Origin of the sequence: Jiangella alkaliphila (assembly GCF_900105925.1) — a bacterium.
Lineage (GTDB): Bacteria > Actinomycetota > Actinomycetes > Jiangellales > Jiangellaceae > Jiangella > Jiangella alkaliphila.
This window is the reverse complement of record NZ_LT629791.1, coordinates 4,565,321-4,677,697: the sequence shown is the minus strand read 5'-3', so window position 1 is coordinate 4,677,697 and position 112,377 is coordinate 4,565,321. Positions and strand designations below refer to the sequence as shown.

Annotated in this window: 112 protein-coding genes and 3 pseudogenes (2 of these 115 only partly in view); 44 read left to right on the top strand and 71 right to left on the bottom strand. The window is 72.7% G+C overall.

The annotated features are described in order from the left end of the window. Both BLV05_RS21400 and BLV05_RS21395 read left to right on the top strand, forming a co-directional pair. Positions 1-237, top strand: partial view of a winged helix-turn-helix transcriptional regulator gene (locus BLV05_RS21400; protein ID WP_046772304.1) — the 3' portion only. The gene continues 99 nt to the left of window position 1, outside the view; the window shows 237 of its 336 coding nt (coding positions 100-336); its start codon lies off the left edge, out of view; it ends in the stop codon at positions 235-237. Positions 238-333: 96 nt separating this feature from the next. Continuing rightward, positions 334-810, top strand: coding sequence for a hypothetical protein (locus BLV05_RS21395; RefSeq protein WP_046772303.1), 477 nt, complete (start codon positions 334-336; stop codon positions 808-810). Between the two features lie 90 nt (positions 811-900). Here BLV05_RS21395 and BLV05_RS21390 read toward each other — a convergent pair whose 3' ends face one another. The 6 genes from BLV05_RS21390 to deoC form a co-directional block, all read right to left on the bottom strand. Continuing rightward, positions 901-1,296, bottom strand: a complete 396-nt coding sequence (locus BLV05_RS21390) for a PIN domain-containing protein (RefSeq protein ID WP_197683243.1) — start codon at positions 1,294-1,296, stop codon at positions 901-903. Next, positions 1,293-1,535 carry an AbrB/MazE/SpoVT family DNA-binding domain-containing protein gene (locus tag BLV05_RS21385; protein WP_046772302.1) on the bottom strand — a complete coding sequence of 81 codons (243 nt, stop codon included), beginning with the start codon at positions 1,533-1,535 and terminating at the stop codon, positions 1,293-1,295. The genes BLV05_RS21390 and BLV05_RS21385 overlap by 4 nt, the downstream gene beginning before the upstream one ends. Before the next feature lie 60 nt (positions 1,536-1,595). Then, entirely contained in the window at positions 1,596-1,982 is a 387-nt protein-coding gene (locus BLV05_RS21380) for a VOC family protein (RefSeq protein WP_046772301.1), read from the bottom strand. A gap of 98 nt (positions 1,983-2,080) precedes the next feature. Next, the gene (locus tag BLV05_RS21375) at positions 2,081-4,444 is read right to left on the bottom strand and encodes an ATP-binding cassette domain-containing protein (RefSeq protein WP_046772300.1); all 2,364 of its coding nucleotides are present in this window, start codon (positions 4,442-4,444) and stop codon (positions 2,081-2,083) included. Between the two features lie 33 nt (positions 4,445-4,477). Continuing rightward, complete coding sequence (locus BLV05_RS21370) at positions 4,478-4,888, bottom strand: VOC family protein (protein ID WP_046772321.1); 411 nt, start codon at positions 4,886-4,888, stop codon at positions 4,478-4,480. Positions 4,889-4,941: 53 nt separating this feature from the next. Then, on the bottom strand, positions 4,942-5,673 hold the full coding sequence (deoC, locus tag BLV05_RS21365) for a deoxyribose-phosphate aldolase (protein WP_082155772.1): 732 nt from the start codon (positions 5,671-5,673) through the stop codon (positions 4,942-4,944). Between the two features lie 46 nt (positions 5,674-5,719). On the opposite strand from deoC, the gene BLV05_RS21360 reads away from it, so the two are divergent. The 5 genes from BLV05_RS21360 (at position 5,720) to BLV05_RS21340 (ending at position 11,241) form a co-directional block, all read left to right on the top strand. Beyond that, complete coding sequence (locus tag BLV05_RS21360; RefSeq protein WP_052763094.1) at positions 5,720-6,424, top strand: GntR family transcriptional regulator; 705 nt, start codon at positions 5,720-5,722, stop codon at positions 6,422-6,424. 108 nt (positions 6,425-6,532) lie between these two features. Continuing rightward, positions 6,533-9,073, top strand: coding sequence for an amidase (locus BLV05_RS21355; RefSeq protein ID WP_197683242.1), 2,541 nt, complete (start codon positions 6,533-6,535; stop codon positions 9,071-9,073). A gap of 124 nt (positions 9,074-9,197) precedes the next feature. Continuing rightward, positions 9,198-9,719: a TetR/AcrR family transcriptional regulator gene (locus tag BLV05_RS21350; protein ID WP_046772298.1), complete on the top strand. Its 522-nt coding sequence runs from the start codon at positions 9,198-9,200 to the stop codon at positions 9,717-9,719. 60 nt (positions 9,720-9,779) lie between these two features. Continuing rightward, complete coding sequence (locus BLV05_RS21345) at positions 9,780-10,418, top strand: class I SAM-dependent methyltransferase (protein WP_046772297.1); 639 nt, start codon at positions 9,780-9,782, stop codon at positions 10,416-10,418. After that, a complete protein-coding gene (locus tag BLV05_RS21340; protein ID WP_046772296.1) occupies positions 10,411-11,241 on the top strand; it encodes an oxygenase MpaB family protein in 831 nt (276 codons plus the stop codon). Before BLV05_RS21345 ends, BLV05_RS21340 begins: the two co-directional genes overlap by 8 nt. Here BLV05_RS21340 and BLV05_RS21335 read toward each other — a convergent pair. Next, positions 11,223-11,870 carry a DUF1345 domain-containing protein gene (locus BLV05_RS21335; RefSeq protein WP_046772295.1) on the bottom strand — a complete coding sequence of 216 codons (648 nt, stop codon included), beginning with the start codon at positions 11,868-11,870 and terminating at the stop codon, positions 11,223-11,225. The two genes, BLV05_RS21340 and BLV05_RS21335, sit on opposite strands and share 19 nt — an antisense overlap. A 74-nt stretch (positions 11,871-11,944) precedes the next feature. Here BLV05_RS21335 and BLV05_RS21330 point away from each other — a divergent pair, with 74 nt between their 5' ends. After that, positions 11,945-12,736, top strand: coding sequence for an aminotransferase class IV family protein (locus BLV05_RS21330; protein ID WP_046772294.1), 792 nt, complete (start codon positions 11,945-11,947; stop codon positions 12,734-12,736). A 5-nt stretch (positions 12,737-12,741) separates the two neighbouring features. On the opposite strand, the gene BLV05_RS21325 is transcribed toward BLV05_RS21330, so the two are convergent. From BLV05_RS21325 to BLV05_RS21305, 5 genes are all read right to left on the bottom strand, one after another. Next, positions 12,742-13,416: a cytochrome b/b6 domain-containing protein gene (locus tag BLV05_RS21325; protein WP_046772293.1), complete on the bottom strand. Its 675-nt coding sequence runs from the start codon at positions 13,414-13,416 to the stop codon at positions 12,742-12,744. Then, positions 13,406-13,942: a hypothetical protein gene (locus BLV05_RS21320; RefSeq protein ID WP_152691074.1), complete on the bottom strand. Its 537-nt coding sequence runs from the start codon at positions 13,940-13,942 to the stop codon at positions 13,406-13,408. Before BLV05_RS21320 ends, BLV05_RS21325 begins: the two co-directional genes overlap by 11 nt. An 88-nt stretch (positions 13,943-14,030) precedes the next feature. After that, positions 14,031-14,771, bottom strand: coding sequence for a tetratricopeptide repeat protein (locus BLV05_RS21315; protein WP_046772291.1), 741 nt, complete (start codon positions 14,769-14,771; stop codon positions 14,031-14,033). A gap of 121 nt (positions 14,772-14,892) precedes the next feature. After that, positions 14,893-16,449 (bottom strand): phytoene desaturase family protein, encoded by a 1,557-nt coding sequence (locus BLV05_RS21310; protein ID WP_046772318.1) that lies wholly within the window; start codon positions 16,447-16,449, stop codon positions 14,893-14,895. A 62-nt stretch (positions 16,450-16,511) separates the two neighbouring features. Then, complete coding sequence (locus tag BLV05_RS21305) at positions 16,512-18,671, bottom strand: MMPL family transporter (RefSeq protein ID WP_197683241.1); 2,160 nt, start codon at positions 18,669-18,671, stop codon at positions 16,512-16,514. Positions 18,672-18,943: 272 nt separating this feature from the next. Here BLV05_RS21305 and BLV05_RS21300 point away from each other — a divergent pair, with 272 nt between their 5' ends. Beyond that, a complete protein-coding gene (locus BLV05_RS21300) occupies positions 18,944-19,465 on the top strand; it encodes a SigE family RNA polymerase sigma factor (protein WP_046772290.1) in 522 nt (173 codons plus the stop codon). Continuing rightward, a complete protein-coding gene (locus BLV05_RS21295; protein ID WP_046772289.1) occupies positions 19,462-20,436 on the top strand; it encodes a hypothetical protein in 975 nt (324 codons plus the stop codon). Before BLV05_RS21300 ends, BLV05_RS21295 begins: the two co-directional genes overlap by 4 nt. Positions 20,437-20,585: 149 nt before the next feature. Here the strand turns inward: BLV05_RS21295 and BLV05_RS35935 are convergent, their stop codons facing one another. After that, positions 20,586-20,756: a hypothetical protein gene (locus BLV05_RS35935; RefSeq protein WP_157524281.1), complete on the bottom strand. Its 171-nt coding sequence runs from the start codon at positions 20,754-20,756 to the stop codon at positions 20,586-20,588. Positions 20,757-21,117: 361 nt separating this feature from the next. Between BLV05_RS35935 and BLV05_RS21290 the strand changes: the two genes are divergently transcribed. Genes BLV05_RS21290 through BLV05_RS21275 form a run of 4 tightly spaced genes read left to right on the top strand, consistent with a single transcriptional unit; the run spans position 21,118 to position 23,256 of the window. Then, positions 21,118-21,591: a CHRD domain-containing protein gene (locus BLV05_RS21290; RefSeq protein WP_052763091.1), complete on the top strand. Its 474-nt coding sequence runs from the start codon at positions 21,118-21,120 to the stop codon at positions 21,589-21,591. A 53-nt stretch (positions 21,592-21,644) separates the two neighbouring features. Continuing rightward, the gene (locus BLV05_RS21285) at positions 21,645-21,959 is read left to right on the top strand and encodes an ArsR/SmtB family transcription factor (RefSeq protein WP_046772288.1); all 315 of its coding nucleotides are present in this window, start codon (positions 21,645-21,647) and stop codon (positions 21,957-21,959) included. Then, positions 21,956-22,459 (top strand): SRPBCC domain-containing protein, encoded by a 504-nt coding sequence (locus BLV05_RS21280; RefSeq protein ID WP_046772287.1) that lies wholly within the window; start codon positions 21,956-21,958, stop codon positions 22,457-22,459. Before BLV05_RS21285 ends, BLV05_RS21280 begins: the two co-directional genes overlap by 4 nt. After that, entirely contained in the window at positions 22,456-23,256 is an 801-nt protein-coding gene (locus BLV05_RS21275; RefSeq protein ID WP_046772286.1) for an SRPBCC family protein, read from the top strand. The genes BLV05_RS21280 and BLV05_RS21275 overlap by 4 nt, the downstream gene beginning before the upstream one ends. A gap of 63 nt (positions 23,257-23,319) precedes the next feature. On the opposite strand, the gene BLV05_RS21270 is transcribed toward BLV05_RS21275, so the two are convergent. Genes BLV05_RS21270 through BLV05_RS21260 form a run of 3 tightly spaced genes read right to left on the bottom strand, consistent with a single transcriptional unit; the run spans position 23,320 to position 27,727 of the window. Then, entirely contained in the window at positions 23,320-25,203 is a 1,884-nt protein-coding gene (locus BLV05_RS21270) for an ABC transporter ATP-binding protein (RefSeq protein ID WP_046772285.1), read from the bottom strand. Beyond that, positions 25,200-26,807 carry an MFS transporter gene (locus BLV05_RS21265; RefSeq protein ID WP_052763090.1) on the bottom strand — a complete coding sequence of 536 codons (1,608 nt, stop codon included), beginning with the start codon at positions 26,805-26,807 and terminating at the stop codon, positions 25,200-25,202. Before BLV05_RS21265 ends, BLV05_RS21270 begins: the two co-directional genes overlap by 4 nt. Before the next feature lie 47 nt (positions 26,808-26,854). Next, entirely contained in the window at positions 26,855-27,727 is an 873-nt protein-coding gene (locus tag BLV05_RS21260) for an MFS transporter (RefSeq protein ID WP_046772284.1), read from the bottom strand. Between the two features lie 75 nt (positions 27,728-27,802). On the opposite strand from BLV05_RS21260, the pseudogene BLV05_RS36625 reads away from it, so the two are divergent. Beyond that, positions 27,803-27,997 (top strand): annotated as a pseudogene (locus tag BLV05_RS36625) (winged helix-turn-helix transcriptional regulator); the annotation flags it as partial. A 66-nt stretch (positions 27,998-28,063) separates the two neighbouring features. Here the strand turns inward: BLV05_RS36625 and BLV05_RS21255 are convergent. The 5 genes from BLV05_RS21255 to BLV05_RS21235 all read right to left on the bottom strand — a co-directional run bounded on the left by BLV05_RS21255 (position 28,064) and on the right by BLV05_RS21235 (position 33,232). Then, on the bottom strand, positions 28,064-29,005 hold the full coding sequence (locus BLV05_RS21255; RefSeq protein WP_046772283.1) for a carbohydrate ABC transporter permease: 942 nt from the start codon (positions 29,003-29,005) through the stop codon (positions 28,064-28,066). Beyond that, on the bottom strand, positions 29,002-29,925 hold the full coding sequence (locus tag BLV05_RS21250) for a carbohydrate ABC transporter permease (protein ID WP_046772313.1): 924 nt from the start codon (positions 29,923-29,925) through the stop codon (positions 29,002-29,004). The genes BLV05_RS21255 and BLV05_RS21250 overlap by 4 nt, the downstream gene beginning before the upstream one ends. Before the next feature lie 17 nt (positions 29,926-29,942). Next, positions 29,943-31,421: an N-acetylglucosamine/diacetylchitobiose ABC transporter substrate-binding protein gene (gene ngcE / locus BLV05_RS21245; RefSeq protein WP_046772282.1), complete on the bottom strand. Its 1,479-nt coding sequence runs from the start codon at positions 31,419-31,421 to the stop codon at positions 29,943-29,945. Between the two features lie 171 nt (positions 31,422-31,592). After that, positions 31,593-32,348 (bottom strand): sugar isomerase domain-containing protein, encoded by a 756-nt coding sequence (locus tag BLV05_RS21240; RefSeq protein WP_046772281.1) that lies wholly within the window; start codon positions 32,346-32,348, stop codon positions 31,593-31,595. Then, complete coding sequence (locus tag BLV05_RS21235) at positions 32,345-33,232, bottom strand: MurR/RpiR family transcriptional regulator (RefSeq protein WP_082155775.1); 888 nt, start codon at positions 33,230-33,232, stop codon at positions 32,345-32,347. Before BLV05_RS21235 ends, BLV05_RS21240 begins: the two co-directional genes overlap by 4 nt. Positions 33,233-33,457: 225 nt before the next feature. On the opposite strand from BLV05_RS21235, the gene BLV05_RS21230 reads away from it, so the two are divergent. The 3 genes from BLV05_RS21230 to BLV05_RS21220 all read left to right on the top strand — a co-directional run bounded on the left by BLV05_RS21230 (position 33,458) and on the right by BLV05_RS21220 (position 36,078). Continuing rightward, entirely contained in the window at positions 33,458-34,438 is a 981-nt protein-coding gene (locus BLV05_RS21230) for an N-acetylglucosamine kinase (RefSeq protein WP_046772279.1), read from the top strand. A gap of 241 nt (positions 34,439-34,679) precedes the next feature. Then, the gene (locus BLV05_RS21225; RefSeq protein WP_046772278.1) at positions 34,680-35,486 is read left to right on the top strand and encodes a TrmB family transcriptional regulator; all 807 of its coding nucleotides are present in this window, start codon (positions 34,680-34,682) and stop codon (positions 35,484-35,486) included. Beyond that, the gene (locus BLV05_RS21220) at positions 35,476-36,078 is read left to right on the top strand and encodes a winged helix-turn-helix domain-containing protein (protein WP_152691073.1); all 603 of its coding nucleotides are present in this window, start codon (positions 35,476-35,478) and stop codon (positions 36,076-36,078) included. The genes BLV05_RS21225 and BLV05_RS21220 overlap by 11 nt, the downstream gene beginning before the upstream one ends. Here BLV05_RS21220 and BLV05_RS21215 read toward each other — a convergent pair. Both BLV05_RS21215 and BLV05_RS37085 read right to left on the bottom strand, forming a co-directional pair. Further along, on the bottom strand, positions 36,041-37,318 hold the full coding sequence (locus BLV05_RS21215; protein WP_046772277.1) for a serine hydroxymethyltransferase: 1,278 nt from the start codon (positions 37,316-37,318) through the stop codon (positions 36,041-36,043). The two genes, BLV05_RS21220 and BLV05_RS21215, sit on opposite strands and share 38 nt — an antisense overlap. Positions 37,319-37,511: 193 nt before the next feature. After that, complete coding sequence (locus BLV05_RS37085) at positions 37,512-38,210, bottom strand: GNAT family N-acetyltransferase (protein ID WP_197683238.1); 699 nt, start codon at positions 38,208-38,210, stop codon at positions 37,512-37,514. 30 nt (positions 38,211-38,240) lie between these two features. Between BLV05_RS37085 and BLV05_RS21205 the strand changes: the two genes are divergently transcribed. Continuing rightward, positions 38,241-39,026, top strand: coding sequence for a glycerophosphodiester phosphodiesterase family protein (locus tag BLV05_RS21205; RefSeq protein ID WP_046772275.1), 786 nt, complete (start codon positions 38,241-38,243; stop codon positions 39,024-39,026). Here the strand turns inward: BLV05_RS21205 and BLV05_RS21200 are convergent, their stop codons facing one another. Together BLV05_RS21200 and def are read right to left on the bottom strand one after the other, a co-directional pair. Next, the gene (locus tag BLV05_RS21200; protein ID WP_052763087.1) at positions 39,027-39,545 is read right to left on the bottom strand and encodes a PH domain-containing protein; all 519 of its coding nucleotides are present in this window, start codon (positions 39,543-39,545) and stop codon (positions 39,027-39,029) included. A gap of 4 nt (positions 39,546-39,549) precedes the next feature. After that, positions 39,550-40,047, bottom strand: a complete 498-nt coding sequence (gene def, locus BLV05_RS21195) for a peptide deformylase (protein WP_046772274.1) — start codon at positions 40,045-40,047, stop codon at positions 39,550-39,552. Between the two features lie 84 nt (positions 40,048-40,131). On the opposite strand from def, the gene BLV05_RS21190 reads away from it, so the two are divergent. Together BLV05_RS21190 and BLV05_RS21185 are read left to right on the top strand one after the other, a co-directional pair. Further along, positions 40,132-41,529: an MFS transporter gene (locus tag BLV05_RS21190; protein WP_197683237.1), complete on the top strand. Its 1,398-nt coding sequence runs from the start codon at positions 40,132-40,134 to the stop codon at positions 41,527-41,529. Positions 41,530-41,698: 169 nt separating this feature from the next. Then, positions 41,699-42,088: an RNA polymerase-binding protein RbpA gene (locus BLV05_RS21185; protein WP_046772273.1), complete on the top strand. Its 390-nt coding sequence runs from the start codon at positions 41,699-41,701 to the stop codon at positions 42,086-42,088. An 84-nt stretch (positions 42,089-42,172) separates the two neighbouring features. Here BLV05_RS21185 and BLV05_RS21180 read toward each other — a convergent pair whose 3' ends face one another. From BLV05_RS21180 to lnt, 3 genes are read right to left on the bottom strand one after another with little or no spacing between them, the layout of a single operon-like run. Then, a complete protein-coding gene (locus BLV05_RS21180; RefSeq protein ID WP_052763086.1) occupies positions 42,173-42,685 on the bottom strand; it encodes an FxsA family protein in 513 nt (170 codons plus the stop codon). Further along, entirely contained in the window at positions 42,682-43,425 is a 744-nt protein-coding gene (locus tag BLV05_RS21175) for a polyprenol monophosphomannose synthase (RefSeq protein ID WP_046772272.1), read from the bottom strand. Before BLV05_RS21175 ends, BLV05_RS21180 begins: the two co-directional genes overlap by 4 nt. Continuing rightward, positions 43,422-44,963: an apolipoprotein N-acyltransferase gene (gene lnt / locus BLV05_RS21170; RefSeq protein ID WP_152691072.1), complete on the bottom strand. Its 1,542-nt coding sequence runs from the start codon at positions 44,961-44,963 to the stop codon at positions 43,422-43,424. Before lnt ends, BLV05_RS21175 begins: the two co-directional genes overlap by 4 nt. Positions 44,964-45,595: 632 nt before the next feature. Here lnt and BLV05_RS21165 point away from each other — a divergent pair. Then, positions 45,596-46,555: a LysR family transcriptional regulator gene (locus tag BLV05_RS21165; RefSeq protein WP_046772308.1), complete on the top strand. Its 960-nt coding sequence runs from the start codon at positions 45,596-45,598 to the stop codon at positions 46,553-46,555. A gap of 137 nt (positions 46,556-46,692) precedes the next feature. Here the strand turns inward: BLV05_RS21165 and BLV05_RS21160 are convergent, their stop codons facing one another. From BLV05_RS21160 to BLV05_RS21125, 8 genes and pseudogenes are all read right to left on the bottom strand, one after another. Beyond that, positions 46,693-47,883: a vWA domain-containing protein gene (locus tag BLV05_RS21160; RefSeq protein ID WP_046772270.1), complete on the bottom strand. Its 1,191-nt coding sequence runs from the start codon at positions 47,881-47,883 to the stop codon at positions 46,693-46,695. Between the two features lie 3 nt (positions 47,884-47,886). Further along, on the bottom strand, positions 47,887-48,546 hold the full coding sequence (locus BLV05_RS21155) for an SRPBCC family protein (protein ID WP_046772269.1): 660 nt from the start codon (positions 48,544-48,546) through the stop codon (positions 47,887-47,889). Positions 48,547-48,566: 20 nt separating this feature from the next. Next, positions 48,567-49,427, bottom strand: a complete 861-nt coding sequence (locus BLV05_RS21150) for an AAA family ATPase (RefSeq protein WP_046772268.1) — start codon at positions 49,425-49,427, stop codon at positions 48,567-48,569. 3 nt (positions 49,428-49,430) lie between these two features. Next, a complete protein-coding gene (locus BLV05_RS21145) occupies positions 49,431-50,321 on the bottom strand; it encodes an XdhC family protein (protein WP_046772267.1) in 891 nt (296 codons plus the stop codon). Between the two features lie 12 nt (positions 50,322-50,333). Beyond that, positions 50,334-52,655, bottom strand: a complete 2,322-nt coding sequence (locus tag BLV05_RS21140; RefSeq protein WP_172860808.1) for an aerobic carbon-monoxide dehydrogenase large subunit — start codon at positions 52,653-52,655, stop codon at positions 50,334-50,336. Positions 52,656-52,720: 65 nt separating this feature from the next. Then, entirely contained in the window at positions 52,721-53,194 is a 474-nt protein-coding gene (locus BLV05_RS21135) for a (2Fe-2S)-binding protein (protein ID WP_046772265.1), read from the bottom strand. A 1-nt stretch (position 53,195) separates the two neighbouring features. Continuing rightward, positions 53,196-54,077, bottom strand: a complete 882-nt coding sequence (locus BLV05_RS21130) for an FAD binding domain-containing protein (protein ID WP_046772264.1) — start codon at positions 54,075-54,077, stop codon at positions 53,196-53,198. A gap of 60 nt (positions 54,078-54,137) precedes the next feature. Then, a pseudogene (locus BLV05_RS21125) lies at positions 54,138-55,770 on the bottom strand (amidohydrolase). 45 nt (positions 55,771-55,815) lie between these two features. Here BLV05_RS21125 and BLV05_RS37080 point away from each other — a divergent pair. Beyond that, on the top strand, positions 55,816-56,925 hold the full coding sequence (locus tag BLV05_RS37080) for a winged helix DNA-binding domain-containing protein (protein ID WP_046772262.1): 1,110 nt from the start codon (positions 55,816-55,818) through the stop codon (positions 56,923-56,925). 282 nt (positions 56,926-57,207) lie between these two features. Here BLV05_RS37080 and BLV05_RS21115 read toward each other — a convergent pair whose 3' ends face one another. From BLV05_RS21115 to BLV05_RS21105, 3 genes are all read right to left on the bottom strand, one after another. Further along, complete coding sequence (locus BLV05_RS21115) at positions 57,208-58,614, bottom strand: IS1380 family transposase (RefSeq protein WP_083421320.1); 1,407 nt, start codon at positions 58,612-58,614, stop codon at positions 57,208-57,210. Positions 58,615-59,068: 454 nt separating this feature from the next. Next, entirely contained in the window at positions 59,069-59,923 is an 855-nt protein-coding gene (locus BLV05_RS21110) for an IS5 family transposase (RefSeq protein WP_231948578.1), read from the bottom strand. Positions 59,924-60,148: 225 nt separating this feature from the next. Further along, on the bottom strand, positions 60,149-60,709 hold the full coding sequence (locus BLV05_RS21105) for a helix-turn-helix domain-containing protein (protein WP_046768562.1): 561 nt from the start codon (positions 60,707-60,709) through the stop codon (positions 60,149-60,151). A 20-nt stretch (positions 60,710-60,729) separates the two neighbouring features. Between BLV05_RS21105 and BLV05_RS21100 the strand changes: the two genes are divergently transcribed. The 5 genes from BLV05_RS21100 to BLV05_RS21080 all read left to right on the top strand — a co-directional run bounded on the left by BLV05_RS21100 (position 60,730) and on the right by BLV05_RS21080 (position 67,614). Continuing rightward, a complete protein-coding gene (locus tag BLV05_RS21100; RefSeq protein ID WP_046768418.1) occupies positions 60,730-61,254 on the top strand; it encodes a GNAT family N-acetyltransferase in 525 nt (174 codons plus the stop codon). 137 nt (positions 61,255-61,391) lie between these two features. Beyond that, complete coding sequence (lat, locus tag BLV05_RS21095; RefSeq protein ID WP_046768419.1) at positions 61,392-62,723, top strand: L-lysine 6-transaminase; 1,332 nt, start codon at positions 61,392-61,394, stop codon at positions 62,721-62,723. Positions 62,724-62,745: 22 nt separating this feature from the next. Next, positions 62,746-64,296: an aldehyde dehydrogenase family protein gene (locus tag BLV05_RS21090; protein ID WP_046768420.1), complete on the top strand. Its 1,551-nt coding sequence runs from the start codon at positions 62,746-62,748 to the stop codon at positions 64,294-64,296. Continuing rightward, entirely contained in the window at positions 64,293-66,440 is a 2,148-nt protein-coding gene (locus tag BLV05_RS21085) for a thiamine pyrophosphate-dependent enzyme (protein WP_052762386.1), read from the top strand. Before BLV05_RS21090 ends, BLV05_RS21085 begins: the two co-directional genes overlap by 4 nt. A 1-nt stretch (position 66,441) precedes the next feature. Beyond that, entirely contained in the window at positions 66,442-67,614 is a 1,173-nt protein-coding gene (locus tag BLV05_RS21080; RefSeq protein ID WP_046768421.1) for an acyl-CoA dehydrogenase family protein, read from the top strand. Here the strand turns inward: BLV05_RS21080 and BLV05_RS21075 are convergent. Next, entirely contained in the window at positions 67,607-67,978 is a 372-nt protein-coding gene (locus BLV05_RS21075) for a hypothetical protein (RefSeq protein WP_046768422.1), read from the bottom strand. The two genes, BLV05_RS21080 and BLV05_RS21075, sit on opposite strands and share 8 nt — an antisense overlap. Before the next feature lie 67 nt (positions 67,979-68,045). After that, positions 68,046-68,486 carry an Lrp/AsnC family transcriptional regulator gene (locus BLV05_RS21070; protein WP_046768423.1) on the bottom strand — a complete coding sequence of 147 codons (441 nt, stop codon included), beginning with the start codon at positions 68,484-68,486 and terminating at the stop codon, positions 68,046-68,048. Positions 68,487-68,548: 62 nt separating this feature from the next. Between BLV05_RS21070 and BLV05_RS21065 the strand changes: the two genes are divergently transcribed. Together BLV05_RS21065 and BLV05_RS21060 are read left to right on the top strand one after the other, a co-directional pair. Continuing rightward, a complete protein-coding gene (locus tag BLV05_RS21065) occupies positions 68,549-69,586 on the top strand; it encodes an aminotransferase class V-fold PLP-dependent enzyme (protein ID WP_046768424.1) in 1,038 nt (345 codons plus the stop codon). A 97-nt stretch (positions 69,587-69,683) separates the two neighbouring features. Beyond that, the gene (locus BLV05_RS21060) at positions 69,684-71,036 is read left to right on the top strand and encodes an FAD-binding oxidoreductase (RefSeq protein WP_046768425.1); all 1,353 of its coding nucleotides are present in this window, start codon (positions 69,684-69,686) and stop codon (positions 71,034-71,036) included. Between the two features lie 72 nt (positions 71,037-71,108). Here BLV05_RS21060 and BLV05_RS21055 read toward each other — a convergent pair whose 3' ends face one another. The 4 genes from BLV05_RS21055 to BLV05_RS21040 all read right to left on the bottom strand — a co-directional run bounded on the left by BLV05_RS21055 (position 71,109) and on the right by BLV05_RS21040 (position 74,921). Next, entirely contained in the window at positions 71,109-72,746 is a 1,638-nt protein-coding gene (locus tag BLV05_RS21055; protein WP_046768426.1) for an amidase, read from the bottom strand. Further along, entirely contained in the window at positions 72,743-73,045 is a 303-nt protein-coding gene (locus BLV05_RS21050; protein ID WP_046768427.1) for a hypothetical protein, read from the bottom strand. Before BLV05_RS21050 ends, BLV05_RS21055 begins: the two co-directional genes overlap by 4 nt. A gap of 74 nt (positions 73,046-73,119) precedes the next feature. Continuing rightward, the gene (locus BLV05_RS21045; RefSeq protein WP_231948577.1) at positions 73,120-74,226 is read right to left on the bottom strand and encodes a M24 family metallopeptidase; all 1,107 of its coding nucleotides are present in this window, start codon (positions 74,224-74,226) and stop codon (positions 73,120-73,122) included. Positions 74,227-74,240: 14 nt separating this feature from the next. Next, the gene (locus BLV05_RS21040; RefSeq protein WP_046768428.1) at positions 74,241-74,921 is read right to left on the bottom strand and encodes a GOLPH3/VPS74 family protein; all 681 of its coding nucleotides are present in this window, start codon (positions 74,919-74,921) and stop codon (positions 74,241-74,243) included. Between the two features lie 39 nt (positions 74,922-74,960). On the opposite strand from BLV05_RS21040, the gene BLV05_RS21035 reads away from it, so the two are divergent. Next, entirely contained in the window at positions 74,961-75,674 is a 714-nt protein-coding gene (locus tag BLV05_RS21035; RefSeq protein ID WP_046768429.1) for a class E sortase, read from the top strand. On the opposite strand, the gene BLV05_RS21030 is transcribed toward BLV05_RS21035, so the two are convergent. Beyond that, the gene (locus BLV05_RS21030; protein ID WP_046768430.1) at positions 75,646-77,802 is read right to left on the bottom strand and encodes an MMPL family transporter; all 2,157 of its coding nucleotides are present in this window, start codon (positions 77,800-77,802) and stop codon (positions 75,646-75,648) included. The genes BLV05_RS21035 and BLV05_RS21030 overlap by 29 nt on opposite strands. 90 nt (positions 77,803-77,892) lie before the next feature. Between BLV05_RS21030 and BLV05_RS21025 the strand changes: the two genes are divergently transcribed. Genes BLV05_RS21025 through BLV05_RS21010 form a run of 4 tightly spaced genes read left to right on the top strand, consistent with a single transcriptional unit; the run spans position 77,893 to position 80,447 of the window. Beyond that, complete coding sequence (locus BLV05_RS21025) at positions 77,893-78,822, top strand: 5'-3' exonuclease (RefSeq protein ID WP_046768431.1); 930 nt, start codon at positions 77,893-77,895, stop codon at positions 78,820-78,822. 59 nt (positions 78,823-78,881) lie between these two features. Then, positions 78,882-79,229 (top strand): hypothetical protein, encoded by a 348-nt coding sequence (locus BLV05_RS21020; RefSeq protein WP_046768432.1) that lies wholly within the window; start codon positions 78,882-78,884, stop codon positions 79,227-79,229. Between the two features lie 12 nt (positions 79,230-79,241). Continuing rightward, the gene (locus BLV05_RS35925; RefSeq protein ID WP_046768433.1) at positions 79,242-79,472 is read left to right on the top strand and encodes a hypothetical protein; all 231 of its coding nucleotides are present in this window, start codon (positions 79,242-79,244) and stop codon (positions 79,470-79,472) included. Continuing rightward, positions 79,473-80,447, top strand: coding sequence for a nitroreductase/quinone reductase family protein (locus tag BLV05_RS21010; protein ID WP_331245870.1), 975 nt, complete (start codon positions 79,473-79,475; stop codon positions 80,445-80,447). A gap of 93 nt (positions 80,448-80,540) precedes the next feature. On the opposite strand, the pseudogene BLV05_RS38690 reads toward BLV05_RS21010, so the two are convergent. The 8 genes and pseudogenes from BLV05_RS38690 to BLV05_RS20970 form a co-directional block, all read right to left on the bottom strand. Next, positions 80,541-81,525, bottom strand: a pseudogene (locus tag BLV05_RS38690) (NAD-dependent epimerase/dehydratase family protein). A 10-nt stretch (positions 81,526-81,535) separates the two neighbouring features. Further along, entirely contained in the window at positions 81,536-84,310 is a 2,775-nt protein-coding gene (locus tag BLV05_RS21000; RefSeq protein WP_046768435.1) for a DEAD/DEAH box helicase, read from the bottom strand. Between the two features lie 4 nt (positions 84,311-84,314). Further along, a complete protein-coding gene (locus tag BLV05_RS20995) occupies positions 84,315-85,214 on the bottom strand; it encodes a diacylglycerol kinase (protein WP_046768436.1) in 900 nt (299 codons plus the stop codon). Beyond that, a complete protein-coding gene (tatC, locus tag BLV05_RS20990) occupies positions 85,195-86,064 on the bottom strand; it encodes a twin-arginine translocase subunit TatC (RefSeq protein ID WP_082155181.1) in 870 nt (289 codons plus the stop codon). The genes BLV05_RS20995 and tatC overlap by 20 nt, the downstream gene beginning before the upstream one ends. A gap of 29 nt (positions 86,065-86,093) precedes the next feature. Next, a complete protein-coding gene (gene tatA / locus BLV05_RS20985; RefSeq protein WP_046768437.1) occupies positions 86,094-86,390 on the bottom strand; it encodes a Sec-independent protein translocase subunit TatA in 297 nt (98 codons plus the stop codon). Positions 86,391-86,475: 85 nt separating this feature from the next. Next, a complete protein-coding gene (locus BLV05_RS20980; protein WP_157524279.1) occupies positions 86,476-86,649 on the bottom strand; it encodes a hypothetical protein in 174 nt (57 codons plus the stop codon). 136 nt (positions 86,650-86,785) lie between these two features. Further along, complete coding sequence (locus tag BLV05_RS20975) at positions 86,786-87,853, bottom strand: helix-turn-helix transcriptional regulator (protein ID WP_197683234.1); 1,068 nt, start codon at positions 87,851-87,853, stop codon at positions 86,786-86,788. Next, positions 87,850-88,824, bottom strand: a complete 975-nt coding sequence (locus BLV05_RS20970) for a helix-turn-helix transcriptional regulator (protein ID WP_197683233.1) — start codon at positions 88,822-88,824, stop codon at positions 87,850-87,852. The genes BLV05_RS20975 and BLV05_RS20970 overlap by 4 nt, the downstream gene beginning before the upstream one ends. A gap of 54 nt (positions 88,825-88,878) precedes the next feature. Here BLV05_RS20970 and BLV05_RS20965 point away from each other — a divergent pair, with 54 nt between their 5' ends. Then, complete coding sequence (locus BLV05_RS20965; protein WP_082155182.1) at positions 88,879-89,967, top strand: DUF3866 family protein; 1,089 nt, start codon at positions 88,879-88,881, stop codon at positions 89,965-89,967. 45 nt (positions 89,968-90,012) lie between these two features. Here BLV05_RS20965 and BLV05_RS20960 read toward each other — a convergent pair whose 3' ends face one another. From BLV05_RS20960 to BLV05_RS20905, 11 genes are all read right to left on the bottom strand, one after another. Beyond that, on the bottom strand, positions 90,013-91,101 hold the full coding sequence (locus BLV05_RS20960; protein ID WP_046768440.1) for a hypothetical protein: 1,089 nt from the start codon (positions 91,099-91,101) through the stop codon (positions 90,013-90,015). Then, positions 91,098-91,613 (bottom strand): SigE family RNA polymerase sigma factor, encoded by a 516-nt coding sequence (locus tag BLV05_RS20950; RefSeq protein ID WP_197683231.1) that lies wholly within the window; start codon positions 91,611-91,613, stop codon positions 91,098-91,100. The genes BLV05_RS20960 and BLV05_RS20950 overlap by 4 nt, the downstream gene beginning before the upstream one ends. A gap of 97 nt (positions 91,614-91,710) precedes the next feature. Then, positions 91,711-92,070 (bottom strand): FKBP-type peptidyl-prolyl cis-trans isomerase, encoded by a 360-nt coding sequence (locus BLV05_RS20945; RefSeq protein WP_046768441.1) that lies wholly within the window; start codon positions 92,068-92,070, stop codon positions 91,711-91,713. Beyond that, positions 92,070-93,179 (bottom strand): FKBP-type peptidyl-prolyl cis-trans isomerase, encoded by a 1,110-nt coding sequence (locus tag BLV05_RS20940; protein ID WP_152690712.1) that lies wholly within the window; start codon positions 93,177-93,179, stop codon positions 92,070-92,072. The genes BLV05_RS20945 and BLV05_RS20940 overlap by 1 nt, the downstream gene beginning before the upstream one ends. A gap of 112 nt (positions 93,180-93,291) precedes the next feature. Next, positions 93,292-94,653, bottom strand: coding sequence for a Pup--protein ligase (gene pafA, locus BLV05_RS20935; protein ID WP_046768442.1), 1,362 nt, complete (start codon positions 94,651-94,653; stop codon positions 93,292-93,294). A 9-nt stretch (positions 94,654-94,662) separates the two neighbouring features. After that, positions 94,663-95,397, bottom strand: a complete 735-nt coding sequence (gene prcA, locus BLV05_RS20930; protein ID WP_231948866.1) for a proteasome subunit alpha — start codon at positions 95,395-95,397, stop codon at positions 94,663-94,665. Positions 95,398-95,462: 65 nt separating this feature from the next. Then, on the bottom strand, positions 95,463-96,305 hold the full coding sequence (gene prcB, locus BLV05_RS20925) for a proteasome subunit beta (RefSeq protein ID WP_046768444.1): 843 nt from the start codon (positions 96,303-96,305) through the stop codon (positions 95,463-95,465). Then, positions 96,306-96,515, bottom strand: a complete 210-nt coding sequence (locus tag BLV05_RS20920) for a ubiquitin-like protein Pup (RefSeq protein ID WP_046768445.1) — start codon at positions 96,513-96,515, stop codon at positions 96,306-96,308. A 188-nt stretch (positions 96,516-96,703) separates the two neighbouring features. Beyond that, positions 96,704-98,215 carry a depupylase/deamidase Dop gene (gene dop / locus BLV05_RS20915; protein ID WP_172860681.1) on the bottom strand — a complete coding sequence of 504 codons (1,512 nt, stop codon included), beginning with the start codon at positions 98,213-98,215 and terminating at the stop codon, positions 96,704-96,706. Positions 98,216-98,251: 36 nt separating this feature from the next. Next, the gene (locus BLV05_RS20910) at positions 98,252-98,824 is read right to left on the bottom strand and encodes a GNAT family N-acetyltransferase (protein ID WP_046768570.1); all 573 of its coding nucleotides are present in this window, start codon (positions 98,822-98,824) and stop codon (positions 98,252-98,254) included. Between the two features lie 5 nt (positions 98,825-98,829). Then, positions 98,830-99,846 carry a Gfo/Idh/MocA family protein gene (locus BLV05_RS20905; protein ID WP_046768447.1) on the bottom strand — a complete coding sequence of 339 codons (1,017 nt, stop codon included), beginning with the start codon at positions 99,844-99,846 and terminating at the stop codon, positions 98,830-98,832. Between the two features lie 42 nt (positions 99,847-99,888). On the opposite strand from BLV05_RS20905, the gene BLV05_RS20900 reads away from it, so the two are divergent. The 3 genes from BLV05_RS20900 to BLV05_RS20890 are packed head-to-tail and all read left to right on the top strand — an operon-like array spanning position 99,889 to position 101,626. After that, positions 99,889-100,515, top strand: coding sequence for a hypothetical protein (locus BLV05_RS20900; RefSeq protein ID WP_152690713.1), 627 nt, complete (start codon positions 99,889-99,891; stop codon positions 100,513-100,515). Then, the gene (locus BLV05_RS20895; protein WP_046768449.1) at positions 100,515-101,102 is read left to right on the top strand and encodes a hypothetical protein; all 588 of its coding nucleotides are present in this window, start codon (positions 100,515-100,517) and stop codon (positions 101,100-101,102) included. Before BLV05_RS20900 ends, BLV05_RS20895 begins: the two co-directional genes overlap by 1 nt. After that, a complete protein-coding gene (locus BLV05_RS20890; protein WP_046768450.1) occupies positions 101,099-101,626 on the top strand; it encodes a hypothetical protein in 528 nt (175 codons plus the stop codon). Before BLV05_RS20895 ends, BLV05_RS20890 begins: the two co-directional genes overlap by 4 nt. Here the strand turns inward: BLV05_RS20890 and BLV05_RS20885 are convergent. The 4 genes from BLV05_RS20885 to BLV05_RS20870 form a co-directional block, all read right to left on the bottom strand. Next, the gene (locus BLV05_RS20885) at positions 101,577-102,743 is read right to left on the bottom strand and encodes a hypothetical protein (RefSeq protein ID WP_046768451.1); all 1,167 of its coding nucleotides are present in this window, start codon (positions 102,741-102,743) and stop codon (positions 101,577-101,579) included. The genes BLV05_RS20890 and BLV05_RS20885 overlap by 50 nt on opposite strands. A 95-nt stretch (positions 102,744-102,838) precedes the next feature. Next, complete coding sequence (gene arc / locus BLV05_RS20880) at positions 102,839-104,524, bottom strand: proteasome ATPase (protein WP_046768452.1); 1,686 nt, start codon at positions 104,522-104,524, stop codon at positions 102,839-102,841. Between the two features lie 124 nt (positions 104,525-104,648). Further along, positions 104,649-105,560, bottom strand: coding sequence for a tRNA (adenine-N1)-methyltransferase (locus BLV05_RS20875; protein WP_046768453.1), 912 nt, complete (start codon positions 105,558-105,560; stop codon positions 104,649-104,651). Positions 105,561-105,607: 47 nt separating this feature from the next. After that, positions 105,608-106,717, bottom strand: a complete 1,110-nt coding sequence (locus tag BLV05_RS20870; protein WP_046768454.1) for a site-2 protease family protein — start codon at positions 106,715-106,717, stop codon at positions 105,608-105,610. Positions 106,718-106,792: 75 nt separating this feature from the next. Between BLV05_RS20870 and BLV05_RS20865 the strand changes: the two genes are divergently transcribed. Next, positions 106,793-107,695, top strand: coding sequence for a RecB family exonuclease (locus BLV05_RS20865; RefSeq protein WP_046768455.1), 903 nt, complete (start codon positions 106,793-106,795; stop codon positions 107,693-107,695). Between the two features lie 148 nt (positions 107,696-107,843). Here the strand turns inward: BLV05_RS20865 and BLV05_RS20860 are convergent, their stop codons facing one another. Both BLV05_RS20860 and BLV05_RS20855 read right to left on the bottom strand, forming a co-directional pair. After that, on the bottom strand, positions 107,844-108,416 hold the full coding sequence (locus tag BLV05_RS20860; RefSeq protein WP_046768456.1) for a hypothetical protein: 573 nt from the start codon (positions 108,414-108,416) through the stop codon (positions 107,844-107,846). Then, positions 108,413-108,760, bottom strand: coding sequence for a PadR family transcriptional regulator (locus BLV05_RS20855; RefSeq protein WP_046768457.1), 348 nt, complete (start codon positions 108,758-108,760; stop codon positions 108,413-108,415). The genes BLV05_RS20860 and BLV05_RS20855 overlap by 4 nt, the downstream gene beginning before the upstream one ends. 226 nt (positions 108,761-108,986) lie before the next feature. On the opposite strand from BLV05_RS20855, the gene BLV05_RS20850 reads away from it, so the two are divergent. The 4 genes from BLV05_RS20850 to BLV05_RS20835 form a co-directional block, all read left to right on the top strand. Then, complete coding sequence (locus tag BLV05_RS20850) at positions 108,987-110,216, top strand: sensor histidine kinase (RefSeq protein WP_046768458.1); 1,230 nt, start codon at positions 108,987-108,989, stop codon at positions 110,214-110,216. Further along, positions 110,213-110,893, top strand: coding sequence for a response regulator (locus BLV05_RS20845; protein ID WP_046768459.1), 681 nt, complete (start codon positions 110,213-110,215; stop codon positions 110,891-110,893). The genes BLV05_RS20850 and BLV05_RS20845 overlap by 4 nt, the downstream gene beginning before the upstream one ends. Positions 110,894-111,058: 165 nt before the next feature. Next, complete coding sequence (locus BLV05_RS20840; RefSeq protein ID WP_231948576.1) at positions 111,059-111,820, top strand: ABC transporter ATP-binding protein; 762 nt, start codon at positions 111,059-111,061, stop codon at positions 111,818-111,820. Beyond that, positions 111,817-112,377, top strand: partial view of an ABC transporter permease gene (locus tag BLV05_RS20835; RefSeq protein ID WP_046768461.1) — the beginning only. It continues 1,995 nt past the right edge of the window; 561 of the gene's 2,556 nt are visible here — the first part of the coding sequence; it begins with the start codon at positions 111,817-111,819; the stop codon falls past the right edge of the window. Before BLV05_RS20840 ends, BLV05_RS20835 begins: the two co-directional genes overlap by 4 nt.

Here is a 112,377-nt window from a genome sequence, read left to right as displayed (position 1 = left end):
CTGCGCTTCGGCGAACTGCGCCGGACGGTCGGCACCATCAGCGAGCGCATGCTGATCCTGCAGCTGCGCGAGATGCAGACGGCCGGGCTGCTGCACCGCGAGGTGTTCCAGCAGGTCCCGCCGAAGGTCGAGTACTCGCTCACCGAGTTCGGCCGGTCACTCAACGACGCGCTGGCGCCGCTGGGGGACTGGGGCGAGCAGAACATGGGCCGCATCGAGGCGATCCCGTTCGAGTAGTTCCCCGCAATGCAGCGCGCCGCTAGGCTGACGTGACATCCGGGGGAGGCAGCGGTGCCGATCAGGTGGGCTCGAACGATCGTTCTGACGGCCGTCGTGGCGGTGGCGGCGTTCTGCGCCGCCGGCGTCGTCGAGGACGGTCCGCTGGCCGGGCTTGCCGGCGAGGTCGGCCAGCGATCTCGGGACGGCGGCCCGGTGACCATCAGTTACATGCTGCCGAACGACGGAGCTCGGGCCGTCACGATCACTCACGTGGGGCTGCTGAACTCCGACGGGCTCACGCTGGAGGCGGCGCATGTGGTGCCGGGGCGATTCTTCATCGGTGGTCCGTATCCGCCAGAGACGGACGACGAACACTGGGCCAACCATGCGCCCACCTGGCGGCAGCGGGTCGATGCGGTGGGGGCGGTCATCCCGGCCGGCGGCGGCCATGACCTGGTCGTCGGTTTGCGGCCCGGCCGACTTGGTACGTCAAGGATCGACGGTGTGGAGATCACGTACACCGAGGGCGGCCGGACCTACCGACTGGAGTCGCGCATGAAGGTGACGATCTGCACAGGACCTGGATGCTAGTCGGCCGATCGATCCGCGGAGGGGAGTGCCCGGCGCAACCCCTTCCGGCCTTCGCCTCTCAACTACTTGACATAATGTGCATTATCGGCGTTACGTTAGGAGCCGCATATCCACGGCCTTCGCCGCCCGTCGGTCGAACGTCACGGTGTGCTCACAGCCCGCCTGGCGTGCGGTCTCGGCGATGACGGCATCTGCGAAGTCGGCGCCTCCGGACGCTGCCTTCAGCGCCCGGTCGACCACCGCCGGATTCTCGACGACGAACTCGTCGGCGTTCACGAGGTCGCTCAGGGCGCTCGTGACGTCCTGAGCGTCGAAACCGTAGGTGTGTCTCAGCACCCAAGAGGTCTCGACCAGGGTCACGACACCCAGATAGCCGGGCCGCCGGACGGTCAGGCTCTCGAGCGCCTTGGTGGCGATCGGCGCCTGAGCCGGGTCGTCCTGCGTCAGGTAGCGCACCAGGACGTTGGTGTCGACGCCGATCATCATGGCGACTCGGTGGCGCCCCGTGCGATGCCGGCGTCCATCTCGTCCAACGTCTTCGGCTCACCGGTGTACCGCAGCCGCCCCTTGAGCTCCGTGACGCTACGAGCCCGCCGACTGAGGACGTAGTCGCCGTCCTCGTTGCGGGTGAACGTCACGCGCGCACCTGGCACCAGTCCCAGCTCCTTCCGGATCTGCTTCGGAATCGTGATCTGCCCCTTGGTCGTCATGGTCGCAGACGTCACGCAGCATCGCCTCCTTACCTCATGGTAAGGAGGCGATGCCGCATCAGCAAGCGCGTCGGCTCAGGCGTTGGTCGCGACCTTCCACAGGTAGCCGTCCGGATCGCTGAACGTGCCGGAGTAGCCGCCCCATTCGGCGGGCGTCGCCGGCTTGAGGATGGTCGCGCCGGCGGCCTCGGCGGCCTGGAAGACGGTGTCGACCTCTTCGCGGGTGTCGGCGATGTAGTGCAGCGAGAAGCCGCGGAAGCCGGACCCGTCGGCGGGCACACCGGCGTCCTTGGCGACGGCCGCCCAGTGGTACAGCGCCAGCGCCGACCCGTCACCGAGCGCCAGCCGGGCGAAGCCCGGGTGGTCCTGGTCGAGCGTCGCGCCCATGCCTTCCACATAGAACTTCTTGGCGCGGTCGAAGTCCTGGACCCCCAGCATGACCACGCTGACCTGCAGCGACATGATGTTCTCCTTCGTGGTTCGTGGCTACACCATCACGCTACGGCGACCGGAGACGGGCCCGCTTCTCGATTCCTGACCGATCCCTGACCGATCCGGCGTCAGGCGCCCACGTAGTCGGCCAGGTGCTCACCGGTCAGCGTGGACCGCGCCGCGACGAGATCGGCCGGCGTGCCCTCGAAGACGATCTGACCGCCGTCGTGGCCGGCGCCCGGGCCGAGGTCGATGATCCAGTCGCCGTGCGCCATGACCGCCTGGTGGTGCTCGATGACGATCACCGACTTGCCCGAGTCGACCAGCCGGTCCAGCAGCCCGAGCAGCTGCTCGACGTCGGCGAGGTGCAGGCCGCTGGTGGGCTCGTCGAGGACGTAGACGTCGCCCTTCTCGCCCATCTGGTTGGCCAGCTTGAGCCGCTGCCGTTCTCCCCCGGACAGGGTGGTCAGCGGCTGGCCCAGGTTGACATAACCGAGGCCGACGTCCTCGAGGCGGGACAGGATCGCGGCCGCCGCGGGCACCTTGCCCTCGCCGTCGGCGAAGAAGGCGTGCGCCTCGGCCACCGGCAGGTCCAGCACCTCGGCGATGTTCAGGCCGCCCAGCGTGTACTCCAGCACCGCAGCCTGGAACCGCTTTCCGCCGCACTCCTCGCACGGCGTCGAGACCGTCTCCATGAAACCGAGCTCGGTGTAGATGACGCCGGCGCCGTTGCACTCCGGGCAGGCGCCCTCGGAGTTCGCGCTGAACAGCGCCGGCTTGACGCCGTTGGCCTTGGCGAACGCCTTGCGGATCGGCTCGAGCAGACCGGAGTACGTGGCCGGGTTGCTGCGCCGGGAACCCCTGATCGCGCTCTGGTCGATGGCGACGACGCCCTCGCGCTTGGACACCGAGCCGTGGATCAGCGAGCTCTTGCCCGAGCCCGCGACGCCGGTGACGACCACCAGCACGCCGAGCGGGATGTCGACGTCGACGTCCTGCAGGTTGTGCGCCGACGCGCCGCGGACCTCCATGGTGCCCGACGGCGTACGCACGGACGGCTTCACCACGGCGCGGTCGTCCAGGTGCCGGCCGGTGACAGTGTCGGTGCCGCGCAGGTCGTCGACCGTGCCCTCGAAGACCACTTCCCCACCGCCGGAGCCCGCGCCGGGGCCGAGGTCGACGACGTGGTCGGCGACGACGATCGTCTCGGGCTTGTGCTCGACGACGAGCACCGTGTTGCCCTTGTCGCGCAGCCGCAGCAGCAGGTCGTTCATCCGCTGGATGTCGTGCGGGTGCAGCCCGATGGTGGGCTCGTCGAACACGTACGTGACGTCGGTCAGCGACGACCCGAGGTGGCGCAGCATCTTGATCCGCTGCGCCTCGCCGCCGGACAGCGTGCCGGACGGCCGCACGAGGCTGAGGTAGCCGAGCCCAAGCTCGACGAACGAGTCGAGGTTGGCGCCCAGCGCCGTCAGCAGCGGCGCCACCGACGGCTCGTCGAGGCCGCGGATCCACTCGGCGAGGTCGGTGATCTGCATCGCGCACGCCTCGGCGATGTTGATGCCCTTGACCCGCGCGGACAGCGCCGGCGCGTTGAGCCGGGTGCCGCCGCACTCGGGACAGGCGGTGAACGTCGCGACGCGCTCGACGAACGCGCGCAGGTGCGGCTGCAGCGAGTCGACGTCCTTGGACAGGAACGACTTCTGGATCCGCGGGATTAGCCCCTCGTAGGTGAGGTTCATGTTCTCGAACTTGATCTTCGTCGCCTTCTTGTGCAGAAGGTCGTCGAGCTCCTTCGCGCTGTACTGGTTGATCGGCTTGTCCGGGTCGAAGAACCCCGAGGCGGCGAAGATGCGGACGTTCCAGCCGTCGGCGTTGTAGCCGGGGATCGTGAACGGCCCCTCGCTGAGCGACTTGGTGTCGTCGTAGAGCTGGGTGAGGTCGATGTCGGAGACGCTGCCGCGGCCCTCGCACCGCGCGCACATGCCACCGTGGTAGATCGCGTCGCGCACGATGGTCTTCTCCCCGGTGGCCGATGTCATGACGCCGCTGGCCTTGCGGGCGGGGACGTTGAACGAGAACGCCGGCGGCGGCCCGATCTGCGGCTCCCCCAGCCGGCTGAACAGGATGCGCAGCATGGCGTTGGCGTCGGTGACGGTGCCGACGGTCGAGCGCGGGTTCGCGCCCAGCCGCTCCTGGTCGACGATGATCGCCGTCGTCAGGCCCTCCAGCAGGTCGACGTCGGGCCGGGACAGCGTCGGCATGAAGCCCTGCAGGAAGGCGCTGTACGTCTCGTTGATCATCCGCTGCGACTCGGCCGCGATCGTCTCGAACACCAGCGAGCTCTTGCCCGAGCCGGACACGCCGGTGAACACCGTCAGCCGGCGCTTCGGGATCTCGATGCTGACGTCGCGCAGGTTGTTCTCGCGCGCGCCCTGCACCCGGATGAGGTCGTGGCTGTCGGCGGCGTGCGGCGTGGACGCGTCGGTCATGGTGTCTCCATCTGTGTACGTGGGCCGGCGTGCTCAGCGCAGTTCGCTGATGCGGATGAGGTTCCCGGCGGGGTCGCGGACCGCGCAGTCGCGGCCGCCCCACTGCTGCTGCATGGGTTCCTGGACGATCTCCGCCCCACTGGCCTCCAGGCGGCCGAAGACGCCGTCGAGGTCGGGGGTCGACAGGAGGATTCCCGCATAGCTGCCCTTCGCCATCATCTCGGAGATGGTACGGCGCTCGTGTTCGGTCACGCCCGGGTCGGCCGCCGGTGGCTCGAGAACGATCGACGTGCCAGGCTGGCCGACGGGGCCGACGGTGATCCATCGCATGCCCTCGTAGCCGACGTCGTTGCGGACCTCGAAGCCGAGGATGTCGCGGTAGAAGACGACCGCCGTCTCCGGGTCGTCGTGCGGCAGGAAGCTCGCCTGAATCGAGAGGTCCATGCCGGTCACGCTAGGCGCGCCCGGCTCGGCGGCGCTTCTCGATTCCTGACCGGTCACCCCGCGTCAGCGGTGCCGGTCAGCCGCCGCCGGAGGTCGTCGAGCATGGCCGCGGTCGTCGTCGCGCCGAACCGGGTGGCGCCGAGGTCGCGCAGCGCCAGCAGCGCGTCGAGCGTGCGCACGCCGCCGGCCGCCTTCACGCCGACGGACGGCGACACGCTGCGCCGCATGAGGGCGATGTCCGCGGCGGTGGCGCCGCCGGCGGCGAACCCCGTGCTGGTCTTGACGTACGCCGCGCCGGCCCGCTCCGCCGCCTGGCAACCGGTGATCTTCAGTTCATCGGTGAGAAAGACGTTCTCGAGGATGACCTTCACCGGCCGGCCGCCGGCGGCCGCGACCACGGCGGCGATCTGGTCCTCGACGTACGCGACGTCGCCCTCGCGCAGCCGCCCGATGTCGATCACCATGTCGATCTCCCCCGCGCCGTGTGCCACCAGCTCGGCCGTCTCGGACGCCTTCGCGGCAGTGGTCGTACTGCCGTGCGGGAAGCCGACGACGGTGCCGACGACGACCCCGCTCCCCCGCAGCTCAGCGGCCGCCAGCGCGACGTCGGCCGGCCGCACGCACACCGACGCGGTGTCGTACTCCCCCGCCGTCGCCAGCCCGGCAAGGACGTCGTCCCTGGTCAGCTCGGGCCGGAGCAGCGAGTGGTCGATCAGCTTCGCGACCGTGCCGACGGACGGCAGCGGGCCGGCGTAGGGCGGGGCCTCGATCTCGGTGACGGACACGGGCGCTCCTTCGGTAATAACGGTCTAGACAGCCTAGACTGATGATGTGCCCGCTCCGCAACCGCTGTACGAACGCATCGAGAAGCGCCTGCGCGCCCGTGCGGAAGCCGCCGCCGACGGCGACCCGTTCCCGTCCGAGCAGGAGCTCGCCCGCGAGTTCGGCGTCGCCCGGATGACGGTGCGCCAGGCGCTGGCCGGGCTGCAGCGCGACGGGCGGCTGGAACGGGTCCCCGGCCGCGGGACGTTCGTGCGGGCGGCCGCTGCGGTCCGGCCGGTCGGCACGCTGCTCAGCTTCCACGACCAGATGGTCGCCGCCGGGCGCACGCCGCGATCGCGGCTGCTCGAGGCCGGCCTCCGCCCGGCGACCGGCGACGAGGTGGCGGCCGCAGGCGCGGTCGTCGTCGGCATCACGCGCGTGCGGCTGGCCGACGACGTGCCCATCGCGATCGAGCGGGCGGCGTTCCCGGCGTCACTGGAACGGCTGCTCGACGCCGACCTGGAGTCCGGCTCGCTGCATCAGGCGCTCCGCCGGCTGGGGCTGCGGCCGACACTCGGCTCGTCCGTGCTGTCCGCGGGCACCGCCGGTTCCGACGCCGCCGTTCTGGGCGTCGACCCGGGTACGCCGATGCTGGTCGAGACGCGGACCATCGTCGACCAGCACGGCGCGCCCCTGGAACACACCGTCAGCCGCTACATCGCCGAGCGGTACGCGTTGAAGGTCGACTTCACCGTGGCGTCCGGGTCCTCCTAACACCGCCGCGACCGGCCGGAAACCGGTCCGCAATGCCCGACTGGTGGGGTTTCACCGCCGACACAGGTGATCTTCTATCCATCAGAGAGGGACCACATGCCGCACAGCATGTCGAGGGTCCGGGTGACGGCGGGCGGGCTCGCCGCCGTCGCGCTGGCCGCGGCCGTTCTGCTGCCGGCGGCGCCCACGGGCGCCGTCACCAGTGTTCCGGCCGGCAACGGCGCGACGTGGCAGGTGCATGACGCCGCGCCGCCGGGGCTGGACACCGGCAGCATCCGCGCGGTGAGCAACGCGCCGGTCGAGGGGTTCGGCAACATCTTCGTCCGCGTGACCGGGCCGGCCGGCGCCGCCGAACCGCGGCTCAACGGGGAGATGATGCGCGGCTTCGGTCTCACGTTCGATGGCGTCGACACGTTCGAGTCGACCCGGTCGGTGCAGCTGGGCGACGTCCGCATCGCCCGCGACGTGACGGTGGACGGCCCGGACGCCTGGGCGCGGTTCTTCGACACGTTCACCAACACCGGCCGCGCGCCGGTGACCGTCGAGGTGTCGTTCGGCGGCTCACTGGGCTACGGCGCCGCACAGAACCAGGGCGCCATCCGCGCGACGTCCAGCGGCGACGCCGTCGTCGACGGGCAGGACGCGTGGACGCTGGCCGCCACCCCGAACCCGGCGCAGCGGCCGGTCGGCGTCGTGCTCGGCACGCCGGGCGCCGCCGTGCCGTTGGACCGCACCGGCAACCAGCAACGCGACCCGTTCGAGACGCCGATGGCGACCGCCGGGCACGAGGCGAACTTCCAGGGCTACGTCAGCACGTTCACCGTGCGGCCGCGCGAGACGCTGTCGCTGGCCCGGTTCGTGACGGTCGGCGCGACCGGCGCCGGAGCACGGGACGCCGCCGCCGAGCAGCTCACCGGGCTGGCCGCGAAGCCGGACCTCGCCGGGCTGACCACCCTGGAGCGCTGCACGCTACGGAACTGGGACCGGTCGCTGCTCGGCGTCGCGCGCTGCCCGTCGACCCCGGTGCTCGCGACACCGTCGCCCGGCCCGCAGGCCGCGGCCTACACGACCTCGTCGTACGACGTCGTCAACGCCTCCATCGACCAGCTGCTGCGCGACCTCGACGCCGGGGTGACGACGTCGGCCGAGATCACCCGCGCCTACCTGGACCGGATCGCGGTCTACGACGGCGGTCCGCTCGGCTCCCACGCCTTCATCGACGTCGCCGACGACGCCATGGCGCAGGCCCGCGCCGCCGACCGGGCCCGGGCCCGCGGCGAGACCGGCGAGCTGCTGGGCGTCCCGATCGCGATCAAGGACCTCTACGACACCAAGGACATGCCGACCACCGGCGGCACCCTGGCACTCGAGGGCTGGCAGCCGGAGACCGACGCCTACCAGGTCGAACGGCTGCGCGACGCCGGCGCCGTCATCATCGGCAAGGCCAACCTGAGCGAGTTCGCCAACTCCGGCGGCTACAGCGAGAGCGGCTGGGGCCAGGTCTGGAACGCGCTCTACCCGTCGAAGACGTCGTTTGGCTCCAGCGGCGGGTCCGCGGTCGCCGTCTCGGCGAGCATGGCGGCCGGCGCCCTGGGCAGCCAGACCGGCGTGTCGCTCTACGCGCCGTCGACCGGGAACAGCATGACGACGTTCCGCGGCACCGACGGCATGGCCAGCCTGCGCGGCATCATGCCGCTGAGCTGGGCGCAGGACTACGGCGGCCCGATCGCCCGCACCGTCACCGACCTCGCCCACCTGCTCAACGCGACCACCGGGACGGACCCGCTGGACCCGCTGACGGCCGAGGCGGACGCCCACCGGCCGGCCGACTGGACGGCGCACCTGGACGCCGGTGCCCTGGCGGGCCTGCGGATCGGCTACCTGCCGTCGTCGTTCGTCTCCTCCTACGCCGACGACGGCACCGGCGCGGCCGTCCTGGCGCACTTCGCCGACCTGGAAGCGGCCGGCGCGACGATGGTCGAGCTGGGTGCGCCGCCCTCCGGCGGGCAGTCCCCGGCCGGGAGCCGCAGCGAGGAGGGCTGGGCCCGCTACATCGAGCTGCACGACGACTTCCCGTACCCGGACGGCGACGCGCTGCTGTCCTCCCCGCTGGTGCTCCCCTACAACCAGCGGGCGCTGCGCGACACCCCGCGGATGACGCCGGAGCAGGTCGACGCCTGGCTGGCGTACCGGGCGCAGTACAAGGAGACGATCGCCGGCTGGATGGACGCGGCCGACGTCGACGCCGTCGTCTACCCAGGCTTCATCAGCGACATGTACAACAACGACGCGTCCGGCAACCAGCTCACCGCCGACCGCGGCACCGGAGTCCTGACCTCGAACGTCGGCCTGCCGACGGTGGTCGTGCCGGTGGGCACCAGCCCGCACGGCTACTCGATCTCGATGCAGCTGGTCGGCCGGGCGTGGGACGACGCGGCAATCCTCGGGATGGGCTACGCGCTGGAGCAGCAGACGAACGGCCAGCAGGTGCCCGGCGACGCGCCGCCGCTGGAGTACCGGCCGGGGGCCCGGCCGCACGCGGTGCCGCAGATCGCCCCGCTGGTTCCGGGGAGGTCCCCGTCCGCCGCCGGCCTGCGCGGTTTCGGCCCCATCGGCCCGGGTGCAGAGAACCCGCAGAACGACGGCTGATGTCATCAATGACAACCGCAGCATGTCATCGATGACACGCGCTAGGCTCAGCCGCGTCTGAGAGCATATGTGGGGAGTTCTCCGGAAGATCCGGGGAACTCCCCACATCGACGGGCGGGCGGACATGCGGGCGGACGGACGGCGCAACCGGGAGGCGCTGGTGACGGCGGCGGCGAAGGTGTTCGCCGAGGCCGGCCCGGACGCACCGCTCGACGACATCGCCCGGCGCGCCGGGGTGGGCAACGCCACGCTGTACCGCCACTTCCCCACCCGCCGCGCGCTGCTGGCCGCCGTCTACGTCGACGAGCTGACGGCGCTGTGGGACTACGCGGAGCTGCTGCGCGAGCAGGAGGCGCCGGCCGACGCGCTGCACGCGTGGTTGCGGGCGCTGGCGACGCAGTTGGCGCACACCCGCGAACTGGCGCTCGCCGCCGACGCCGACGGCGACTGGTACGCGTCGGTGCGCGCGGCGGTGGCCGGGCTGCTCACGGCGGCGCAGCGAGCCGGCGAGGTCCGGACCGACGTGACGGCGGCCGACCTGCTGGCGCTCGTCCGCGGTGTCGCCCTGACGTCCGCGTCGCCGGACCAGCAGGCCCGGCTGCTCGACCTCGTCTGCCACGCCGTCGCGACCGGCCGGCACCCGTAGCCGCCCCGGCTCACCCCAGCGAGGGATCCGCGCAGCCGGACCGCGACCTAGGCTGAGGCGATGAGCACCGAGGACCCCGACGAGGCGGCGCGGCGGCTGGCGGCCGTGTCGCTCGCGGCCGACGACCCGACCGGCTGGTTCGAGCGCCTCTACGCCGCCGCGGCCGAGGGCGCCGCCGTGGTGCCGTGGGACCGGGGCGCACCGCATCCGCTGTTGGTCGACTGGGCCGACGGCCGTGAGCTCGGCGGCAAGGCCCTGGTGGCCGGGTTCGGTCCCGGGTTCGACGCCGAGTTCCTCGCCGCCCGTGGCATGGCCACCACCGCGTTCGACATCTCCCCCAGCGCCGTCGCCGCGGTCGAGGCACGCTTCCCCGGCTCGGCCGTCGACTACCGCACGGCCGACCTGCTGGACCCGCCGCCGCAGTGGCGGCACGCGTTCGACCTGGTCGTCGAGGTCATGACGGTGCAGTCGATGCCGCCGCCGTTCCACCCGCCGGCGACGGCCTCGGTGGCCGGGTTCGTCGCGCCCGGCGGGACGCTGCTGGTCATCGCGGTCGTGGCAGACACCGCGCCCGAGGACGGACCGCCGTGGCCGCTCACCCGGGCGGAGATCCAGGCCTTCGCGCAGGACGGGCTGAACCCGGTCGCCGTCGAGCGGCTGGAGCAGCGGTGGTGGCGGGCGGAGTTCCGCCATGGCTGACGACCTCGGCCTGTTCGGCCCGGACAGCGTGAGCTGGCGCGTGCACCGCGAGCCGGTGCTCTGGCTGGCCGGCATCCGCGCCCTCTACCTGCAGGCGCTGCACCCGCGCGCCGTCGCCGGGGTCGTGCAGAACTCCGACATCCGGCGCGACTGCTGGCCGCGGCTCATGCGCACCGCCGAGTACGTCGGCACCGTCGTCTACGGCACCACGGAGCAGGCCGAGCGGGCCGGCCGCCGAGTCCGCCGCATCCACGACCGCCTGCGCGCGCACGACACCGTCACCGGCGAGGAGTTCCGCGTCGACGACCCGCAGCTGCTGCGCTGGATCCACGTCACCGAGGTCGAGTCGTTCGTGTCGACCGCGCGACGGGCCCGCATCGGCCTCACCGACGACGATATCGACCGCTACTACACCGAGCAGACCCGCGCCGCCGCCCTGGTCGGCCTCGACCCGGACACCGTCCCTGCCGGTGCGGCCGCCGTCGAGGAGTTCTACCGCACCATCCGGCCCGAGCTCAGGCTCACCCGCGAGGCCCGCGACGTCGCCCGCTTCCTCACCGTCCCGCCAATGCCGACGAAGGTCCTCGCCATCGGCCGGCCGGCCTGGCTGGGCCTGGCGACGACGGCGATGGCGCTGCTCCCCCGCTGGGCGCGACGCCTGTACCGGCTGCCCGGCCTCCCGACGACCGACGTCGCGGCCTCGCTCACCATCCTGGGGCTGCGCGGGGTGATCAACGCGCTGCCGATCCGCGAGGGCCCGATCTACCGCGAGGCGATGCGGCGGGCTGACGCCGTCCGCGCCGGTCAGGAGCTCGCGATATAGGTCGTCACGATCGTGACGGCCACGGCGAGGATGAGGGTGTTGAAGAAGAACGCCAGCACTCCGTGGATGAGCACCCGGCGCCGCATCACGCGGCTCGTGACGGTGACGTCGGTGGTGCCGAACGTGGTGCCGACCGCCAACGCGAAGTAGGCGAAGTCGGTCAGCCCGAGCTCGTCGTCGCCCGGGAACTCGAGCCCGCCCCGCTCCAGGTATGTGCTCAGGTACGCGATGACGAAGCCGGTGTGCAGGGTGACCCACGAGCTGGCGACCGCCACGATGCAGATGGTGAGCACCAGGCCCGGTGACGTGCCGAGCGTCCGCGCCTGCGGCATTGCGATGACCGTCGCGATCATGGCGAAGGCGGCGGCGCCCTGGGCGAGCTCGTCCGGCGACGACGTCAGCAGGCGCAGGAACGGCTGCCGCTCGGGGTGCGCGTCGCGGACCACCTCGCGCAGGGCCGACAGCTCGCGGCGGCGCACGGCCAGCCAGGTCAGCGTCAGGTAGCCGATGGCGTAGATGTCCCAGGCGGCGAGGAGCTGCACGATCGCATCGCCCGGCACCAGCAGGCACAACAGCACGGCGGGCATCGGCAGCAACTGCCGGGACGACTCGCGGTTCCACCAGCGCATGATCCGGCAGCCTAGACGACGCGACCGGCCGCGGGCTTGACCTTCACACCGGTGTCAACCCTTACGGTCAGTACATGATCGTGCACCGCAACGGCCGCACCGCGACGGCCGACGACCTCGCGCCGCTGGCCTTCGCCGGCTATGCCCACTTCACCGCCGCACAGGCCCGCGACCGGCGCATCCGCGGCCTCGACCTGCACCTCGACCGGCTCCGCGTCGCCTCCCTGGAGCTGTTCGGCCGCGCCCTGCCCGACGACGAGGTCCGCACCCACCTGCGGACGGCGCTTGCGGCCGGTCCGGCGGACGTGTCGCTGACGGCGACGGTGTACGCGTCGGGCGCGGAGTTCAGGCCGGCCGACGGCGGCGACCTCGACCTGCTCGTGCGCACGAGCCCGCCGGCGACCGCACCGGCCGGTCCGCTGGCGCTCGCCGTCGTCGAGTACGAACGTTACCTGGCAGCCGTGAAGCACACCGGCGAGGTCGCCAAGACCCACGCGCTGCGCCGCGCGACCGCCACCGGCTTCGATGACGCCGCGTTCGTGGACCGGCACGGCCGGCTCACTGAGGCGTCGATCTGGAACCTCGCCTTCTGGGACGGGACGGCGGTGGTCTGGCCGGTCGCCGACGTGCTCGGCGGCATCACCATGGGCATCCTGCGGCGGCAGTTGGCCGCCCGCGGGGTGCCGCAGCGCGACGCCGAGGTCCGGCCCAGCGACCTCCCGGCGCTCGCCGGCGCCGTGGTGATGAACTCGTGGACGCCCGGCGTCGCGGTGCACCGCATCGGCGACGTCCAGGTGCCAGCCGCGCCGGACTTCGTCGCCCTGCTGCATGACGCCTACGCGGCCGAGCCGCTCACGGCGCCCTGACGCCGTCAGCGCTCAGGTGGGCGCCGCGCGTCGTCGTCCTTCCGCTCCAGCCAGGCCGGCCAGACCCGGGCAGCGTCGCGACGGCGCAGCCGCCCGCCCAGGTGCATCGCGCGCCACACGCCGCGGTAGCCGGGCAGGACGCCGGACGCGATCAGGATGTGGCCGGCGATCACCGGCGTGACCAGGTAGGTCGCCCACCGGTGCAGGCGGTTGAACCAGACGAACACCGGCCCTCCGGACACCGTCCACAGCCCGATCCCGGTCACCACCAGGGAGAGCAGCAGCACGACGAGCACCAGGTTGGCCACCCGCTGGCCCGGGTCGAAGTGCCCCTCGTGCCGGGCGAACCGCCCGGTCACGACCGCCCGCGGCCAGCGGACCAGCCAGTGCAGGTCGCTGCGCCGGAACCGCACCGAGTCGGTCAGCAGCGTCCGCGCCGCCCGCCACCCCACGACCATGCCGAGCAGTGCGATCCCGGCGAACACCCAGCCGATCGCCGTGTGCAGTTCCGCGTCGGACCATCCGGTCAGCGACGACAGCGGGCTCGGGCGGCCCTCCTGGCCGAGCGTCAGCCACCAGCCGGTCAGCAGCAGCACCAGCACGGTCGTGTAGACGGCGGCGTGCAGCCAGCGGGTCCGGGCGTTGTTGCGCTCGACGGTGCGGCGCGGCTCAGTAGTCATAGTCCGGCGGCGCCTCCTCGTCGTCCTCCTCGCCGTCATCACCGTCGTCGGAGGAGCCGGACGAGCCGCCCTCCCCCACGGTCACCGTGATCTCCGCCTCGGCGCCGGCCGCGGAGTGGTCGGCGTTGCGCAGCGAGACGTTCATCGTGTGCTCGCCGGGCTCCAGCCCGTCGAGCGCGGCGGAGTCGGCGGTGATCTCGTGTTCCTCGCCGTTACCGGATTCGATCACCTCATAGGAGCTGTCGTCGCCGTCGAAATAGAGGTGGACGTGGTGATTCCCGCTCTCCGTGGTGCCGAGTTCCTCACTGGATTCCACGACGAACGTGAACGGCACGCCGAGCTCGGCGCCGTCGGCCGGTTCGAGGATCTCGACGGACGGTCCGCCGCCGTCCCCGGACGTCGTACTCGCGTCGTCGTCACCGCCACACGCTGCAAGAACGAGCGTGAGCGCGAGCGCAGACACAATCAAGGGCCTGGACATATCCCTTCCCTTCCGCAGTGGTGTTGTTATCAGCGAATACGCCACCGCGGTGCGGAGGGATTGATCCGGAATCAGGTCAATCCTTTGGCCGCCGCCATACGTACTAGAGATTGTCAGCGGCCATACATCAGGCCTATCTACGAGTGAACGACGGGGTCTCCCCGGCCTCGGCGCGGCGCAGCCAGTCGGCCGCGCCGTCGGCCCACGAGGCCCGCAGCCCGGCCGCCGCCGCGCGGTCGACGGCGTCGCGCAGGGCGGCCAGCCCCTCCTCCCGACGGCCGGCGACGAGCAGCGCCTGGCCGAGCGACAGCGACGCGCTCGCCAGCAGCCGCGGGTCGCCCAGCTCCGCCCGCAGGTCCAGCGACCGCCGCAGGTGCTCGACGGCGGCCGCGGCGTCCTCGGTCACGACCAGGTGGAAGAAGCCGACGTGCCGGTACGCCTCGGACCGCGTGTAGAGGTCGCCATGGGCGTCGGCCTCGGCCAGCGCCTCGCGGAAGTACGGCATCGCGGCGTCCCAGTCGCCGCGCAGCACCTGGTGTACCAGCCCGGTGCCGAACAGCGACTCGGCGACACCGGCGCGGTCGCCGATCGCCCGGCGCAGCTCCAGAGCCTGCGCGAACAGCGCCGCCTCGGCCTCGATGGCCGACGGCGGCAGCTCGGCCAGGCCCGCGGCGCCGCCGTCGATCGCGCGGTAGTGCAGCGCCATCGCCTGCCAGTGCAGCGCCGCCGCCTCGCCCGCCCGGTCGCCCGCCGCCCGCGCCGTCGCCAGGTCCGCGGCCAGCGCCGCGTCGGCGGCATCGAAGTCACCGGTCACGAAGGCGGCGTCCAGTACGGGCGCCGCGCCCACCGGCAGCGCAGGACCGGCGCGGGTCACGATGACACCTCGAGATTCGGACCGGGCAACGGCGTCGCGCGCCCTCCTGTCAGGTGCGGGTCTGGACCGACGAGCCACGAGGACCTCCGGCCCCCGATGTCCCGCCGGTATTGCCCGGTCCTCATCGGGTCGCCTCGAGGACGGCCATCGCGGCCGCTCGGCCGGGGATGCCGCTGACGCCGCCGCCACGCCGGGCACCGGCGCCGCACAACAGCACCCGCGGATGCTCCGTCTCGACGCCCCACCGGCCCACGTCGTCGGGCGTCTCGGCGAACGGCCAGGACAGGTCCCGGTGGAAGATGTGCCCGCCGGGCAGGCCGACGGTCGCCTCGAGGTCGACAGGCGTGCGCGCGTCGAGGCACGGCCGGCCGTCGGCGTCGACGGCGAGGCAGTCCTCGATCGGCTCGGCCAGCACCGAGTTCAGCGAGGCCAGCGTCGCCTTCACCGCGGCCTCCCGCGTCGCGTCGTTGTCCGCCCGGAACAGCCGGGCCGGCAGGTGCAGCCCGAACAGCGTGATCGTGTGCGCGCCCGACTCGCGCAGCGACGGCCCGAGGATCGACGGGTCGGTGAGCGAGTGGCAGTAGATCTCGCACGGCGGGAGGTCCGGTACCGACCCGCCCGCCGCCTGCGCGTACGCGGCCTCCAGCTGGGTGAGCGACTCGTTGACGTGGAACGTCCCGCTGAACGCGGCCGCGGAGTCGACGTCGGAGCGCAGCCGCGGCAGCCGCTTCAGCAGCAGGTTGAGCTTCAGCTGGGCGCCCTCGGGCCGCTCCCCCGGCGCCGCGCCGAGCAGGCCGGCCAGCGTGGACAGCGCGCAGCCGGCCAGCACGTGCCCGGCCCCGACGCCGCGCGTGACGCCGTCGCGGGACACGAACGACACCTCGCCGGTCGCCGGGTCGACCGCGGTCACCGTCGACCCGGTGACGATGACGGCGCCGGCCGCCACCGCAGCGTCGCGCAGTGCGCCACTGACCGCGCCCATGCCGCCGACCGGGACGTCCCAGTCGCCGGTCCCGTTGCCGATGACGTGGTACAGGAAGCACCGGTTCTGCCGCAGCGACGGCTCGTCGGCGGCGGCGAACGTGCCGATCAGCGCGTCGGTGGCGACGACACCGCGGACGGTGTCGTCGGCGAACGTCTCGCGCACCAGCGAACCGATCGGCTGCTCGAACAGCGCCGGCCACGCCTCCGCCCCCACCAGCGAGCGGAACTCGTCGCGCGAGAGCAGCGGCGACGTCAGCGTCGGCGCCACCCGTCGGGCGACCTCGCCGGTCAGCGCGTAGAACCGTTCCCACGCGTCGTGGTCGGCCGCCGCGCCCAGCGCCGCGAACGACGCACGCGTCGCCTCGCGCGAGCCGGTGTCGACCAGCAGGCCGCCCTCGCCGACCGGCGTGTACGACGAGTACCGGCGCCGCCGCAGCGTGATCGGCAGCGCCAGCTCGTCGACGATCTGCCGCGGCAGCAGCGACACGAGGTACGAGTACCGCGACAGCCGGGCGTCGACGCCGGGGAACGGCCGCTCCGAGACGGCCGCTCCCCCGACGTGGTCGAGGCGTTCCAGCACCAGCACGCTGCGGCCGGCCCGGGCGAGGTAGGCGGCGGCGGTGAGCCCGTTGTGCCCACCGCCCACCACGACGGCGTCGTACCGGGCCCGCAGGGAGGAATGGTCGTCAGCCATGCCGGCCATCCTCACCGGAACACCCCCGCCGGTGCCACCCGGGACCGCAGCGAGCCAGAGCATCAGCCGACGCGGGTCAGCTCGGACGACTCCGCCGGCCCGGCCGCACTGACCGGCGGCGTGCGGCGCATCCACCGCGGCGCCCACCAGTTCGCGTTGCCGAGCAGCGCCATCAGCGACGGCAGGACGACCGCGCGGATCACCACCGCGTCGATCAGCACCGCGACGGCCAGCCCGACGCCCATCTGCTTCATCTCGATCACCCGCATGGCCGCGAACAGCCCGAACACCGCGACCATGACGAGCGCCGCGCTGGTGACGGTGCCGGCCGAGCTGGTGATGCCCTCACGGACGGCGGCCCGGATCGGCAGCCCGCGGTCGGCGGCCTCGCGGATCCGGCTGACGACGAACACGTGGTAGTCCATCGACAGGCCGAACAGGATCACGAACAGGAACAGCGGGATCCAGACCACCACCGAGCCGTTCGAGGTGAAGTCCAGCAACCCTTCGGCCCACGAGTATTGGAACACCAGCGCCAGCACGCCGAACGCGGCCACCGTCGACAGCAGGTTGACGAACACGGTGGTGAGGCCGACGACGACCGAGCGGAACGTCACCGTCATCATCACGAACGCCAGGACCAGCACGAACGCGATGATCCACGGCAGCTTCGAGGACAGGTTGTCGTTGTAGTCGACGCCGCCCGCGACGTCGCCGGTCACCGCCGCCGACGCGCCGGACAGCCCGCCCACCGTCGCCGGGATCAGCTCGCCGCGCAGCACGTCGAGCGAGTGCTTCGCCTCGTCGGTGTCCGGGCCGAACGGCACGCCGACCGTCAGCGAGCTGAACCGGCCGTCCTCGGACTGCGCGATCACCGGCTCCTGGTCGTGCGCGAAGTTCTCGTCTGCGTCGGTGCGGCCGGCCAGCTCCTCCAGCGACGACCGGACGGCGTCGGCGTCGGCCGCACTCCCCTCGACCACGACAGTGTGCGAGGCGCCGGTGCTCGGGAACGCCTCGACCAGCCGGTCGTAGCTCTGCATCACCGGCAGGCTGCGCGGGAACGACTCCTCGCCGGGGTCGGTCAGCTTAAGGTTCAGGGCGGGCGCGGCCAGCGCGAGCAGCGCCAGCACCGAGACGACCAGCGTGACGGCGGGCCGGCGCAGCGCCGGGCGCAGGACGGCCGGCCAGAACCGCGGCGGCCGCTGCTGGTTCGTCAGCCGCCACAGCACGGGGACACGCGGGCGGTCGATCCGGTGGCCGAGCTTCGCCAGCAGCGCCGGCAGCACCGTCAGCGACCCGATGACGGCGATCGCGACGACGAGGATCGCGCCGGTGGCCATCGAGGCGAAGTTGACGTCCGCGGCCAGGTAGAGCCCGGCCATCGACACCGCGACGGCCAGCCCGGAGACGACGACCGAGTGACCGGACGTCGCGGCCGCGATCTCCACGGCCTCCAGCGTGCCGCGTCCCTTCGCCCGTTCCTCGCGCTCGCGGCGCAGGTAGAACAGCGAATAGTCGACGCCGACCGCCATGCCGATGAGCAGCACCAGGTGGGTGACGGTGCCGCCGTCGGGCACCGCGTACGACGCCACCGCGTAGAGCCCGATCGCGGAGGCGACCGACGACAGCGCGAGCAGCACCGGTACGCCGGCGGCCAGGATCGCGCCGAACGCGACCAGCAGCACGATCAACGTGATCGGCAGGCTGAGGATCGCGATGGTCCCGAGGTCCTCCTCGAGCAGGGCGAAGAAGCCCTTCATCACCGACGCCTCACCGGCCTGCTCGACCAGCAGGTCCGGATACTGCTCCTGGACGCCGGCGGTGACGTCGAGCAGCGCCTGGACGTCCTCCTCGGCCTGTTCCTCGTCGCCGGTCATGGTGATCGGCACGGTGACGGAGGCGTTGTCGGGCGAGGTGACGGCGTCGCCGACCGCCTCGACCTCGGGCAGCGCGGCCATCCGCTCGGCGACGTCGGCCGCCGCGGCCTCGGCGTCGGCACCGGCCGGGGTGATGAGGACGTTCTCGGTGATCGGCGACTCGAGGCCGCCCTCGTCGAGCATGCGGTCGGCCCGGCCGGACTCGCCGATGCCGAGGTCGAGCTGGCTGGCCTGCTGGATGCCGGCGACGCTCATCGCGGCCAGGCACAGGACGACGAACGCGAACCAGCCGCCGATGGCGCGGCCGGGGTGGGTCGCGCTCCAGCGCGCGATGCGTACGGTCACGGGTGGACGGGAGTAGCGGGAGCTGGTGTGAGACACCGTGCGGCCCTCCGGGCAGGTGATCAACAGGTCGCTCACCATGCTGGTCGTGCCTGGTCGCAGGGGCACTGGTGCCAGGTACCGGCCCGGGGTGGGGATAGCCCCCCGGTTCGTTGTCGGGTTCCTCGCTCGACGACGACAACCTGAGGCCCGCGGGCTCCGTCTAGGGGGTGACAGGATGAACGGCACACGAGAGGCGGCCCGGGCACAGCGGGCAGCCCGACGGGAGCAACCGAGTGAGTGGACGGCAAGCGCGAGCTGACGAGTTCGTGACCTACGTCGATGCCCGGCGGAGCTACCTGCGTCGCGTCGCCTATCTCGTGTGCGGTGACTGGCACGCCGCCGAGGACCTGGTGCAGACCGCGTTGATCAAGCTGTATGCGGCCTGGCCCCGGATCCACACCGACGGCGCGGAGGACGCGTACGTCCGCCGGATCATCGTGCGGGCGCACCTGGACGAGGAGCGGCGGCCGTGGCGCCGCGAGCGGATCGGCCTCGACGGCATCGACGCCGCCGCGCCCGAGTCGCTCTCGCTGGAGGACAGCGACGCCCTCGTCACGGCGCTCAAGGCCCTGCCTCAGCGGCAACGCGCCACCGTGGTGCTGCGCTACTGGTGCGGGCTGTCCGTGGAGGAGACCGCCGACGACCTCGGCTGCACCACGGGCACGGTGAAGAGCCAGACCGCGCGGGCGATGGCCGGCCTGCGCGCCTCCTTGTCGACCGACGACGTGACGACGACAGAGAGGCGATCGAGATGAAAGAGGACGAGCAGCTGCGCGAGCGGTTCCGCGGGTTGGGGTTCGCCGATGAGCCGCCGATGACCTCCACCGCGGCGGGCGACCTCGCGCGCGGACGGCGGCACCTGCGCCGCCGCCGCGCCGCCACCCTGAGCGGCGGGATCGTGGGGGTGACGGCGCTGGCCGTCGGCGCCGCGCTGGCGCTGCCCGGCGGCGGTCCGACCGTCGCCGAGAACCTGCCGGTGGGCGGCGGTGGCACCACCGCGGACGCCCCGGCCGAGCCGACGAGCGACGCCACGATCACAGCGACGCCGGAGGTCACGAACACCCCATCGGACGGCCCGACCACGGAGGTCGACGACGGGCCGTCCGCCGGCGACGAGGCGTTCTGGGAGACCCGGCAGCTGCTGCTGGACACCGCCGTCGAGCACTTCGACCCGGCGCACGAGCACCTGCAGGACGAGATCACCGGTTTCACCGGCGGCGCCTCCGGCGGCGTTCCCGACGTCGGCACCAAGCTGGGCTGGACGAACGAGGGCGAGGACGGCGAGGGCCTGGTGCGCGTCGCGGTCACCGGCCCCGGATACGTCGACGCCGACGAGTACGCCGTCGAGAGCTTCACCGTCGACTTCGGCTGCGACCTGCCGGAGAACTGCACCGAGGAGACTCTTCCCGGCGGCGAGACCGTCCTGGTGGCGCCGGCGAGCCCGGAGATGAACCTGTTGTTCGCGGTGAGCTACGAGCGTGCCGACGGCTCGATGGTGGGCGTCGCCGTGTACGACCTGTTCGGCAACAACAGCCTTACGCCGGTGTCCGAGGTCGACGTCACGCTGGAGCAGGCGATGGCGTTCGTCACCGACGAGCACCTGCAGGTGCTGCCCAAGGAACTGGACGACGAGTTCGACCTCGGCGGGGTCGTGCCGCCGGAGGGCGAGATCGCGTCGGGCGAGAGCACGACCGAGACGCAGGACCAGCCGACGCAGGACGAGTAGTCCGCGTCACCCGGGGCCGCGAAAGGCCCTGAGAACAGCCACGGTGCCGGCTGCCCCACGCTCATGGCGTAGGGCAGCCGGCACCGCGTCGTGTGTGGTGCCGGGTTGTCGACCGGACGGAGGATCGCGACGAGTGGCGGGAGGCGCGGCTAGTCGTCCCAGCCGGCGCCGAACGAGCTCACAGCCCAGGCGGGATCGCCCATCTGGGTACCGCCGCCGATCTGCACGATCTGGTTGCCATCGCGTTCGATCGGCCGCACCAGCCAGCTGTGGTTCTGTGCGTTCCAGGTCAACACGTACTCCGTGTCCCGGCGCAACATCGTGATCCTCCTGATCCTCGTTGCCCGTCCCGTGGCAACGATTTGTGGGTACCTGAGCTCGCCCAAGACTCCCCGGCCAATACCGGCCGGAAGAGGAAAACCCTGCCTGATCGATGATCTCCCGACTATGCCGGGGCCGCAACGCGAGCGAGCCGCGCCACGCCGCATTTCCCCAGGTCGAAAGGGCTGTGACGCCTCTGAGGCGCAAATTTCGTCCGTTCGGGGTGGCGTGGGCTGACCGAACGGATGATGCCGGGGCGGCGTCAGGTTTCGTCCGACGGAATCCGTGCGGCGATCTCCTCCGTATCAGGAGGGGCGACCCAGCCGGGCCGGCCCGTCTTCCCCTGTCGGAAGGAGCATCATGCGCAACTGGCTGACCCGCTCGGCGATTCTCGTCCTGGTCGCCGCCACCGCGCTCGTCGCGGGCGCCGCGCCCGCCTCGTCCAGCGGCCCCCGCGTCACCCCGCTCGTCACCACCCTGTCCGGCGCCGCCGAGGTGCCCGGCCCGGGTGACGCCGACGGCCGCGGGGCGTTCGCGGGCTTCATCAAGGGCGACACGCTCTGCTACGCGATGCTCGCCACTCGCATCGACGCGCCGACCATGGCGCACATCCATGTCGGGCCGCCCGACGTGGCCGGCCCGATCGTCGTCCACCTCAGGCTCCCGACCCCCGCGACCAGCGACTGCATCAGGGCCGTCCCGGACGCGCAGAACACGGCGATGACGCTCTCGCAGAGCGAGCTGGCGGCGATCGTCGCCGACCGCCGGAACTACTACGTCAACGTCCACAACACCCCCTTCCCCGCGGGCGCCGTCCGCGGGCAGTTCCGCTAGCCGATCCGTACATGCCCTTGTGGTTATATAGCTGAGTGGCTAATCTTGGGGGCATGTCGTCTGAACCGTTCGGCGTCCTCGCCGACCCTGCCCGGCGGCGCATCCTGGACCTGCTCCGCGTGCGCCCCCGGCTGGTCGGCGAGCTCACCGAGGCCATCGGCCTCTCCCAGCCCGGCACGTCGAAGCATCTGCGGGTGCTGCGCGAGGCCGGGCTGGTCACCGTCCGGCCCGAGGCGCAGCGGCGCTGGTACGAGCTGCGGGCCGAGCCGCTCGCCGAGATCGACGCCTGGCTGACGCCGTACCGGTGGATGTGGGCCGACCGCTTCGACGCCCTCGAGCGCCACCTCGACGCCATGGACGACGAGTGACGGCGCCGGGCACGGTACGGCGCCTCGCCGGCGGCCGGGTCGAGATCCGGTTCGAGCGCCGGTTCGCGCACCGTCCGGCCAAGGTGTGGCGCGCGCTCACCGATCCCGCCGAGCTGCGCGGCTGGCGCTTCCCCGCCGTCGTCGAGCTCGACCTCACGCCCGGCGCGACCGTGTGGTTCCATCCCACGCCCGATCAACTGGAACGCTTCGGCGTGCCGCCCGACCCTGTCGCCGGCCGCGTCGTCGCCGCCGACCCGCCCCGCCTGCTCGAGTACACGTGGGGCACCGAGACGCTGCGCTGGGAGCTGACGCCCGACGGCGACGGCTGCCTGCTCGTCTTCCGCAACACCATCGACGACGCCGGCGCCGGGCCGGCCGTGGCGGGCGGCTGGCACGCCGGGCTGGAGCTGCTCGACGCCGTGCTCGACGACCGCGCGGTCCACTGGGACACCTGGCAGCGCGCCGCTGACCTGCAAAAACAGTACGAGGAGTCATCATGACCGAGAGCCTGCACACCGACGGCGACCGCACGGTCCTGCGCATGGAGCGCCGCTTCCGGCACCCGCGCGCCCAGGTCTGGCAGGCGCTGACCGAGCCGGACCGGCTGGTCCAGTGGTTCCCCGCCCGGGCCGAGTTCGAGCCCGTCGCCGGCGCCGACGTCACCTTTGATTGGGGCGAGGGCGACGGCCCGGTGGTCGACGGGCGGGTCGTCGACGCCGAACCCGGCCGCGTCCTCGCCTTCACCTGGTCCGGCGAGGTGCTGCGCTTCGTCCTGCACGACGACGGCGACGGCTGCCGGCTCGAGTTCACCCACGAGTTCGACGACCGCTACGGCGCCGCCAGCTTCGCCTCCGGCTGGGTGCAGTGCTTCGCCGGCCTGGACCAGCTGCTCTCCGGTGTGCCGATCTACGCCGGGTCGCCCTCGGCCGCCCAGCACGACGCGTTCGTCGCGCGGTTCGGCCTCGACGCCGGCACCGTCACGACCGGCCCCGACGGCTGGCGGGTCCGGTTCGAGCGGCAGCTGACCGCACCGGCCGAGGTGGCGTGGCCGGTCATCGAGCGCCTTGCCGCCGCACCGGCCGACGACGTGCTGGAGCGGGCCGAGGCCAAGGCGCTGGAGTACTCGGCGCCGGGTGGCGGACGGGTCCGGTGGGAGCTCGGCCAGGGCACCGGCCACGGCGCCCGGCTGGTGGTCACCGAGTCCGCGCCGGCGCCCGGTGGCGACCTGGACGCCGACGCCGTCGCCGCCGGCTGGCGCGAGCGGGTGGACGCGCTCGCCCGCGAGCTCCGCGGCTGACCTTGGCATGATCATCCAAGAAGTGGGGCGTCCCGACCCCCCGTTTCTTGGATGATTTCTCTTTCAAGCACCTGCCGGCGCGGCGGCGGGCTGGTCGAACTGGGTGCGGTACAGCTCCGCGTAACGACCACCGGCTGCCAGCAGCTCCGGATGCGTGCCCCGCTCGATGACGCGGCCGGCCTCGATGACGAGGATCTGGTCGGCCGCCCGGATGGTCGACAGCCGGTGCGCGATGACGACCGCCGTGCGGCCCTCGAGCGCCGCGCCGAGCGCCTCCTGCACGGCCGCCTCCGAGGTGGAGTCGAGGTGCGCCGTGGCCTCGTCGAGGATCACGACACGCGGCCGGGCCAGCAGCAGCCGCGCGATGGTCAGCCGCTGCCGTTCGCCGCCGGACAGCCGGTACCCGCGCTCCCCCACGACCGTGCCGAGGCCGTCGGGCAGCGCCGCCACCAGCTCGTCGAGCCGGGCCTGCCGCAGCACGTTCCACAGCTCGTCGTCGGTGGCTTCGGGCCGGGCGATCAGCAGGTTGTCGCGCAGCGACTCGTGGAACAGATGGCCGTCCTGCGTGACCATGCCCAGCGTGGCCCGCACGGACGCCATGGTCAGGTCGCGGACGTCGACGCCGCCGAGCCGGACCGCGCCGGAGTCGACGTCGTAAAGGCGCGGCAGCAGCTGGGCGATGGTCGACTTGCCGGCGCCGGACGACCCGACCAGCGCGACCATCTCGCCCGGCGCTGCGGTGAACGAGACGCCGTGCAGCACCTCGTCGCCGCCGCGGGTGTCGAGCATGGCGACCTCCTCGAGCGACGCCAGCGACACCTTGTCGGCCGCCGGGTAGCTGAAGTGGACGTCGTCGAACTCGACCGCCACCGGGCCGTCGGGCACCGCCCGCGCGTCCGGCTTCTCCTGGATGAGCGGCTTGAGGTCGAGCACCTCGAACACCCGGGCGAAGCTGACCAGCGCGCTCATGACCTCGACCCGGGCGCTGGCCAGCGCCGTCAGCGGCGCGTACAGCCGGGTGAGCAGCAGCGCCATGGACACGACGTCGCCGGCGTCGAGCTGGTCGCGCAGCGCGTAGAACCCGCCGAGCCCGTAGACCAGCGCCAGCGCCAGCGCGCCGACCAGCGTGAGCGCCGTGACGAACAGCCACTGGACCATGGCGGTACGCAGCCCGATGTCGCGCACCCGGCGGGCGCGGACGCCGAACTCGGCGGACTCGCGCTCAGGCCGGCTGAACAGCTTGACCAGCGTGGCGCCAGGTGCGGAGAACCGCTCCGTCATCTGGGTGCTCATGACGGCGTTGTGGTTGGCCGCCTCGCGTTCGAGCCGGGCCAGCTTGCCGCCCATGCGCCGCGCCGGCAACACGAACACCGGCAGCAGGACCAGCGCCAGCAGCGTGATCTGCCACGAGATGCCGAGCATGACCACGAGCGCGAGCACCAGCATGACGATGTTGCTGACCACGCCGGACAACAGGTCGCTGAACGCCCGCTGGGCGCCGATGACGTCGTTGTTGAGCCGGCTGACCAGCGCGCCGGTGCGGGTGCGGGTGAAGAACGCGATCGGCATCTTCTGCACGTGGTCGAAGACGGCCTGCCGCAGGTCGACGATGAGCCCTTCGCCGATGCTGGCCGAGAGCCAGCGCTGCACCAGGCCGACGCCGGCCTCGGCCACCGCGATGACGGCGATGACCACGGCCAGCCCGATGATCGTGCCCTGCGGGCCGCCTTCCATGATGGCGTCGACGACCCGACCGGCCAGCACCGGCGTAGCCACCGCGAGGACCGCCGTCACGACGCTGAGCAGCACGAACGCGACCAGATAGCGCCGGTGCGGCCGGGCGAACCCGAAGATGCGGCGCAGCGTCGCGCGCGAGAACGGACGGGTGTCCTCCTGCGTGTGCATGGCGTTGTACAGGGCGTTCCACGCGGTGACTTCCATGCTCATCGGGCCGGTGCCTCCTCGGGTCGGACGACGACGGCGGCCGGCTCGGCGCCGGGCGACGTGCCCGTACCGGCAGCGCCGACATGACGCAGCAGCACCGCGGCCAGGGCGGCCCCGGCCAGCGCGATGACGGCGGCCACCACGGCCACGGCCTGCAGTCCGTCGGTGAACGCGGCCTGTGCGGCGTCGAGCAGCGGGCCGCCGACCCCGTCGGGCAGCGTGGCCGCGACGGCCGTCGCGCCGGCCAGGGTGTCGCCGGCCACGTCGGCCGCGCCGCCGGGTAGCTCGGAGGGCAGGGAGTCGCTCATACCCGAACGGTAGACGGCGGTACCGACACTGCCGAGGATGGCCAGGCCGAGGGCGCCGCCGAACTCGCTGCTCGTCTCCGACGCCGCCGACGCCGCGCCCGCCTTCTCCGGCGGCGCCGCGCTGATGACGAGGTCGGTGCCCAGCGCCGCCGGCGCGGTGAACCCGACTGCCATGACGCAGGTGCCCGCGATCAGCACGCCGAACCCGGACGAGCCGCCGACCAGCGTCATCATGCCGATGCCGGCGGCCGACACCAGCAACCCGCCGGCGATGACGTGCCCCGGCCGGAACCGGCCCGCCAGTAGCGGCGCGAACATCATGCCGACCATCATCGCGCCGGTCATCGGCAGCACCCAAAGCCCGGCCCGGAACGGCGACAACCCGTGCACGAGCTGCAGGTACTGCATGACGAACAGGTTCAGCCCCATCATCGCGAACGTCGCGGCCGTCAGGACGCCGAGCGTCGCGCCGAACGCCCGGTTCCGGAACAGCTCGATGTCGATCAGCGGGTCGTCCAGCGCCCGCTGCCGCCGGACGAACAGGACGGCGAACGCCAGCCCGACGGCGATCGCGCCGGCGAGCAGCCAGCCGAAGCCGTCCTCGGCGAGCTTCTTGATGCCGTAGATCACCGGCAGGACGGAGGCAAGCAGCAGGAAGGCGCTGAGCAGGTCCAGCCGGCCGGCGCCCGGGTCGCGGTACTCCGGCAGCAGGACCGGCCCGGCGATCAGCAGCAGCACCATGACCGGCACGCCGACGAGGAACACCGAGCCCCACCAGAACGCCTCCAGCAGCGCCCCGCCGACCAGCGGCCCGATGGAGCCGCCGACCATGAAGCTCATCATCCAGAGCGCGATCGCCTTGGTGCGTTGCTTGTCGTCGTGGAACATGTTGCGGATCAGCGACAGCGTCGACGGCATCAGCGTCGCGCCGGCGATCCCCATCAGCGCCCGGGCGGCGATCAGCATCTCCGCGCTGGTCGCGTAGGCGGACAGGACGGACGACAGGCCGAACGCCGCCGCGCCGATCAGCAGCAGCTTGCGCCGTCCGATCCGGTCGCCGAGCGAGCCCATCGTGATGAGGAAGCCGGCGATGAGGAATCCGTAGATGTCGGTGATCCAGAGCAGTTGTGACGCGGACGGGGTCAGCTCGGCGCTCAGCTCCGGCACGGCCAGGTGCAGGACCGTCAGGTCCATGATCACGAGCATCGCCGGTAGGCTGAGCACGGCGAGGGCGGTCCACTCCTTGGCGCCCGCGAGGGGCGGCCCGTGGTCGGTCTCGGTGCGTGATTCGGTCGTCATGGGACGAGTCTCGGACCTCAACATTGCTTGAGGTCAAGGTGGCGCGACTATGCCGACGGCGAACGCGCCCTGATGCCCAGCGCGAGCAGCGCGGCCAGCAGCGTCACCGCCGCGGCGGCCAGCCCGGCCCGCTGCAACCCGTCGGTGACGGCGTCAGCGGTGGCACCGCTCCCCTGGCCCGCGTTCGCCACCGCGACGAGGACGGCCAGCCCCATCGCACCGCCCACCTGCTGCGCCGTCGAGCCGACCGCCGACGCCACGCCCTGCTCCCCCGCGTCGACCTCGGACCCGACCGCCGCGAACACCGCCGGGTACGCCGTCCCCGCGAACAGGCCGAACAGCGCCAGCCCCGGCAGCAGCGCCCAGTACGAGCCGTCGCCGGACATCGCCGCCACTACGGCGACGATCGCCACGGCGACGCCGGCCGTGCCGCCTGCCAGCGTCGCGCGGATCCCCCACCGGCGCAGCAGCACCGGGAGCAGCAGCCACGAGCCGGCCATCGCCAGGGCACTCTGTGGCAGAAAGCCCAGGCCGGCGGCGAGCGCGCCGTAGCCGGCGAGCGCCCCGGACGCACCGGCGACGCCCCAGATCGACAGCGCGCGGGTCCGCTCCGCTCCGGCGGTGAACCGGGTGTTGACCAGCGCCAGCGTCGCCGGGAACAGTAGTGCCGCGCCGACGCCCTGCAGCGCCCGCGCCGCGACCAGCAGGCCGGGCGCCGTCGCCGCCAGCCCCACCACGGACGCCGCGCCGAACCACGCCGCGCCGGCGACGAAGATCCGCCGCGCGCCGAGCCGGTCGACCAGCCGCCCGCCCAGCAGCAGGAACCCGCCGAAGCCGAGCGCATAGGCGCTCACGACCCACTGCAGCGACTGCGCGGTGAACCCGACCTCGCGGCCGATCTCGGGCAGCGCGATGTACACGATGTTGAAGTCGACGGAGACGATGAAGTGCGCCAGCGCGAGCAGCCCGAGCGCGGCGGCGCCCGGCCCCGTCCTCGGCGCGGCGATGGCGACGGCCTGCTGGTGCGCACGGTCTACCCGACGGTGCCGCCGAAGGTCGAGTACGAGCTCACCGACATGGCCCGCGAGCTGCTCGACACGCTCATGCAGCTCACATCGTGGGCGGAGAAGCACCGGTTCGCGATCAGCCGCTGCCGCCAGGTCTACGACGACGCCGCCGTCCCCGCCTGACCCGGCATGATCATGTCCCCTGGCGGCGTCTCAGCGACCGCCAGGGAACATGATCAAGGAACGGGCCTACTTGAGCACGCCCGCGGTCAACCCCGCCTGCACCTGCTTCTGGAAGATGATGTACACGATCAACACCGGCAGCAGCGCGATCACCAACCCCGCGAACAACGCCGTCCAGTCGGCCCGGAACCCCGTATTCGACGCCAGCGTGCCCAAGCCCTGAGCGAGCACCCGCTTGTCGTCGTCCTGCATGATCACCAGCGGCAGGACGTACTGGTTCCAGTGGCCCAGGAAGTTGAACAGCGCCAGGCTGATCATGCCGGGTCGGGCCATCGGCAGCATCACCTTGAAGAACAGCGAGAAGTGCGAGCAGCCGTCCATGATGCCGGCCTCGGCGACGGACATCGGCAGCGTGCGGAAGAACGCCGTCAGGAAGAACACGGTGAACGGCATCGAGAACGCGACGTACACCAGCGCCAGGCTCAGGTAGCTGTTCAGCCCCAGGAACTGCCCGATCACCGGCAGCGACCCGAGATTGCGCACCACGAAGAACATCGGCACCAGCGCCAGGAACACCGGCAGGATCAACCCGCCCACGAACAGGTAGTAGATGAACCGGTTGCCGGGGAACTCGTACCGGGCCAGGACGTAGGCGCCCATCGCGCCGAACAGCATGGTCAGCGTCAGGGAGATGGACACGACGATGACGCTGTTGAGGAAGTACTGGCCGATGTTGGCCGCCGACCACGCGCGGGAGAAGTTGTCCCACTGGACGCCCGACGGCAGGCCGAGCGGGTCGACCCGGAACTCGCCGTTGGTCTTGAACGAGGACAGGATCGCCCACAGCAGCGGCAGCGTCGTGATGAGGCCCCACAGCAGCAGGAACCCGCCGTTGAGCAGGCCGATCGCCGTCGCGCCCGCGCCGACGCCGGGCACCCGGTCGCGCCGGCCGCGGCGCGACCTGGGCGGCCGGGGCGGCAGCTTGGGCGGGGCCTGTGTCGTCGTCATGCCAGCTCCACCCTTTCGCGCCGGAGGCCGCGCATGAACGCGATCGCGACCGTCAACGTCAGCACGAGCATCAGTACGCCGATCGCCGCGGCATAGCCGAAGTCGGACTCGGCGAACGCCTCGCGGTACATCGCGGTGCCGAGCACGTCGCCGGCGCCCTGCACTCCGCCGTTGATGCCCAGCATGATGTGCACCGTCACGAACGCATCCATCGCCTGGATCGCCATGTAGACCCAGCCGACCTGCACGGTGTCCCACACCAGCGGGACGGTGACCTTGCGGAACGTCGTCAACCGGCTGGACCCGTCGAGCAGCGCCGCCTCGTAGATGTCGCGCGGGATGGACTGCATCGCCGCGGAGAACAGCACGACGTAGAAGCCGACGAACGACCACGTCATGACCACGACGACGATCCAGATGAGGTAGTTCGGCTCGGCCAGCCACAGCCGCTGGAACGAGTCCAGCCCGACCGCGCCGAACAGCCGGTTGAGGATGCCGCCGGCGTTCTCCGGCGCGAACACGTAGCTGAAGACGATGCCGATGATAGGCGCCGACACCACGAGCGGGAAGAAGTACACGATCTTGTACACCGACGAGCCGCGGACGCCGGTCACCGCTCCCCCGCGACCGCGGCCGCCGACGTTGAGCATCGACGCGAAGAACAGCCCGAGCAGCAGCGTGAGGATGGGCACGACCAGCACCAGGATCAGGTTGTTGCGCAACGCGGTCCGGAGCTGGTCGTCGTTCCACATCTCCACGTAGTTGTCGAACCCGATGAACGTCTGGGCGGCCGTGAGGCCGCTCCAGTCGGTCATCGAGATGTAGATGGCCTGCACATACGGCGACAGCATGTAGATCGCGTAGATCCCGACCGGCGGCAGCAGGAAGGCCAGGATGAAGGGATACTTGCCGTGCCGCATGTTCACGTGGGCTCTCCCTAGCCCTCGCGGGTCTGCTTGACGATGGAGTCGTCGTCGCGGATCTCCGTCGCCGCCGCCTCGCACTGCGCCACCCACTCGTCGACCGTGAGCTCCGCGCGCAGCAGGGCGCCGGTCGCCTGGTCGATGCCGGGGTTCTCCATGGTGGAGTACCAGCTCGGGTAGAACCAGTTGATGACGTTGTCGCCGGCGGCCTGCAGGGCGGCCTGCGCCGACGCCAGCCCGGGCGCCTGGATCTGCACGCCGTCGGACGACCCGGCGACGGACGTCAGGCTGGTGACCCGCTCGGTGAAGCCGCGGGCGCCCTCCATCGACAGCATGGCGCGCATGTACTCCATGCCGCCGAGCGGGTTGTTCGCGTCGGCTGGGACGACGTACGGCTCGCCGGCCGTGGCCCGCACGGTCTCCAGCGGCATGACGGAGTCGGGCGACAGCAGCGGGTCGGGCATCATCGCCATCTGGAACGTCGGGTTCTCGGCGATCGCGTCGGTCTCCTCGTTCTCCAGCCACGAGCCGGACGGGCAGAACACCGCCTGGCCGCGCGCCCACAGGCCCTGCGCGTCGCGGAACTCCATGCCCTCGACGCCGGGCAGGAAGTAGCTGTTCTCGGCCAGCTGACGGATCGCGGCGGCCGACTCCATGATCGCCTCGTGCCCCCAGGCGCCGGGCTCGAGGTTGTCGATGGCCACCAGGATCTCCGGGCCCGCCAGCTTGGTGGCCATCGAGAGCAGCGGCCAGTTCATGTACCGCGGCGCCGTCACGCCCTGGTAGACCCACGGCGCGATGCCGGTGGCGGCGATGTCGGCACAGACGTCCATCATCTCCTGCCACGTCGTGGGCACCGGCCAGCCGTTCTCGTCCATCAGGGTCTGGTTGAACCAGAGGCCGAAGACGGTGAAGGCGTAGTTGAGGATGTACGGCGTCCCGTTGAAGGTGCCGGACTCGATGGTGCCGGGCTGCAGGCTGTCGCGCACCGTCACGCTCGGGTCGTCCCAGCTGGGCGCGTCGAACAGCGGCGACAGGTCGGCGAGCAGGCCGTCGCTGACCAGCTGGGCGGGGTCCATCTGCCCGTCGCCGGAGTTGTTGATGAAGTCCGGCGGGTCGCCCGCGACGAACCGGGCCTGCAGCTCCGCGCCGATGTCGACGGCGGCGTGGTGGTCGATCTCGATGTCCGGCCACTTCTCGTGGAAGATCGGCTGGTGCAGCTCGGTGGCGTACTCGTCGCCGAAGCCGCCGTCGAAGATGTAGACCTCGACCGGCTGGTCCGTGGGGATGCCGAGCGGGTTGTCGTCGGAGACGTCGCCGGACGGCGCCTCGGACGCCTCGTCGTCGGAGTCGTCGTCACCGCCGCCCGTCGCGCAGGACGCGAGGAAGGCGCCGCCGGGCCCGAGGGCCACGCCGGTGACCGCGACGCGTTGCAGGAAGGTCCGGCGGTCCGTACCGGCCGCCGCAGGGGTGCGTTCGATGCTGCTGGACATCGTGAAACCTCTCCTTGAGCCTAATCAGAAGTCGGGTTATGCAAAGAGCACGAACGCTCTCCGGTCGGCTTACGCCCTGGACCGAAGGACTCAGGGAGACCTTCGGCCCCCCATCGTCCTCGGTATTTGCATAACCCTCCTGGACTGGATGTGTAGGGGTCCGGCGTTCCCTCAGCCGCCACGCCTGATGCGGCCCGCATAGCGCTGCAGCAGGCCGTCGTTGTGGACGTCCCCGCCGGGGACGTTGGCGGAGAGATAGACGGGCGGGGTGTCGCCGGCCTCGAGGAGCCGGCGGACCACTTCCGCCGTGAGCAACTGCGCGAGCAGTGCCGCGGTGATGGACGAGACGGCGCAGACGGCGCCGCCTCCGGGCAGTGGCAGGACGGCGTCGCCGAACGGCCCGCCGTTGTCGAGGACGACGTCGGCGAAGTCGGTCAGCTTGCGTCCCGACGGGTGCCGGGACTCGACCTGCTCGCTGTGCTGCACGGACGTGATCGCGATGACGGAGTGCCCGTTCTTGCGGGCCACCTCCGCCATCCCGACGATGCTGCCGTTGATGCCGGAGTTCGACGCGATGACGAACACGTCGCTGGCCTCGATCGGCGCGAGGTCGTAGAGCCGCTGGGCCAGCGCCGGGTCGCGTTCGGTGCGCGGGTCGAGGATCGTCTCTGGCGCCTCGCCGCCGTACATGACCAGGTCGGACAGGGCGATCCGGTTGGTGGGGATGAGCCCGCCGGCCCGCCCGGCGATCTCCATCGCCGTCGCCTGCGAGTGCCCGGTGCCGAACGCCTGCACGACACCGCCGTCGCGGACGGACCTGGCGACGAGGTCCGCCGCGCGGTGCACGCCGTCGAGCTGGGTCGTCGTGACGTTGTCGACGATCTCGTTCAGCCGGGCCAGGTAGGCGGGCGCGCTGACGTCGTTCACCGCTGCTCCTTCTTCAGTGCTCTCGCCGTCTCGGGGCTGACCGCACGGTGCGCGCTGACCGCCTGGGCGGTCAGGTTCAGGGCGACACCGGTGGTCTCGTACCGCCGCTGCGCGACGGCCACGTAGATGAGGTCGAGCACGATCAGCTGCGGGTGCCGGGCCGCGAGGGCGTCGGGCCGGAACGTCGTCTCGTGGATGGCGGTCGTGAGGACGATGTCGGCGACCTCGGCGAGCGCGGAGTTGCGGTAGCTGGTGAGCGCGACGGTCGTGGCGCCGCGGCTGCCGGCGGCGGACAGCATCTCGACCGTCTCGTAGGTGGCGCCGGAGTGCGAGACGGCGATCGCGACGTCGTTCGGCCCGAGCAGGGCGGCGCTGGTGAGACCGCTGTGCACGTCGCTCCAGGACCACGTCGGGATGCCGATGCGGTGCAGGCACAGCTGCATCTCACCGGCGACCAGGGCGCTGCCGCCGATGCCGTAGACCTCGACGCGGCCGGCGATGGCGATGGCGTCGGCGGACTTCTCGACCTCGGCGAGATCCAGCTGCGCGGCGGTCTCCTGGATGGCCCGCAGGTCGGCCGTGGTGATGAGGTCGAGCATCTCCTGCAGCGAGTCGGTCGGCAGGATCTCGCGGCCGATGTCGATCTCCCAGCCGGCGACGGCGGACGACCGGCCGGTCTCCTCGGCCATCGCCAGGCGCAGGTCGGCGTAGCCGGGCAGGCCCAGCGCGCGGCAGAACCGGGTCACGGTCGCCGCCGAGGTGCCGCTGCGCTCGGCCGTCTCGAGGATCGTCGCGCGGGCGACGACTGCGGGCGCGGACAGCACCTGCTCGCCCACCCGCTGCAACGCGGCAGGCAGGTCCGGCAGCGCGGCCCGGATCCGCATGAGCACGGAGCCGGATGGCAACCCGGCCTCGGGCACGTCCGAGGTCGGTAGTGTCCCTTCCGCCACTCCACCTCCCGGCGTGGTAGTCAGTTTCGCCTGCGCCCCTCAAGGGCGTAGTGGTGAGAATTCTTTCTACCTTCGCCCGGATGTCAAGAGTTTGACGAGAGTTTTCGGAAGCGTGACCGACCCGCAGCCTGGGTGAGACCGGGCGGAGAGGATGCATCGGTGGGGACGACAGAGGCGCTGCTCGCGCTCGGCCTTGACATCGGCGGCACATCCACGCGCGCGGTCGTCATCGACGGCGCCGGGCGGCGGCTCGGCACGGGCCGGGCCGACGGCGCCAACGTCACGTCGCACGCGCTGGCCAAGGCGCTCGACGCGGTGAAGGCGGCGGTGTCCGCGGCGCTGGCGCCGGTCGACCCGGCACGGGTCGGCGCGGCCGTCATCGCGACCGCCGGCGACCACAACCTCACCCGTCCCGAGGTCGCCGAGCGGTTCGCTGAGCTGTGGCGTGCGGCCGGCCTGACCTGCGGTTACCGGGTCGTCGCCGACGCGGTGGGCGCGTTCGTGGCGGGGACGCCGGAGCCGGACGGGACGCTCTCGCTGTCAGGCACCGGCGCGATCACCGCCCGGTTCGCCGACCGCTCCCTCGTCCGGATCGTCGACGGGCACGGCTGGCTGCTGGGCGACCTCGGGTCGGGCTTCTGGATCGGACGCGAGGCGGTCCGGGCGACGCTGGCCGCGCTGGACGGCGGCGAGGCGCCGGGGCCGCTCGGACGCGCCGTCGTGCGGGCGCTGACCGGGCACGCCGTGGCCGAGCCGTCGCGCGCCGCCGGCAACGAGCTCGTGCTGGCGGTGCACAGCCGGCCGCCGGTGGCGCTGTCGGAGCTGGCCCCGCTGGTGACGGCCGAGGCCGGCGCCGACCCGGAGGCGGACCGGATCCTCACCGCCGCCGCCGGCCACCTGCTCGCCGCCGCGGACGTCGTCCGCTCCCCCGGCGACGCGACCCCGATCGTGCTGGCCGGGTCACTGCTGACCGGCGACACGCCGCTGGCCGCGCTCGTCCGCGGCGGCCTCGCCGAGCGCTGGCCGGACGCCGTCGTCGGTGCGGCCCTGGACGGCGCCGCCGGCGCGGCCTGGCTGGCGGCCCGCTCGCTCGACCCCGGCGGCGCCGCCCGGCTGCACGCGGCGCTGTTCCCTCAGTGATCCCACTCCGGCCTCGATGGTTGAGGGATCCGGGTCGCCAGGGGGACACCTATTCCTCAACCATCGCCGCTCCCGCTCGGGCACGCCCGGGAACCGGGCGCTTCCGGGTCGGCATCCGGGCAGTTCACAGGCAATTGGAGGATGTCGTCCACAGCTTGTACGACGTGTTTGACGCGGCGGGCTTCCCGGGGTCACGATGAAGCGCACATCCCGCAGGCCGGAGCCCCCACCGGAGGCGCGCGTGCAGACCGAGTCGTTGCTCGAAGGGCTGGGCCTCACCAAGACCGAGGCGCGCGTCTACGTGTGCCTGCTGGAGCGCTCACCACTGGCCGCTGGCGCCATCGCCGACCTCACCGGCACGTCGCGCAGCAGCGTCTACCTGATCCTGCGGTCGCTGGTCGACAAGGGCCTGATCGACGCCGGCGCCGGGTACAGCAGCCGGTTCCAGCCGTCGGCGCCCGACGTCGCGTTCGCCGGGCTGCTGGAGCGCGGCCGCGAGGAGCTGCGCGAGCGCGAGCGCAGTGTCCAGACGGCGCTGCCCGACCTCATGCGGCGGTTCGAGACCAGTGCCGGCGGCGACGGCGAGCTGGTCGAGATCCTGCGCACACCCAAGCTCGTCGGCGACCGCTTCGACCGGTTGCACGCCGCGTCCGAGCGGGCCATCGACATCATCGTGCGCCGGCCGATCCAGGTCGGCGGCAGCAACCAGCCCGAGCTCGACGCGCTGGCCCGCGGCGTCCGGGTGCGCGCCGTCTACGACCACGCGCTGATGGCCCACCCCACCGTCGTCGAGAACATCGGCGTCTGGGTCGCGGCCGGCGAGGACGCGCGGGTGTTCCACGACGACCTGCCGATGAAATGGGCGGTGTTCGACGGCCACACCGTGCTGATGCCGCTGGTCGCGCCCGGGGTCGGCGGCGTGGTCGCGCTGATCGTGCGCAGCCGCGAGCTGGCCGGGGCGCTCGGCCTGCTGTTCGACACGCTGTGGGCGGCGTCGGCGCCGGTCCACCCGGCCCGCGCGACGGTGGGTGGCGATCATGGCGCATGAGGCCGCACCGGTGGTCGTCTGCATCACCAGCTCCCCCGCCGAGCGGGCCCGGCTGGCCGGCCGGTTCGACGGCACCGGCATCCTCGTGCTCGCGCCCGACGCCGGCGCGGCCGGACGGTTCCTGCGCCGCCTGGCCGGCGCCGATGCCGGAGCCGCGACCGGCGCGGTGGCCGGACCGGGGCCCGCAGCGGGAACCGCCGCCACGCCGCCGGCCGAGGACGTCGTCCGGGTCGGTGGCCTGGCGCTGGACTTCTCCCGGCACGAGGCCACCTGGCACGGGCGCGGGCTGCCGCTGACGCCGTACGAGTTCAAGGTGCTCGGCTGCCTGGCCGGCCGTCCCGGGCAGGTGTGGACGTACCACCAGCTGCACGAACGCGCCTGGGGCGGCTCCTACTTCGCCGGCCCGGCCGCCGTGCAGTCGGTCATCAAGCGGCTGCGGGCCAAGCTGCGGGTGGCCGGTGCGTCGGTGACGATCCGCTCCACCCGCGGCGTCGGCTTCCGCCTCGACGCCGGGCCGGACCTCAAGCTGGTCCGGCCCGCCGACCCCGACGCCCTCAGCCGTCCAGTCCGGGCGTCGGGAACCGGCCGGTGAGCTCGGTGACCTCGCCGCGCACCCGGGCCACCACCGCGGCCAGCGCGTCCTCGTCGGACCCGGCGGCGGCGGTGACGACCTCGTCGAGCCAGCGGCCGACCTCGCGCATCTCCGCCTCGCCCATGCCGCGGCTGGTCAGGGCCGGGGTGCCCAGGCGCAGGCCGGACGGGTCGAACGGCTTGCGCGGGTCGAACGGGACGGTGTTGTAGTTCGTCTCCAGCCCGGCCAGGTCGAGCGCCTTGGCGGCCGGCTTGCCGGCGACGCCCTTCGAGGTGAGGTCGATGAGGATCAGGTGGTTGTCGGTGCCGCCGGAGACGAGGTCGAAGCCGCGGCCCAGCAGCTCGTCGGCCAGCGTCTGGGCGTTCGCGACGATCTGGTGCGCGTAGTCCTTGAACGCGGGCTCCGCCGCCTCGCCGAGCGCGACCGCGATGCCGGCCGTCGTGTGGTTGTGCGGGCCGCCCTGCAGGCCGGGGAAGACCGCCTTGTCGATCGGCTTGGCGTACTCCTCGGTGGTGAGGATCATCGCCCCGCGCGGGCCGCGCAGCGTCTTGTGCGTCGTCGTGGTGACGATGTCGGCGTGGCCGACGGGTGTCGGGTGCGCCCCGCCGACGACCAGGCCGGCGATGTGCGCGATGTCGGCGGCCAGGACGGCGCCGGCCTCCTGCGCGATGGCCGCGAACCCGGCGAAGTCGATGGTGCGCGGGATGGCGGTGCCGCCGCAGAAGATCACCTTCGGCCGCTCGGCCAGCGCGATCTCGCGGACCTGGTCGAGGTCGATGCGGCCGGTGTCGCGGCGGACGTCGTACTGCACCGCGCGGAACCAGGTGCCGGTCGCGGAGACCTTCCAGCCGTGCGTCAGGTGCCCGCCCATCGGCAGCGACATGCCCATGACGGTGTCGCCGGCCTGCGCGGTGGCGAGGTAGACGGCGAGGTTGGCCGGCGAGCCGGAGTACGGCTGGACGTTGGCGTGGTCGGCGCCGAACAGCGCCTTGGCCCGCTCGACGGCGAGCGTCTCGAGCTGGTCGATGACCTGCTGGCCCTCGTAGTAGCGGCGCCCGGGGTAGCCCTCGGAGTACTTGTTCGTCAGCACGGTGCCCGTGGCCTCGAGCACCGCCTGGGACACGTAGTTCTCGGACGGGATCAGCTTCAGCGTCTGCCGCTGCCGCTCCTCCTCGGCCGTGATCAGCGCGGCGACCTCGGGGTCGGCGGACTGCAGGGCGGCGCGGTCGTTCGTGGTCATGGCGAGAGCCACATCCCCTCGATGTGTCGGTGTCTCCCGGGCACCCAGGCGCGCGGTGCCACGGCCGTCCGCTCCCCGGTGGTCGGTTCCACCCTGCCCGGTCACCCGGGCCGCTGCGCCAGTCGCGACGGGCATCACTCTAATCGCATTTCCCTTGCGGGGCTCGCTGCCGCTCGGGACCTCACGGTCGGCATCACGCAACCGCGCCGGCCGGCGCCGCGGGCGCCCCGTTGCCGGTCCAGCGCGCCGTCGCCATCTGCGCCTCGACCCGCCAGCCGAGCCGCTCGTACAGCCGGCGGCCGTCCTGCGACGCGACCAGCAGCCCGTGGCGCGCGCCGCGCTCGCGGGCGGCCGTCGTCAGCGCCCCCATGACGACCGAGCCGAGCCCGCGCCGCCGGTGCTCGGGGACGGTGAAGATGCGGTCGGCGACGGCGTCGGCGCCCTCGCCGCTGAGCGCCAGGTGGCCCTTCGCGGCCAGCGTCCGCGCGTCGGGGCCGCCGGTGGTGACGACCTCGGCGACGATCATCGGCTCGCGGCCGCTGAGCCAGGTCTCGTAGCCGTCCGGCGGCTCGTGCCGTGGGTGGTCGTCCAGCGGACGCGACATCAGCCACTCGGGCGGCACCGGCGTGAACCCGGCGCCGGCCGCCGCGACCTCCGTCCGCGCCCGGTCCGCCGTCGGCGCCGTCAGCCAGTGGCCCGGCTCGGCCACCCGCTCGGCCACCAGCTCGTACAGCTCCGGGTCGGTGGACAGCACGATCGTCTCGGTCATGCGGTCAGGCAGCCCGATGTCGACGGTGACGACCTCGCCGTCGACGCCGGATCGGTAGTCGCGCGCCGTCGCCCAGCCCGCCTGCCAGCGGACCAGCAGCTCGCGCAGGCCGTCGTCGCTCATCATCTCTCCCCCGGCGGTTAGCCTGACCCCGTGGCCGGCATCCATCCGTATCTCGACCGTCCCGGCCCGCTCGCGCTGGCCCACCGTGGATTCTCCCTCGACGGCCTCGAGAACAGCATGGCGGCCTTCGCGGCGGCCGTGGAACTGGGCTACGACTACGTCGAGACCGACGTGCACGCGACGTCCGACGGAGTCGTCGTCGCCCTGCACGACGCGACGCTGGACCGCGTCACCGACCGCACCGGCGCCGTCGCCGGGCTGCCCTGGTCCGAGGTGTCGAAGGCGCTGATCGGCGGCGTCGAGCCGGTGCCGGCGCTGGAGGACGTGCTGGGCAGCTGGCCACGGCTGCGGGTGAACATCGACGTGAAGTCGGCCGGCGCGGCCGCGCCGCTGGCCCGGGTCCTGGACCGCACCCGCGCGCACGACCGCGTCTGCATCGCCTCCTTCTCCGACGCCCGGCGCCGCGCCGTCCTGCGCCGCGTCGCCGCCCCCGTCGCGACGTCGGCCGGGCAGACGCTGATCGCGGCGTTCGTCGCGGCCGCGTCGACGCCGGGCCTGCGCCGCTTCGCCGGCTCCGTCCTGCGCGGCGTCGACTGCCTGCAGGTGCCGGCGACGTTCCGCGGCCGGGCCGTCGTGACGCCCGCGAGTGTCGCGGCCGCGCACGCCGCCGGCAAGCCCGTGCACGTCTGGACCGTCAACGAGCCGGCGGAGCTGCGCCGCCTGCTCGACCTCGGCGTCGACGGCCTCATCACCGACCGCGCCGACCTGCTCCGCGACGTCCTGCGGTCGCGCGGCCAGTGGCACCCGGCGGGCTGATCAGAGGCGGCGCAGCAGCTCGGCCTTCTTGGCGGCGAACTCCTCCTCGGTGACGATCCCGGCGTCGCGCAGCTCGCCGAGGCGGCGGATCTGCTCGATCACGCCGTCGCCGCCCGGCGCCGGGGCCGGTAGGGCGATCCGCTCGCGCAGCCGGTCGGTCAGCGCGCGGCCGTCGTCCTTGTGCACGTTGGTGATCTCGGCCCGTTTGCCGGTGGCGTGGACCGTGATGGTGCCGCTCAGCACCCCGGTATGCCACTGGACCGTCGTGATGCGGTCGATCGGGAAGTCCTCGGTGGTCTGCGACAGCCGGCCGCGATGCAGGAACACCAGCCGCCGGTCGGTCAGCGCGAGCAGGCCGACGCCGCGGCCGTACATGCCGGTGGCCATGCGCTCGACGGTCTCGCCGTCGTGGAGCACCCACTCCAGCCGCACCAGCTCGCGCTCGCCGCCGGACGTCAGGCGCATGCGACGCTTGGCCGCCCCGATGTCGGGCCGCAGGTCCTCGTCGTCGCCGGTCATGTGCTCAGGCCGAGGCGAACCAGGCGCTGCGGCGGATCTCGCGCATCGCGCCGCGGCGGGTGGACGGCTCGAGGCGGTGGATGTAGACGATGCCGTCGAGGTGGTCGGTCTCGTGCTGCAGGCAGCGGGCCAGCTCGCCCTCACCCTCGACGCGCATCGGCTCGCCGTCGGCGTCGAACCCCTCGACGGCGGCCCAGGCCGCGCGCGGCGTCGGGAACCAGAGGCCCGGCACCGACAGGCAGCCCTCCTCGCCGCTCTGCTCCCCCTCGGTCCCGGTGAGGACGGGGTTGAACACGACGCCGCGCTGGCCCTCGAGGTCGTACGAGAACGCCCGCAGCGGCACCCCGATCTGCGGCGCCGCCACGCCGGCCCGCCCCGGCAGGTCCAAGGTGTCGAGTAGGTCCTTGGCCAGCGCACGGCTCGCCTCGCCGAACTCCGTCACCGGGTCCGTCACCGTCCGCAACACCGGGTCGCCGTAGAGGCGGATCTCCCGCACCGTCACCGTCGTCGTCTCCTCATCACTCGTTCACTGCAGGGACATCGTGTCGCCTGGCCACGACCGCTCCGCACCCGGTACCGTCCGCGCGTGACGAACGTCCTCGCCCCGTCGGGCCCGCTGGCCGATCCCGTCGCGCGGGCCAGGGAGCACCGAGCATGGTACTTCTACGACTGGGCGAACTCGGCCTTCGTCACCACGACGGCCACCGTCCTGTTCGGTCCGTACCTGACGGCGGTCGCCGAGACGGCCGCGTGCGGCGAGGCCGGGACGACCGACGACCCGTGCCACGGCGACCTGTCCGTGCTCGGCGTCCCGATCGCCGCCGGGTCGGTCGCCGCCTACACCGTGACGTTCGCGACGATCCTGTCCGCGCTGCTGCTGCCGATCGTCGGCGCCATCGCGGACCGGACGTCGAAGAAGCGGCACCTGATGGCCGGGTTCGCGTGGACCGGGTCCGCGGCGGCCGCCGCGATGTTCTTCGTCGCCGGGGCGAACTGGCAGCTCGGGGCCGGTCTGCTGGTCGTCGCGGCGATCTGTCTCGGCTCGTCGATGGTGGTGTACGACGCGATCCTGGTGCAGATCGCGCACGAGGACGACCGCGACCGCGTCTCCTCGCGCGGCTGGGCGTTCGGGTACCTCGGCGGCGGCCTGCTGCTGGCGCTGAACCTCGCCCTGGTGACGCTGGAGCCGTTCGGCCTGAGCCGGTCCGACACCGTCCGCATCAGCCTGTTGTCGGCCGGGCTGTGGTGGGCGGCGTGGACGATCATCCCGTTCCGCGGCATCCGCGACCGGCCGCCCACCGGCGTCGTCCGGGTCGGCGGCAGCACCGCGCGGCAGGCCGCCGGCCAGCTGCGCGAGACGCTGCGCCACGCCCGCGGCTACCCGCAGACGCTGCTGTTCCTCATCGCGTACATGCTCTACAACGACGGCGTCCAGACGGTCATCTCGGCGTCGTCGATCTACGGGAACCGGGAACTGGGGCTCGGCGAGGACGTCCTGATCGTCGCGATCCTCATCGTCCAGTTCGTCGCGTTCGGCGGCGCGCTGGCGCTGGGCCGGCTGGCCGACCGCTACGGCGCGAAGAACATCGTCATGTCCAGCCTGGTGCTGTGGACGGTGGTCGTCGGCGCGGCGTTCTTCCTGCCGGTCGAGCAGGTCGTGCCGTTCCTGATCCTGGCCGTGGCCATCGGGTTCGTGCTCGGCGGCAGCCAGGCGCTGTCGCGGTCGCTGTTCAGCCTGCTCGTCCCCAAGGGCAAGGAGGCCGAGTACTTCAGCCTCTACCAGGCCGCCGAACGCGGCACGAGCTGGTTCGGAACACTGGCGTTCGGCCTGGCGTTCCAGTTGACGGACTCGTATCGGTGGTCCGTGCTGGTGCTGGTGACGTTCTTCATCGCCGGGCTGATCGTGCTGTCGAAGGTGGATCTTCAAGCCGGCATCGTCGCCGCCGGGAACCAGGTCCCGAGGTCGGTCGCACGTTACCGGTGAGGAACATCACGTCGCCCAGATTGCATTATCACAGGGAACGCGGAACATTACTCTCCGGCCGTCCGTTGTCATCATGTCGTTGTGATCGCTTCGATGTGACCACGACGGCGAGGTAGAAGAACCGACGTCTCGTCCCAGGGGTCACCACTGCCCCGGAAGGGTTTCACACATGTCCGAGCGTTCCACCCTGCGCGGCTCCCGCCTCGGGGCGACGAGCTACGAGGACGAGCGCGGCGTCGAGTTCGCCGAGCGCCAGACGGTTGCTTACAGCTGCACCGCCGGCCATCGCTTCGAGATGACGTTCTCGACCGAGGCCGAGGTGCCCGCCCTCTGGGACTGCCCCCGCTGCGGATCCGAGTCGCTGCGCGTCGCCACCGACCGTCCCGAGGAGGCGCCGTCGAAGCCGGCCCGCACCCACTGGGACATGCTCCTGGAGCGCCGCTCCATCGAGGACCTCGAGGCGCTGCTCGACGAGCGGCTCGAACTGCTCCGCTCCGGCCTCATCCCCGGCGCGGCGCACCTCGCCGACCGCGGCGGACGCCGCAAGAAGACCGCCTGATACGTCCTCCTCGTCCGCTGAACCCGCGCCTGCCCCCGGGAGCCACCCGGGGGCAGGCGCGGTTCTGTGTCCAGACGCGTCCGGCTATTTCTTCCCGTCGCGGGGCGGGTCGGTGTCGACGACCTCGCCCTCGATGACGACGCCGTGCTGGACGCCGCCCGTGCCGCCCGCGCCGGACCGGCCCGGCCCGGCGGCACCCGGGGTACGGCGGCCGGGGAACGTACGGAACGCCGACGCTGCCATGCGCCGGCCGACGCCACGCCGGATCGGCGGGATCAGCAGCACCAGGCCGATGAGGTCGGTGAGGAAACCGGGGAAGGTCAGCAGGACGCCGGCGAGGATGCGCGCCCCGGTGTCGGCCATGCGCGCCGATGACGCCGGCACCGACTCGGGCTCGTCCTGCGGGAACCGGCCGTCGGCGGCCGCCGAGCGCAGCTCCTGCCACGCGCGCAGCCCTTCGATGCGCAGCAGGGCGATGCCCAGCACGCTGGTGCCCAGCAGGAGCAGCAGCGCCCAGCCGAGCCCGACCCAGTTGGCCACCATGACCAGCGCGATCAGCTCGATCACGCCGAGGGCGAACGGGCCGAAGCGTCTCACCGCCGGCTCCCTCCGACGAGGCCGCGCAGCTGCCGGGCGCGGTGCTCGACACCCCATCGGGTGACCCGCCACAGCGCCTCGCGCACGATCTTGCCGTCCATCTTCGACTCTCCCTGCTCCCGTTCGACGAACGTGATCGGGACCTCGATGACCCGGAGCCCGCCCCGGACCGCCCGCCACGCAAGGTCGACCTGGAAGCAATAACCTTGCGACGCCACGCTCTCGATGTCCAGTTCGCGCAGGGCGGCGGCCCGGAACGCCCGGAATCCGCCGGTGGCGTCGCGCAGCGCCGTGCCGAGCGCGACCCGGGTGTAGGTGTTGCCGATGCGCGAGATCGCCTGCCGCTTGTACGGCCAGTTCACCGTCCGCCCGCCGGGCACGTAGCGCGACCCGATGACGAGGTCGGCGTTCTCGGCGGCGTGCAGCAGCCGGGGCAGCTCCTCGGGCTGGTGCGAGCCGTCGGCGTCCATCTCGACGATGACGTCGTAGTCGCGGGCCAGCCCCCACCCGAAGCCGGCGACGTAGGCCGCGCCGAGGCCCTGCTTGCCGCCGCGGTGCAGCACGTGCACGTGGTCGTCGAGCTCGGCCAGCTCGTCGGCGAGGGCGCCGGTGCCGTCGGGCGAGGCGTCGTCGACCACCAGGATGTGCGCGTCAGGCACCGACGTGCGCGTGCGGTCGACCGCCTTGCCGATGGTCAGCGCCTCGTTGTAGGTGGGGATGACCACGAGGACCGATGTCATGGCACACCTGCCTCCACGGACGGCCGCGGCTCGTCGGCGGCGGGAGCGCCGGCGCGCCTGTTGCGGCGGGCGTTGACGACGACGATCGCGACGGCGCCGAGGCCGAGCGCGGTGACGATCCACTCGGGCCAGGCGCCGATGCGGGTGGCCAGGGTGAGGTCGTCGGCCAGCGGGACCTCGGTGACGATGACGTCCTGGGTGAACAGCTCGGCGCGGTCCAAGACCGTCCCGTCCGGTGCGACGACGGCGCTGACGCCGGCCAGCGCCGACACCAGCACCGTCCGGCCGTGCTCGAACGCCCGCACCCGCGACTGCGCCAGCTGCTGCTCGGTCATCTCGGTGCGCCCGAACGTGGCGTTGTTGGTCTGGACGGAGAGGAACTGGCCGCCGTCGAGGACGGCGTCGCGGACGATGCCGTCGAAGGCGACCTCGAAGCAGATGACGTTGCCGATGGTGGTGTCGCCGACCTGGAAGATGCCGACGGTGTCACCGGGCAGGTGGTCGCGCGGCTGCTGGTTGACGGCGTCGGTGATGCGCTCGGCGATGGAGCGCATCGGGATGTACTCGCCGAACGGCATCGGGTGCCGCTTGACGTAGGTGGCGCCCGGCCCGGTGTCGGGGTCCCACAGGATCGACGTGTTGCGGACGTTCTCGCCGTCGTCGGTCGGGACGATCGCGCTGATCAACGTCGGCACCCCGATGGCCTGGACGGCGCCGTCGATGGCCCGGAAGGTGTCGGCGTCGTGGTACGGGCTGATGTCGGAGGAGTTCTCCGGCCACAGCACGATGTCGGGCCGCTCGGCCTCGCCCGCCTCGACGTCGGCGGCCAGCCGTTCGGTCGCCTCGACGTGGTTGCGGGTGATGGCGCGTTTCTCGTCGTTGTAGGCCAGCCCCTCGGCCGGCACGTTGCCCTGCACGATCGCGACGGTGACGGTGACGCCGTCGGGCTGCAGGGGCTGGATGAGCAGCGGCGCGACGACGATGGCGACGGCGCCCGCGGCGGCCGCGGCCCGCACCCAGAGCCGGCGCTCGACGACGACCCAGGCGAGCAGCCCGCTGGACAGCGCGACCGCGAACGACAGCCCCGGCGAGCCCGCCCACGAGGCCAGCCCCAGCATCGGGCTGTCGGCCTGCGAGAACGCCAGCTTGCCCCAGGTGAACCCGCCGTACGGGAGGCGGCCGCGGACGGCTTCGTCGGCGACCCACACCGCGGCGGTCCAGACCGGCCAGCCGGGCAGCCGCATGACCAGCGTCAGGCCGAGCGCCAGCGGGATGAAGAACAGCGCCTCGAACAGGGCCAGGATGAGCCACGGGATCGGCCCGACCTCCATGCCGGTCCAGTCGAGCAGCGGCAGGAAGAAGCCGGCGCCGAACAGGAAGCCCAGCAGCGCCGAGCGCTTCAGCGGCTGGTCGCGCACCAGAAGCGCGAACGCGCCGGGCACGAGGACGGCGACGAACCAGAGGTCGTAGGGCGGGAACGCGGCGATCAGCGAGACACCGAGGAGCGCGGCTCCGGCGTAGCGCCACAGGTGGGTCACGTTGTCCTGCTCCGTCCGACGTCCAGCGGCTGGCGGTGGGGCCCGTTCGGGTGGTTGACCGGCCCCCGTCAAGTGTGCTGCCGATCGCGTGACGGTACAACGTGCACCCCGGGCACTGAGTGCCCGGGGTGCTGCCGTGCTGGTCCAGCGTCTGTGACGAAGGACGCAGCCCGGCCCCGCCCTTCGGACCGGGCCGCGGACGCCGCTGGATGCGGCGCGCGGACCGTTGTCTACTGGGCGGGCCGGGCCCGACCTCGTCTCACCCCGTGCCGCTGCGGGCGACGTACAGACGGGTCATGCGAGCGAGGGCCTGGCTCACGAAGGATGCCCGGCCCCTGTGAGACACAGGAACCGCCCCTCGACCCTCCTCGCAACGCCCGTCCGGACCGCCGGCCCGAACGGTTTCGTCCGCTGGTGGACCCTCGTGACTTTGCTGGATGCATCGGCGGGGTGTCAAGCCGCCGGTCGACCTGCGCAAACGCCCCTGCGCCGCTGGTCACGGGCGACTGGATACGGAGAAGTCGATCGAGAAAGGTTGTCTCCGCCCGGCGTGTCGCGATCGCCGAGACGGACATACCACACGCATGATCAGCAACCGCCGCGAGGAGCCGTCCGGGCGATACGGTGAGCGGGTGACGCCGACGCAGCTGCGGGCCTACCTCGCGGTCGTCCGGCTGGGCTCGGTCAAGCAGGCTGCCGGCGAGCTGTCCATCACCGAGGCGGCCGTGTCGCTGCACATCGGCAAGCTGCGCCGCGAGCTGGGCGACCAGCTGTTCCACCGCACCGCGTCGGGCCTGGCGTTCTCGCCCGGCGGCCTGCGGCTGGCCAGCCGGGCGGCCGAGCTGGTGGGCCTGCAGAACCGGACGATCCTCGAGGTCAGCCAGGCCGGCAACGGCCGCCGGCTGCTGCGCATCGCCGCGTCCAGCCTGTTCGCCGAGTACGCCGCGCCCGGGCTGATCGAGCTGTTCGCCGGGCGCGCCGACGACCTCAACGTCGAGCTCAGCGTGCACCACCCGGGCGCGTTCGGCTCGCTGCTGCACACCCGCGCCGTCGACGTCGCGATCGGCCCGCAGCCCAGCACCGTCGACGACACCCTGCGCTGCACCCGGTTCCTGCAGTACCAGCTGATCGTCGTCGTCGGGCCGCAGCACCCGCTGGCCGCGGTGTCGTCGCCCAGCGCGGCCCAGCTGCGCGACGAGGTCTGGCTGCTCGGCCCGTCGGCGGCGGCCGACACCGGCCCGGTCCCGGGGCTGCTGCGGCGGCTGGGCGTGGCCGAGCAGCGGCAGCAGATCTTCCAGAGCCACGCGGCCGCGCTGGAGGAGGCGCAGCGCGGCCACGGCGTCGCGCTGGCGGTCTCGTACGCCGTCGGCCGCGACGTCGGCACCGGCCGCCTGGTCCGCCTCAACGGCCCGTCCCTGCGCGGCGACGGCGTCTGGACCGCCCTCACCCTGGCCGACGACGGCCCCGCCACGCCCGCGGCCGAGCTGGTCCGCTTCGTCACGACGCCGCGGGCCACCCAGGCGATGCTCAAGGGCTCCGGCGTCCACGTCGGCCGCTTCCGCCCGTCCATCCACGTGACACTCTGGAGCTAGGTCGCGGTGCGGTGGGTCGGCACGCTCGCCGCTTTGCAATGAGCACCTATACGCACCGCCACCCCGGTGGTGCGTATAGGTGCTCATTGCAAAAGGCGCCGGAACCCGTCTCCCACCAGCGACGCCGCGCCCGACGGTCAGCGGTGGCGGGCGATGGCGGCGATCGCGTCGGCCAGCGAGCGGAACGTCGCGGCCGGCAGGAGGTCATCGCAGTACGGGAGGGCGGCGGCCATGCTCGCGACCGACGGGACGTAGTCAGGCGCGCCGGCCCGCGGGTTCAGCCAGACCACCCGGTGCGCACGTCGCCGCAGCCGGGCCAGCGCCGCCGCCAGCTCCGCGGGCGGGTCGGCGTCCCAGCCGTCGGAGGCGATGACGACGACGGCGCCGCGGGTGCTGTCGGCGTGGTGCGACGCCAGCAGCGCGCGCAGGCTGGCGGCGATGCGGGTGCCGCCGAACCGGTCGGTGACCTGCGCCGTCGCGCGGGCGACCGCCTCCTCGGGCGACCGGTGCGCGAGCACGCTGGTCAGGCGGGTCAGCCGGGTCGCGAACGCGAACGCCTCCGCATCGGCGCCGGTCGCCAGGGCCCGCATGAGGTGCAGGTACGCCGTCGCCTGCGGCTGCATGGACCGGCTGACGTCGCAGAGCAGCACGACCCGCCGCGGCCGCCGGGCCGGCCGGGTGCGGACCAGGGTGATGGCCTCCCAGCCGGTCCGCCTGGCCCGCGCGATGGTGGGCCGGACGGCGACCCGGTGCCCGGCGGGGTCGGCCACCTGGCGCCGGGTCCGCCGCGTCGGCCAGTTCGGCAGGGCGGCCCGCAGCCAGGCTCCGAGCAGGGCCATCTCCGCGGCGTCGAGCGCGGCGAACGGCGCGTCCGGCAGCCCGGCCAGGGCGCTCGGCAGCCGCTGCGGGACGGCGACGGCGCCCGGCTCGCCGTCGGCGGCGACGGTCAGCCGCGGCAGCGTCGCCCAGGGCAGCCCGCGGTGCCCGCCCACGCCCCCGCCGGGTGCCGCGGCGCCGCCCGGCCGGTGCACGTCGCCGTCCGCCGGCGGGAGGCGGTCGCCGTCCTGGCCGCGCTCCCCCAGGTCCAGCTCGGCGTCGTCGAACACCGCCCGGAACACCGCGTCGAACGGCGCCAGCTCGCCGTGGCGGCGCACCAGCGTCGTGCGGGCGGTCCAGTAGAGCCGCGACCGCGTGTCCGGCGCACAGACGGCCAGTGCCCGCACGAAGTCCTCGACGGCGGTCTGCCCGGCCGCGACCCCGTGCTCGCGCAGCCTGACGCCGAACGCCGTCGCGAACGCCGCCCGGTCCGCACCACGCAGCAGCGTCATGGGTCAGCGGGTGACCAGGTACATCGTCACGCCGACCAGCACGATCAGGGTGACCACCAGCGGGACGATCCGCCGCGCGATCGATCCGCCGGCCACGCCCATGATGTCCAGCGGCTCGGGTTCGACGGCGGGCGGGACGGGCGCCGCAGCCGCGGCGGCCGGCTCGGGCTCAGGCGCGGCTGCGGGCGCGACGACGGGCTCGGGCTCGGCCGCCGCCGCGGCGCCGCCCAGCTTGCCCTCCAGGCACTCGACGAACTGACCGAGCAGCTTCGTCGACACCTCCTTGATCATGCCGCGGCCGAGCTGGGCGATCTTCCCGCTGATCCGCAGGTCGGTGTCGACGGTGACGACGGTCCGGTCGCCGTCGGGCCGGAGCTGGGCGACGATCTGGGCCGATGCGTTGCCCGCGCCGCGAGAGTCGCGGCCGGAGGCGCTGATGACGGCGCGGTGGGCGGCGTCGTCCTTCTCGACGAACGTGGCGGTGCCGGCGTACTCGGACACGACCGGCCCGACCCGGACCCGCACCCGGCCTTGGTAGACCTCGCCGTCACGGCCGGTGAGCTGCGCGCCCGGCATGCACGGCGCGATGCCCTCGAGGTCGGTGAGCACCTCCCAGGCGCGGTCGACGGGCACGCCCACGGTGAACTCGTTGTCGATCTGCATGGATCCTCCCTGTCACGGGTTCACGCCAGCTCCTCGAACGCCGCCGCGATGGCGCCGCGGTCGTCCGGGGTCTTCGCGATGGCCGACAGCGTACGGACCGCATCGGCCCGGACGAGGTCCGTCGCGCCGATCGACGACAACGCGGCCACCCAGTCGATGGTCTCGGCCATCCCGGGTGCCTTGTCCAGGTCGAGGGCGCGGACCCGGCCGATGAACCGGCTGGTGGAGCCGATCAGCGGCTCGCTCGCCGCCGGCACCGTCCGCCGCAGGATCTCCGCGGCCCGCTCCGGCTCCGGGAAGTCGATCCAGTGGTACAGGCAGCGGCGGCGCAGGGCGTCGTGCAGCTCGCGGCTGCGGTTCGACGTCAGGACCACGACGGGCGGGCGCGCGGCGGTGTAGGTACCCAGCTCGGGGATGGTCACCGAGGCCTCGCCGAGGAACTCCAGCAGCAGCGCCTCGAACTCGTCGTCGGCGCGGTCGATCTCGTCGATCAGCAGCACCGGCGGGATCGGCCCGTTCGCCCGGACGGCGGCGAGGATCGGCCGCTCCAGCAGGAACTCCTCGGTGAACAGGTCGGCGTCGGTGAGCCGCTCGTGCCGCGCCTCGGCCAGTCTGATCGCCAGCAGCTGGCGCTGGTAGTTCCACTCGTAGAGCGCCTCGCCCGCGGTCAGCCCCTCGTAGCACTGCAGCCGCAACAGCCGGGCGCCCAGCACCCGCGCCAGAGCCTTCGCGGCGGCCGTCTTGCCGACCCCGGGCTCGCCCTCCAGCAGCAGCGGCTGGCCGAGCTCGGCGGCAAAGTACATCGCGGTGGCGGTGCCCTCGTCGACCAGGTAGTCGACGCGGTCCAGCCGGCGGCGCACCTCGTCGGGGTCGGCGAACAAGCGCTACCTCCCCGCCGTCGTCGCGTACCGGTCGCGGCAGCCCGGCCCGCAGAACCACACGTCGGCGCCGTCGAGGACCAGGTGCGGGGTGTCCGGCCCGACGGCGACGGTCATGCCGCAGACCGGGTCGACGGCCAGCCGCGGGGCCCGCGCCGGCTCGCGGTCCGGGACGGCCAGCCGCCCGGCCCGCACCTCCTGGACGATCTCGGCGAGGATCGACAGCGCGATCTCAGCCGCCGTCCGCGCGCCGATGTCCAGCCCGGCCGGCGTGCTGACGCGGGCGCGCTCGGCCTCGGTCAGCGTCAGCTCCGCCAGCACGCCGGCACCTCGCCGCGGGCTCGCGACCAGCCCGATCCACCCGACGCCGGCGTCCAGCGCGGCCCTGATGACGGCCGGTTCGTCGCCGCCGTGGGTGGCGATGACCAGCGCGGACGGCGTCGCCGGCGGCTGTGTCCCGGTGCCGGCCCGGACCACCTCGAACCCCAGCGGCTCGCCCAGTTCGGCCAGCGCCGCCGCGATCGGCGAGTGGCCCACGACGTGCACCAGCGGCCGCGGCAGCCGCGGCTGCAGGAAGATCTCCATGGCTCCCCCGGACAGACACGGGTTGACGACGACGCGGGCGCCGGGCGTGTCCGGGAACGGCCCCGCGTCCTCCGGCAGCACCCGCAGCAGCACGCTCTCGCCGTCGCGCATGGCGCCCAGCGCGGCCGCCCGCACCGAGCTCTCGGTGCACTGGCCGCCGACGAACCCCTCGATGGTGCCGTCGGCCAGGATGATCGCGTCGTCGCCGGCCCGCGCCGACGCCGGCACCTGGGCCCGCACCACGGTGGCGCGGACGAACGGGACCCGGCCGGCGAGCAGCTCGCCGGCCCGGTCCTCGATCGTGTGTGTCACGGCTGCCCCGGCTCAGATCGGCGGCCGCGCCTGGCCGCGCATGGCGTCCCACACCCGCGACGGCGTCAGCGGCATGTCGGCGTGCCGGACACCGAACGGCGCGAGCGCGTCGACGACGGCGTTGACGATGGCCGGCGGCGAGCCGACCGTCGCCGACTCCCCCACGCCCTTCGCGCCGATCGGGTGGTGCGGCGACGGCGTCACGGTGAAGCCGGTCTCCCAGTCGGGCACCTCCATCGCGGTCGGGAGCAGGTAGTCCATCAGCGACCCGCCGAGGCAGTTGCCGTCCTCGTCGAACGCGATGATCTCCATCAGCGCCATGCCGACGCCGTCGGTGAGCCCGCCGTGGATCTGCCCCTCGATGATCATCGGGTTGATCCGGGTGCCGCAGTCGTCGACGGCGACGAACCGGCGCACCTTCACCTGCGCGGTCCCCGGGTCGACGTCGACGACGCAGATGTAGGCGCCGTGCGGGTAGGTGAGGTTCGGCGGGTTGTAGGTGATCTGCGCCTCCAGCGCGCCCTCGTACCCGTCGGGAAGGTCGCCGCCGCCGTGCGCCCGCATGGCGATGTCCTGGATCGTCACGGCCGCGCTGGGGTCGCCGGCGACGTGGAAGGAGCCCTTCTCCCAGACGAGGTCGTCGGCGGACACCTCGAGCATGCCCGACGCGACGATGCGGGCCTTGTCGCGGACCTTCCGGGCCACCAGCGCGGCCGCGGCGCCCGAGACCGGCGTGGAGCGGCTGCCGTACGTGCCCAGGCCGAACGGTGTGTTGTCGGTGTCGCCGTGGACGACGTCGACGTCGGCCGGCGGAATGCCCAGCTCCTCGCCGACGATCTGCGCGAACGTCGTCTCGTGCCCCTGCCCCTGCGACTGCACCGAGAGCCGGACCACCGCCTTCCCCGTCGGGTGCACCCGCAGCTCGCAGCCGTCGGCCATGCCCAGGCCGAGGATGTCCATGTGCTTGCGCGGCCCGGCGCCGACGGCCTCGGTGAAGAACGAGACGCCGATGCCCATCAGCTCGCCGCGAGCTCGCTTCTCCGCCTGCTCGCGGCGCAGGTCCTCGTAGCCGGCCAGCTCCATCGCCTTGCGCATGGTCGGCTCGTAGTCGCCGGAGTCGTACACCCAGCCGGTCTTCGTCGTGTACGGGAACTGCTCGGGCCGGATGAAGTTCTTCAGCCGCAGCTCGACCGGGTCCATCGCCAGCTCGGCGGCGAGGCAGTCGACGATCCGCTCGACCAGGTAGACGGCCTCGGTGATGCGGAACGAGCAGGCGTACGCGACGCCGCCGGGCGCCTTGTTCGTGTAGACGGCGGTCATGTGGCAGTAGGCGGCCTCGAGGTCGTAGCTGCCGGTGAACACGCCGAAGAACCCGGCCGGGTATTTCACCGGCGCGGCGGTGCCGTTGAACGCGCCGTGGTCGGCCAGCACGTGGGTGCGCAGGCCGAGGATGCGCCCGTCGCGCGTGGCCGCGATCTCGCCGCGCATGACGTAGTCGCGGGCGAACCCGGTGCTGACCAGGTTCTCCGACCGGTCCTCCATCCACTTGACCGGCTTGCCGGTGACGATCGAGCCGACGACCGCGCACACGTAGCCGGGGTAGATCGGGACCTTGTTGCCGAACCCGCCGCCGATGTCCGGCGCGATGACCCGGATCTTGTGCTCCGGCAGCCCGGCCACGAGCGCGTACAGCGTCCGGTGCGCGTGCGGCGCCTGAGTCGTCGACCACAGCGTCAGGCGGCCCTCGACCGGGTCGAAGTCGGCCACCGCGCCGCAGGTCTCCATCGGCGCCGGGTGCACCCGCGGGTACACGATGTCCTGGCTGACGACGACGTCGGCCTTCGCGAACACCGCCTCCGTCGCCGCGGCGTCGCCGGTCTCCCAGTCGAAGCAGTGGTTGTCGGTCTTGCCGTCGAGGTCGTCGCGGATGACCGGGGCGCCCTTCGCGAGGGCGCGGCGGACGTCGACGACCGGATCGAGGACGTCGTACTCGACGTCGATCAGCTCCAGCGCGTCGCGGGCGGCGTAGCGGTCCTCGGCGACGACGAACGCGACCTCCTGTCCCTGGAACCGCACCTTGTCCGTGACCAGGACGGCCTGGACGTCGTTGGACAGCGTCGGCATCCAGGCCAGGCTCAGCGTCTCCAGCGTCGCGCCGGTGACGACGGCCTTCACCTTCGGGTGCGCCTCGGCCGCGGTGGTGTCGATGCTGACCAGCTTCGCGTGTGCGACCGGCGCCCTCAGGATGGCCAGGTGCAGCATGCCCGGCAGCTGGACGTCGTCGACGTAGCGTCCGCGGCCGCGGACGAACCGCGGGTCCTCCTTGCGCAGCATGCGGCCGTGGCCGACCGGGTGCTGGTCGTTGTCCTCGAAACCGGCCGGCTTGCGGCCGACGGTGGTCACGGTGCACCTCCGGCCTCGTACGCGGCGGCCCAGCGGACCGAGCGGACGATGGTGGCGTAGCCGGTGCAGCGGCAGATCTGCCCGCTGATGGCGGTGCGGATCTCGTCCGGCGTCGGGTCCGGGTTCGCGTCGAGCAGGGCGCGTGCCGTCATCATCATGCCGGGGGTGCAGAAGCCGCACTGCAGGCCGTGGCACTCGATGAAGCCGCGCTGGACGGGGTCGAGCTCGCCGTTGCGGGCCAGGTCCTCGACGGTGCGGACCTCGTGGCCGCCGGCCATCGCCGTCAGCACGGTGCACGACTTCACCGGCCGGCCGTCCAGCCAGACGACGCAGGTGCCGCAGTTGCTGGTGTCGCAGCCCCAGTGCGTGCCCGTCAGCCCGAGCACGTCGCGCAGGAAGTGCACCAGCAGCAGCCGCGCCTCGATCTCGCGGACGACCTCCTCGCCGTTCACCGTCAACGAGACCTGCATGTCAACTCCTCCTCTCCAGCGCGCGCTCGACCGACCGGCGCAGCGCCCGCTTCGTCAGCTCGCCGGCGAGGTGCCGCTTGTACTCGACGCTGCCGCGCATGTCGGTGTCCGGACGGCAGCCACGGGCGGCGATGCTGGCCGCCGCTTCGTACAGCCGCTCGGACGGCTCGCGGCCGCGCAGCGCGGCGGCGACCGCGGGCAGCGCCGTCGTGTTGGGCCCGACGGCGGCCAGGCCGACCCGCGCGTCGGTGATGCGCCCGTTCTCGTCCAGCCAGACGGCGGCCCCGGCGGACACGACCGCCCAGTCGCCGGCCCGCCGCTCGACCTTCTCGAACGCGCTGCCGCCGCGCGGGCGGACCGGGAACCGGATCTCGGTGAGGATCTCGCCGTCGCCGACGGCGGTCTCGTACGGCCCGTGGTGGAACTCCGTCATCGGCACGATCCGCTCGCCGCGCGGGCCACGGATGACGCAGCGCGCGTCGAGCGTCGTGCAGACCGCCGACAGGTCCTCCGACGGGTCGGCCTGGCACAGCGACCCGCCGAGCGTCCCCCAGTTGCGCACGACCGGGTCGGCGATGACCCGCTCGGCGTCGCGGAAGATCGGGAACGCCGCCGCCAGCTCGTCGGACTCGAGCAGCTCGCCGTGCCGCGTCAGCGCGCCGATCCGGATCTCGCCGGAGCCGATCCGGAGGTAGCCGAGCTCGTCACGCAGGCCGTTGATGTCGATGAGGTATTCGAAATTGGCCAGCCGCAGCTTCATCATCGGCAGCAGGCTGTGCCCGCCCGCCACCAGCCGGGCGCTGCTGCCCAGACGCTCCAGCAGGCCGATCGCGTGGTCGACGCTGGTGGCTCGCTCGTACTCGAACGGCGCGGGTACCTGCATGCTCAGACCCCCCTTGTCGTGTGCGTGCTGTGATCAGCACACGCCCGGGGGCCACGGTTGTCAACGGCGACCTAATCGATCGCTTAACTCACCCGGCCGCGTACACCGTCCGGCCGCGCGCGACCGTCCGCAGGCAGGGCGGCAGCGGCACGTCCGGCGACAGGTCCGGCAGCCCCGGCACGCCCGCCCGCGGGTCGGTCGACCAGGCCGCGACCCGCGCGTCCGGCGCCTGGACGACCAGCTCGTACGGCACCTCCCACACGGCGAACGACGCGCGCATGCCGGGCGCCAGCACGCCGGCGTCCTCGACCCGCGCGGCCCGCCAGCCGCCCCGCGTCGCCGCCGAGAACGCCGCCCGCGCGCTGATCCGCTGGGCCGCCGTCCGGTGCTGCGACGCCGCGCGCACCGTCTCCCACCCGGCCAGCGGCGTCACCGGCGAGTCGGACCCGAAGGCGAGCAGCACGCCGGCCCGGGCCATGGCGGCGAACGGGTTCAGCGCGATGCCGCGGTCCGGGCCCAGCCGCTCGACGTACAGGCCGTCCGGGCCGCCCCACAGCGCGTCGAAGGCCGGCTGCACGCTGGCCGCGACGCCGAGCCGGGCCATCGACGCGATCAGGAGATCGTCGATCATCTCGACGTGCTCCAGCCGGTGCCGCGACCCGACGACGGCGGCCAGCCCGCAGACCTCGGCGGCGGCCGCGACGGCCTCGACGGCGACCCGGACCGCCTCGTCGCCGATGCAGTGGAAGCCGGCCTGGATGCCGGCCCGGGTGCAGGCGACGACGTGCTCGGCGGCGGCGCCGGCGTCGAGGTAGAGCCGGCCGCGCTCGTCCGGCGCGTCGGTGTACGGCGAGGACAGCCGGGCGCTGCGCGAGCCGATCGAGCCGTCGACGTTGAGGTCGCCGGCCGCGCCAGCCGCACCCAGGGCCTGGGCCTGCGCGGCGCCGCGAGCGCCCCAGTAACCGATGACGTCCGGCAGCTCCGGGTCGGCGCCGAGCGCGAGGACCGCGGTGAAGTCGGCGGAGTCGCTGATCTGCGGCGCGCCGATCTCGTGCACCGCGCCGATGCCCAGCGACGCGGCATGCCGCAGCGCCTCCTCGCGCAGCTCGGCCATCCTCCTCGCCGGGACGGCGGACCGGGCCGCCTGGCGGGCCCGGTGGTGGGCGTCGCGGCGGACCAGGCCGTCGTCGTAGCCGTCGGCGCGGGCGATGGAGCGGTCGGCGGCCAGCAGCGTGCCGGACACCGCGGCGGTGTGGACGTCGCGCCGGGCCAGGTAGACGGCGGTGTGGCCGGCGGCGCGGTCCAGCTCGTCCGGGGTCGGCGCGCCGCCGTCGGGCCAGCCGTCCTCCTCCCAGCCGAAGCCGAGGATCGCCTCGCCGGGGCGCTCCTTCGCCCGCTTCGCCACCAGGTCCAGCACCGCCGCCCGGCTCGCCGTCCCCGCCAGGTCGAGGCCGTCGCGGGCCAGCCCGGTCTCCGTCAGGTGCACGTGCGCGTCGACGAACGCGGGCGCGACCAGCGCGTCCTCCAGGTCGACGACCTCGTCGGCCGCGTCCAGATGGGTTCTCGCGGCGCCCTCGGGGCCCACCCAGGCGACCGTGTCGTCGACCACCAGCATCGCGGTCGCGAACGGGTCGGCGGGGCTGTGGATGCGTCCGTTGCGGTAGAGCGTCGTCGTCACCCGGCGATTCTGCACTTCGACCGGTGCGACGTTGTCGGTGGGTCGCGAGAGGCTAGGGCCATGTCCGACGTGCTGACCCGCCGCCAGCTGAACCGCGCCACCCTGGCCCGGCAGCTGCTGCTCGACCGCGCCGATCGTGCCGACCGCTCCGTGCTCGCCACCGTCGAGCACCTGGGCGGCCTGCAGGCGCAGCAGCCGTTCTCGCCGTACTACCAGCTGTGGTCGCGGCTGCGCGGGTTCCGGCCCGAGCTGCTGGCCCGGCTGCTGCTCGACCGCACGGTGGTGCGCATCGCGGCCCAGCGCGGCACCATCCATCTTCTGTCCGTGCCCGACGCGTTGACCCTGCGGCCGTGGGTGCAGCCGCTCTACGTCGCCGACCTTCGCACCAACGCCGAGCACGCCAAGCCGCTCGCGGGCGTCGACGTCGAGGCGGTGGCCGCGGCCGCGCGCGAGCTGGTCGACGCCGAGCCGCGCACCATGGCCGAGCTGGGCGCGCTGCTCGCGCCGTCGTGGCCGTCCGTGGGCGCCGCGCACCTGGCGCACGTGGCGCGGGCCCTGCTGGTGCTGGTCCAGGTACCGCCGCGGGCCGTGTGGGGGCAGAGCGGGCAGACCCGGCTGACCACGGTCGAGCGCTGGCTCGACCGGCCGCTGGCGGCGCCGTCGCCGGACATGTTCGTGCGGCGCTATCTGGGCGCCTTCGGCCCGGCGTCGGTCGCCGACCTACAGACGTGGTGCGGCCTGACCCGGCTGCGCGCCGTCGTCGACGAGCTGCGCCCGTCGCTGCGGGTGTTCCGCGACGAGACCGGCCGCGAGCTGTTCGACCTCCCCGACGCGCCCCGCCCTGACGCCGACGTTCCGGCGCCGGTCCGCTTCCTGCCCGACTTCGACAACGTGCTGCGCTCCCACGCCGACCGCACCCGCGTCATCGACGACGTCAACCGCAAGCGCATGAACCGCCGCAACGGCGTCGTGCCGCACGCCTTGCTGGTCGACGGCGAGGTGGCCGGCTGGTGGCGGCTCGAGGACGCCGTGCTGACGGTCACGCCGTACCGGCCCCTGTCGGCCTCGGAGGTCGCGGACGTCGAGGCGGAGGGGCGGGAGCTGCTGGAGTTCGCGCTGCCGGTGGGCGACGTCGACGCGGCCGAGGTGCGGGTGATGCCGGCCGAGTGACGCCAGTTCGGCGGGGGTTTGCCGAGTTGGGCGTCCCCCTGCTGCCCATTCTCTTAGCCGCGCACTCGCGCCTCAAGTCCGCGCCTCTGCGGTCGGCGCTCGCTGTGGCCGGGGGCTTGGACTTGACCCGCGCGCACGCGGCCTAAGCCTCGATCCACCGACCAGCTTGGTGACGTCGTCTGGTTTCAGGCGAGGTGGTTGTGATCACGTTGGGTGTGAGTGAGTTGCCGGTCTGCCCGGCTTTCCACTGGGGTTCCTTCTCGTGCCGGCGGGGGCTGGTGGTCAGGTGTGTGTCGTGGCGGGCCGGGGGAAGAGGGCGTTGTAGAGCGTGGACCACGCGGTCTGCCAGGGCCAGTTGGTCGGCAGGTGCAGGGTCAGACGCCGGGCGGAGGTGGCGATCCGGGCGGGGACGGTGATGAGTTTGCGGCGGATCGTCGCGGTGGTCGCCCTGGTCAGAGTGGGGGTCTTGGTCAGGGTCGCGGCGGCGCGGGTGAGGTTGAACGCCATGACCGCGCAGACGAGCCAGGCCGCGTTGGCGTTGAACACCCCGGAGGGCAGGTGGGCCAGCGCGGAGGCCTTGAGGTCGGCGTGGACGTTCTCGATGACCGCGTGGGCCCGGTGGGTCTGGTCCGCGGCGACGGTGTCCATCTCGGTGGTGTCGGTGGTGGTGAAGAAGGCGTGGAAGCGCCAGGAATCGAACAACGTGTCCTGGCCTTCGCTGTTGCGGGGGTTGAGATCGGGGATACGGCGGACCACGAGCCGGCCGGGGACCTGGTCGGTCTTGTTCTTGGAGGTGAACGCGGTGAAGGGAACCTCGGCGACCTCGGCACGAGAGTTCCATGTTCTGGTGGTCTCGTCGTAGACGGCGTCGGTGTATTTGATCGTGGTCCAGGCGGTCTCGGCGATGCCGGCGATGGCGCGTTTGACCGCCGGGTCCATCCGCACGGTGATCGAGACGTTCGCGCCGGCCTTCAACGCTGCGGTGACCAGGGCGTGGGAGTAGAACGCCGAGTCCGCCCGGACCAGCACGTCTCGGCCGGCCAGGTGGGTGCGGCGGATCAGGGCGAGGGCGTCGGTGGCCAGACGCGTCGCCCCGCGTGGGGACCCGGCCGAGCCGTTGCGCAGGCGCTGGGCGGCGATCACCGGCGCGAAGGTCTGGCTGGAAACGGTGGCCAGCACGGCGTTCAGGCCCCGCACCCCGGAGTACCCGAACCCCGCGCCCTGCTTCTGATAGCCGTGTACCTCCACGATGGTGTCGTCGATGTCGACCATCACCGTCGCGGTGTCTGCGGTCTCGCCCAGCAGGGCCGTGCGCTGGGTCAGGTTGATCAGAAACCGAGAGGCGATCGCGTCGGCTTGGCGGACATGGCCGAAGGTGAAGGCGCGCAGGAACGAGCCAAGTGTGGAGGGGGCGTAGATGCCGGCGAAGACCTTCCCCATCGCGCCGTGGCGTAGCAGGGCCATGTCGTCGATGCTGTCCGCGCCGGCGGTCATGCCGGCGACCAGGCCCGACAGCTTCAGCCCGGCGTTGGCGCCCTTGTCCGTCGGCACGCTCAGGTGCTCATCGCCCAGCTCGCGCAGCCGTGCCTCGCCGGCCAGGGCCATCGCCGGGACCAGGCCCGCCGACGACACGAGGTTGGGCTCATCGAAGGCCGCCGAGACGACCGGTCGGGTGTGAGAGAGTTGCATCTACGAGATGCCCTTCTTGAGCTGGCGATACGTGCCTTAGACAAGTCGTATCCTCCCAGCTCAGAAGGGCATTCTCACGCTCCCACGCCCTACCACGACACTCCACCTGTCGGTGGATCGAGGCTAAGAACTGGCAGCTATCAGGGGGACGGGGAAGAACCGGGCACAGCCACGCCCGACATGCGCCGTTGGCTTCCTGGGTGTGAGTCGCGTCCTGGGTCTGAGTCGCGCTGAACCGGCGAAACAGGCCCGGGAACGCGCCTCACACCCAGGACGCGACTCACACCCAGGTTGGTGATCGCCCGGGGTCCTGGTCTGCCGTTACGTCCTGGTCCCTAGTCACGCCGTGAGCCCCGAATCCGCCGTTTCGCGTAACGGCAGACCACGACGTAACGCCAGACCATGACCCGCCCGTCGCCACACCTCCCCCGTCCCCCTGATAGCTGCCGAGTTCTTAGTAAGTGTTGGGAAAGGTGCTATCTGGGGTGCGCGGGTTGCCATGGGCGTCGTCCGGGCGCGGGTGCCAGGCGTCGGGTCTGAGGCCGATCATCGCCCACTTGATCATCGCTTCGGAGTGTTCGGGGAGGCGTTCGTAGTCGCGTGCCAGGCGTCGGGTTCGCATCAGCCAGGACAGTGTTCGTTCGACCACCCAGCGGCGCGGGAGGACTTCGAAGGTGTGCCGGCCCTCGGGTTTGCGCACGATGTCGACCAGGATGCGGCAGTGCTGCTGGGCCCAGGCGATCAGCTTGCCGACGTAGCCGCCATCGGCCCAGACCAGCGCGATCGAGGGCATGGCCATCTTCGCCCGCGCCAGCACCGGGCGGGCGCCGACGCGGTCTTGCAGACCGGCCGTGGTGACCAGCACCACGATGAGCAGCCCGAGGGTGTCGGTGACGATGTGGCGTTTGCGGCCGTTCACCTTCTTACCAGCGTCGTAGCCCCGACTGTCGCGCCCGACGGTGTCCGCGCCCTTCACCGACTGGGCGTCCACGATCCCTGCGCTGGCCATCGGGTCACGCCCGTTCCCATCACGAACCGCAGCGCGCAGCGCGTCGTGGATCCGGTCGGTCACCCCGGCCTCGTTCCAGGTCTTGAAGTACCAGTACACCGTGTCCCACGGCGCGAAGTCGTGCGGCAACTGCCGCCACGAACAACCCGTCCGATTCACGTACAAGATCGCGTCCACGATCCGGCGCCGGGCATGCTTGGCCGGACGCCCACCCGGCTTCACCGGCACCATCGGCGCGATCAACTCCCACTGCGCATCGGTCAGATCCGACGGGTACCGCGGTGTCGACGACGTGTCCATGAACCACCACAATCACCACGTCCGTCACATCAGTCACGCAGGCACGCCGAACCACTTTCCCAACACGTACTTAGGCCGGGGACGCGCGGGTCAAGTCCAGAGCCCCCAGCCACAGACCACCGCAACCAGCAAAGGCGTCGGACTTGAGGCGCGCGTTCACGGCTAAGACAATGGGCAGCAGGGGGACGGCCCACTCGGCAACATCCCCGCGGACGAGCGGCGCCATCAACTCCGCGGCCGCATGATCAGGGCGGCCACGTGGTACGAGCACGGCACGTCCCAAGGGTTGGCGTAGGTGTGCGCCACGTCGGCGGCGAAGTAGATCGAGTCGCCGGCGGCGAGGTCGTGCGCGTCGTCGGCGAGGGTGAGGCGGAGGCGGCCGGTCTCGACGACGACGTACTCGTGGGAGCCGGCGGCGTAGGCGGGGTACTCGCCGGGCGCGGCGCCGGGCGGCAGCTCGGTCCGGACCCACTCGAAGTTCACCCCCGGCACGACCGGCGTCAGGATCGTGCGGCGCCAGCCGTCGGGGGCGACGGCGACGTCCTGCTCGGCCGCCCGGCGCACGATGACCCGCCGCACGTCGCCGGGATCGAGCAGCGTCGCCATCGGCGTGCCCAGCGCCTTGGCGATGCGGTCCAGCACCACGACAGTGGGCGCCTTGCGGCCGCGCTCCACCGACCAGATCATGCTGGCGCTGACGCCGGACTTCTCGGCGAGGGCGGACATCGGCAGGGACCGCTGCAGGCGGGCATCGGTGATGCGGCGGCCCAGCGCGACGAGATCCATGCCGTTCACTATAATGAGGTGTGGTTCTCTATAGTGAATCGACGTCGACGACCATCCGTCCCGCGACCGCGGCCGACCTGCCCGCCGTCACCACGATCTTCGCCCACTACGTCGAGACCAGCGTCGTCACCTTCGAGGAGACGCCGCCCACGGTCGCCGACTGGGCACAGAAGCTGGGCGATCTCACCGATCGCGGGCTGCCCTTCCTGGTCGCGACCGCGGGCGACACGGTCGCCGGCTACGCGTACGCCGCGCCCTGGCGCCCCAAGCCGGCCTACCGGTACACGGCCGAGAACACCGTCTACCTCTCCCCCGCCCACACCGGCCGCGGCCTGGGCCGGCTGCTGATGACGTCGCTCATCGACGCCGGCGCGGCGGCCGGACTCCGCCGGCTGATCGCCGTCGTGGTCGACGAGGGCGGCGCGAACCCGTCGCTCGCGCTGCACCGCTCGCTCGGGTTCACCGAGGCCGGCCGGCTCGGCGCCGTCGGCCGCAAGCACGGCCGCTGGCTCGACACCGTCCTGCTGCAGCGAGATCTCGACTGAAAAGCCCCCATTCGGGCTAGACCGTAACGGGATGTCTTCTTGCTTTGACAGCTAATCAACGCAAGAATTACGTCCAGGCGAGCCTCACGAGGGACGTCTTCTGTCACCGTACCCGGGTTCGAGGAGGTTCACCGATCGTGGCCGAACAGCTCACCATCACCGCGGACGAGGTCCACGCGATTCTCGGCAAGCATCTGCTCACGGACGGCTTCAAGCTCGTCCTCGACACCGACGCCAGCCAGGGCAGCTGGCTGGTCGACGCGCGTGACGGCAAGCGGTACCTGGACATGTACACGTTCTTCGCCTCCGCGCCGCTGGGCTGCAACCCGCCGGGACTCGTCGACGACCCCGCGTTCATGGATCTGCTCGCCCGGGTCGCGGCCAACAAGCCGGCCAACCCCGACATCTACTCCGTCCACCTCGCCGAGTTCACCGAGACGTTCGTCCGCGTGCTCGGCGACCCCGAGCTCCCGCACCTGTTCTTCGTCGAGGGCGGCGCGCTCGCCGTCGAGAACGCGCTCAAGGTCGCCTTCGACTGGAAGAGCCGGCACAACGAGGCGCACGGCCGCGACGCCGCCCTCGGCACCCGTGTCATGCACCTGACGAAGGCCTTCCACGGCCGCAGCGGCTACACCATGTCGCTGACGAACACCGAGCCGAACAAGACGGCGCGGTTCCCGCAGTTCGACTGGCCGCGCATCGACGTCCCAGCCATCACGTTCCCGCTCGATGAGCACCTCGACGAGGTCGAGGCGGCCGAGCGGCACGCGCTCGAGCAGGCCCGTCAGGCCTTCGAGATCCACCCGCACGACATCGCCGCGTTCATCTGCGAGCCGATCCAGGGCGAGGGCGGCGACAACCACATGCGCCCCGAGTTCCTGCAGGCCATGCAGGCGCTGGTGCACGAGCACGACGCGCTGTTCATCGTCGACGAGGTGCAGACCGGCACCGGCACGACGGGCACGGCGTGGGCGTACCAGCAGCTCGGCCTGCAGCCCGACGTCGTCGCGTTCTCGAAGAAGGTGCAGATCGGCGGCGTCATGGCCGGCCGCCGCGTCGACGAGGTCGCCGACAACGTGTTCGCCGTGTCGGGCCGCATCAACTCGACGTGGGGCGGCGGGCTGGCCGACATGGTGCGGTCGCGCCGGCTGCTGGAACTGATCGAGCAGGACGGCCTGATCGACGCGGCCGGCCCGAAGGGCGAGCGGTTCGTCGCCGGCCTGCGCGCCGTCGCGGCCGAGACCGGCGCCGTCAGCAACGTGCGCGGCCGCGGCCTCATGGTCGCCGCCGACCTGCCCGACGGCGCCACGCGCGACGCCGTCACCGCGGACCTCCGCGAGAACGAGCAGGTCATCGCGCTGCCCTGCGGCGAGCGGGCGATCCGCTTCCGTCCCGCCCTGTCGGTGACCGATGATGAGATCGACCTCGCCGTCGCGGCGTTCGGCCGCGCCGTCGCCCGTGTCAGCTGAGCACCCGAGGAGCAGAACCACTGTGACCCGCACCGTCACCTCCGTCGTCGACGGCAAGGCCGTCCCCGGCGATCGCACCGTCGCCAGCCTGAACCCGGCCGACCTCGACGACGTCGTCGGCGAGGTGAGCCTCGCGCCGGGGCGCATCTTCACCGCCGCCGCGGTCGTCGCCCACAACGCCCAGCGCGCCTGGGCCGACGTCCCGGCGCCGGTCCGCGGCCGGGCCATCGCGCACATCGGCCGGGTGGTCGAGGAGAACGCCGAGTCGCTGGCCCGGCTGGTCACCCGCGAGATCGGCAAGCCGTACGCCGAGGCGCTCGGTGAGGTGCGCGAGATCGTCGACACCTGCGACTTCTTCCTCGGCGAGGGCCGCCGGCTGTACGGCCAGACGGTGCCCAGCGAGATGCCCGACAAGCAGCTGTTCACGTTCCGCAACCCGGTCGGCACCGTCGCCGTCATCACCGCCGGCAACTTCCCGGTCGCGGTGCCGTCCTGGTACATCGTCCCGGCGCTGCTGGCCGGCAACACCATCGTGTGGAAGCCGGCCGAGTACTCCGCCGTCGTGTCCAACGCGTTCCACGACCTGTTCGTCAAGGGCGGCGGGCTGCCCGACGGCGTGTTCAACCTGGTGCACGCCGACGGCGCCGAGACGTACGCCGGCCTGCAGGAGTCGCTCGAGCTCGGCTACATCGACAAGGTCGGGTTCACCGGGTCGTCGGAGGTGGGCCGCGAGATCGGCGCGCTCACCGGCCGCCACCTGCAGACGGCGTGCCTCGAGCTGGGCGGCAAGAACCCGCTGGTCATCGCGCCCAGCGCCGATCTCGACCTCGCCGTCGAGGGGGCGCTGTTCTCCGGCTTCGGCACCGCCGGCCAGCGTTGCACGTCGCTCGGGACGGTCATCGTGCACGAGTCGCTGCACGAGGAGTTCATCCGCCGCTACGCCGCCGCGGTCGACGCCGCCGCCGTCGGCGACCCGTCGCAGGACGTCCTCATGGGCCCGCTGCTCGACGCCAAGTTCGCCGAGCGGTACGAGAAGTTCCTCGGCTGGGTCCAGCCGCAGCACACCGTGCTCGGCCGCACCGGCCGCATCACCGGCGCCAACCCGCGCGACGGCTTCGTCGGCGACCCCGCGAAGGGCCTCTTCTACCACCCGGTGGTGGTCGACGGCGTCCGTCCCGGCGACGAGCTGTTCGACCAGGAGACGTTCGGCCCGATCGTCGGCGTCACGACCTACAGCACGCTGGACGAGGCGATCGACCTCGCCAACGCGCCCGGCTACGGGCTGTCCAGCAGCATCTACACGACGAACCCGGCCGACGCGTTCGCGTACCGGCGCGGCATCTCCGCCGGCATGGTGAGCATCAACAACTCCACGTCCGGCGCCGAGGCGCACCTGCCGTTCGGCGGCAACGGCAAGTCGGGCAACGGGTCGCGGCAGTCCGGCATGTGGGTGCTCGACCAGTTCACCCGCTGGCAGTCGGTGAACTGGGACTACTCCGGCCGGCTGCAGAAGGCGCAGATGGACGTCGCCGACCTGGACGCCGACCTCGGCTTCCGGCTCGACGAGTCGTGAGCACGCCGGCCGCGCTCGAGGAGTCGCTGCTCGCGGCGATCGACGCACTGCCGGTCGCCGCGAACCCCAGCACCGTCGACGCCGACGTGCTGCGCGGCATCTTCGACGCCCAGGTGACCAGCCGGCACCTGGACGTCGTCGCGCGGGAGCTGCGGGCGGCCGGGCGCGGCTTCTACACCATCGGCTCGGCCGGGCACGAGTCCAACGCCGTCGTCGCGACGGCGCTGCGCCCGAACGACCCGGCGCTGCTGCACTACCGCTCGGGCGGCTTCTACGCCGCCCGAGCGGCGCAGGTCGAGGGCTCGACGCCGGTCCGCGACGTGCTGCAGAGCCTCATGGGCGCCGCCGACGAGCCGATCGCCGGCGGCCGGCACAAGGTGTTCGGCAACGCGGCGCTGTCGATCGTCCCGCAGACGTCCACCATCGCCTCGCACCTGCCGCGCGCGGTCGGGCTGGCGGTCGCGCTGCACCGGGCGCACCGGCTCGGCGCGCCGGCGGCCTGGCCGGACGACGCGGTCGTCGTCTGCTCGTTCGGCGACGCCTCGGCCAACCACTCGACCGCCGTCGGCGCCGTCAACACCGCCCTGAACACGGCGTTCCAAGGGCTGCCGGCGCCGATCCTGTTCGTCTGCGAGGACAACGGCATCGGCATCTCCGTCCCGACCCCGGCCGGCTGGATCGCGACGACGTACGGGGCGCGGCCCGGGCTCACCTACGTCCAGGCCGACGGCGCCGACACCGCGACGGCGCTGACGGCGGCGCGGCGGGCGGCCGGCTACGTCCGTGAGGAGCGCAAGCCCGCGTTCCTGCACCTGCGCACCGTCCGCTACCTCGGGCACGCCGGCAGCGACGCCGAGATCGGCTACCGCACGCCGGCCGAGATCGCTGCCGACCATGCCCGCGACCCGATCCTCGGCACCGCCCGCGCGCTGGTCACGGCCGGCGCCGCGACGCCCGCCGAGCTGATCGGCCGGTACCGCGAGCTGCGGGCCGAGGTCGACGCCGTCGCCGACGACCTGAGGGGCGCCCGCACGCTCGGCTCGGCGACGGAGATCGTCGCGCCGCTCGCCCCGCGCACGCCCGACGCCGTCGCCCGGGCCGCCGCCGGCCTGTACGACGAGGCCCGGGCGGACCAGCCGGCCACGCTGGCCGAGTCGATCAACGCGACGCTGTCCTCCGCCCTCGGCCGCGACCACCGCGTCGTCGTGTTCGGCGAGGACGTCGGGCGCAAGGGCGGCGTCTACGGCGTCACCCGCGGCCTGGCCCGCAAGCACGGGCGCGCCCGCGTCTTCGACACGCTGCTGGACGAGCAGTCGATCCTCGGCCTCGGGCTCGGCGCGGGACTGGCCGGGCTGCTGCCCGTCCCAGAGATCCAGTACCTCGCCTACCTGCACAACGCCGAGGACCAGCTGCGCGGCGAGGCGGCGTCGCTGTCCTTCTTCTCCACCGGGCAGTACCGCAACCCGCTGGTCGTCCGCATCGCCGGGCTGGCCTACCAGCGCGGCTTCGGTGGGCACTTCCACAACGACAACGGCGTCGCCGTGCTGCGCGACATCCCCGGCCTCGTGGTCGCCTGCCCGTCCCGCGGCGACGACGCGGCCGCCATGCTGCGCACCTGCCTGGCCGCGGCCGCCGTCGACGGGACGGTGTCGGCGTTCCTCGAGCCGATCGCGCTCTACCACACCCGTGACCTGCACGAGGACGGTGACGGCGGCTGGCTCGTGCTCGACGGGGGTGAGCACGCGCCGATCGGCCGGGCCCGGGTCCACGGATCAGGCGCCGACCTCACCATCGTCACGTTCGGCAACGGCGTGCCGATGAGCCTGCGGGTGGCCCGGCGGCTGGCCGACCGGAAGATCAGCGCCCAGGTGCTGGACCTGCGCTGGCTCGCGCCGCTGCCGGTGGAGGACATCGTCCGCGAGGCCAACCTCACCGGCCGCGTCCTGGTGGCCGACGAGACCCGGCACTCCGGCGGCGTCGGCGAAGGCGTCGTCACCGCACTGGTGGAGTCAGGCTACGAGGGCCGCATCGCCCGCGTCGCCAGCCACGACAGCTTCGTGCCGCTGGGTGCCGCCGCGAACCACGTCCTGCTCGGCGAGCAGGACATCGAGAGGGCCGCCGTCGAGTTGGCCGAGAAGGAGTGACATGACCTCGCCCCTGGAGCTGCTGAGCGTCGAGCACCTGCTCAGCGAGGAGGAGCGCGACCTGCGCGACGCCGTCGCCCACTTCGTCGACGACCGCGTCCGCCCGTCGATCGCGGACTGGTACGAGGACGGGCTGTCCGAAGGCGCCGTCCGGGAGCTCGCGCTGGAGGCCGGGAAGCTCGGCCTGCTCGGCATGCACCTCACCGGCTACGGCTGCGCCGGCACCAACGCCGTCTCGTACGGCCTGGCCTGCATGGAGCTGGAGGCCGGCGACTCCGGCGTCCGCTCGCTGGTGTCGGTGCAGGGGTCGCTGGCGATGTTCGCGATCTGGAAGTTCGGGTCTGAGGAGCAGAAGCAGCGCTGGCTGCCCGGCATGGCCGCCGGGGAGCTGATCGGCTGCTTCGGCCTCACCGAGCCCGACTTCGGCTCCAACCCGGCCGGCATGCGCACCCGCGCCCGCCGCGACGGCGACGACTGGGTGCTCGACGGCACCAAGATGTGGATCACCAACGGGACCGTGGCCGACGTCGCCGTCGTCTGGGCCCGTTGTGACGACGGTGCCGTGCGCGGCTTCCTGGTGCCGGCGGGGACGCCCGGGTTCTCGGCCCCGAAGATCGGCAAGAAGCTGTCGCTGCGGGCCTCGGTGACGAGCGAGCTCGTCCTCGAGGGGGTCCGGCTGCCCGCCGACGCCGTCCTGCCGGAGGTGTCCAGTCTCCGGGGGCCGCTGTCCTGCCTCAACGAGGCCCGCTTCGGCATCGTTTTCGGCGCGCTGGGCGCGGCCCGCGACTGCCTCGCCGCCGCCATCTCCTACGCGCAGACCCGCGAGGTGTTCGACCGGCCGCTGGCGTCGTTCCAGCTCACCCAGGCCAAGCTGGCCGACATGGCGCTGGAGCTGCAGAAGGGCTACCTGCTCGCCCTGCACCTCGGCCGCCTGAAGGACGCCGAGAAGCTGACGCCGCAGCAGGTCAGCCTGGGCAAGCTCAACAACGTCCGCGAGGCGCTGGCGATCGCCCGCGAGTGCCGCACGATCCTCGGCGCCAACGGCATCACCCTGGAGTACCCGGTGCTGCGCCACGCCAACAACCTGGAGTCGGTGCTCACCTACGAGGGCACCAGCGAGGTGCACCAACTCGTCATCGGCCAGGCGCTGACCGGTGAGAGCGCCTTCAGCTGACGCCGCTGGCGGACGCGGCGACCGCGTCCCGGATCGCGTCGTAGAGCTTCCGGGTCGATCGCTCGTAGCCGGCCTGCACTGCGTCGTCCCCGAAACCGAGGTCGTTCCAGGAACCCATGCCTCCGAACACCCACGCCTGCACGGCCGCCGCGGCCAGCTGCCGAAGCCCGAGCGGGCTGTCATCCGGGAGCAGGTCCCCGTGGTACGGGGGCACGGGATCCTCGTCGTCGAGCAGCGCTCGCGCCCTGGTGAACCATGGTGACCATTCGCCGAGGCCGGAGTCCTCGGCGAACCGTCCGATCTCCGCCAGGGCCGCCAGCAGGCTGGACCGGGCGGCGGTTCCGTGCCAGGTGTGGCGAGCCATCGTGAGCCGTGCGCGGCGACGGCCGCGATCACCGCGAGCTCTCCGTTCACCGTCTACCCGCCGCGACTCACGCCGTCATCGGGCGGTTCTCGTACGGCGTCGAGAGCACGATGGTGGTGCGGGTGGTCACGTTCGCCGACGAGCGGATGCGGGCGAGCAGGTCCTCGAGGTCGGCGGGGCGCCCGACCCGCACCTTGAGGATGTAGCTCTCGTCGCCGGCGACGGAGTAGCAGGCCTCGATCTCCGGGACGCCGGCCAGCCGGTCCGGTGAGTCGTCGGGCTGGCTGGGGTCGATCGGCTTGATGGAGATGAACGCCGTCAGCGGCAGGCCCACGGCCTCGTGGTCGACGACGACGGAGTAGCCGCGGATGACGCCGCGTTCCTCGAGCCGGCGGACCCGCTGGTGCACGGCCGACGTGGACAGGCCGGTCGATTTGCCGAGATCGGTGTAGCTCATCCGGCCGTCCCGCATCAGCAGCGCCACGATCTTCCTGTCGATGTCCTCCACGGGTGCACTCTACTGGCGGCCCGCCCCGCACCCCGTCCACGCCACGCTGGCACGATGGCCGCATGGACCTTGCCGCAGCGCGATCCCTGTTCAGCCCTGAGCCGGGCTGGCTGAACACGGCGAGCTACGGGCTGCCCCCGTCGACGGCGTGGACGGCGCTGCAGGCGGCGCTGGACGAGTGGCGGCACGGGCGGGTGTCGTGGGAGGGCTGGGGCGAGTCGACGGCCCGGGCGCGGGCGGCGTTCGCGCGGCTGGTGGACGCCGACGAGCACGACGTGACGACCGGCGCGCAGGTGTCGCAGCTGGTCGGTCAGCTGGCGGCGTCGGTGCCGGACGGGACGGTCGTGCTGGCGCCCGAGGAGGACTTCACGTCGCTGCTGTTCCCGTGGCTGGCGCAGGCGCATCGCGGCGTCGTGGTGCGGACGGTGCCGGCGGCGGACCTCGCGGCCCACGTCACGCCCGACGTCGGCGTCGTCGCGTTCAGCGTCGTGCAGTCGGCCAGCGGGGTGGTCGCCGACGTCGACGGCGTGCTGGCGGCGGCCCGGGCGGCCGACGCGGTCACCGTCGCCGACGCGACCCAGGCGGTGGGCTGGCTGCCGGTCGACGCGCGGCGGTTCGACGCGCTGGTGGCGGGCGGCTACAAGTGGCAGCTCTCGCCGCGTGGCACGGCGTTCCTGGTGACGACGGCGCAGCTGCGGGCGCGGGTGGTGCCGTCGCAGGCGGGCTGGTTCGCCGGCGACGACCCGTTCGCGTCGTATTACGGGCCGCCGCTGCGGCTGGCCGACGACGCCCGGCGGCTGGACCTGTCGCCGGCGTGGTTCTCGTGGGTCGGCGCGGCGCCGGCGCTGGAGCTGCTGGCGGACGTGACCGTCGAGGCCGTGCACGGCTGGAACGTCGGCCTGGCGAACCGGTTCCGGGCCGGGTTGGGGCTGGCGCCGGGCGACTCCGCGATCGTGTCCGTGGACGTGCCGGGCGCGGAGGAGCGGCTGGCGGCGGCCGGAGTGCGGGCGGCGGTGCGCGGCGGGCGGCTGCGGGTGTCGTTCCACCTCTACTCCACCAAGGCCGACGCCGACCTGGCCATCAAGGCGCTGACCAGCTGACTGTCACACTTCTCCGGTTCCATCCGTCCCGTTGTCGGACCCGACCGGCACACTGTTGCCGGGCACCCATGAACACTGCACCCGGATGGAGAGTCCCATGATCGACCTCGACGGCTTCCGCTCGACGCTCACCGGCCGGGCCTACGCGCCCGGCGACGACGGCTACGACGACGTGCGGCGGCCGTGGAACCTGCTCATCGACCAGCGCCCCGCGGTCGTCGTGGTGGCCGAGACCGCCGCTGACGTCCAGGCGGCGGTCCGGCTGGCCCGCGAGAACGACGTCTCGTTCTCCGTGCAGTCCTCCGGCCACGGCGCCGTGCGGCCCAACGACGACGGCGTGGTGCTCAACGTCACCCGGCTGACCGGGGTCGACGTCGACGCCGAGCGCAAGGTCGCCCGGTTCGACGCCGGCGCGCGCTGGCGGGGCGTCCTCGAGGAGGCCGCGCCGCACCAGCTGGCCGGGCTGTCCGGCACCGCGCCGACCGTCGGCGCCGTCGGCTACAGCCTGGGCGGCGGCATCGGCCTGCTGATGCGCCGGTTCGGCTTCGCCGCCGACAGCGTGGTCGCCGCCGACGTCGTCACCGCCGACGGCTCGCTCGTGCGGGCCAGCCAGGACGACAACCCCGACCTGCTGTGGGCGCTCAAGGGCGGCGGCGGCAACTTCGGCGTCGTCACGTCGCTCGAGGTGCGGCTCTACGACGTCCCGGCGGTGCACAACGGCTCGCTGATCTACCCGGGCGCGCGGGCCGCCGAGGTGCTGCGCGCGTGGGCCGACTGGACCGGCCAGGTCTCCGACGACGTCACGTCCGCCGTCATGGTCATGTCGTTCCCGCCCATCCCGGCGGTGCCCGAGCCGCTGCGCGGCCAGCACGTCGCCATGTTCCGGGCCACCATCGCCGGCGACGACGGCTCCGCGCTCGACCCGCTGCTGGCCGAGCTGGGCGACCCGCTGATGGGCGGCTTCCGCACCCAGACGTACCTCGAGGCCGCGCTGTCGGGCAACGAGCCCACCGACCCCATGCCGACGGCCGGGCGCAGCACCGGGCTGAGCGACCTGACCGACGACACCATCGGCGCGCTGCTCGACCTCGTGGCGCCGGGTTCGCCGGTGCCGGGCATCGACGTCCGCCACCTCGGCGGCGCCGCGGCGAAGGACCAGGACAGCCCGCTCTCCCACCGCGACACCCCGTACATCGGCGCGGCGAACGCGCTGGCCGCCTCGCCGGAGCAGCTGGCCGCCGTCCGGCAGCGCCTCGACGAGGGCTTCGCGGCGCTCGACGGGCACACGCGGCCGGTCGGCGCGTTCAACTTCCTCGCCGCCGGCTCGTCGCCCGAGGTGGTGAAGTCGGCCTTCTCCGACGGCGCCTACCAGCGGCTGCAGGACATCAAGCGCACGTGGGACCCCGACAACGTGTTCCAGTACACCCACAACATCCCGCCGGCTGCCTGAGCGCCCCGCTCCCATGATCATCGGCGATCGCTGGCGTGGGAGCGCCAGGGATCGCCGATGATCAAGGAACGCCTACTGCGACTGCTCGGCGGCCTCCTCGGCCGTCAGCCGGGGACGCGCACCGGCGGTGGCCAGCGACCGCGCCCCGGCGGGCGTCGCGGCGGGATCGGGCGGACGCTGCCAGTGCCAGTCGGTCAGCGACTGGTAGGCGGCCGCGACGGCAAGCAGCCGGTCCTCGGCGTACGGGCGGCCGCCGAGGATGGTGCCCACCGGCTGACCGCCGGAGAATCCGATCGGCAGCGCCAGCTCCGGCAGCCCGATGATGTCGAACGGCACCGGCGACGTCTGCACGACGACGTCGCACTGGTCGAACAGGTCGGTGAGCACGCGGTCGAGCAGCACCAGTTTGGCCCGCTGCCCCGTCACGTACTCGTCGGCGCCCATCAGCGCGCCCTGCAGCCAGCTGGTCAGCGACACCCCGAACAGCCGCAGGTCCTGGCGCAGGTACGGCACGAACGGCTCGGCCCGCTCGGGCAGCCGGACGTCGTTGAAGCGGCCGGTGAGCAGGTCCCACTCGTCCGGCAGCGTCACGTCCACGACGGAGACGCCCTCGACGCCGGCCAGGGTGTCCAGGAACGCCCGCCGCGCGGCCGCCGTCGCGCTGGTGCCGGAGACGAACCCAGGGATGACGCCGATCCGCGTCGGCCAGCGCAGCTTCAGTCGCCTGCCGCGGTACGCCGGCGTGGCGGCCGCGACGAGGTCGGGCACCGGCGGCAGCCCCTGCGTACGCGGGTCGTTCGGGTCCGAGCCGGCCATCGCCGCCAGCATGATCGCCGCGTCCTTGGCGTCGCGGGCCAGCGGGCCGGGGTGGTCGCGCGAGTACGTCAGCGGCACGATCCCGTACAGCGACGCCCGGCCCATGGTCGGCTTCAGCCCGGTGAGGTTCTGCGCGTTCGACGGCGCCGTGATCGACCCGCCGGTCTGCGTCCCGATGCCCGACGTCGCCAGCCGCCCGGCCACCGCCGTCCCCGTCCCGGTGGACGAGCCGCCGGGGTTGGTCGACGGGTCATCCGGCGTCCACGCGTTCACCGTCGTCACGACCCCGTTCGGCGTAGTCGCGCGGGTGGTCGCCAGCGGGCCCATCTGCGTCTTGCCGAGCACGATCCCACCGGCCGCTGTCAGCCGGGCGACGGCCGTGGCGTCGAACGGCGGCACGAAGTCGGCGAAGACGTACGAGTTCGCCGTCGTCGGCACGCCCGCCGTGTAGTAGTTGTCCTTGATCGCCAGCGGCATCCCGTGCAGCGGGCCGTGGTAGTGGCCGCGCCGCAGCCTCCGGGCCGCCGCGGCCGCCTCTTCCGTCAGCACCAGGTTGAACGCCTGGTAGACGTCGTCGAACGCGGCGATGCGAGCCAGGTACGCCTCGACCAGCGTCTCGGCCCGCAGCCGCCCGGCACGCAGCAGGTAGGCCGCCTCGGCGATGGTCAGCTCGGTCGGATCGGCCACCGCCTCCGGCCGCGGCGACGTGTAGGCGTCCGGGTGCGGGCCGGTCCGGGTCCGCACCGCCGCCGGCCCGCCGAACGCGACCCGCGGCAGCCCGACGGTCCCGGCGACGGCCGCGCCCGCGGAGAGCACGGCCATCCGGGCGACGAACGAGCGTCGGTCGACGTGGACGTCCTGCGGGCCGCCGCCCGCCTCCGACGGCGCCGTCACGCGTCCCGCCAGGCGCTGCTGATGGACGGGTACAGCATCGGCGCCGCCTGCTGTGACAGCTCGACGGCCTGCTCAGCGGGCGTGCCGGCCGGCGCCGGCGGCACCCAGGCGCTGATCTCGCCCAGCGACGAGCGAGCGAACGAGCGCAACGACGCCAGGACGGCGGCCCGGCCGGGCGCGCCGGTCTCCGGGTCGGCGGCCGTGCCGGGCGGCAGCTGGTCCAGGTCGATGCCGACGGCGGCGAGCCGGGCCCGGATCATGACGTCGAGCTCCGCATCGGTCGGTGGGATAGGCGCCATGTCGCTCCTCGAGATGGTCGGAACGGATCGCGACCACGCTCGCGCGCAACGGTTTCGGCGCTATGTCCGCAATGTCACGTATCCAGGATCACCAGCTCGTGCGGCCGCCGATTCAGCGCCTCGACGCCGTCCGCCGTCGTCACGACGATGTCCTCGATCCGCGCGCCGTGCCGTCCGGCCAGGTAGAACCCGGGCTCGACGGAGAACGCCATGCCCGGCTCCAGCGGCAGGGCGTTGCCCGCGACGATGTACGGCTCCTCGTGCGTCTCCAGCCCGATGCCGTGGCCGGTGCGGTGGATGAAGTACTCCCCCAGCCCGGCCGCATCCAGCACCGAGCGCGCCGCCGCGTCGACCGACTCCGCCGTCACACCGGGCCGGACGTGCGCGACCGCGGCCTCCTGCGCCGCCTGCAGCGCCGAGTACGCCGTCCGGAACTCCTCGGACGGCTCGCCGGCGGCGTACACGCGGGTGGAGTCGGAGCAGTAGCCGGCCGCCGTCGTGCCGCCGATGTCGACGACGACGGGGTCGCCGGCCGCGATGACGCGGCCGCTGGTCTCGTGGTGCGGGCTGGCGCCGTTGGGCCCGGACGCGACGATGACGAAGTCGGCGGTCGCGTGCCCCTCGGCGAGCACGGCCGCGGCGATGTCGCGGCCCACCTCGGCCTCGGTGCGGCCGGCCCGCAGCCACTCGCCCATGCGGGCGTGCACGCGGTCGATGGCGTCGGCCGCCTCGCGCAGCAGCTCGACCTCGGCGGCCGACTGACGCATGCGCAGCTCCGCGAGCACGGGCCCGGCGGCGACCTGCTCGACCGACGGCATCGCGCCGCGGAACCGCAGCGCCTTCTCGGCCCACATCCGGTCGTCCAGTCCGACCCGGCGGGCGCCCGGCAGCAGCCCAGCAGCCAGCGCCACGGCGTCGTCGGTCTCCTGGAACGTCCGGACCTCCAGCGCCAGCTCGGCCGCCCCGGACGCGACGGCGGCCGGCTCCTCCAGCGCGGGCACCACCAGCGACGCCGTCCCGTCGACCGGCAGCACCAGGCAGGTGAGCCGCTCGAGCGGGATGGCGTGGTAGCCGGTGAGGTAGCGCAGGCCGGCGCCGGGCGTGATGAGCAGGGCGTCGAGGCCCGCGGCGGCAGCGGCGGCGCGGGCCCGGGCGAGGCGGTCGTCGAGGTCGGCGGTCACCCGTGGAACTCTAGTCAGCTGCTGCCGGCCGCCGCCGCGGCACTGGTGCTGGCGACGATGGCCGCGGTCACCGCGGCCTGGACCTCCTGGACGGCCCTCTTGACGGCGTCGGCGGCCCACGCGCCCTCGGAGATCTCCTTGGCCCGCCGCTTCACCGCCCGGCGGTCCTCGGACGGGACCGCCTTGCGCAGGCCGTCGACGGCGAGCAGCAGCGACACGAGCGCGGCGGTGCGCGGGTCGGGCTCGAGGCCGGTGACCAGCACGTCCCGCAGCCGCTGCCGGACCGCCGCCTCGTGCGACGCGTCGGCGGCCGGCCAGCGGGTCGTCGGGAAGATGCCCAGCACCTTGCCGGCCTCTTCGCGCAGCAGCCCGCGCTCCGCGAGCCGGCGCAGCAGGCGGTCGCGGGTGCCCTTGCGCAACTGGCCGAGGACGTTCTTCGGCTTGGCGCCCTGGTCGTCGGAGAGCAGGGCCAGCGCGTGGTCGAGCACGTCGTCGCCGGCGGGCGCGGTGTCGCGCAGCACCAGCCGGTCGCGCTTGACCGCCTCGCCCGGCCCGGCGACCGTCACCTTGTCCTGCAGCGACAGCTCCAGCAGCAGCGCGCCGGCCAGCCCGTACTCGAGCCTCGTCGCATCGATGAGCGATTTGCCCGTTTCGTCGTCATACGCGAGCAGCAGCAGGTCCTCGGCGATCAACACGTGTTCGACTCTAGCCGCCGCGCTATTAGGGTCGTGGGTATGCCACGACACGCGCACCAGCGCGTCAGCACCCGGCCCCGCCGCAGTGCCTGGGCCGTCGTCATCGGGGGCATCGGCGAGCTCCTCCTCACCGCGGGCGCACTGGTCCTGCTCTTCGTCGTCTACATCATCTGGGGCACCGGCATCCAGACCGCTCAGGCGCAGGACGCGCTCGAGGACGAGCTGGGCGTGCAGTGGGGTCAGGTGGAGCCCGGCACGCCGCCGCCCGACCCGGACCTGCTGGCCGACGGCGATGCGTACGGCATCCTGCGCATCCCCCGCTTCGGCGACGACTGGGAGTTCACCGTCGTGCAGGGCGTGCTGGCCGACGACCTCGCCCGCGGGCCCGGCCACTACCCCGACACCGTGAACCCCGGCGAGCTGGGCAACGTCGGCATCGCCGCGCACCGCTCCGGGCACCTGTCGCCGTTCGCCGACTTCCCCGACCTGCGCGTCGGCGACACCATCGAGATCGAGATGGCCGACGGCGTCTACGTCTACCAGCTCGACGACGCCCCCGACGGCGACAGCGACGGCAACCGCATCGACATCTCCGACGTGTGGGTGGTCGACCCGGTGCCCGGCGAGCCGAGCGACACCGAGCCGACCGAGCAGCGCATCACGCTCACCACGTGCTGGCCGCGGTTCGGCTCGTCGCACCGCATGTACGCCACCGGCACGCTGGTCAGCGGCCCGACGCCCCCGACCGGCTGAGGTCCGGCTCGGGCTCCAGGTGCGGCAGCATGCGGTCCAGCCAGCGTGGCAGCCACCAGCACCGGTCACCGAGCAGGAACATCGCCGACGGCACCACCAGCAGCCTGATGACGGTGGCGTCGATCAGCACGCTGAACCCAAGCCCCACCGCGAGCATCTTGATGACGACGTCGTCGGCGGCCACGAAGGCGAAGAAGACGCTCATCATGATCAGCGCCGCCGACGAGATGACCCGCGCCGTCACGGCCAGCCCGGTCGCGACGCTGCCGTGGTTCTCCCCCGTCGCCAGCCACGCCTCGCGGACCCGCGACAGCAGGAACACCTCGTAGTCCATCGACAGCCCGAACACGATCGCGAACATGATCATCGGGACGTACGACTCGATCGGCACCGGCTGGTCGACGCCCAGCAGCGACGAGCCCCAGCCCCACTGGAAGACCGCGACGACCACGCCGTACGCGGCCGCGATCGAGAGCAGGTTGAGCAAGGCCGCCTTCACCGCGAGCACCGGGCTGCGGAACGACAGCAGCAGCACGACGAACGCCGCGCCGACGACGATCGCGATGATCTCCGGCAGCCGCTCGGCCACGAGGTCGCGGAAGTCCAGCTGCGCCGCCGTCAGGCCGGTGATGTACGCCGTCGTGTTCGAGCCGGCCAGCAGCGGCGCGATGGTGTCGTCGCGCAGCGTGTGCAGCAGGTCGTCGGTGGCGGCGTCCTGCGGCCGGGTCGACGGCGTCACCGTCGCCACCTGCAGGGCGCCGTCCTGGCTGGGCGTGAAGTCGGTGACGGCCTCGACCCCGTCGGTCCCGGCGATCGCGCTCTGCAGGTTCGCCCCGATGGTCGCGCCGTCGTCGCCGTCGCCCACCTCGACGACGACGGTGAACTGGCCGTTCGCGCCGGCCCCGAAGCCGGCCGCGAGCGCGTCGTACGCCTCGCGCGTCGTGCTGCCCTGCGCCGAGGCGCCGTCGTCGACGTGCCCGAGCCGCAGCGAGAGCGTCGGCACCGCCAGGATCCCGGCGACCAGCACGCCGGCCAGCAGGTAGCGCCACGGGTGGCGGTCCAGAGCCAGCGCGTACCGCCGCCAGCCCGACGCGGATCCGTCGCCGGACTCCTCGGCCACCGGCGTCCGCACCCGCAGCCGGTCGATCCGCCGTCCGGCCAGGCCGAGCAGCGCGGGCACCAGCGTCACGGCGGCGACCCCGGCGACGACGACGGCGACCGTGGCGGCCAGCCCGAGCTTGCCGATGAAGCCGATGCGGGTCGCCCACAGCCCGGACAGCGCGATGACGACGGTCGACGCGGCGATCAGCACCGACCTGCCGCTGGTCGCGACCGTCCGCCCGGCCGCGGCGACCGGGTCGGCGCCGTCGAGCAGCCGCTGCCGGTGCCGCGTCGTCAGGAACAGTGCGTAGTCGATGCCGACGCCCAGCCCCAGCATCGCGGCGAGCGTCGGCGACGCCGTCGCGAAGTCGACGCCGGCGGCCAGCAGCCCGAGCAGGCTCAGCGCCGCCAGCACCCCGATGACCGACGACGCGATCGGCAGCACCGCGGCCAGCACGCTGCCGAACGCCACCAGCAGCACGACGACCGCCACGGCGATCCCGATGCCCTCCGAGCGCCGGTCGTCCGGGGCCGGCTCGGCGGCCTGGCCCAGCGCCCCCGTGTAGTCGACGTCGACGCCCGCGTCCCGGGCCGGCTCGACCGCCGCGTCCACGTCATCGACGAACGTCGATCCGAACGCGCCCGGGTTGCCGTCGAACTGGACGGTGACGTAGCCGACGGTGCCGTCCGGCGCCGCGACCAGGTCGGACACGGCCAGCACGTGCTCGACGTCCGCGACATCGGCCACCGCCTGGTCGACGGCGTCGTCCTGTGCCGCCAGCCCGTCGTCGTCCTGGAACACCAGTCGCGCCGAGTACGCGCTGGCCGCGACGCCGTGGCCGACCAGCAGGTCGCTGCCCTGGCCGGACTCGGTGCCCGGCAGGGTGAAGTCGTCGCTGTACGTCCCGCCCCACACCCGGTCGGCGACCACCGTGCCGGCCAGGACCACCAGCCACACGACGATGACCACCCACGGACGCCGCGCGCAGCCCCGTCCGAGCCGTTCCAACCCCGCTGAATCCGCCATCTTCGCCCCCCGGCGCCTGCTGCGAACGTAGAACCGCGGTCCGGGCCTGTCAACGACGGTGCGGGGTGGAGCCTCAGTAGGCTGGCGCCCATGCCTGGCACCGAGAACCGCCTGATGCTGCTCGACACCGCCTCGCTGTACTTCCGCGCGTTCTTCGGCGTGCCCGAGTCGATCAAGGCTCCCGACGGCTCGCCGGTGAACGCGGTGCGGGGCCTGCTGGACTTCATCGCCCGCCTGACGACGGACCGGCGGCCGGCCCGGCTGGTGGCCTGCCTCGACGCCGACTGGCGCCCGCCGTTCCGGGTGGCGCTGCTGCCGTCGTACAAGGCGCATCGGCTGGCCAACGCGGCTCGCAACATCGAGGAGGTCCCGGCGGCGCTGGAGGCGCAGCTCCCGATCATCTTCGACGTGCTGACGGCGCTGGGCATCGCGCACTTCGGGGTGAAGGGCTTCGAGGCCGACGACGTCATCGGCACGCTCGCGTCGGGCGACCCCGGCCCGGTCGACGTCGTCACGGGCGACCGCGACCTGTTCCAGCTGGTCGACGACTCCCGCGGCGTGCGCATCCTGTACACCGCCCGCGGCGTCGGCCGGCACGAGGTCGTCGACGAGTCCGTCGTGGCTACGAAGTACGGCATCCCGGGCCGCTCGTACGCCGACTTCGCGACCCTGCGCGGCGACCCCAGCGACGGCCTGCCCGGCGTCGCCGGCGTCGGCGACAAGACCGCCGGCACGCTGATCACCCGGTTCGGCACCATCGACGGCCTGCTGGCGGCCGTCGACGACCCGGAGGCGGAGCTGTCGCCGACGCTGCGCCGCAAGATCGCCGACGCGCACGACTACCTGGCCGTCGCGCCCGAGGTCGTGCGGGTGCGCCACGACGTCCCGCTGCCCGACTACGACGACACCCTGCCGTCGGCGCCGGCCGACCCGGAGGCGCTGGTCGAGCTGGGCACCCGCTGGGGCCTGGACTCGTCGCTCAACCGGGTGCTCAACGCGTTCGGCCCGGCTCCCGCCTGATGCCGGGAGGTTCCCAAGCGGACGCCTGTCGTTCGCCCGGCGCCGCTAGCGTCAGCGCCATGCGCACCACCATCGTGGCGGCCGCGCTGGTCGTGCTCGTGACCAGCTGCTCCGGCGACGACGACGCGTCCAGCTGCGACTTCGACTCCGCCGAGTGGTCCGAGCTGGACCCGACCGACGACGAGCAGGGCGCTCGCCGCGGCGAGCTGGCCGACATGGTCGTCGACTGCGGCCTGCTCGACGGCGCCACCCGCGCCGAGACGTCCGACCTGCTCGGCGAGGGCGGCGGACCCACCGACACCAGCTGGACGTACACGACCCAGCCGACGATGATCGACTTCGAGTTGCTGATGGTCGACTTCGGCCCCGACGACACCGTCACCCGGGTCTACTTCAGCCAGAGCTGACCTCGGCGGGCGATGGACGGCGCCGCCCGGCTGCTGACGGCGCTCGGCAGCGATCCGGCGCCGGTGCTCGGCAGCAGCGGCGGCGCGACCTCGGCCGGTGAGCTGCCGCAACGCGGCGCCGTCGTGCTGGCCGAGCGGCTCGGCACGCCGCTGGTGGAGTTCCCGGGCGGACACGACGGGTACATCGACGCGCCAGCCGCCTTCGCCGGCGTCGTCCGCCGGGTGTTAGGGTCGTCCTCGTGACTGCCGGGTCGGCCTTGGGCCGCGAGCGGACGGGTTTCCCGGCCGCCGAGTGATCACCGGGCGGGCCCGCAGCCCGCCGTCGCCTCCTTCTCCCCCACGCACGCGAGACACCCACGGAGAAGTAGGAAGGCACCGATCATCGACTACACCCAGCAGATCGTCGACGAGTTCCGCACGAACCGCGGACGGGTCGGCGGACCGTTCGAAGGAGCCCGGCTGCTCCTGCTCACCACGACCGGCGCCCGGTCCGGCGCCCCGCACACCGTCCCCGTCGGCTACCTGCCCGACGACGGCGAGCGGCTGATCGTCATCGGCTCGGCCGGCGGCGCGGCCCGCCACCCGGCCTGGTTCCACAACCTGGTCGCCCACCCGCGGGTGCACGTCGAGGACGGCCTGTTCGCCTACGACGCCGACGCCGTGGTGCTCGACGGGGCGGAGCGCGAGGCGGTCTTCGCCCGCGCCGTCGAGGCCGATCCCGGCTGGGCCGACTACGAGCGAGGGTCCGGCCGCCGGCTGCCGGTCGTCGCGCTGACGCCGGTGCCCGGCCCGCCCGGCGGCCCCGGCATCGACTCCCCCGCCGCGTTCCTCACGACCGTCCACGAGTCGTTCCGGCGCGAGCTGGCGCTGGTCCGGGCCGAGGTCGCGGCGGCCGGCCCGCGCCTGGGCGCGCAGCTGCGGCTCAACTGCCTGAGCGCCTGCCACGGCCTGCACTTCCACCACACCGCCGAGGACACCCACCTGTTCCCCGGCCTCGCCGCCAGCAACCCGGAGCTCGCGCCGGTGCTGGAACGCCTGCGCGCGGAGCACGAGGTCGTCGCGGCGTTGCTCGCCCGGCTCGAGGCGGCGGTCCGTTCGGACGACGACGGCGACAGCGCCGCGGTCCTCGCCGACGTCGACGCGCTGATCGAGCAGCTGGAGGCGCACCTGGACTGGGAGGAGCAGCAGCTAGTCCCGGTGCTGAGCGCGCCCCTCTAGCTCGCCCCGGGTGGGTGGCCGACCCGGGCCGTTTGCAATGAGCACCCATACGCACCGTCGCCGGGATATCCGATAGGTGGTGCGTATGAGTGCTCATTGCAAACGCGTCGATGCCGGTTCTTCGTGCGCGCGGCCGCGACGACGCGGCGCTCGATCGCGGTCAGTGGTCGCAGCAGCCAGGATGGCGGCCTCGACCTCCGGGTCGAGGCCGACGGCGGGGCGGTCCGCCCGCTGTGGCGGCGGCGCGCCGCCGATCGAGCGCAGCCAGGCCCAGGTGTCCGCGACCGTCTCCTCCACCGGACGAGGGCGCAGGCCCGCAGCCGACGCTCGCGAGACGTCGGCGGTGTGCAGGCCGAAGCTCTCGTACTCGTGCCCCGGCGGGATCCACACCGGCAGGTCGGTCCACGGCTCCACACCTGCGGCCAGGACCACCGGCGGGTCGACCCAGCGCAGCGTGGCCGCCCTGCCGGTGACCGCTACCACCGAGGACAGCAGCGACCCCATCGTCGCGTGGCCCGGCCGGCTGACCGCGTTGAACACGCCGCCCGTCCCGGCCTCGGCGCACGACACCAGCCAGGCGGCGAGGTCGCGGGCGTCGATGTACTGGATCGGCAGGTCGGCCGGCCCGGGCGATCAGCGCGGCGTCGCCGAACGCGCCCACCGCGGCCAGCTCGCCGCCGGCCTTCTGCTCGCCGTAGTCCCCGTCCTCCGCGGAGGGTGATGACCTAAGCACCGCCGCGGACTCGTCGGCGCCCGGCGCGACCGGAGGCCGGTACACCGACCGGCTGGACACGTACGCGTACGTCCCCACCCGCCCGGCCAGCAACCCGGCGCTGTCGCGGACCGCCCGCGGCACGCCCGACCAGGTGTCGACGACGGCGTCCCACTCACGCGCACCGCCCAGCACGGCGGACAGCGACGACGGGGACAGCCGGTCGCCGCGCAACGACTCGACGCCGTCAGCGGCCGGCCCGCGCAGGCCGCGGTTGAACGTCGTCACGTCCCAGCCGCGCGCCAGCGCCTCGTCGACGACCGCGCGCCCGGCGAACCCGGACCCGCCCAGCACCAGCAGCCGCATCCAGGTCTCCTCAGCCCGACAGCGTCGCGTACGCCACCACGCCACGCCGCAGCGCACCCGCCGCCAGCCGCGCGGTCTCGCGCAGCGGCGTGCCGGACGCGGCGTCGGCGACCTGGTCGAGCAGGTCCAGCAGTTGCCGGACGGCCCGGACGAAGTCGCCGGCGGCCAGCTCGGCGTCGCGCAGGACGGAGTCCAACGGGTGCCCGCTGGCCCAGCGCCAGGCGGCGTGGGTGAAGCCGAGGTCGGGCTCGCGCAGGAAGTCCAGCCGGTGGGTGGACTCGACGTGGTCGAGGTCGCCCCACAGCCGCACCATCTCGGCCAGCACCTCGCGGACCGGACCTGGCGGCAGCCGCGGCGGCACGGCGTCGTCGGGCTGCCGCGACTCGTAGGTCAGGGCGGCGACGGCGGCGGCCAGCTCGGCCGGGTCCAGGCCGGCCCACACGTCGCGGCGGATGCACTCGGCCGCCAGCAGGTCCAGCTCGCCGTAGAGCCGGGCCAGCCGCCTGCCGGACGGCGTGACGTCGTCGCCGGACAGGTAGTCGAGGTCCTCCAGCACCCGGCAGACGCGGTCGAACTGCCGCGCGACGGTGTTGGTGCGCGACTCGACCCGCCGCTGCAGCTGGTCGGCCTCGCGCCGCAGCCGCAGCCAGCGCTCGGCCCAGCGGGCGTGCTCGTCGCGGTCCGGGCAGCGGTGGCACGGGTGGTCGCGCAGCTCGCGGCGCAGGCGGGCCAGTTCCTCGTCGTCGGCCGCGGCGGACCGGCCGCGCCGCCGCCCGTTGTACTGCCGGCCTGGCTCATCGGGCGCCTTGGCCCGCAGCGACGCCGCGAGGTCGCGCCGCGCCGCTGGGACCCGCGGGTTGAACGAGCGCGGGATGCGCAGCTTAGCCAGCGGCTCGACCGCGCTCGGGAAGTCGATCAGCGACAGCCGGCGCACCTGCCGGCCCTCGGTCAGCACCGTCGGGCGCGGCCCGTCGCCGCCGTGCGGCCCGCCAGTGTGCGGCCGGCCGCCGGGCATGCCGGGGTCGAGCACGACGGCCAGCCCGGCGAACTTGCCGGTCGGCACCCGGATGACGTCGCCCGGACGGAGCTTCTCCAGCGCCGCCGCCGACGCCGCCCGGCGCTGCGCGGTGCCCTCGCGGGCCAGCTGAGTCTCGCGGTCCTTGATCGACTGGCGCAGCCGGGCGTACTCCTCGAAGTCGCCCTTGTCGCAGGTCATCGCCTCGTGGTAGCCGTCGAGCGCCTCCTCGGCGCGGCGCACCTGGCGGGCCAGGCCGACGACGGCGCGGTCGGCCTGGAACTGGGCGAACGACGATTCCAGGATCTCCCGCGACGGGCCGCGGCCGACCCGTCCGACCAGGTTGACGGCCATGTTGTAGGACGGCCGGAAGGACGAGCGCAGCGGGAACGTCCGCGTCGACGCCAGGCCGGCGACGCCTGTGGGGTCGAACCCGGGCTGCCACAGCACGACGGCGTGCCCCTCGATGTCGATGCCGCGCCGCCCGGCCCGCCCGGTGAGCTGGGTGTACTCCCCCGGCGTGACGTCGGCGTGGGTCTCGCCGTTCCACTTGACCAGCCGCTCCAGCACGACGGTGCGGGCCGGCATGTTGATGCCCAGCGCCAGCGTCTCGGTGGCGAAGACGACCCGGATCAGCCCGCGGACGAACAGCTCCTCGACGACCTCCTTGAACGTCGGCAGCATGCCCGCGTGGTGGGCCGCGATGCCGCGCTCCAGGCCCTCGGACCACTCGTGGTAGCCGAGCACGTGCAGGTCGCCCTCGGGGATGCCGGAGGTGCGTTCCTCGATCAGCTCGCGGATCTCCTGCCGCTCGTCCGGCGACGTCAGCCGCACGCCGGAGCTCAGGCACTGCTGCACGGCCGCCTCGCAGCCGGCCCGGCTGAACACGAACACGATGGCCGGCAGCAGCCCGGCGGCGTCGAGCTTCTCCAGCACCTCGACCCGGCCCGGCGTGTACGTGCCGCGGGGACGGCGTGGCGGTCGCCCGCCGCGGCCCGCACGTCCGCCGGGCCGGGAGCTGCGGAGGTCGTCGCGCCCGGCCCGGACCAGTTCGGGGCTGACCACCCGGCGGCCCTCGCCGTCGGCCTCGCCCTGCCCGAACAGGTCGTACAGCCGCGACCCGACCATGACGTGCTGCCACAGCGGCACCGGCCGCTTCTCCTCGACGACGACGTCGGTGTCGCCGCGGACGGTGGTGAGCCAGTCGCCGAACTCCTCGGCGTTGGAGACGGTGGCCGACAGCGAGATGACGCTCACCGACTCGGGGAGGTTGATGATCACTTCCTCCCAGACGGCGCCGCGGAACCGGTCGGCGAGGTAGTGCACCTCGTCCATGACGACGTAGCTCAGCCCGTGCAGCGTCGTGGAGCCGGCGTAGAGCATGTTCCGCAGCACTTCGGTGGTCATGACGACCACGGGCGCCTCACCGTTCACGGTGTTGTCACCGGTGAGAAGGCCGACCTTGTCCTCGCCGTAGCGCTCGACGAGGTCGTGGTACTTCTGGTTCGACAGCGCCTTGATCGGCGTCGTGTAGAAGCACTTGCGGCCCTCCTCGAGGGCCAGGTGCACGGCGAACTCGCCGACGAGCGTCTTGCCGGCACCCGTCGGCGCCGCCACCAGCACGCCGCGGCCGGCCTCGACGCTGCGGCAGGCGCGCAACTGGAAGTCGTCGAGCTGGAACCCGTACCCGGCCTGGAAGGCCTGGAGCTGCGGGGACGGATCGCGTTGCCGCTGGTGTGCTGCCGCGTACCGTTCCGCCGGCGAACTCATGGGGCTACGGTAACCCGGCCACCGGGGCGTACACCTGCTGGGCTCGCGGTACGACGTCGAACGTGCGCGGCAGCGGGCCGAGCCGCTCGCCGTCGACGTAGGCGGTGATGCCGGGCGCGTCGAGCTTGACCCGGGCGGCCCGGTGCACCGTGACGAACGGATACACGGTGTGGGTGCCGTGCTTGACCCGGCGGAACGCCCGGACCAGCGTCGCCCGGCTGACCGGCGCCACCACGACGACGTCGAACACGCCGTCGTCGAGCTCGGCGCCGGGCGTGATGCGCAGCCCGCCGCCGTAGGACGGGATGTTGCCGACGGCGATCAGCATCGCCTCGAGGTCGAGCACCTCGCCGTCGAGCTCCAGGTGGTACGGGATCGGCGTGAAGACGCCCAGCTCGGCGAAGGTGGCGAGGTCGTAGCGGCGCGGCCCCTTCGGCCACCGCATACGGTTGACGCGGTCGTTCACCTTGGCGTCGAACCCGGCGGCGACGACACCGGCGAACCACTGGCCGTCGGTGCGGCCGAGGTCGACCTCGCGCAGGTGACCGGCGGCGACGACGTCAGCGGCGGCGTCGGCGTCGCGCAGCGGCAGGCCGAGCGCGCGGGCGAAGTCGTTGCCGGTGCCGGCCGGGATCACGCCGAACGGCGTGCCGGAGCCGGCGACGGCCTGCAGGCCCAGGTGGACCATGCCGTCGCCGCCGACCACGACGAGCGCACGGACGCCTTCCTCGACGCTCTCGCGGGCGAGGTCGGCCGCCTCACGGACGTCGCGGCCGGCCAGCTGACGCAGCGTCAGGCCCGCCTCGGCCAGCCGGTGGGCCGCACGCCGGCCGGCCCGGGCGCCACGCCCACGGCCGGCCGACGGGTTGATCAGGAGGGCGACCTCATCGCCGGCGGTCGTCATCGTCGTCGTCGACGCGGCCGAGGTCGTCGAGCATCTCGTCAGGGGTGGCCTCGTCGTCGGCCAGCCCGCTGCCGGCGACGCGGTCGCGACGCTTGTCCATGAAGCGGCAGACCAGCACCGCGACCTCGAACAGCAGCCACATCGGGACGGACAGCACCATCAGCGAGAGCGGGTCGCCGGTCGGGGTGGCGACCGCGCCGAAAGCGAAGATACCGACGATGACCCAGCGCCGCGCAGCCCCGAGCGTCTCGTGCCGCAGCACGCCGACGGCGTTGAGCAGCACGACGAACACGGGCAGCAGGAAGCCGATGCCGAAGACCAGCACCAGCCGGATGGTGAAGGACAGGTAGCTGCGGAAGTCGACGATGTTCGTGAACTCCATCGGCGTGAAGCTCAGCAGGAACTCCATCGCCCGGGGCATCAGCCAGATCGCGAGAACCACGCCCAGGCCGAACATCGGGACCGCCGCGCCGATGACCGCCAGCGCCCACTTCTTCTCGTTGCGGTACAGCGCGGGGGTGACGAACGCCCACAGCTGGTAGATCCACACCGGCGCGCCGAGCACCAGGCCGGTCAGCATCGCGATCTGCAGCGGGACCACCAGCGGGTCCATCATCTCGCGCAGGTTGAGGTTGGCTTCCTGCCCGCTCGCCCCCGCCGCGTCCATGAACGGGTCGACCAGGGCGTCGATGATGGGGTCGCGGAAGACGAACCCGAGGATGCCGAACGCCACCACCGCGATCGAGGCCTTGACCACGCGATTGCGCAGTTCGCGCAGGTGCTCGGTGAGGGTCATGCGGCCCTCGGGGTCGCGCTCCGGCTTGGAGCCCTTACCCCGACTGCCGATCACAGTCGCCACGTCGGTCTACTGCGTGTTCGTCAGGCGTCGCGGCGCTGGTCGCTCGCCGGATCGGCCGGCTGCTGCGGAGCGGCCGGCTGCTGCGGCGTCGCCTGCGGCTCGACCGCGCGGGGAGCCGGCTGCTGCGCCTGCGGGGCGCCCTCGCCGGTGAGGTCGTCGCGCTTGTCGTCCTTGTTGATCAGGCCCTCGGTCTCGGTCTTGAAGATCTTCAGCGACCGGCCCAGCCCTCGCGCGGCATCAGGCAGTCGCTTGGCCCCGAACAGCAGGAACACGATGGCCAAGACGATGACGAGTTGCCAGGTGCCGATGCTACCCATGGTCGACCTCTTCCTGACGGGGACGTCCCGTCGATGGTACCCCCCGTACCGGGCGGGCCTGGCATGCCGTTTCGCGTGCCGGAGACTACTTCAACCTCGAACCCACGGTTTCGTCAAGGTCGTCTTGCAGAGCGTTCATCTCCCGGCCCAGGCCCCCGAGCTTGCGCAGGAGCACCCACGCCGCCCGCACGACGAGCACGATCGCCAGCACCAGCGCGAGGGCCAGTGCGACGAACAGCCAGACGGCAAGTGCGGACATCAACGACATCCGATGTGTCGGGCCATGCACGTCATGCTAACTCGCTCCATTCGGCTCCAGGCCTGGACCAACGACTCGTGGGAGCCTCCGGCCCCCAGTCGCCGCCGGTGTGCACGGCCCTCCACGGGGTTTGACACTACCCCTCGTACGCGGCCAGCGCGTCGCGGGCCGCCGCGGTGACCTCGGCAGACAGCTCGGCCGGCGCGACCACCCGGCCGGTGCTGCCCAGCCGCAGCGCGAGCCGTCGCACCCAGGAGCGGTCGCGGGCGCGCAACCGCAGCAGCAGGGCGCTTCCGGGCAGCTCCTCGGCGGACTCGTACGGGTAGTAGTCGGCCACCCACCGGCCGGCCGGAGTCAGCTCGAATGTCACCAACTCGTCATCGGGAGACGGCTGGAACAGGCCGCCGTCGAGGTCGCGGGGACGTGCCTCGCTGGGCACCTGGGCCGGGACGTCGAGCTCCTTGACGTCGAGCACGCGGTCGAGCCGGAACAGCCGCACCGACTCGGCGCGGTGGCACCAGCCCTCCAGGTAGAGCCGGCCGTCGACCACGACCAGCCGCATGGGGTCGACGTCGCGCTCGGTGGCCTCGTCGCGGGCGGGCACCCAGTAGGACAGGTGCAGGCGGTTCTTGTCGTCCAGCGCGCCCCGGATGGTTGCCGCGACGTCGGCGACTGCGTCGCCGTCGACCTGCACCTGCACGGCGGCGGCCTGCTGGGCGGCCTCGCCGGCGGCGTTCTCGAGCTTCGTGATGGCCCGCTCGACGGCGCCGCGCTCGAACGTCCCCGGCACCGATGCCAGCGTGCGCAGCGCGACGATCAGCGCGACCGCCTCGTCGGTGCGCAGCCGCAACGGCCGGGCGAGGTAGTCGGCGTTGGAGACGCTGATGATGCCCTCGCCCTCGACCGCCTCCATGTCGACCTCGATGTAGTCGCCCATCTGCAGGCCGGGAAGGCCGGAGAACCACAGCACCTGAAGGTCGCGGATGATCTGCCGCTCGGTGACCCCGAACAGCGCCGCCACCTCGGAGACCTTCGTGCTGGGGTGCGAACGCAGATACGGCAGCATCGACAGCAGCCGAGTGACCTGCGCCTGAGCGCTGTCGGCGCGGCGAGCGGGCGGCGCGGTCTTCGCGGCCGCCCGCTTCCGGGCGGTCTTCTTCGCCGCGCTCTTCTTCGCCACGGCCTTCTTCGCCGGAGGGGTCACGCCGGCACCGCCAGGATGGCGCGCAGCCGCTCGACGACGGCGTCGCGCAGCTCCACCGGCTCCTGGGCGACGACGTCGGCGCCGTGGCTGACCAGCTCTTCGGCCAGCGCCTGGTTGCTCGTGTAGGGCACCGTCACCTCGTCCCATCCGCTCATCGCGTCCGTCGCTACGAACGTAGCGCGCCGGCGCAGGCCGTGCCCGCTGCCGTGCCGGACCCGGATGAGCGCGTGCAGGACGGGCGAACGCTCCGGCGGCGCGAGGCTGGCGGCCGCCTCGCGGACCGTCTCGGGGGCCGGGACCTCGTAGCCGCCGGCGGCGCCGTCGGGCCGGACGTCGCCGACGACGCGCGACATGCGGAACATCCGGGCCGCCTCGCGATCGGTGTCGAGGCCGACGACGTACCAGCGGCCGTGCCAGGACAGCACGCTCCACGGCTGCAGGTGCCGCAGCAGCGGCTCGGACGTGGAGCTCTTGCGGTGCTCGAAGGCGACCGGGCGGCGGTCGCGGACGGCCTCCCAGAGCGGCCAGAACGCCGGCTCCTCTCCCCCGACCCGCGGCTCGACGGCGCCCAGCGACCCGGTGTCGGCCTCGACGCCGACCGCCTGCAGCTTGAGGACGGCGTTGCTGGACGCCTCGGACAGGTAGGTGTGCTGCCAGACCCGGGCGGCCAGCCCGACGACGGCGGCCTCGTCGGACTCGAGGCGGATCTCGGGCAGCTCGAACTCGTGCCGCAGGATGCGGTAGCCGGGCTCCTCGTCGCCGAGCGGGTCGAAACCGCCGGTCTCGATGGGGATGCCGACCTCGCGCAGCTCCTCCTTGTCGCGCTCGAACATGCGCTCGAAGGCATCGTCGCTCTGGTCGCCGTATCCGCCGACCACCTCGCGGATCCGGCTCTTCGGCACGTACCCGCGCGCGACGAGCAAACAGATGACGAGGTTCATCAGCCGCTCGCTCTTGGCCGCCTGCGACACGCCTACCCCCAATCCCTTGCCAGCGCGAGACTAGCCAATAGCTAGTCTCAACGCGTGATTCGCTGGCGAAACGGTGTTGTGAAAACAGTAGACGCCTCCTGGCCCGGCGCCACGCAGTTGCGTGTCGAGGTCGACGGCGAGCAGGTGCGCGCCCTGGCGTACGACCACCTGGTCGGGCGGCCACGTCCGGGCGAGATCGTCGTGCTCAACACCACGGCGCTGGCCATGGGCCTGGGCACCGGCGGATACGCGCTGGTCGTGGCGGTGCCGAACCAGCTGCCGCCGGACCCCCCGGCCGGCCCCGGGCACCTGGTCAAGGCCCGCTACACGCCGCTGCAGGCCACCGTCCTGGGCGTCGACGAGCAGGACTCCGAGTGGCACGAGCTGTTGCGCGAGGCCGACGACCTCGAGGGGTTGCCGGTCGTGACGGCCGACCTGCACTCGGCGCTGCCGGCGATCCTGGCCGGGCTGACGACCGCGGCGTCGTTCCCGGGCGAGGTGCGGGTGGCGTACGTCATGACCGACGGCGGCGCGCTGCCGCTGTGGTTCAGCAAGACCGCGGCGGCACTGCGCGAAGCCGGCTGGCTGGCCGGGACGATCACCGCCGGGCAGGCGTTCGGCGGCGACCTGGAGGCTGTGACGCTGCACACCGCCCTGCTGGCCGCCAAGCACGTCCTGGAGGCCGACGTCGCTGTCGTGACGCAGGGGCCGGGCAACCTCGGCACCGGCACCCGCTGGGGGTTCTCCGGCGTCGCGTGCGGCGAGGCGGTCAACGCGGCGGTGGTCCTGGGCGGGCGGCCGATCGGGTCGCTGCGGGTCAGCTCGGCCGACCCGCGGGCCCGGCACCACGGCGTGTCGCACCACAGCCTGACGGCGTACGGCCGGGTCGCGCTGGCGCCGGCCGACATCGTCGTCCCGGACCTGCCCGGCGAGTTCGGCGAGAAGGTCCGCACCCAGGCGGCCCGCCTGGGCAACCGGCACAACGTCGTGTCCGTGCCTGTCGACGGGCTGGAGGACGCGCTGGCCGCGGCCCCCGTCTCGCTGTCGACGATGGGCCGCGGCCTGGCCGACGACACCGCCTACTTCGTGGCCGCGGCCGCCGCCGGGCGGCACGCCGGCGCCCTGCTCAAGCACGACGGCTGAGCCGCCGCCTCCGACCGGAGACGACGGCTCAGCCGTGGGGTGGAGCTACGGCGTCGGCGTACCCTCCGATGCCGACGGGGTCTCCACCGGCCCCAACGAGGGCTCGGCCGGATCGGGGGTGGCGGCGTCGACCACCCGTGGGTCGTCGGCCGGCACCGTGCCGACGGTGGCTGCGACGTCCAGCGGATCCAGCCCTTCTGCGACGGTGAGCGACGCGATCACCCCGGGCTCCGGCGACCACACCACGCGGTCCGTGCCGCGCAGCACGGCCGGTCGGCCGTCGTTGTCGACGATCCGGTCGCCGACCAGTGCCCAGCCGTAGATGCCGCCCGACGCCATCTGAACGCTGAGCGACCCCTGCGGGCCCGCGACGTCCCAGCCATAGTGGGTCGACCGCGCGGGCGCGGACTCGCCGACATACTCGATCCCGGCCTGCTCCGGCCAGCCGCCCAGGTCGACCACGCCGTCCTGCAAGGTGGCCACGGCCGCCAGGTCCTCCAGCTCCGCCCGGGTGAAGCCGTTCGCCTGGACCCGCAGCTGCTGCCCGTCCGGCAGCAGCCAGGCGAGGTCGATGCCGCCCGCTTCCCCGTCCTCCGGCCCGGGCACCAGCGTGCCCGGCGCGGTCCCGGCCGCGGCGTCGGCGGGCCCCGGGCCGAACACGACCGCCAGCCGCTCGATGACGCCGTCGTCGTCCACGCCGGCCAGACTCAGCTCGCCGTTGCCGCCGCACGGGCCGGTCTCCATCCGCGGCCAGGCTTCGTCGACGTCCAGCTGCCCGTCGTCCGGCCACAGCAGCCGGACCGTGTCCGGCAGCTCCGCCACGGTGATCTGGTGGCCATAGGCGGGCAGATCCTCGCAGTCCTCGCCGACCCCGGTCGGCAGGCCCGACGCCACCGGCGGCGCGGCGGGCTGGGGCGCCGTACTCTCGCCGCCAGAGCCGCCGCCGAGCAGTGGCACCACGCCGGAGACCACGGCCGCCGCCGTCAGGACCGAGGCCGCTCCCACCTGGACACGGTGTCTGCGCAGCCGCCGGCGACCGCCGTCGCGGGCGCGGCGGACCACATCGGCCCCCGGGTCCACCGACACCGTCGCTGCCGTCAGGGCCGCGCGCAGGGCGTTCTCGTCGTGGGTCATGACCTCTCCTCGGAAGGGACTCGGGTGTCGTCGATGGCCGGCAGCGCCGTTCGCAGCCGGGCCAGCGCGCGCGACGTCTGGCTCTTCACGGTGCCGACGGAGCAGCCCATGGCTGCCGCTGTGTCGGCCTCCGAGAGGTCGGCGAAGAACCGCAGCACCACCACCGCCCGCTGCCGCGCCGGCAGCGTCCGCAGCGCGGACACCACGACGGCGCGCTCGTTCAGCGCCTCGGTGGCGTCGGCGCGGTGGTCCGGCGGGTCGTGTTCCGCGCCCAGGGCGGCCTCCACAGGCCGCCGCGACCGCGTCCGCCAGCGGTTCATCGCCTGCCGGGTCAGCGCCCGGTGCGCGTACGCCGCCGGGTCGACGACCCGTGGCCAGGCCACGTAGAGCCGCTCGTACACGTCCTGGACCAGGTCCTCGGCGAGGCCCCGATCCCCTGTCAGCAGGTAGGCAGAGCGGAGCATCCGCCCGGACCACCTGGCTACGAACTCGTCGAACCCGTCGTTGCGCACACCCCTCCTGACACCACGGCCGCCGGGAAGGTTGCCCGGAACGCGCGAACTCCCGCCACCCATGGCCGGGTGACGGGAGTCCACAGAGGCACTGCCGCTACTTGACGTCCAGCAGGTCGATCACGAAGACCAGCGTCTTGCCCGACAGCCGGTGGCCGCCGCCGGCCGGGCCATAGGCCTGGTCGGGCGGGACGACCAGCTGGCGGCGGCCGCCCACGCGCATGCCGGGGATGCCGTCCTGCCAGCCCTTGATCAGGCCCTGCAGCGGGAACTCGATCGGCGCGCCGCGGTTCCACGAGGCGTCGAACTCTTCGCCGGTCTCGAACTCCACGCCCGCGTAGTGGACGAGGACGGTCGCGCCCGGGGCGGCCTCGGCGCCGTCGCCGACGGTGAGGTCGCTGATCTGGAGGTCCGCCGGAGCCTCGCCGCCGACGAAGTCGATCTCGGGTCGTTCCATCAGTAGCTCCCGATGACGTCGATGACCAGCACCAGCGGCAGGCCCTCGGTGCCGTCGGGGTTGGCGTTGTCGACCGCGGAGATGCGGCTGACGACGCGGCTGCCCACGCTGGCGCCGGTGAGCGCCTCGGCCAGGCCGGGGATGCCGGCCAGCTGCTCGGCGGCCAGCGTCAGCGGCGCCTGGCCCTCGTCCCAGGTGGTGATGACGTCGGCGCCGTCGGGGTAGGACGCCTGCACCATGTTGACCACGAGGTTCGGGCCCAGCTCCTCACCGTCACCGGTGACGACCAGCGTGGAGTCGGACGCCTCCGGCGGCGTCGCGGCCGCGAAGTCGAGCGTCGGCGCCGCGCCCTCCTCGCCGTCGGTGACGACAGGGAGGCCCGCGGGGAGGTCGGCGACGGGCTCACCGGACGCGGACGCGGTGGGGTCGACGGAGTCGACGATCTCGACCACGAAGACCAGCGTGTCGTTCTGCAGGTCGTGGCCCTCCTGGGTGCCGTAGCCCTGGTCGGGCGGGATCGACAGCAGGACGCGCGAGCCGACGCGCTGGCCGGCGAGCCCGTCCTTCCAGCCCGGGATGACCTGGTTCAGCGAGAAGCTCGCCGCGCTGCCGCGGTCGTAGGAGTTGTCGAAGACGTACGGCTCGGCCTCGCCGGAGTCGGCCGACGGGTCGGCGCTGGCGGTGTCCTCGGTGGTGACGCCGCCGACGTCGCCCTCAGCCGGGGGCGTCGTCTCAGCGGGAGCGTCGGCCGGCGGCTCGGTGGCCGCGGGGTCCTCGGCCGGCGGCTCGGTGGCGGCCGGGTCCTCGGGCGGGAGCTCCGAGGCCGGTGGCCGCGGCACCCACGTCTGGCCGAGATAGTTGGCGACCACGACGTCGTTCTCGCCGACCTCGGCGCCGTCGCCCTCGTCGAGGACCTCGATCTGCAGGTCCTCCGGCGGGTCCTCGTCGGGGATGGTGAGGGTCGGCTTCTCGCCCGGCGCGCCGGAGACCTCGACGCCCAGGTCAGTCGAGGCGGTGTCGCCGTCGCCGCCGTCGTCGTCGCTCCCGCAAGCGGAGAGCGCGAGGGCGGTTGACACGATCAGAGCGGCCAGTGCCTGTCGTCTGCGCACGGTGAACTAGTCCTTCATCTCTTCGCGGGCTGTCTGGAGTTCCGTCCAAAACGGCAACCCTAAGCGCTGCACCTGAGAACTACCTGAACGGGCTGCGGCTGGCAGCTTACGCTCACATGCCCTCGATGAGGCGGGCCACCCGTTCGTCGACGGAGCGGAACGGGTCCTTGCACAACACCGTACGTTGCGCCTGGTCGTTCAGCTTCAGGTGCACCCAGTCGACGGTGAAGTCGCGGCGCCGCTCCTGGGCCCGCTTGATGAACTCGCCGCGAAGCTTGGCGCGGGTCGTCTGCGGCGGCACCGACTTGGCCTCGAAGATCTCGACGTCGCGGGCCACCCGCTGCACCTGGCCGCGCTTCTCCAGCAGGTAGTACAGGCCGCGGCCGCGGTGGATGTCGTGGTAGGCGAGGTCGAGCTGCGCGACCCGGGGGTGCGTCAGTGTCATGTTGTGCTTGGCGCGGTAGCGCTCGATCAGGCGGTACTTCGTCACCCAGTCGATCTCGCCCTCGACCAGCGAGAGGTCGGCGGAGTCGATGGCCTTGATGGTGCGCTCCCACAGTTCGAGCACCCGCTGAATGGCCGGCGTGGCCAGCTCGCGGCGCTCGACGAAGTCGCGGGCCTTGGTGAAGTACTCCTCCTGGATCTCCAGCGCGGACGCCTCGCGGCCGCCGGCCAGCCGGACCTTGCGCCGGCCGGTGAGGTCGTGGCTGATCTCGCGGATGGCCCGGATCGGGTTCTCCAGCGTCATGTCGCGCAGGCCGACACCGGCCTCGATCATGCGCAGCACGAGGTCGGTGGCGCCGACCTTGAGCAGTGTCGTGCACTCGTTCATGTTGGAGTCGCCGACGATGACGTGCAGGCGGCGGTACCGCTCGGCGTCGGCGTGCGGCTCGTCACGGGTGTTGATGATCGGCCGGCTGCGGGTGGTGGCGCTGGAGACGCCCTCCCAGATGTGCTCGGCCCGCTGGCTGACGGCGAACACGGCGCCCCGCGGCGTCTGCAGCACCTTGCCGGCGCCGCAGATCATCTGCCGGGTGACCAGGAACGGGATGAGGATGTCGGCCAGCCGGGAGAACTCGCCGTGCCGTCCGACCAGGTAGTTCTCGTGGCAGCCGTAGGAGTTGCCGGCGGAGTCGGTGTTGTTCTTGAACAGGTAGACGTCACCGGCGATGCCCTCTTCGGCCAGCCGTTTCTCGGCGTCGACCAGCAGGCCCTCGAGGACCCGCTCGCCGGCCTTGTCGTGGGTGACGAGGTCGGTGATGCTGTCGCACTCGGGCGTCGCGTACTCGGGGTGGCTGCCGACGTCGAGGTACAGCCGCGCGCCGTTGGACAGGAAGACGTTGCTGCTGCGACCCCACGTGACGACCCGGCGGAACAGGTAGCGGGCGACCTCGTCGGGTGACAGCCGCCGCTGCCCGCGGAACGTGCACGTGACGCCGTACTCGTTCTCGAGACCGAAGATGCGGCGATCCATGGTTCGAGCCTAGTCGCCCGAGCCCTCGGAATCGCCCTGCGCGGAGGTCTCGGAACCGCCACGGTCGAGCAACGAGTCCAGGACCGGCCCAGTGAGCCGGCGGAACGTGCGCCGCGGCCGCTCGCGGTCGAGCACGGCGACCTCGAGCGACGACGGCGCCAGCGACCGCGGCTCGTCGGTGTCGCGGCCCAGCGCGTCGACGGCCAGCCGCAGCGAGCCCTCGAGCGACGCACCCGCGGTGAAGTGCTCGCTGACGTAGCGGCCGACCTGCTCGGCGGCGCCGCCCATGACGGAGTAGCCGCTGTCGGCGGCGACCGAGCCGTCGTAGGTGATGCGGTAGATCTGGTCGGTCTCGAGGGTGTGCCCGACCTCGGCCACCACCAGCTCGACCTCGTACGGCTTCGGGTCCTGGGTGAAAATCGTCCCCAGCGTCTGCGCGTACACGTTGGCCAGCGCCCGCCCGGACACGTCGACGCGGTCGTAGGAGTAGCCGCGCAGGTCGGCCAGCCGCACCCCGGCCTGGCGGAGGTTCTCGAACTCGTTGTACTTGCCGACCGCGGCGAACGCGATGCGGTCGTAGATCTCACTGATCTTGTGCAGCGACGGCGACGGGCTCTCGGCGGCGAACAGGATGCCGCCCGCGTACTGGATCACGATGACCGACCGGCCGCGGGCGATGCCCTTGCGGGCGTAGTCGGCCCGGTCCTTCATGATCTGCTCGGGCGAGACGTATCCGAACTGCATCGACACCGACGATTCCTCTCCTGCGTTGCTGGGGTGCTGGGGTGACCGTGAGCCGTTGGCCGTGGTCAGCGCAGTGGCGCGACGGGGCCGTCGGGCCGGATGTCGCGGCCGGCGACGACCTCTTCGACGATCTGCGCCACGGCCTGCTCGTCGCGCTGCCGGTAGCCGGTCTCGTCGACCACCGCGACGATCGGGAAGATGCGCCGCTGCAGGTCCGGCCCGCCGGTCGCGGAGTCGTCGTCGGCGGCGTCGTACAGCGCCTGGACCGTGACCGCGATGGCGTCGTCGGCCGAGAAATCGTCGCGGTAGAGCTTCTTCAGCGCGCCCCGGGCGAATACCGAGCCCGAGCCGACGGAGAAGAACTGGTGCTCCTCGTAGCGGCCGCCGGTGACGTCGTAGGAGAAGATGCGGCCCTGGCCGGTGCCCTGGTCGTAGCCCGCGAACAGCGGCACCACGGCCAGGCCCTGCATGGCCATGCCGAGGTTGCCGCGGATCATGTGCGACAACCGGTTGGCCTTGCCCTCGAGGGACAGCACGGTGCCCTCGATCTTCTCGTAATGTTCCAACTCGAGCTGGAACAACCGGATCAGCTCGAGGCCCAGGCCCGCCGCGCCGGCCATGCCGACCGCGGAGTACTCGTCGGCCTGGAACACCTTCTGGATGTCGCGCTGGGCGATCATGCTGCCCATGGTGGCTCGCCGGTCGCCGGCCATGACGACCCCGCCCACGAACGTGGTGGCCACCAGCGTGGTGGCGTGCGGGGTGAGCCCACCCAGATCGGCGCCCGCCGGAACGCGGTTCCCCGGCAACAACTCGGGCGAGTACTGCCGCAGGAACTCGGTGAACGACGACGTCCCCGGATTCAGGAACTCCGCCGGCAGGCTGCCGATACGCGAGACATCAACCACTTACTCTCCACCCTTCTGCACGAACGACCGGACGAAGTCCTCGGCGTTCTCCTCCAGCACCTCGTCGATCTCGTCGAGGATGGAGTCGACGTCGTCGTCGATCTTGTCCTGCCGCTCCTTGAGCTCCTCGCTCGCCTCGGTCGCCTCGGTGTCCTCGACGTCCTCGTTCTTCCGCGGCTGCTTGTGACCGCCGGTCGTCTCACGCGCCATCGCCAACCTCCACCTGGTCGCCTTGGAACGACCCTATCCAGGAGTGGTGACATCTTGCCGCCCCGGGAGGCCTGATCGGGCCGAAGATTTTCTTCTTACGCCGACAGCGCAACCGACGCCGCCATGATCATCAACCTTTTGAGCTGCTATGACGACACAAAAGGTTGATGATCATGGGAGGCAGGCGGTCAGCGGGACGTCAGCGCGCTGACCAGGTCCATGGCGGTCTCGCACTGGTCCAGCAGGTCGCCGACGTGGGCTTTGGTGCCGCGGCTCGGGTCGAGGGTGGGGACGCGCTGCAGCGCCTCGCGGCCGGGGAGGTCGAAGATCACCGAGTCCCAGGAGGCCGCCGCGATCGACTCGGCGTACTTGTCGAGGCAACGGCCGCGGAAGTACGCCCGGGTGTCCTCGGGCGGGTAGTGGACGGCGTCGTCGATCTGCTGGTCGGTGACGATGCGCTGCATGCGGCCCTTCGCCACCAGCCGCCGGTACAGCCCGCGCTCGGGCCGGATGTCGGCGTACTGGAGGTCGATGAGGTGCAGCTTCGGGTGGCTCCAGTCCATGCCGTCGCGGTCGCGGTACTGGTTCAGCAGCGACAGCTTGGCCACCCAGTCGAGCTGGTCGGACAGCGACATGGGGTCGGTCGCCAGCGCCTGCAGGGTGGTCTCCCACCGGGCCAGGACGTCGGCGGTGACGGGGTCGACGTCGGCGCCGTAGCGGTCCTCGACGAACTTGCGGGCCTGCTCGGCGTACTCGGTCTGCAGCTGGACGGCGGTGAGGCGGCGGCCGTCGGCGAGCTCGACCTGGTGCTGGAGCGTGGGGTCGTGCGAGATGTCGTGCAGCGCGCCGACCGGCCGGGACACCGCGAGGTCGCCGCCGAGGAAGCCGTCCTCGATCATGGCCAGGACGAGCGCGGTCGTCCCCAGCTTGAGGTAGGTCGAGATCTCGGACAGGTTGGCGTCACCGAGGATGACGTGCAGGCGGCGGTAGCGCTCGGGGTCGGCGTGCGGCTCGTCGCGGGTGTTGATGATCGGCCGCTTGAGCGTGGTCTCGAGCCCGACCTCGACCTCGAAGTAGTCGGCGCGCTGGGAGATCTGGAAGCCGTGCCCGCCGCCGTCCTGGCCGATGCCGATGCGCCCGGCGCCGGTCACGACCTGCCGCGACACGAAGAACGGGATGAGGTAACGGACGATGTCGGCGAACGGCGTCGACCGGTTCATCAGGTAGTTCTCGTGGCAGCCGTACGAGGCGCCCTTGTTGTCGACGTTGTTCTTGTACAGCTGGATGGGCTGCGCGCCGGGCAGCCGGCCGGCCCACTGCGCCGCGACGCCCATGATGGCCTCGCCGGCCTTGTCCCAGATGACGGCGTCGCGCGGCGAGGTGACCTCGGGCGAGGAGTACTCGGGGTGGGCGTGGTCGACGTAGAGCCGGGCGCCGTTGGTGAGGATGAGATTGGCCAGCCCGATCTCCTCGTCGGTGAGCTGGCTGGGGTCGGCGCCACCGCGGGAGAGCTCGAACCCGCGGGCGTCGCGCAGCGGGTTCTCCTCCTCGAAGTCCCACCGCGCCCGCCGCGCGTGCGCACGCTGCGCCGCATAGCCGTTGACCACCTGCGACGACGCCAGCATGGAGTTGGCCGCCGGGTTGCTGGGCACCGAGATGCCGTACTCGGTCTCGATTCCCATGATGCGCCGCGCACTCATGCAACGAGCCTACGGCAGCAGCCGCGTGAGGCGGTGTCAGCCGACCGCTGGGTCTGACGTCAGTCTCCTCATGTCTAGCCGCTCCGGCGACCGCCGCGCGACCTCACGGAAGCCGGCCCGCAGGAACGTCGACGCGTACCCGGTGCTGGTGGAGCTGGGCGAGACGGCGCCGTCCAGCGGGTACGCCTCGACGGCAGAAGCGCCGGCTTCGCGCGCGAACTCCACCGCGGCCGAGATCAGCGCCGACGTCACGCCCTGCCGCCGGTGCCCCTTGCGGATGTAGAAGCATGTGATGGCCCAGACGGGGACGTCGTCGACCGGACGCACCCGCCAGGGCCGCTCCAGCGCCGGGACGGCGGACCGCGGCGTCACCTGGCACCAGCCGACGGCACGGCCGTCGTCGGCGTCGGAGAAGGCCAGCAACCCGGGCGGCGGACCGGCCGCGACCACCGCCTGGAAATCGGAGCGATTCTCGGCCGCGGAACGGTGCCGGTACGACGGCCCGACGCGCCAGGCCATGCACCAGCAGCGCGCCGCCGGTCCCCCGCTGTCGGACATGAGGTCCTCGAACGCCGGCCACAGCGCCTCGGTGAGCGGCTCGACCCGCACGGCGCTCACCCCAGCGGCGCGGGCTCCGGATACCGGACGCCCAGCCCGGCCAGCGCCTGCTCCAGGATGTCGGCGATCTCGACGGTGTGCGCCAGCGGCATCTCCGGGCACTCGGTCCGCCCTTCGCGGACGGCCTGGGCGACGGCGCGCAGCATCGGCACGTAGCCGCGGCCCTCCTTCTCCCACTCGAACGTCTGCGTCTCCTCGACGCCGCGGGCCGGCGCGTGCACCAGCCGCATGGACGTGGCGGCGTGGAACCGCGGCGGCACTTCGATGCGCCCCGTCGTTCCCATGACCAGCGCGGATCCGGGGATCGGCGACACCAGCGACACGTCGAGGTGGGCCCGGACGCCGTCGGGCCAGGTGAGGAACAGCCCGGCCTCGTTGTCGACGCCCTGCTCGTTCAGCGTGCCGGTGACGGTGAGCGCGGACGGCGCGCCGAGCAGCATCTGCGCGAACGCGACCGGGTAGATGCCGACGTCGAGCAGCACGCCGCCGCCGAGCGCCGGGTCCCACAGCCGGTCGGTGCGGTCGGCCGGCGCGACGAACCCGAGGTCGGCCGACACCGCGCGGACGTCGCCGATCGCGCCGTCGGCGACCAGCTGCCGCAGCTGCACGATCAGCGGGTTGAACCGCGTCCACATGGCCTCCATGCAGAACACGCCGCGCTCGCGGGCCAGCTCGGCCAGCCGCGTGGTGTCGGCCAGCGACGTCGTGAACGCCTTCTCGCACAGCACCGCCTTGCCCGCGTCGAGGGCCAGCTCGACGACGGGCCCGTGCTGGGCGTGCGGGGTGGCGACGTAGACGACGTCGACGGCGGGGTCGTCGACCAGCGCGCGGACGTCGTGGTAGGCGCGCTCGACGCCGAGCTCGCGGGCGAACGCCTCGGCGCGGTCCAGGCGGCGCGAGCTGACGGCGGCCAACCGGCTGTCCTCGAGCTGGCGCAGGTCGCCGGCGACGTTGTGCGCGATGGCGCCCGTGGCGACGACGCCCCAGCCGATCGGGCGCTGCGAGGTGCTCATGTGGTGCACCCTACGCGGCCCGGTTCTCGTATGATCCGGGCGATGCCACCGTCCGCCCGCGCCGCCGCAGCAGCACTCGCCGGCACCTGGCCGCGCCGCGCCGCCTGGCTGATCCTTGCGGTCGCCGTGCTGGTCACCGCGCTGACCGGCGGGTTCGGGACAGCGTCGGAGCCGGCCCCCGCGCGGGTCGCGGCGGGCGACGCCGTCGACGTCGGGCCGGTCCGGCTGGCGGCGCAGAGCTGGACGATCCGCGACGACGTCGCCACGAGCGGCCTGGAGTACTCCGGCGCCGCCGCCTGGCTGATCGTCGAGGCCGAGGTCACCGCGCTCACCGACGCCACGACGACGTTCCCGCAGGCGGCGCTGCGGCTGCCGCCGGAGCTGCGGCTGGAGACCGAGCCGGACCGCGTCGTGCTGCTCAGCGACGGCGCGTCCGGGCCGCAGCTGCAGCCCGGCCTGCCGGCTCGCGTGGCGCTGCTGTGGCCGGTCGGCGACGACGCCGACCCGGGCGACGAGCTGGACCTGTCGTACCTGCGGTCCCGGCTGGACGACAGCACCATCGACGCCAGCCGGGTGTGGCGGCCCGACGGCGTCGCGGCGCACACGACGCTGCCCCGCGACGACTCCACCGGCGACGCGATCGCCGAGAACCCGGAGGACGAGCTGTGATGGCGCGGCACCGGCGCGTGCGGCGGCCGTCCCGGGCCGGACTGGTGGCGATGACCGCCGTCGTGGTCGCGGCCGGCGCCGTCGCCTCCCGGGCGGACACCTGGTGGCCGGAGACCCGGCCGTTCGTCACCGAGGCGACGGTGGGCGAGCCGGTCGTCGTCGAGCCCGTCCAAGTGACGGTGCACGGCGCCCGCGCCGCGACGGTGCTGGCCGACGGGCTGGACGACCTCGGCAGCGAGGGCGTCTGGGTCGCCGTCGACGTCACGGCGGCGGCGCTGGACCGGCCGGCCGCCATCTCCGGCATGGCGCTGCGCGACCGGCGCGGCCGCGAGTACGCGGCGTCCGCCCGTGCGACCAACCCGATGGTCGGCGGCCCGTTCGACCCGCTGGTCCCCGAGCGCGGCGAGGTCGTGTTCGAGCTGCCGTCCGACGCGCTCGGCCGGCTCACGCTGGTGATCAGCCCGGACGCTCCCGGCCGGACGGTGCCACGGGCCGAGGCCGAGCTGGCGCTGCGGGTGGACGAGGCGGCGGACGAGCCGCTCACGCCCCGCTCCCGTGAGCTGGCGAACGCGGCGGAGGCCGGATGAGCGCGGCGTGGTGGCGACGCAACCGGGTCGCGCTGCCGGTCATGGTGGTGGCGCTGGCCGGGCTGGCCTGGCCCGGTTCGGAGGCGGCCCGCGACCTGTGGTGGCCGCGCGGCGAGCACGTCCCCGTCTCCCCCGGCGGCTCCGGCGACTCCAGCTCCGGGGACGGCTGGGCGACGGTGGGCGACGTGTCATTGCGGCTGGCCGCGTTCGGCCCCGCGGACGAGCTGCCGGACGATCCGCCTCCGGACGGGTACGCCGTCTGGCGCGCGGAACTGGCCGCCGACGGCGACCGGGACGAGCCGCTGGCCTGCACCGCACAGCTGCAGGACGCCGACGGGAACCGGTACACGGCCGGGTCGCGCCACCTGCCGTCCTACGAGGACGAGTCGGTCGGCGTCGAGTGCGGCGGCCCGGAGGGCGGCGGGGTCGTGTACTTCCTGCTGCCCGGCGGCGCCGAGCCGGACGCCGTGCGCGTCAGTGCGCTGGAGCTGCTGCCGGAGTACTGGGCGCTGCCGGTGCCGTGACCGGCGCCCCCTCCGGCTCAGGCGCCGCGGGAAGCTGCCTGACCAGCGCGTCCGCCGCGGCCGCCAGCAGCGCCGCCGACAGCACCTGGACCAGCATCGTCGCCACGGCGTCCAGCGGGCCGGCCAGCGCCGTCCAGTCGAGCACGGGTGCCGGTCCGACCGCCAGCCGCGCGACGCCCCAGACGAGCTGCCCGCTCAGCCCGACCACGACGTAGGCCAGGCAGAACAGCAGCGCCGACGACCAGCCGGACCGCCAGATCATCGCCAGCCCGGCGGCCAGCGGCCCGAACCGGCGTTCGCCGTCCAGGCCGGCCCGCCAGGCCCGGGCGAGGTTCTGCTCGCCCACGCGGGCGCTCAGCCGGACGGAGACCCGGCCGGCCACCGGCGCGACCGCCTCGGCCGGCTGCGTCCCGTACACGATGGTCCCGAACGCCAGCCACGAGATCGGCACCACCAGGCCCGTGAACACCCCCGCGACCAGCAGGTCCGTCGTCGGCACGAGTCCGGCGGCGAGCCGGTCGAGCAGCTCGAACCGGTCCGTCAGCTCCGTCCACCAGCGCTCCAGCCGGTCCGTGACGACCCGCCCGGACCACCACTCGCGGCCCTCGCGCGTGGCCAGCGTGACGACGAAGACGCCGAGCACGATCCAGACGACGTCGCAGTAGCCGGCCAGTACCTGCAGCACCGTGCGCCGCCCTGACGTCCGGGGCCGCCCGCGCGACAGCCGCCCGGCCACCGACCGCAGCGCCAGCGCGCCGAGCGCCGTCCCGAGCACCGCCGCCGACGCGCCGGCCGGGACCCGGTCGGTGACCTCGCCGGTCGCGGCGGCCAGCTCGGCGGCGTCGTGCGCGGCCTGGTTGTAGTACTGCCGCTGGTCCTCGGCGAACGTGCCGTAGTGCTCGTAGACGACGAGGAACGGGACGATGAGGCTGCCCAGGACGGCGAACACCGTCCGCACCCGGCGCCCCGGCGGCACCGTCGACGGCCGCATGACCAGCAGCATCGCGACGGTGACCAGCATGGCGCCGAGCGGCACCAGCGCCAGCACCAGCAGGCCGAGCACCGCCGAGTGCCGGCCCGCCCACACCGCGGCGTCGAGCGTGTACTCGCGGGCCACCAGGCCGGCCGCCGCCAGGGCGACCAGCGCCGGCCAGGAACGGCGAAGGCGCCGCCCCGCGTCGAGCAGGACGGCGCCTCGGCCTGGCTGTGCGCTCAGAGGTACTGGCCGGTGTTGGCCACGGTGTCGATGGAACGGCCGGCCTCGGTGCCCTGCTTGCCGGAGACGAGCGTGCGGATGTACACGATGCGCTCGCCCTTCTTGCCGGAGATGCGAGCCCAGTCGTCGGGGTTGGTGGTGTTCGGGAGGTCCTCGTTCTCCTTGAACTCGTCGAAGCAGGCGGTCAGCAGGTGCTGGACCCGCAGGCCCCTGGCGCCGGTGTCGAGGAGGTCCTTGATCGCCATCTTCTTCGCGCGGTCGACGATGTTCTGGATCATCGCGCCGGAGTTGAAGTCGCGGAAGTACAGGACTTCCTTGTCGCCGTTGGCGTAGGTGACCTCGAGGAAGCGGTTGTCCTCGGTCTCGGAGTACATCTTCTCGACCGACCGCTGGATCATCGCCGCCGTGGTGGCCACGGCGTCGCCGCCGTGCTCGGCGAGGTCGTCCGGGTGCAGCGGCAGGGTGGTCGTGAGGTACTTGCTGAAGATGTCGCGGGCCGCCTCGGCGTCGGGCCGCTCGATCTTGATCTTCACGTCCAGCCGGCCCGGCCGCAGGATGGCGGGGTCGATCATGTCCTCGCGGTTCGAGGCGCCGATGACGATGACGTTCTCGAGGCCCTCGACGCCGTCGATCTCGCTCAGCAGCTGCGGGACGATGGTGTTCTCGACGTCGGACGAGACGCCCGACCCGCGGGTGCGGAACAGGGAGTCCATCTCGTCGAAGAACACGATGACCGGCGTGCCCTCGCTGGCCTTCTCGCGGGCCCGCTGGAACACCAGGCGGATGTGCCGCTCGGTCTCGCCGACGTACTTGTTCAGCAGCTCCGGGCCCTTGATGTTGAGGAAGTACGACTTGTGCTCGGACATCCCCTTGAGCTTGGCGATCTGCTTGGACAGCGAGTTCGCGACGGCCTTGGCGATGAGCGTCTTGCCGCACCCGGGCGGGCCGTAGAGCAGCACGCCCTTCGGCGGGCGCAGCTCGTGCTCGCGGAACAGCTCCGCGTGCAGGAACGGCAGCTCGACGGCGTCGCGGATCTGGTCGATCTGCCGGGTCAGGCCGCCGATGTCGGAGTAGTCGATGTCGGGGACCTCTTCGAGGATGAGCTCCTCGACCTCGGACTTCGGGACCCGCTCGTAGACGAACCCGGCGCGCGGCTCGAGCAGCAGGGAGTCGCCGACCCGCATGCCGGTGTCCTGCAGCGGCGACGCGATGCGCACCACGCGCTCTTCGTCGGTGTGGCCGATGACCAGGGCGCGCTCGCCGTCGGCGAGCAGCTCCTTGAGCATGACGACCTCGCCGACCTGCTCGTACTCGAGCGCCCGCACGACGTTGAGGGCCTCGTTGAGCATGACCTCCTGGCCGGGTCGGAGGTCGTCGAACTCGACGTCGGGGCTGACCGCCACGCGGAGCTTGCGGCCGCCGGTGAAGACGTCGACGGTGCCGTCGTCGTACTTGGAGAGGTAGGTGCCGAAACCGGACGGCGGCTGCGCGAGCCGGTCGATCTCCTCCTTGAGCGCCACGATCTGGTCGCGTGCCTCGCGAAGCGTGGCCGCAAGCCGCTCGTTCTGGGCATTCACCGATGCCAGTCGGGCTTCGAGAAAAGCCACCTCGCCGGCCATGTCGGACGGCTCGCGCCCGGACCCGCGACGGCCGTGATCGAAGCCATCGTCGTACGACGCCATCTCGCACCTCCTCGGAAGGGGGTCGTCTATAGCCAGACCTTACAGTTGCCCGGGCCGAACGCCATGCAGGAGATCAGCTAGTGACCAGATGTTGACTTTTGGTCCGGGGGACGTGGAATCCTCTTTACCCCAACTCGCTCGCCGCCGTAGTCGTTCCACCGTCATTGCCGGCCGAATTGCTCGCGTCGTTGCCGGGTGCGGGCCGGCGCCGGCGCGGCGGCGGGGTGACGCCGGGCGCCATGCGGCGGGCGGTGACCAGGAATCCGGTGTGGCCGATCATCCGGTGGTCGGGGCGCACGGCCAGGCCCTCGACGTGCCAGGTGCGCACCATGGACTCCCACGACGCCGGCTCGGTGAACCGGTTGCTCTCGCGGATGGTCTCGACGGTCCGCGACAGCTGCGTGGTGGTGGCGACGTAGCAGCACAGCACCCCGCCCGGCACCAGCACGTTCGCGGCGGCGTCGACGCACTCCCAGGGCGCCAGCATGTCGAGCACGACGCGGTCGACCTCGGCGTCGTCGAGCTGCTCGACGAGGTCGCCGACGGTCACCCGCCAGGCCGGGTGCTCGCGGCCGAAGAACCGTTCCACGTTCGCGGCGGCGATCTTCGCGAAGTCGGCCCGCCGCTCGTAGGAGTGCACCATGCCGTGCTCGCCGACCGCCCGCAGCAGCGACATCGACAGCGCTCCGGAGCCGACTCCCGCCTCGACCACCCGGGCGCCCGGGAACACGTCGGCCATGGCGACGATCTGGCCCGCGTCCTTGGGATACACGACCGCCGCGCCACGGGGCATGGACAGCACGTAGTCGGACAGCAGCGGTCGCAGGGCGAGATAGGCCGTCGCGCCGGTCGAGATGACGACGGAGCCCTCGGGCTGGCCGATCAGCTGGTCGTGCTTGAACGATCCCTTGTGGGTGTGGAACTCCTTGCCGTCCTCGAGGGTGATGGTGTGGTGCCGTCCCTTGGGGTCGGTGAGCTGCACTTGGTCGCCGACCCGGAAGGGACCGGTGCGGCGAGACGATTCGGTCGCGGACATGCGGTGAGGCTATCGGCCGGCACCGACAGGGCGGCGGCCGGACGGCGTCAGCGGGCGGCCAGCGCGTGGTCGACGTCGGACGTGACGAGGACGCCGTAGACCCGGCTCTCGGCGTCGACCACCAGGTACTCGGTGGCAGGCATCTCGCGCATCGCCTTGAGGAGGTCGTCGCCGCGGACGTCGAGCGGCAGGATCAGGCCGTGCTGCAGCGACCGCGCCGACTGGCCGATGGTCACCCAGGGGCGGCGCTGCTCGGGGATGGCCGCCACGGCGCTCTCGCTGACGATGCCCGTGGGGCGGCCGGCGCTGTCGACGATGACCAGCGACGTCACGCCCGCATCGTGCGCCTGGCGCATGGCCTCGGACACCGGCAGGTCGGGCGCGACCGGTGCGGCCTTGCGCGCGAGCGTCCGGGTGTCGAGGCGCGGCAGCCGGGCCCGCATGCGGCCGACGGCGAGCGCCTGAGTGGCGCCGCTCCACAGCAGCGCCGCCACCAGACCGGCCCAGATGATGGTGAACAGCTCCGGCCGGCCGCCGTTGAGCGCGAACGGCAGCACCAGGACCAGGCCCGCCAGCACCTGGCCGGACCGCGCCGCGACGACGGTGCCGCGGTGCTCGTCGCCGGTGAACCGCCAGACCGCGGCGCGGAGCATGTGGCCGCCGTCGAGCGGCAGCCCCGGCAGCACGTTGAACACGCCGACGATCAGGTTGGCGACCGCCAGCTCCCACACCAGGAACGTCAGCACGCGGTCGTCGATGGCCTGTCCGGCCAGCAGGCCGAGCCCGCCGAGCGCCAGCGACAGCAGCGGCCCGGCCGCCGAGACGACGAGGTCGCGGCCCGGCGTGGGCGCGTCGCGCTCGATCTCGGTGTAGCCGCCGAGGAAGTGCAGGGTGATGCCGCGCACCGGCAGGCCCAGCCGCAGGGCCGTCAGGGCGTGGCCGAGCTCGTGCACGAACACCGAGAGATAGAGCAGCACGGCGAACAGGAACGCGACGAGGTAGGCGCCGCCGTCACTCAGCTCGGGGAGATAGTCGAGGACGAGGTCGCGGCCGCCGAACGTGATGATGGCGGCCACCAGGAACCACGTGGGGCTGACGTACACGGGGATGCCCGCGATGCGTCCGAGACTCAACTGCCGCCCGCGACCGGTTGCCATCTTCCAAGGCTACGTGGCCGAGGTCGCGGCGTGTGCGGCCCCGCTCTGTCGGAGGGGTGATCTACAGTCACGAACATGACGATCCGCACGCGCACCGCCCCCGGGGACGACCCCGGGGCCGAACGCGTGCCCAGCCTGTCGCCGTCGCGGGCGGCCGATTTCATGACCTGCCCGCTGCTCTACCGCTTCCGCACCATCGACCGGCTGCCCGAGCCGCCCAGCTCCGAGGCGACCCGCGGCACCGTCGTACACAGCGTGCTGGAGCGGCTGTACGACCTCCCCGCCGGCGAGCGCACCCCCGGCCACGCCACCGAGCTGGTCCGGCCGGTGTGGGACGAGCTGCTCGCGGCCGAGCCCGCGGTCGCCGAGTTGTTCGCCGACGACGCCGACGGCTCGGCGCTCACCGCGTGGCTGGCCAGTGCCGAGGAGCTGGTCGAGAAGTACTTCGCGCTCGAGGACCCGCGCCGCCTCGAGCCGGCCGAACGCGAGTTGTACGTCGAGACGACGCTCGACTCCGGGCTGCGCCTGCGCGGCTACGTCGACCGCCTCGACCGCGCCGAGGCCACCGGCGACCTCCGCGTCGTCGACTACAAGACCGGCAAGGCGCCGCGGGCCGGGTTCGAGCAGCGGGCGATGTTCCAGATGCGGTTCTACGCGCTGGTGCTGTGGCGGCTGCACGGCGTGGTGCCGCGGCTGCTGCAGCTCATCTACCTCGGCAGCGGCGAGCTGCTGCGCTACGAGCCCGACGAAGCCGACCTGCGGGCCACCGAGCGCAAGCTGGCCGCGCTGTGGGCCGCCATCGAGCGCGCCACCGAGTCCGGCGACTGGCGGGCCAGCCCCAGCCGGCTGTGCGACTGGTGCGCGCACCAGGCCCTGTGCCCGGCCTACGGCGGCACCCCGCCGCCGCTGCCGGAACGGGTCGACGCCGTCGACGACGACGAGGCCCCGTCCCCCCGCACCTCCCCCGTCGACGCCTGACGCCGGCTGACGGCTGCCGGCCACACCTCGATGGCCGCCGCCGCCCTTGGCAAGGCTGGCCGTCGTGAGAGCGCCTGATATGCCCGGCCTCGTGGGACGACTGGGCTAGCCAAGGCGGTCGAGTGTCGGGGCGCCTGACGCCGCCCGGTCAGAGCAGGGTGCCGATGCCCGCGCACACGCCCATCACGACGACGTACACGGCCAGCGTGATGGGCGCGAACCAGCGCTGCGACGGATCGACCGGCTCGCCGGTGCGCGGGTCGCGGACGACGCGGGTCCGGACGGCGAGCAGCACGATGCCGATGACGGCGGCCACGACACCGATGGTCAGGACGAGCCACGACGGCACGCCGAGTGCGGTGTCGTCGCCGCTGGTCACGGCCATGATGCCGATGGCGCTGACGGCACCGACCGCGCCACCCACCAGGGCGTGGCCGGCGTTGCGGGTGCGCCGCTCCCCCGGCGTCAGCCGGTGGTGCCCCTCGCCGACGACGCGCGCGTAGTCGGCGGGCGCCCCGAAGGCGTCGCGCGGGTCCTCGCCGGTCTCGGCGACGTGGCTGTCGACCTCGGCCAGCACCTCGCCGATGCGGTCGGCGTCGACGTCGCGCAGCCGCAGCGCGGCGAGCAGCTCGCGGCGGTACTGTTCTCTTTTCCCTTGTGGGGATCGCCGCTGTTTCGAGACTTCGCGTCCGGCGTCCCAGTCGTCTGCATCGGTGATCATGTGGCGTCAGCCTTCCTGGTCGTGAACAGTCCGTTGGTCGTCGCGGCGAAGGCCGCCCAGCGCTCGGTGCGCTCGCCCAGCGCGGCCCGGCCGGCCGGGGTGACGGCGAAGTACTTGCGGCCCGGCCCGCCCTCGCCCTGGCGCCAGGACGACGTCACCAGCCCGTCGTCCTCGAGGCGCCCGAGGATCGGGTACAGCGTGCCGCCCTTCACCGTGCCGAAGCCGGCGTCGTCGAGCCGCCGGGCGATGACGTACCCGTAGGTCTCCTCGTCGGCCACGATGCTCAGGACGCTGAGCGGCAGCACGGCCCGCATCCACTCGGCCGGCCATCTCTCGTCGGGCATGACTAGACAGTAACGCGATCTAGTCAGCCTCGCAACCTAGTGAGGTGCCGCCCAGGGTCGACCGGGGACGTTGCCGACGGGTTCGTCTTCGCCTAGCTCGGCCTGGTGCCGTCCGACACCGTCTGACACCCCCTGATCCCTCGGGCGGATCCTCCTGCCGGTGGAGACCACAGCTCCACGTCGAGGACGAGTCGCGGCGGGTGCGGGGCGGCCTACCGTTGATCGTGTGACAACGGCGCGCGCCAAGCTCTTCCCACGCATCGAGCCGTGGCTGCTGGACGCGTCGGTCACCGTCGTGCTGGCGGTGACGGCGGTCGTCGCGCTGTTCGTGTACACCGACCCCGGGGGCATCGACTACGCCGAGCCCGACGCGCTGGGGGTCGCGGTGGTGCTGGTCGTCACGCTGCCGCTGATCGTCAGGCGGCGCTACCCGGTCGCCGTCGGCTTGTTCACCGCCGCGGCCGTCCTGCCCTTCATCGCCGTCGACTACGCCATGCCGACGGCCGCGGCGGTGATGCTCATCGCCGTCTACACCGCCGCCAACTACGCCACCCTGAGCGCGTCGGTGCTGGTGGTGACCGTGCAGATCGCGGTCTCCGTCGCGTACACCCTGGCCAGCGCGTCCCGCCACGAGGAGCTGACGCCCGACACGGGCCCCAGCGTGATCATCAGCGGCCTGCTCATCCTCGGTGCGTGGGGCATCGGCCGGGCGGTGCGGAGCCGCCGGCTCTACACGGCCGAGCTGGAGGACCGCGCCCGCCGCCTGGAGCGGGCGAACGACGTCGAGGTGCGGGCCGCCATCGCCGAGGAGCGCTCGCGCATCGCCCGCGAGCTGCACGACGTCGTCGCGCACCACGTGTCGGTCATGACGGTGCAGGCGGCCGGCGCGCGGCGAGCGCTGCACCGCGACGTCGACCGCACCGCCGTCGCGCTGGAGGCGATCGAGAACATCGGCCGGTCCGCGCTGGCGGAGATGCGCCGCGTCGTCGGCGTCCTGCGCACCCCCGACGGCGACGACCGCGGCGCGCAACCGGCCACGTTGGCGCCCCAGCCGGGCCTCGGCGACCTCGCCCAGCTGGCCGAGCAGATGCGCGACGCCGGGCTGCCGGTGGACGTGACGGTCGACGGCGAATCGGGCGCCGTGCCCGTCGGCGTCGACCTCGCCGCGTTCCGCGTCATCCAGGAGGCCCTGACGAACACCATCAAGCACGCCGGCCCGTCCGCCGCCACCGTCCACGTCCGCTACCTGCCGTCGGAGGTGCACGTCGAGATCTGCGACGACGGTCACGGCGTCGCGGCGGCGCTGGAGGGGCGCCGGCCCGGCCATGGCCTGCTGGGCATGCGCGAGCGGGTGGCCCTCTATGGTGGAACCCTCGCGGCCGGACCGCGCCGCGGTGGCGGCTACGAGGTGCGGGCGAAGATCCCGTACGACAGTAACGGAGCGATGTCACGATGACGGTCCAGCCCATCCGGGTGCTGCTGGTGGACGACCAGCCACTGCTGCGCACCGGTTTCCGCATGATCCTCGAGGCCGAGTCCGACATCGCTGTGGTCGGCGAGTCCGGCGACGGCGAGCAGGCGGTGGCCGACGCGCGGGCGCTGCAGCCCGACGTCGTGCTGATGGACATCCGCATGCCCCGCGTCGACGGCGTCCAGGCGACCCGCCAGATCACCGGCGCGGCCCGCGAGACCACGCCGCGCGTCCTCGTCCTCACCACCTTCGACCTCGACGAGTACGTCGTCGAGGCGCTGCGGGCAGGCGCCAGCGGCTTCCTGCTCAAGGACGTCCCGGCCGAGGACCTGGTGACGGCCATCCGCACGGTGTCGCGCGGCGACGCCGTGGTCGCGCCGAGCATCACCCGCCGGCTGCTGGACATGTTCGCCAGCCGCTTCCCCGCCACCGACTCCCCCACGCCGGCCAACCTGGCGCACCTCACCGACCGCGAGCGCGAGGTGCTGACGCTGGTCGCGCGCGGCTACTCCAACGCCGAGATCGCCGCCGAGCTGGTCGTCAGCGAGACCACGGTGAAGACCCACGTCGGCAACGTCCTGACGAAGCTGGGGCTGCGCGACCGCGTCCAGGCCGCCGTCTACGCCTACGAGAGCGGCCTGGTCCAGCCCGGCGCGCTGTAAGACGGGCCGGCCGCCGGCGCCGGTCGTACGCCCGCAGGACGGCCCCGGCGCACGCCCTACTCCTCACGGTGGAGCCCGCAGACCGTGCGGTTCGCGGATCACCCCGGCCGCCGCGCCGCCTAGCGTTGAAGGCGATCCACGAACCAGCTGACGAGGAGCGCACCGGTGACGACGGAACCCAGTTCGCCGCGCACGGCGGCCCGCGCCGTTGACCTGACGAAGATCTATGGCAAGGACGACACACGAGTGGTGGCGCTCGGCGGCGTGACAGTGGAGTTCGCCGCCGGCCAGTACACCGCCATCATGGGCCCGTCCGGCTCCGGCAAGTCCACGCTCATGCACTGCATGGCCGCGCTGGACTCGTCGACGTCCGGGCAGGTCTACATCGGCGACACCGACCTGAGCGGGCTGAACGACAAAGAGCTCACCAAGCTGCGCCGCGACAAGATCGGCTTCGTCTTCCAGGCGTTCAACCTGATCCCGACGCTGACAGCGCGCGAGAACATCACGCTGCCGCTCGACATCGCCGGCCGCTCGATCGACAAGGAGTGGTTCGACAACGTCATCGCGACAGTCGGCCTGGCCGACCGGCTCGGGCACAAGCCCAACCAGCTCTCCGGCGGCCAGCAGCAGCGCGTCGCGTGCGCCCGGGCGCTGGTCAGCCAGCCCGAGATCATCTTCGCCGACGAGCCCACCGGCAACCTCGACTCCCGGTCCGGTACCGAGGTGCTGTCGTTCCTGCGCCGCTCGGTCCGCGAGTTCGGGCAGACCATCGTCATGGTCACGCACGACCCCAACGCCGCCGCCTACTCCGACCGGGTGCTGTTCCTCGCCGACGGCCAGATCGTCGACGAGATGTCCGACCCGACGGCCGAGAAGGTGCTCGAGCGCATGAAGGGCTTCGACGCCGTGGGGCAGCAGGCATGATCCGCGCGACTCTCAAGAGCCTGGCCGCGCGCAAGCTGCGGCTGGCCATGAGCGCGTTCGCCATCGTGCTCGGTGTGGCCTTCGTGGCCGGGTCGTACGTCTTCACCGACACGATCAACCGCACCTTCGACGACATCTTCGGCGGCCTGTCCTCCGACGTCGTCGTCAGGCCCGACCTGCCCGGCGAGACCGACCTGTTCGCCGGGTTCGCCACGGGCACCACCACGACCATCCCGTCCGGCCTGGTCGACGACGTCAGCGGGCTGCCGGGCGTCGAGCGCGCCGACGGCGAGATCGAGAACCAGAGCTTCTTCGTCCTCGACACCGACGGCGACGTCATGACCACGCAGGGCGCCCCCGGCATCGCCGTCAACTGGCACGACGGCCCCAACGCCGAGGGCGACCCGGTCATCGAGCTGGTCGACGGCGAGCTGCCGGCCGGCCCGGGCGAGGTCGCGCTCGACGACCGCACGTTCGAGAACTCCGGCTACCAGATCGGCGACGAGGTCCAGTTCGTCAGCTCCGGCGACGAACCGCGCGTCTCGGCCGAGCTGGTC

Excerpts from the sequence above, each read along its gene's own strand:
- BLV05_RS21390 (WP_197683243.1), bottom strand. The coding sequence starts at position 1,296 with ATGATGATCGGCGTCGACACCAACGTCCTGGTGCGCTACCTGACGCAG.
- BLV05_RS21380 (WP_046772301.1), bottom strand. The coding sequence starts at position 1,982 with ATGTCGCTGCAGGTCAGCGTGGTCATGCTGGGGGTCCAGGACTTCGAC.
- BLV05_RS21375 (WP_046772300.1), bottom strand. The coding sequence starts at position 4,444 with ATGACCGACGCGTCCACGCCGCACGCCGCCGACAGCCACGACCTCATC.
- BLV05_RS21370 (WP_046772321.1), bottom strand. The coding sequence starts at position 4,888 with ATGGACCTCTCGATTCAGGCGAGCTTCCTGCCGCACGACGACCCGGAG.
- BLV05_RS21355 (WP_197683242.1), top strand. The coding sequence starts at position 6,533 with ATGTCGAGGGTCCGGGTGACGGCGGGCGGGCTCGCCGCCGTCGCGCTG.
- BLV05_RS21350 (WP_046772298.1), top strand. The coding sequence starts at position 9,198 with ATGCGGGCGGACGGACGGCGCAACCGGGAGGCGCTGGTGACGGCGGCG.
- BLV05_RS21345 (WP_046772297.1), top strand. The coding sequence starts at position 9,780 with ATGAGCACCGAGGACCCCGACGAGGCGGCGCGGCGGCTGGCGGCCGTG.
- BLV05_RS21340 (WP_046772296.1), top strand. The coding sequence starts at position 10,411 with ATGGCTGACGACCTCGGCCTGTTCGGCCCGGACAGCGTGAGCTGGCGC.
- BLV05_RS21335 (WP_046772295.1), bottom strand. The coding sequence starts at position 11,870 with ATGCGCTGGTGGAACCGCGAGTCGTCCCGGCAGTTGCTGCCGATGCCC.
- BLV05_RS21330 (WP_046772294.1), top strand. The coding sequence starts at position 11,945 with ATGATCGTGCACCGCAACGGCCGCACCGCGACGGCCGACGACCTCGCG.
- BLV05_RS21325 (WP_046772293.1), bottom strand. The coding sequence starts at position 13,416 with ATGACTACTGAGCCGCGCCGCACCGTCGAGCGCAACAACGCCCGGACC.
- BLV05_RS21310 (WP_046772318.1), bottom strand. The coding sequence starts at position 16,449 with ATGGCTGACGACCATTCCTCCCTGCGGGCCCGGTACGACGCCGTCGTG.
- BLV05_RS21295 (WP_046772289.1), top strand. The coding sequence starts at position 19,462 with ATGAAAGAGGACGAGCAGCTGCGCGAGCGGTTCCGCGGGTTGGGGTTC.
- BLV05_RS35935 (WP_157524281.1), bottom strand. The coding sequence starts at position 20,756 with ATGTTGCGCCGGGACACGGAGTACGTGTTGACCTGGAACGCACAGAAC.
- BLV05_RS21290 (WP_052763091.1), top strand. The coding sequence starts at position 21,118 with ATGCGCAACTGGCTGACCCGCTCGGCGATTCTCGTCCTGGTCGCCGCC.
- BLV05_RS21285 (WP_046772288.1), top strand. The coding sequence starts at position 21,645 with ATGTCGTCTGAACCGTTCGGCGTCCTCGCCGACCCTGCCCGGCGGCGC.
- BLV05_RS21275 (WP_046772286.1), top strand. The coding sequence starts at position 22,456 with ATGACCGAGAGCCTGCACACCGACGGCGACCGCACGGTCCTGCGCATG.
- BLV05_RS21270 (WP_046772285.1), bottom strand. The coding sequence starts at position 25,203 with ATGAGCATGGAAGTCACCGCGTGGAACGCCCTGTACAACGCCATGCAC.
- BLV05_RS21265 (WP_052763090.1), bottom strand. The coding sequence starts at position 26,807 with ATGACGACCGAATCACGCACCGAGACCGACCACGGGCCGCCCCTCGCG.
- BLV05_RS21255 (WP_046772283.1), bottom strand. The coding sequence starts at position 29,005 with ATGACGACGACACAGGCCCCGCCCAAGCTGCCGCCCCGGCCGCCCAGG.
- BLV05_RS21250 (WP_046772313.1), bottom strand. The coding sequence starts at position 29,925 with ATGCGGCACGGCAAGTATCCCTTCATCCTGGCCTTCCTGCTGCCGCCG.
- ngcE (WP_046772282.1), bottom strand. The coding sequence starts at position 31,421 with ATGTCCAGCAGCATCGAACGCACCCCTGCGGCGGCCGGTACGGACCGC.
- BLV05_RS21235 (WP_082155775.1), bottom strand. The coding sequence starts at position 33,232 with ATGCGGATCCGGGCCGCGCTGCCGGACCTGCCTGCCGCGTTGCAGCGG.
- BLV05_RS21220 (WP_152691073.1), top strand. The coding sequence starts at position 35,476 with ATGGCGCATGAGGCCGCACCGGTGGTCGTCTGCATCACCAGCTCCCCC.
- BLV05_RS21215 (WP_046772277.1), bottom strand. The coding sequence starts at position 37,318 with ATGACCACGAACGACCGCGCCGCCCTGCAGTCCGCCGACCCCGAGGTC.
- BLV05_RS37085 (WP_197683238.1), bottom strand. The coding sequence starts at position 38,210 with ATGAGCGACGACGGCCTGCGCGAGCTGCTGGTCCGCTGGCAGGCGGGC.
- BLV05_RS21200 (WP_052763087.1), bottom strand. The coding sequence starts at position 39,545 with ATGACCGGCGACGACGAGGACCTGCGGCCCGACATCGGGGCGGCCAAG.
- BLV05_RS21185 (WP_046772273.1), top strand. The coding sequence starts at position 41,699 with ATGTCCGAGCGTTCCACCCTGCGCGGCTCCCGCCTCGGGGCGACGAGC.
- BLV05_RS21175 (WP_046772272.1), bottom strand. The coding sequence starts at position 43,425 with ATGACATCGGTCCTCGTGGTCATCCCCACCTACAACGAGGCGCTGACC.
- BLV05_RS21160 (WP_046772270.1), bottom strand. The coding sequence starts at position 47,883 with ATGACGCTGCTGCGTGGTGCGGACCGGGCGGCGTTCGCGACGGCGTTC.
- BLV05_RS21155 (WP_046772269.1), bottom strand. The coding sequence starts at position 48,546 with ATGCAGATCGACAACGAGTTCACCGTGGGCGTGCCCGTCGACCGCGCC.
- BLV05_RS21140 (WP_172860808.1), bottom strand. The coding sequence starts at position 52,655 with ATGCTGCGCAAGGAGGACCCGCGGTTCGTCCGCGGCCGCGGACGCTAC.
- BLV05_RS21135 (WP_046772265.1), bottom strand. The coding sequence starts at position 53,194 with ATGCAGGTCTCGTTGACGGTGAACGGCGAGGAGGTCGTCCGCGAGATC.
- BLV05_RS21130 (WP_046772264.1), bottom strand. The coding sequence starts at position 54,077 with ATGCAGGTACCCGCGCCGTTCGAGTACGAGCGAGCCACCAGCGTCGAC.
- BLV05_RS37080 (WP_046772262.1), top strand. The coding sequence starts at position 55,816 with ATGTCCGACGTGCTGACCCGCCGCCAGCTGAACCGCGCCACCCTGGCC.
- BLV05_RS21115 (WP_083421320.1), bottom strand. The coding sequence starts at position 58,614 with ATGCAACTCTCTCACACCCGACCGGTCGTCTCGGCGGCCTTCGATGAG.
- BLV05_RS21110 (WP_231948578.1), bottom strand. The coding sequence starts at position 59,923 with ATGGACACGTCGTCGACACCGCGGTACCCGTCGGATCTGACCGATGCG.
- BLV05_RS21105 (WP_046768562.1), bottom strand. The coding sequence starts at position 60,709 with ATGGATCTCGTCGCGCTGGGCCGCCGCATCACCGATGCCCGCCTGCAG.
- BLV05_RS21080 (WP_046768421.1), top strand. The coding sequence starts at position 66,442 with ATGACCTCGCCCCTGGAGCTGCTGAGCGTCGAGCACCTGCTCAGCGAG.
- BLV05_RS21075 (WP_046768422.1), bottom strand. The coding sequence starts at position 67,978 with ATGGCTCGCCACACCTGGCACGGAACCGCCGCCCGGTCCAGCCTGCTG.
- BLV05_RS21065 (WP_046768424.1), top strand. The coding sequence starts at position 68,549 with ATGGACCTTGCCGCAGCGCGATCCCTGTTCAGCCCTGAGCCGGGCTGG.
- BLV05_RS21060 (WP_046768425.1), top strand. The coding sequence starts at position 69,684 with ATGATCGACCTCGACGGCTTCCGCTCGACGCTCACCGGCCGGGCCTAC.
- BLV05_RS21050 (WP_046768427.1), bottom strand. The coding sequence starts at position 73,045 with ATGGCGCCTATCCCACCGACCGATGCGGAGCTCGACGTCATGATCCGG.
- BLV05_RS21035 (WP_046768429.1), top strand. The coding sequence starts at position 74,961 with ATGCCACGACACGCGCACCAGCGCGTCAGCACCCGGCCCCGCCGCAGT.
- BLV05_RS21030 (WP_046768430.1), bottom strand. The coding sequence starts at position 77,802 with ATGGCGGATTCAGCGGGGTTGGAACGGCTCGGACGGGGCTGCGCGCGG.
- BLV05_RS21025 (WP_046768431.1), top strand. The coding sequence starts at position 77,893 with ATGCCTGGCACCGAGAACCGCCTGATGCTGCTCGACACCGCCTCGCTG.
- BLV05_RS21020 (WP_046768432.1), top strand. The coding sequence starts at position 78,882 with ATGCGCACCACCATCGTGGCGGCCGCGCTGGTCGTGCTCGTGACCAGC.
- BLV05_RS35925 (WP_046768433.1), top strand. The coding sequence starts at position 79,242 with ATGGACGGCGCCGCCCGGCTGCTGACGGCGCTCGGCAGCGATCCGGCG.
- BLV05_RS21000 (WP_046768435.1), bottom strand. The coding sequence starts at position 84,310 with ATGAGTTCGCCGGCGGAACGGTACGCGGCAGCACACCAGCGGCAACGC.
- BLV05_RS20995 (WP_046768436.1), bottom strand. The coding sequence starts at position 85,214 with ATGACGACCGCCGGCGATGAGGTCGCCCTCCTGATCAACCCGTCGGCC.
- tatA (WP_046768437.1), bottom strand. The coding sequence starts at position 86,390 with ATGGGTAGCATCGGCACCTGGCAACTCGTCATCGTCTTGGCCATCGTG.
- BLV05_RS20980 (WP_157524279.1), bottom strand. The coding sequence starts at position 86,649 with ATGTCCGCACTTGCCGTCTGGCTGTTCGTCGCACTGGCCCTCGCGCTG.
- BLV05_RS20960 (WP_046768440.1), bottom strand. The coding sequence starts at position 91,101 with ATGACCCACGACGAGAACGCCCTGCGCGCGGCCCTGACGGCAGCGACG.
- BLV05_RS20945 (WP_046768441.1), bottom strand. The coding sequence starts at position 92,070 with ATGGAACGACCCGAGATCGACTTCGTCGGCGGCGAGGCTCCGGCGGAC.
- pafA (WP_046768442.1), bottom strand. The coding sequence starts at position 94,653 with ATGGATCGCCGCATCTTCGGTCTCGAGAACGAGTACGGCGTCACGTGC.
- prcA (WP_231948866.1), bottom strand. The coding sequence starts at position 95,397 with ATGCAGTTCGGATACGTCTCGCCCGAGCAGATCATGAAGGACCGGGCC.
- BLV05_RS20920 (WP_046768445.1), bottom strand. The coding sequence starts at position 96,515 with ATGGCGCGTGAGACGACCGGCGGTCACAAGCAGCCGCGGAAGAACGAG.
- dop (WP_172860681.1), bottom strand. The coding sequence starts at position 98,215 with ATGAGTGCGCGGCGCATCATGGGAATCGAGACCGAGTACGGCATCTCG.
- BLV05_RS20905 (WP_046768447.1), bottom strand. The coding sequence starts at position 99,846 with ATGAGCACCTCGCAGCGCCCGATCGGCTGGGGCGTCGTCGCCACGGGC.
- BLV05_RS20900 (WP_152690713.1), top strand. The coding sequence starts at position 99,889 with ATGCCACCGTCCGCCCGCGCCGCCGCAGCAGCACTCGCCGGCACCTGG.
- BLV05_RS20895 (WP_046768449.1), top strand. The coding sequence starts at position 100,515 with ATGGCGCGGCACCGGCGCGTGCGGCGGCCGTCCCGGGCCGGACTGGTG.
- BLV05_RS20890 (WP_046768450.1), top strand. The coding sequence starts at position 101,099 with ATGAGCGCGGCGTGGTGGCGACGCAACCGGGTCGCGCTGCCGGTCATG.
- arc (WP_046768452.1), bottom strand. The coding sequence starts at position 104,524 with ATGGCGTCGTACGACGATGGCTTCGATCACGGCCGTCGCGGGTCCGGG.
- BLV05_RS20875 (WP_046768453.1), bottom strand. The coding sequence starts at position 105,560 with ATGTCCGCGACCGAATCGTCTCGCCGCACCGGTCCCTTCCGGGTCGGC.
- BLV05_RS20870 (WP_046768454.1), bottom strand. The coding sequence starts at position 106,717 with ATGGCAACCGGTCGCGGGCGGCAGTTGAGTCTCGGACGCATCGCGGGC.
- BLV05_RS20865 (WP_046768455.1), top strand. The coding sequence starts at position 106,793 with ATGACGATCCGCACGCGCACCGCCCCCGGGGACGACCCCGGGGCCGAA.
- BLV05_RS20860 (WP_046768456.1), bottom strand. The coding sequence starts at position 108,416 with ATGATCACCGATGCAGACGACTGGGACGCCGGACGCGAAGTCTCGAAA.
- BLV05_RS20855 (WP_046768457.1), bottom strand. The coding sequence starts at position 108,760 with ATGCCCGACGAGAGATGGCCGGCCGAGTGGATGCGGGCCGTGCTGCCG.
- BLV05_RS20845 (WP_046768459.1), top strand. The coding sequence starts at position 110,213 with ATGACGGTCCAGCCCATCCGGGTGCTGCTGGTGGACGACCAGCCACTG.